Source organism: Mucilaginibacter gossypiicola, assembly GCF_900110105.1.
GTDB classification, from domain to species: Bacteria; Bacteroidota; Bacteroidia; order Sphingobacteriales; family Sphingobacteriaceae; genus Mucilaginibacter; species Mucilaginibacter gossypiicola.
In genome coordinates this window covers 344,773-460,115 of sequence record NZ_FOCL01000003.1, presented here as the reverse complement: position 1 = coordinate 460,115, position 115,343 = coordinate 344,773, and the positions used below count along the sequence as shown (strand labels likewise).

Genomic DNA, 115,343 nt, shown 5'->3' with positions numbered 1-115,343 from the left:
AACATAACCGTAATAGACGACCCGGAATGGGAAGAATATTTTGGTGTAATGGAGGATTTTGGAGAAGAAGAATAATAGGCGTAATTGCACCGTTGGCCCATGAATGAAGTGATAACAATTAATAACCGGAAATTGTATTATCAAAAATATCATCAGGATATGGATTGGACGAAAATAATCCCCACCGAAAAATGGGTATTGGTCGTCAGCATCGACAAAAAAGATAATATAGTATTCAAAGATATAGCCTATAGCGCGATAGATCGCGATGTTCATTACGTATGTTGTACAGGTAACTACGGCGAAGTATTACACGATTACATAGACGAAGTTATAGTTGCCCGGGAGGTAGGAGCCGTCGAAGGGCATTTACCAATTAACGATGTGGTAACCACCTGGCATAATGATGGGTTAAGCGATGCCCTGTGGTATGCACTCCATTGTTCCGGTGATGCGGGAGATGTGTTAATGCTCGATGTTTCCGAAATACAGGCGGGGCCTGATTGGGAGGAATTAATTGAGAGTTGGAGCCAAATTTGATTAAGATTTTGATGATTAAACCCTATTACTTTATTCTTTTTTTTGCGTTGTTCATTTTAGCCTGCAAGCAAAAAGCACCTTTAAAAACCAAAGTTGTCCCAAAGAAGGTCTTGCCGGCTTTACGCGTTTTACAATCCAATAAACTCATAAGTTATTATCCGTCAGATTCTTTGGTGTACCCGGCGAGGGTCTTATCTGGATATGATTTGTTTCACGGTGGAGAAGTCGCTCTTGATTGGGGAAAATATCACTGGAAAGGTTTGTTTAAGTCTGCCAGCGGATATTATATAGCAGGTACAAAGTTGTTAATTACAAAAGCCTATGACGAAATGGTTGATAATGAAGGGCAGGCTACCGGTGTTGAGGTAAATAGATCTGTTAAAGACAGCGCAATACTTTTATTCTCGGGTATTAAAAATATTCCCAACCATCCGGTTAAACAGATCAAAGTTATCAAGAGCGACTTATTACCGAATGAGCGTTTCTTTTTTACGTATGATGATATCGTTTATACGTTGTATGCCACCGGCGAAAGAAAATACGACTTGTCTGCAAAAGACTATGTGGTAACTAATTATAGCTTGCATATAAAAGCTGTAATTGCCGGAAAGTCGTTTGATCAAATGCTTGTTTCTACACCCAGTTTTGAAGATGCCCTGACGCAAATACTTTTTGTTGGTGATATTGACGGTGACAATGTGCCTGATTTGATTCTTGACACTACAAACAACTATAATGTGGAACAGCCAACTTTATATTTATCCAAGCCAGCCACAAGTGGAAACTTGTTAAAGATTATGGGATTGCAAGTTATAACCGGATGTTAAATGCTTTTACTTCTGCGGCCTTTCCAGTTTCTGAAACGGTATTTTAATAATATTCACAAATCTGCCGGTAACATCTTTATCCATATGGGTATCAATGCCAAAGCGGGTGTTTTCCTGTTCAAGCTCTCCAAAAGTGCCAAAAAGCCTGTCCCAAATGCTTAGTACATCGCCATAGTTGCGGTCGGTATGTGGTAGTTGATAATGATGGTGTACGTGGTGCAGGTTCGGCGTTATGAAAATCAGGCCAACTACTTTATTAACTTTTTTAGGTAACCGGAACTCGGTATGGGCAAGTATATTGAATAGTGATTGAAAGGTTTGCCTCAATACCAAAACGCCAACGGCCGGGCCGCAAATAAATACCCAAAGCATTAAGCAGCAGGTGCGTACACAGGTTTCTCCGGGGTGCTCACGCACTGTGGTTGAAACGTCGACATGAAGATCGCTGTGATGCACAAGGTGGAATTTCCAAAGTGGGTCTATCTTGTGCATTACCACATGGTAAATGTATTCACAAAGATCAAGCAGCATAAAAAGGCTTATGTAATAAACCCATTTATTGTGATGACCGGGAATATAGTTGATCAGCCCCCAGTGATGTGCGTTGGTCCAGCCAACTATGATCAAAACAATGGTGGTAAGCAATAGCTGGATAGGGAGGGCTGTAAAGATGAAGAGCAGGTTAGTTTTGTTATGCTGCCAGCGCTTTTTTACCGAAGTTATACCTGACGAAAAACAAACTTCTACCAACCACAAGGAGCAAATGATAAAAGCATATAATACAACTTGCACGGCATCCTGATGCCGGTCGAGGAATTGGGTTATAGTCATCTTAAATTAATAGGGGTAACCGCCTCAGGCAATAGCTGAGGATAATTAAGGCGCAATTTCTTTTTTTTGGATGAATGTTTGATGAAGTGTGTTAAGCGGTTGTTAATGTAGTATGAAGTAGGGAGGAGGCATATTTGACAAGATAATCAGCCCCTGGTTATCTAAACACTGAAAAATGATCATAAATTTATCACATGAAGATTCCGAAAATTACCGGCATAATTGACAGGCGTATATTGGTAAACTTTACCGTGGATGCGGAGATAGCGAAAAAAATGGTGCCCCCGCCCTTTAGCCCCAAGCTTATTGGCGGCAAGGCTATAGCAGGCATTTGTTTGATCAGGCTTAAGCAGGTGCGTCCTAAAGGTATGCCGGCTTTTTTAGGAGTGGGGTCAGAAAATGGCGCCCACCGCATAGCGGTTGAATGGTTCGAAAACGGCGAATTAAAAGAAGGGGTTTATATTCCCCGCAGGGATACATCATCTTTATTTAATACGGTTGCAGGTGGCAGGATATTTCCCGGCAGGCATTATCAGGCCAAATTTGATGTTAATGAAAACAATGGCCAATATCGTGTGGCCTTTACAAGTTCGGACGGGACGGTAATTAGCGTGGACGCAAAAGTTGCTAATCAACTCAATCCGGATTCGATATTCGGGACACTTGCTGTTGCTTCCGATTTCTTTAAAGCCGGCTCAACAGGATATTCACCTAATGGTAATAAGTACGAAGGGCTGGTACTGCATACTGATAACTGGATGGTGCAGGCGCTTGAAGTGAGTGCTGTTAAATCAAGTTTTTTTGAAGATGAAGCTATGTTTCCAAAAGGTTCGGTAAAGTTCGATAATGCTTTGCTCATGACCAACATTCAGCATGATTGGTCATCTGGCTGTGATAAACCGATGGTTGCAAATACTTAATTATCACTTTTGAATATCTTTGCTATCACGCAAAAATGAAACTATCAGCTACAGAACAATCTACAGGCGGCGATCTGCTGCTGCTTATTAATGAAAAACACTTCGACAGGATGTTTTTTACCCGCGATCGCCAGCATAAATACCTCACCATAGCCTGGAACCGTGGCGAAAAGCAAACTGTAACCATTGATGAGGTAGATTATGATTTTCTGCCCAATACCATACTGCCCTTAATGGTTAACCAATCCTTCCGCTTTGAGCATTCTGAAGATATTGTGGCCTGGCAGTTTAACCGCGATTTTTATTGCATTGTTGATCATGACGAGGAGGTAAGCTGCGTGGGTTTCCTGTTTTATGGTAGCTCGGAGCAGGTTTTTGTTACCCTTGATGATGCCATGCAGTTTAAATTGCAGCGCCTGCTTGATATTTTCATCGAAGAATTTGAAACAGCAGATAATATCCAGATAGATATGCTCAGGATGCTGCTGAAGCGCCTCATTATTATTGTAACCCGGCTGGCCAAGGCGCATAGTGGGCACAAAGAACCGATGGCCGATGAAAAGTTTGGTACTATTCGCAAGTTCAACTTAATGGTGGAGAATAATTACCGTGAACAACATTCGGTTGCTTATTATGCACAGCAATTAAATAAATCGCCTAAAACGCTTTCCAATCTTTTTGCCTTGTATAACCATAAATCGCCTTTACAGGTGATACAGGAGCGGCTTATTATTGAAGCTAAGCGGTTATTGTATTATACCGATAAATCAGCCAAAGAAATTACTTATGAACTTGGTTTCGAGGATGCAGCTTATTTCAGCAATTTCTTCAAAAAACACACCTCGTTTTCGCCAACCGATTTTAGAAATAACAAGGTTTTAATTGCCGAAGGGAAATAATTACAAGACCCCGGGAAGTTTGCCCATTCCGCAGGGCTGCTAAAGTTGCCACCTTTGTATTGTTAATTCAAAACAACAAAAATTAACGTTACAAAAATGAAAACTTTCGCAATTCCAACAAGAGAACAAGTAACTCCAGAAAACCAAGCCATATTTGATACATTAACCAAAGTAGTAGGCCGCGTGCCAAACCTGTTTGCAGTTTTTGCAACTTCAGATCATGCCCTTGCTAACTATATAACACTTTCAAACGGTAAAACATCATTACGTGCTAAGGAAAAAGAAGCCGTAAACCTTATAGTAAGCCAGGTAAATGATTGTGCTTACTGTTCTGCCGCACACACAGCCATTGCTAAGATGAATGGTTTTACTGATGATCAAATTGTTGAGATCCGTGGTGGCTCAGCTTCATTCGACCCTAAAATTGATGCTTTGGTTAAAGTAGCCAAATCAATTACCGAAAATAAGGGCCATGCCGATCATCAAGTGGTTGAAAACTTTTATGCTGCCGGTTATACACAAGCCAACCTGATTGACGTAGTTGTAGCTGTTGGCGATAAAACCATCACTAATTATGTATACGCCTTAACCCAGGTGCCGGTTGACTGGCCTGCTATCCCAGAACTGGTAAAATAATATTCCTGATTTATAACTATAGTTTACACCCTTATGCCCGCCTTGCACCGCAAAGCGGGCATAAGTATTTTATCACTTAAATTGTTTACATCATGAATTTTGCACGCTTTGCTTTTACCGATGGCGTTAAAAAACTACAGGAAAAATATGGCAGCCGCCCGGCCTATGCTCGTATGGAAAATATGTTGGCCGATAAGGATGGCTTAACCGAACCTGAACAAATGTTTATTGAAAGTCGTGATAGCTTTTATATGGCCAGTATAGGTGAAAATGGCTATCCGTATATCCAGCACAGGGGAGGGCCGGCAGGTTTTATTAAAGTGATAGATAGCCATACCATCGGTGTGGTTGACTTTAGGGGCAACAAGCAGTATATTTCTGTTGGTAATGTGATGGCGCATCCGCAGGTATCTTTGTTTTTGATGGATTATCCGCATAAAACAAGGCTTAAGATTTATGCCGATGCCCGCATTGTCGAGCTCGCCGACAACCCCGAATTATTTGACCTGATTGATCCATCGGAATATAAACATACCGGCGAACGGATGCTTGTTTTTGATGTAAAGGCATTCGACTGGAACTGTCCGCAGCATATCACCCAGCGGTACACCGTTGATGAAATTAAAGAAGCCTTTGCTCCGCAAAATGAATATGTGCTTAAATTGGAGTATGAAGTTGCTAAGCTTAAAAAGCAATTGGAGGAGAAGTAGGCAGCTTTGATAAATAGACTGCAATAGTTTACCTTTAGTGCTGTTAACAGCCATGCGTAAACCCATGAACAATAATCAACAAATAATCCCCATGCTTGCCTATGAAGATGGCATTGCAGCGATGAACTGGTTGTGCGATGTTTTTGGTTTTGTTGAAAATATGCGGATGACGAATGATGCCGGCCGCCTTACTCATGGAGAACTTAAAATGGGCAACAGTTTGGTAATGCTGGCCGAACCAACACCACATTATCAAAGTCCTGCGCATCATGCTCAAAATTGTGAAATAGTTGCTAAATGGAGCACGGTTCCGTATATAATTAACGGGGTTTTAGTTTATGTAGATGATGTAGAGCAGCATTATGCCACCGCGAAAAATAAAGGTGCAACTATACTAACCGACCTTGAATATGGGTATCCAGGTACCCGCTACCGCGCTGCCGATGTGGAAGGCCAGCGCTGGATGTTTATGCAAATTGAAAAAGATTAAATCACCTTATGGCTGCACTAACACATTTTTTATTCGTTGTAATTAAATCGTTCATACTCGCCCTCGTCTATACACCTGTAATCTGGTTTTTATGGGTATTGATTTTAAAAGTACAAAAAAAGTATACCGGCTTCAAGTGGTCAAAAATATTTACAGTGTATGTGATTGTAAGCTTGTTGCTGGTCGTGTTTTCATTTACCTATTATGGTGATCATGGCCTTGGTGATGATTCCCGCATTCCTTTAGGACACGGTGAAGCGATAGAACAAGGTGATCAGTTTGCATATTTTACACCCAAAGGCACAAATAAACAAGTGCACGTGAAAACTTTTGTTTTAAAAGGCGATAACCTTTGCATGTCGGTTGATTCTGGGTATAAAGTATATAATTTGAAAACTAAAGGCGTTGTTAACTTCAGCGAGGGGCAGATGTATGATGCATTTGCTTTTTCATATGGTTTGCCTTTATCACTGCAGCTGCAGAGTTTCAAAGCGCAGTATGACCAATACTGGGGAGGGTGGCGGTTTTGGCTGCTGCCGTAGTTAATTATTAGCTTCAAACATCCTCTAAAGCTAAAATTTAATCAAAACTTTCGCATATTTTATATCGTACACGGATATAATAGATATTTTTGTGCTTTGTAGGCAAATGGTGCATTAATTGTGTCCATGTACTTACAACAGGTTTAATACTGTAATATTTACAGTTGTACTTAATAACTTTATTTTTAATTTTATAAAATTCAGAACACTAAGGTGTTGCCTGTTATAAACCAAACTATAATAATTGTTGATGGAACTTACGAATAAAGGGGTAAAGGGCAGCCAGTTAAAAAATATGATCATTAAAAGGCTTTATTTTAATAAGGCCATGTCGTGCGCAGGATTAAGTGAGTTATTTGATAAAAGTATCCCGTCTATAGCCAAAGCTATAAACGAATTAATGCACGAGGGTTTTGTTGTTGAGCAGGGTTATGCCCCCTCAAGCGGCGGCCGTCGTCCGTTAATGTATTCGGTAAAATCAAGTGCCATGCACATTTTAGCAATTGCACTTGATCAGCTTACCGCGCGTATTCAGATGTTCGACCTGTTGAACAATCCTGTTGCCGATATGCTCACTTTCGAGCTTAAATTGCTCAATAACCCGGAGGCGTTGCCTACATTGGTTGATCAGATCAATGGTTACATTGCACATAGCGGCATCCCTAAAGAGAAAATTGCGGGCATAGGTATCGGTATGCCCGGATTTATAAATATCACCGAAGGTATCAATTACACTTATCTTGATGCCGGCGGACAGAGCTTAACAGCGTATCTCACTTCAAAAACAGGTATTGCCACTTATATCGACAACGATTCGAGCCTTATCGCGCTTGCCGAACAGAAATTCGGTATAGCCAAATCACAGCAGGAAGTTATGGTAATTAACCTTGGCTGGGGTATTGGTTTAGGGATGATCGTGAACGGTAAACTATTTCGCGGTCATAACGGGTTTGCCGGAGAGTTGAGCCATATTCCCTTGTCCGAAGACGGTTCTCTTTGCGAATGTGGTAAACGTGGTTGCCTCGAAGCCGAAGCTTCATTGCTTGTGGTGGCCCGTAAAGCCATAGAGGGTATTAAAAAGGGGCGTGTAACCAGTTTAAAATACAACGAGGAAGATCATTCCAAGCTTATGGGCGATGCCCTGATAGAAGCCGCCAATAACGGCGATCAGTTTGCCATTGAGCTTTTATCAGATGCTGGTTACAAAATAGGGAAGGCCCTTGCTATCCTCATCCATATCATGAACCCGGCAATTATCGTGTTAAGCGGTCGCGGGGCTAAAGTTGCCAGGATATTAACAGCTCCCATGCAACAGGCACTACACAAGTACTGTATTCCGCGCCTGGCTGCCGGCACTGAGTTACTGGTATCAGAGCTTGGTTTTGATGCAGAACTGATAGGTGCCGCTGTACTGGTAATGGAAAACTTTGATAGGGTGGTAAAGGCAAAGGCTGTTAAAGCGGCTAAAAGCGCAGCGGCGTAAAAGTTGTCTGAACTCGAATTAAACGAATTGTTAGAATTTATTGAATTTGCCTGGTATTCTGGCAATTCCTTTATTCCATAAATTCGAGTTCAGACAATATCAGACAAACACCCTTCCTGAATAATCCATCGCTTCCTGAAATTTATCCATATTAAGCCCTGTGGGCTCGTTTTGTGTTTTAAGATAACCAAGCAGGTTTTCCGTAGCGATATTGCCTGTAAGGTCATCTTTGGCCATAGGGCAGCCACCATAACCTTTAATTGCAGTGTCAAAACGTTTGCATCCGCTTTGATAGGCGGCCGCTATTTTGGGTTGCCAGGTATCGGGAGTGGAGTGGAGATGAATACCAAACTCTGTATCTGGAAATAAACGGCAAAGATTAGGATAAATGCTGCTGATCTGTGCTGCATCTGCAATGCCTATGGTATCGGCAAGGGCAATGTTTTTTATGCCTTCCGCAACCATCTTCTCTGCCCAGCGCTCGATGATACCGGTGTTCCATTCATCGCCATAAGGGTTTCCAAAACCCATGGAAAGGTAAACTAACAATTGCTTGCTATTTTTATGGCTCAATTCATTGATCCGCTGTACAGTTTCAAAAGCCTGCTCAATGGTTGAGTTTGTATTTCGGAGCTGAAAAGTTTCGGATATGGAAAATGGATACCCGAGATAGGTGACCTCTTCATGTTTCACCGCGTCTTCGGCCCCGCGATAATTAGCTATAATAGCCAATAGTTTCGATTTAGTGTTAGTTAGGTTGAGTTTTTTCAGTACATCAGCTGTGTCCTGTAACTGTGGGATTGCCTTTGGTGATACAAAGCTGCCAAAATCTATGGTATCAAAGCCCACCTGTAAAAGCAGGTTAATATATGCTGCTTTTACTTCAGTAGGAATAAAATCATGAATGCCCTGCATGGCATCGCGGGGACATTCGGTTATTTTGATTGCCATTTTTTTACTTGGTATGAACGTCTGTTATAATATTAAAGACCGTCATTGCGAGGTACGAAGCAATCCCCGATTAGCAGGTCGGCCCTGCATAGTTCGCGATTGCTTCGTGCCTCGCAATGACGTTTTTGATGAAGCTTAGTTAAAATAAAAATAGGAACATCTTTTCAAATTCCCTACTCAATCAACCGTATTAGGCAAATGCTGATCTTCTGTTAAGCCTTCACGCTCAAATTTGCGGATTATAAGCCTTGTGCCGCCATTGTAGGTTACATAGCTTGATACCCAGTTAATGAACACGATCACCTTGTTACGGCCGCCTAAAAGCGATATCAGGTGCACAAACATCCACACCAGCCATGCAAAAAATCCCTGGAACTTCACTTTACCCAAATCAGCCACGGCCTTATTACGGCCAATGGTAGCCAGAGAGCCTTTATCGTTATACTTAAACGGCGAAGTTTGTTCGCCGTTAATGATGTGGATGATGTTTTTGGCCACATGCTGACCCATTTGTATGGCTACCTGTGCTACTCCCGGGTGCCCCTTAGGGGTCTCATCGGTGATCATTGCCGCAACGTCTCCAATGGCAAAGATGTTGTTAAAGCCAGCAACGCGGCCAATACTATCCACTTTTATTCTGTTTCCGCGTTCGATAACATTTTTATCAAAGCCCTCGGGTACAACTCCCATAACCCCGGCGCTCCAGATCACGTTTTTGGTGCGAATGCTTTTACCGCCTTCAAACTTAATTTCTTCACCATCGTAGCTGTCAACTTTTACACCGGTAAGCACCTCAACACCCATATTGGTGAGGAAAGTGCGTGCCGCGTTTGATGCCTGATCGGAAAAAGGGCCAAGTACTTTTGGTAAAAAGTCTACCAGGTACACCTTCATATCCTCCTTTTTAAGCTCGGGGTAATCTTTAGTTAAAACGTGGTTACGGAGCTCGGCCAATGAACCTGCAAGCTCAACCCCGGTTGGTCCGGCACCTACCAATACAAAAGTAAGGTAGGGATCGCGCTCAGCCTTGCCCACTTTAAGCAGGGCTTCCTCAATGTTCTGCAAAATTGAATACCGGAGGTTTAACGCCTCGGGGATCGATTTCATCGGCATAGCATAATGCTCTATATCCTTGTTGCCGAAAAAATTAGTGGTAGAGCCGGTTGCTATCACCAGGTAGTCGTAAGCTATATTGCCAATGGTGGTTTCGAGCATATTATTATCTGCATCAACCCTGGTCACCTCTGCTATCCTGAACCGGAAGTTTTTTTGACTGGCGAAATTCTTTCGCAGGGAAAAAGCTATCGATTCTGATTCGAGGCTGCCCATAGCAACCTGGTACAATAAGGGTTGAAATGTATGGTAGTTGTGCTTATCAAGCATTAAAACGTCTACCGGTTTATCCTTTAGCTGTTTTGCTACCTGCAGGCCGCCAAAGCCGCCGCCCACTATCACTACTAAAGGAAATTTGGAATTGTTGGATGTATTCATGAGCAGGTTATTATTAAAAAAATCATTCTTTTACAGGCAATACAGCCCATATTTAGTTGTAGCACAATCTCTGTGCCGCCAATGATGATACATGCTGAAATGCAATGCAATTATACCTCATTGTTTACGATATGCAACACCATCTGTCGGCTAATTTGTAAGCTTTACAGCAATTGGCGGTAACAAAAAAAGGCCCCAAATTTCTTTGGAGCCTTTCAATTGTTTAATCTTTATTTATTTAAGGTCTTTCTTTCCAAAGTCAACGATAACTGGTGTAGCCACACAGATCGACGAGTATGTACCGAAAAGTACACCAATTAATAACGCGAATGAGAAGCCTTTGATAACGTCACCACCAAAGATGAACAACACTAACAATACGAATACCACGGTTAATGCTGTGATAATGGTACGGCTCAACGTGCTGTTGATAGCTTTGTTAATAACATCTTCAGGTTTTTCGTCCTTGGTAGAGTGCTCAAGGAACTCGCGGATCCTGTCAAATACTACCACGGTATCGTTAATTGAATAACCAATAACCGTTAATATCGCTGCGATAAACGCCTGGTCAATATCCAGTGAGAACGGAAGGAAACCATTGAATAATGAGAAGAACGATAATACCAATAAAGCATCGTGAGCAGTTGCGATCATCGCACCTAAGCTGAACTGCCATTTGCGGAAACGGATCAGGATATAAGCCGAGATCACAAAGATGGCGAACAATACCGTGTAAAAAGCTGATGTTTTTAATTCATCGGCAATAGTAGCACTTACTTTTGAACCACCTAAAATGTTGCTGTCGCTGATTTTGGTTTCAGCTTTAGCAGCTAATGTGCTAACAAGGGTTGCCCTTACTTTAGCATCAGCAGCAGTTGAGTTATCATTGAACAGGTAGTTGGTAGTGATACTGAATTTATCGGTACCCATAGTTTTAACCTCGGTACTGCGACCTAAAGTAGCGTCGATAGCATCGTGGATCTGCTCTGTATTAACGGCTTTGTTAGGGAAGCTAACAATGTAGTTACGGCCACCTTCAAAGTCAACACCGTAGGTAAAGCCGCGGGTAAAGATTGATACCAAACCTGCAGCAATGAACAAGCCCGAGAAGATGTAGAACTTACCACGGTTTTTTACGAATGCGAAGTTTGCATTTTTAAAGGTATGTGAGCTCCATGGGTTTGAGAATTTGATGTCCATACCTTTATCAAGCATCCACTCAAATATAACCCTTGAAATCAATAATGAACAGAACAATGAAGTTGCGATACCGATCATCAACGTAGTTGCAAAGCCCTGGATAGGACCTGAACCGAATACAAACAGGATTAAACCGGTAAGGAATGTACTGATCTGTGAGTCAAGGATTGAAGGTAAAGCATGTTTAAAACCATCGGAAACAGCAACCCTTAATGATTTACCTAAGCCAAGCTCTTCACGTACACGTTCGTAAACCAATACGTTGGCATCTACCGCAATACCTAATGTTAATACGATACCTGCAACACCCGGTACAGTTAATACTGCGCCTAAGCTGGTTAAAACGCCCATCAGGAAGAAGATGTTGATGATTACCGCAACCACCGCTACAGTACCTGCACGGTTGTAGTAAGCAATCATGAAGATCAATACCACTACTAAACCTAAGATACTTGAAGTGATACCTGCAGAGATAGCTTGCTGGCCTAATGACGGACCTACAATTGATTCAGACACAATGTGGGCAGGAGCCGGTAAACGGCCAGCTTTTAACACGTTGGCTAAGTCGCGGGTGTCATCAAGGGTGAAGTTACCAGAGATAGATGATACACCACCGGAAATTTCATTCTGTACAGTAGGAGCAGAGTATACGTTATCGTCCAAAACGATAGCGATAGCTTTTTTGTTGGTGCCTGATGAAGCTTCGGCAGTAACAGCACGCCATTTTTGAGCGCCTTCTGAGTTCATGATCATCACAACCTCCGGGCTGCCTTTTTGGTCGTTATCAGCACGGGCATCGTTAATCACATCGCCTGATAATACCGGACCGTTTTCGGCACCTGTAAGTTTGATGGCGTATAAAGCGAAAGTTTTAGTGTTTTTGATAGGTTTTACTTCCCACAAAAATTTGATGTTACGTGGAATAACCGCTAAAACATCTGCACTGTGCAGGTATGAGTTAACTTTAGCAGTGTCCTGTAATGGAGCATAACCAACAACCGGGCCCTGGCCTAATTGCTGCTGGCCGTTTGCGCCTTGCCCAACGTTTAATGACATTACTGCAAACAACGGGTGTTGTGCAGCTAATTTTGTTTTGCTTAATGAAGCAGCTGAAGTATCGTTTTTAGCAGCGTTTTTTTGAACCTTGCTTAACAATGAACTGCCTTTAGCTGTATCAGCCTTTGCAGCAGCAACGGTAGCAGCAGTATCAGCTTTTGCTGATTTGCCGGTATCGGCTTTAACTGTTTTGCTTTTTGCAGCAAGCAGGTTGTCAATATTGATCAGGTACTGGTAAGCCTCGGCATTATCAAAAGTTTCGTAGAACTCCAATTTTGCAGAGCCTGAAAGCAATTTACGAACACGTTCTGGTTCTTTAACACCAGGCAGCTCAACTAAAATCCTGTTTGAACCTTGTTGCAACTGAATGTTAGGCTGGGTTACACCAAACTGGTTGATACGGGTGTTCAAAACTGTGAATGATTGTTTCACCGCTGTAGAAGCCAGATCCTCCAGGTAAGTTTTAACCTCGCTGTTTGAAGCATTGAACTTCAGGTGGTCCTGGTTATCTTTTGTTGAAAAGATAGCTGCAAGTTTACCGTTAGGGTTTAGCTTTTCGTATTCGCTTACAAATAACGCGATGTAATCTTTTTGGCTGGTTTGAGCATTAGCCTGTAATTTATCGGCATTAGCCAAAGCCTGGTTAAAGGTAGCATCAGGATTGTTGTTAGCAATTTTCCTAACCAACTCATCAAGCTGGATTTGCATGGTAACGTTCATACCACCCTTTAAGTCCAGGCCTAATGCAATTTCCCTTTGCTTTACATAAGCGTAGTCATGTTTGAATAGCGGATAAACCGGTTGATTGGAAATAGAATCCAGGTAAGTTTTCTCTTTCGTAGAATCCCCCTTTGAATATTCTTTGGCATCACTCTCAACTTTGTGTGCCACCCACGTAAATGATAGCTGGTACAAGCACACAACTGCCAGTAGTATGGCGAAAAATTTAATAACCCCTTTGCCTTGCATCGAATTTTTAATATGTAATAAATTAGTTTATAAGCTTTTTTTAATAAGGCAGCAAATCTAATAAAATTTCGTAAGCACAAAATTTTAAATTAAAACAAAATCATGACAAAAAATGTTAGCGACGCTCAAGTGTGATAAACGAATATTTATACTTGTTTTTTTCGTCGGGCTCAAAATCTTCGCGATCTTTTTCCTGCCACTCGTCAGGATTTAACTCCGGGAAGAATGTATCCCCCTCAAAATCCTGGTCAATTATGGTGAGATATATGCGATCAGTTAGCGGAATTGACTGCCGGTAGATCTCGGACCCGCCAACAACAAAAACTTCATCCTCGGCTTTGCATAGCTCAATAGCGGCTTCAATAGACGGCACCACCTCGCAGCCTTCAATACTGATAGCTTGCCGGGTAATCACAATATTGCGGCGCTTAGGCAAAGGTTTACCAACCGAATCAAAAGTTTTACGCCCCATGATCACGGTATGTCCGGTAGTTACATCTTTAAAATGTTTCAGATCATTTGGCAGGTACCAGAGTAATTTATTGTCTTTACCGATAGCGTGATTTTTTGCTATGGCTACGATGATGCTTAGTATCATTTTATTAAGTCATTAAGTCATTGGGGCATTTGCTTTGCGTCATTTTTGCGCTGCTTCATTTGCTTCGCGTCATTAGGTCATTGAGTCATTTTTTGACTTGTCTTATACGTTTCCTTTTCCAATGAATTTGATGTAGATGTTTAGTTTTACGTGAATTGTTTCTAACTCCCGAAGCAGCGATTGATAGTCATTGTCATTGATCAAGTTTCTCGTATTCGCTTTTTTGAGCCAGCCTTTGGTTTCAATTATGGATCCGCGGCTAAAATAGCAGAAGTTTTTATTCTCTTTGTAATGATAACGTCCAAAGCCTTCGGCTATGTTCGCGCCTATTGAGTCGGATGAGCGAACGATTTGCTTCCCTAAGGTGTCTTTGGCAAAGTACTCCCACTTAGCCACTAAAAACCAAACCCTGTCGGCAAACGCTTCCGAAAGATTATAAACCTCAAGTTCTTCAATTCGATTACTCATGATAAGTTCAGGACAGGTAAAAAAATAGGACAATCAAAAAAATGACTCAATGACCTAATGACGCGAAGCAAGTGATCTAAACTACACCGCCACTTCCGCTTTAATATGTGGCCATGGATCATAATTTTCCAAAGTGAAATCCTCGAACTTAAATGAGAAGATATCTTTTACCTCCGGATTAATTTTCATGGTAGGCAGCGGTCGCGGATCGCGGGTTAACTGCAGGCGCACTTGATCCATATGGTTGTTGTACAAATGAGCATCACCAAGGGTGTGTACAAAGTCGCCAAGGTCAAGATCACACACCTGTGCCATCATCATGGTGAGCAGGGCATAAGATGCAATGTTGAACGGAACACCTAAGAAGATGTCCGCGCTCCTTTGGTATAACTGACATGAAAGTTTACCTTTCAATTCTCCCTTTAGAGGATTGGCGGGCTCCACATAAAACTGGAACAAACTATGACATGGCGGCAGGGCCATTTGATTAACCTCGGCAACGTTCCATGCCGATACGATAATGCGGCGGGAATCGGGATTGTTTTTAAGCTGGTTTACCACCTGCTGTATCTGGTCGATATGACCGCCATCGGGTGTTGGCCAAGAGCGCCACTGTTTGCCATACACCGGGCCAAGGTCGCCGTTCTCGTCGGCCCATTCGTCCCAGATGCGCACGCCGTTTTCTTTCAGGTAACGGATATTGCTGTCGCCGCTCAAAAACCAGATGAGCTCGTGAATAATTGATTTGAGGTGGAGCTTTTTGGTGGTCACCATCGGGAAACCATCCTTAAGGTTGAAACGCATCTGGTAGCCAAACACACTTACCGTACCGGTGCCGGTTCTGTCATGCTTTTGCGCGCCGGTTTCCATCACATGCCTCATCAGGTCAAGATACTGTTTCATTTTTTTAGTTGATTAGGTGAGTTGTTGATTAGGTGAGTGGTTATACAGGTTTATTGGATAGCACACCAATGAACTATTGAACCAATGAACTAATGAACATTTTCAAAGGGCAAAGAAAAATAATCTACCTTTGGTTTCCTACGGATGTTGGCAAATACATCACGTGTTAATTACTTTGTATGATTTTATTTCCGAATGCAAAAATAAACATTGGCCTCAATATTACCGAACGCCGGCCGGATGGTTATCATAATCTCGAAACCATTTTTTACCCTATCGGCATTAAAGACGCTCTTGAGGTGGTGAAAAACGACAAGCTCACTTTCACTTCAACCGGTCTTGATATCCCCGGAACGATGGATGATAATCTTTGCGTTAAAGGCTACCACATGCTTAAGCAGGATTACGACTTGCCGCCGGTGAGTATCCACTTGCACAAGCATATTCCGATAGGAGCGGGTTTGGGTGGTGGCTCATCTGATGCGGCGTTTTTTATCAGGCTGATGAATGATGAATTTAAGCTCGGTTTATCTGTTGACGATATGACCGACTATGTCCGTCGCCTCGGTGCCGACTGCGCCTTTTTTGTTGAGAACAAACCGGTGTTTGCTTTTGAACGGGGTGATGAATTTGAGAACATCAAACTTGATCTCTCGGCATATAAAATTATATTGGTAATGCCGCCTGTTCATGTGTCAACGGGAGAGGCTTTTCGTGGTATAAAACCTACGCCTGTAAAGGACTCGCTTTTTGATTTGATCAGAGAGCCAATTGCCGACTGGAAGAAGCTTATCAAAAATGATTTTGAACAAACCGTTTTTAAAAACCATGTGGAGATCCGGGGCATCAAAGCTGCCCTTTATGAAGCCGGTGCTATCTACTCCAGCATGAGTGGAAGCGGTGCATCCGTGTTTGGTATTTTTGCCGAAACTCCCGATCTGAAATTTTTGGAAGGGGAGAACGAAGTGTTCTATTTATGATTTCGGAATTGGGATGTTCAATTTCGGATTTAGCTGGAATTTTTAAAGTCGAGTAAAAGCAAAAGAAGGCGTCATTGCGAGGTACGAAGCAATCCCAAACGATGCAGAGAAACTTGCATAGCGGCTCTGCTAATAGGGGATTGCTTCGTGCCTCGCAATGGCGTGTTGTTATAAAGAATCTGTGGCTTCTGTCGAGTGACCTCGTCGGACGGAAAAAATGCCAGATTATGTATTGACTTATAGATAATCAGTACATAATCTGGCATGTTGTTTTGAAGGGATATCTAATCTCAAAATCATCAATTAAAACTCCGAAATCGAACATCCAAAATCCGAAATCAAATTCCCGCATCTTCGCTCACACCACGGCCTATTCCTTCTACCCAGTCTCGCTCTCCCCAGCCTTTGGCTACGGCGGTTAATAAGCGGCCGTGTACCGCGTTTGCGATGGGCATAGGCATCTCGCTTGTCTGCGATAATTTGAACGCCAGGCGCGCGTCTTTATAGCCAAGTTTTGATTGGAAGCCCACAGATTCGTATTGCTTACCTGCAATAAGCTTTCCATAATTTTGGAAGATAGGAGCGTTGAAAAGTGTCGAGCCAAAAAACTCGGAAACTTGTGTTCGGCTCAATCCGTTTTTCTCGGCGAGGGTGAATGCTTCGGCCATCATTTCCATGGAGGCCATGATCATGAAATTGCCTGCTATTTTAACCACGTTTGCACCACCAACAGAAGGGCCAAAATCTATAACTGCTTGCCCCAATAAATCGAGGATTGGCCGGACATCATTTTTAGTTTGCTCGTCGCCCGAAACGCAAATCCAGAGCTTGCGCGCAGCCGCCGCTTCGGGCCTGCCAAACACCGGGGAGGCCAGGTAACGACTGCCGGCCTGCTCGTGTAATTTGGCCAATTCTTCAGAAGTATCGGGCGAAATGGTGCTCATGGATATATGCACAGCATTTGGCTGTAGCGTTTTTAAAATTCCGCCGTCGCCTACAGCCGATTCTCGCAACACTTCGTCGTCCGACACCATAGTAATCAAAAATGGCACATTTGCCGCCGCTTCGGCAGGGCTTAGGCACCTGGTTACATTGCCGGCACCGAGCTCGTCAATTTTTGAAAGTGTGCGATTGTAAACCTGCAGATGGTATCCCGAGGCGATAAGATTTTTGGCCATGTTGATGCCCATGTGGCCAAGGCCGATAAATCCAATTGTTGTTTTCATATTAGCTGATGTATTCTCTGTCTTCGTTACTTAGTGTATCGGTGTTGTCTTTTTTGTGTATGGCGTCATGATAGCCCTCAATATCAAATTTCTGTTTTTTGGGCCAGGCAACAATCAGTCCCAATACAAAACCGGTTACGGCAACTACAAGCATCATCATTAGTTTAGATACCCTGAAAGTGGCGAACAGAAATTTGAAATAAACCTCTTCAGTATTTTGCATCAGCACGATGGTAAGCAAAACTGCGATGGCTACAATGACTATTGTTTTAATGCTCATGATGAATGTTGGTTTTAGAGTAATACAATATCCGCTTTTTAAATGTTTAATAAAAATGCATCTCCGGCAAATTGACATTTCAAAATCTGTTTCTGCGGGAGCGGGAAAACGTCACATGTTTTACCTCCGCTTATTTATTGCCGGTAGCGGTGCCAGGTATTCCTATTGTTCTTAAAATTTCAGGATTTCGTTTGAGCAATGATTAGGCTCCTGAAAACAGAACGGGGCTAAGCTGTATGAAATTTTAACCCGTGTTTTTTTGCGTTAGGATTTGCGCGTTCAGTTTTTCTGGCGGTTATGTTTTTGACAAATTTTTACGCCTTGAATTTCTCCATCACAATCGTACGAGAGCGAGAAAAAATCAGTGCAAAAACAAGTTCTGTATACAAGCAGGAGAGATGCGCCGATTTTTTTTGATCCATGAATAATTGCTTCACTACACTTTGTAAAATCATTTTCATGTTTCTCTTACTTGAAACTTTTACGTTATATAACTTGATTTAAATATTTGATTTTTAAAATTATATGATGTAATTTTTACTTGATAGTTTTTATTGCTAATTTTTTTAGTTTTTTATGATTTTACTTAAAATGTTTTGGTTTAATTTTTTATTTATATAATTTATATAATTATCTGATTTTTAAATTTATATTTTACTTACTTAAATAAGTATTTAAGATTTTTGTGCTAAAAATAAATGCATAAAAGCGGATTTTGTGAAATCTGTCACGCTGTTTTAAATTTTGAATTTGGTACACTAAGTAAAAAGTGAATTTTGCCGCTGTTTCGCGCTGAAGTATTGATTGAGCCCGGAATACTCAAAAAAAACAGAATCGCTCTGAGGGGCTAAAAACGGCCAAATCGAGCATGGGTATTTTGCCCCTATTTTAGGTTGGAAATTGAAAGTGCAGGGCAGATTTGAGTTTTTAAACAGCTATGAGGTAGCCGACGGAAGTACAGTTCATACAACTGTTTTTATGGTGTAAGGAGGCGAAAAATGTAAAAGATCAAGCCCGGCTTTTGCGTTGGGTAATTTGCTTTCGGGCTACGGGATATAGAAAAATTGTAGACAAAATGAGGAGTGCGCCACCCCAGAAACCCAGCGTCATTTTATTAATGTCACCAAAAAAAATGAACGACAAGATGATGCCGTATACCGGCTCAAGGTTAGTGATAAGGGCAACTCTGAATGCCGAAAGCTCACGCATTACAGATACGCCGGCCACGTAAGCAAGGGATGTGCACACGGTACCAAGCAACACCAGGTAGCCGATATCTGCAGGTTTCAATAGCATGGCCCGGGTGTAGCCCGAGGTTATAAACAGGTATATTGAGATCCAGACGAAGGCTCCGGAAAGCTCATAAAATGCGATGACCGGTGCCTGTACTTTTTGCACCTGGCGCGAGTTGATAATAGAAAAAAGACTTGCACAAACAGCACTTGCAAGTCCGGTTATGATGCCCTTAGTGTATCTGCCTTCAAATTTAAAAATCAAAACAATACCGGTGATAATTAAAAGCCCGGCTAAAATTTCGAGTTTTGAAATACTTTTTTTGTTGATGATCGGCTCAAATATTGCCGTGAAAAGGGTGATGGATGAGAGGCAAACGAGGGTGACTGCTACTGTTGAAAGCTTAATGGCAGCGAAAAAAAGTATCCAGTGCCCGCCCACAATTGCACCCGTGAATACCAATTTTATAAGTGTTTTTCTGTCGACCTTAAAATCGGTTTTGTTGAATTTGAAATACAAAAACAACGATAAAAAGGCAATAAGTACCCTAAACCACACCAATTGTACGGCCGAAATTGTGATCAGAGCGCCCAAAATTCCGGTAAATCCCCACACAAAAACTGTAAAATGGAGGATAATTAGGTTCTTATTTAAGGTTGAAGGGGTGTTTTGCGCCATTATTTGGGTGCTTTTAAAAGCAGGTAATAACCTAAAATGCCAAAAATGATATTAGGAATGAATACGGCTATTAAAGGTGTCATACCCCCTTTTACCGAAAATACCAACGCAAACCGCTCTAATATAATATAGGCAAAGCATAGCAGTATACCTATTCCCAGTGGTAAACCAACGCCGCCGCGTACCTTTCTTGATGATATGGAAACGCCAATAAGCGTTAATACAAAGGCCGATAATGGATATACAAACCGGTGATATTTTTCAAAATAAATGGCTTTTAAATATTCAGGTCTGCGCAGTTTTTCTTTGTCAATATTCTTATTCAGCTCGCTTAATGACATGGCTGTATATACGTTATCATATACAATAAAGTCGCTTGGATGCATGTCTAAAACGGTGTCTTTTGGTGTGAAACTCTTGACGAATTGCTCTTTCATTCCTCTCACATATTTGACAGTGTAATCCTTTAGCGACCATATTCTTTTTACCGAATCATACTGAATTGTATTGGCAATTAGTTTCTCGCGCAAGGTATCACCGTTAAATTTCTCCATTATAAAATTGTAACCGAGGTGTGTTGTTGGGTCATAGTTGGCGAGATATACAAACGTATGCTTGTCAATTTGCATGTGAACTTCAACTTTCGTTGGGTCATTATCCATCATTCCGTTTGCATTTTCAAAGTCGATTTTAAGGCGATTTGTAAACGGAATGAGGTAAACATTTGCAAAAAATGATACCACAAATATGATGGTAGAGGCAATTACATATGGTCGCAAAAAGCGATTAAAGCTTGCCCTTCCGCTCAATATCGGAACAATTTCAGTTTGGTTTGCCATCTTGGCGGTGAAGAAAATTACCGCCAAAAAGTTGATCAATGGCGATAACATGTTCAAATAAAAAGGTATAAAACCCGCATAATATCTGAATACAATATCATGAAAACTGGCGTGCTTATTTAAAAAATTATCCAGCTTTTCTGACACGTCAAACACTACAGAAATTACCATGAAAATACCCATGGTAAACAAAAAAGTGCCCAGGTATTTTCCGATAATAAACCTATCGATGATCTTTAAATGTTTGTGAAAAAAAGCTTTCATCTGCAGGCTATTTGATTGTTAGTAATCATGTTTTTCTTGTGATGGTTTTTAACTTTTCAGGCTTTTATAAACGCTGGCCAAGGCGTTTTACCATGATGTTTTTCCAGTTGTAAAACTCGCCGGCGATAATCTTTTTCCGGGCTTCCTTAACAAGCCACAGGTAAAAATGCAGATTGTGCAGTGTAGCGATCTGGGCACCCAGCATCTCGCCCGAATGGATCAAATGGCGTAAATAAGCCTTGCTGTAGTCCCTGTCTGCAAACAGATCGCTGTCATCTTCAATGGCCGAAAAGTCGTTTTTCCACTTTTCGTTTTTAATATTAATGATACCGTTTTTAGTGAATAGCATCCCGTTTCGTGCGTTGCGGGTTGGCATAACGCAATCAAACATATCAATGCCTAAGGCTATGTTTTCAAGGATATTTACCGGTGTGCCTACGCCCATTAAATAACGTGGTTTTTGCTCTGGTAATATATTACATACAACCTCGGTCATAGCATACATTTCTTCGGCAGGTTCACCCACAGAAAGACCGCCGATGGCATTACCTTCGCGCTCATATGAAGCAATCACTTCGGCCGAACGTACACGCAGATCTTTATATACCGAACCCTGCACAATTGGGAAAAGCGTTTGGCTATAACCGTATTTTGGCTCGGTGCTGTCAAACCTGTCGCAGCAACGTTTCAACCAGCGGTGCGTCATTTCTATCGATCGTTTTGCGTAGTTGTAGTCGCAAGGGTAGGGGGTACACTCGTCAAAAGCCATGATGATATCGGCGCCAATGATACGCTGGATATCCATCACGTTTTCGGGGGTAAATAAGTGTTTCGACCCGTCAATATGCGAGCGAAAAGTAACGCCTTCTTCCTTGATTTTGCGTACTTCCGTTAATGAATACACCTGGTAGCCGCCGCTATCTGTTAAAATAGGGCCATCCCAGCCGTTAAATTTATGAAGGCCTCCTGCGCTTTCAAGGGTGTTTAAACCGGGACGCAGGTATAAATGATAAGTGTTGCCCAGTATAATTTGGGCCGAAATATCCTGTTTTAGCTCATGCTGGTGTACTGCTTTTACGGTACCTGCAGTGCCAACAGGCATAAAAATAGGTGTTTGTATAGTACCGTGGTCGGTAGTGATTTCGCCGGCGCGGGCCTTTGAAAGCGGGTCTTGTGCTGTTAAGTTAAATTTCATTTTAGGGTTGCAAAATTAGCAAAAAAAAGCCTCATGCCCGCCCTTTCAAGAGCCATAGCAAGATAAAAGCTATTTATAAACGTGCTGAATATTAAAACCATGTTAATTAAAGTGCTTTTATTTTGAGAGGAAAGAAACAAGCGTATATTAAACTTCAAATTAACGCTGATATTGGCGCTTAATTTCATTGATTTTTAACAAATTTGCCTCATTATTTTTTTTGTTTGGAAACGTACTTACACGACGCGCTTTTTATTCTTTTTCAGCTTTGTTTTATAGTTCAGCTATATTACCTGGTAAGCAGGCATACCCGCCTTGCTGGGTTTAAACCCATCGAAGGGCCACCACCGCAGGTTATGATCCCCGTTTCTGTTATTATCAGCGCCCGTAATGAGGCCCGCAATTTACAGGAAAACCTGCCTTCTATATTGGAGCAAAACTATCCCGATTTTGAGGTTGTTGTTATTAATGACTGTTCGTACGATACATCTGACGAGGTGCTGGAAACGTTGCAAAAGCAGTACGCCCACCTGAAAGTTGTTACTATTACTGAACATGACCGCTTTAAAACCGGGAAAAAATTTGCACTTACACTGGGAATCAAAGCCTCAAAAAACGAATATCTTTTATTTACAGATGCCGATTGCAGGCCGGCTTCTGAAAATTGGATAAGCCGCATGGCCGCTAATTTTACAAGCGGGGTGCAAATAATTTTAGGTTACTCTCCTTATTATAAAACAGGCGGCTTTATTAACACTTTTACCCGTTTTGAAACTATTAAAACGGCAACAAATTATCTTTCCAGCGCATTAACCGGCGATCCTTATATGGGTATCGGCCGTAACCTTGCCTATACAAAAACGTTGTTTTTTAGTGCAAAAGGCTTTGCCTCGCACATGCATGTCATATCGGGCGATGATGACTTGTTTGTTAACCAACACGCCACGCCCGATAATACAGTAGTTGAACTAAACCCCGAATCATTTATGTTTACGGAGGCTAAAACCACATTTAAATCGTGGTTTAAGCAAAAAAAACGTCATATGGGTGTGGGTAAACTGTATAAAAACCAGCACAGGCGCATGCTTAGTTTTGATGCGGTTAGTGGTTTTATATTCTATATTTTATTAATATTATTCCTTATTTTGAGATATGAGCCGTTACTGGCATTAGGTTTGTGCGTTTTTCGGTTGATATTACAAATGGCGATTTATAATCGTATATTTAAGAAACTTAATGGCAAAGACCTTTTGTGGTATCTCCCCTTTTTTGACATATTGTATTATATGTATTTAAACGTTTTTGGATTGATCGGCACCTTTTTAAAAACTACCCAATGGAAATAAACGCTAACTTTACCGAAAATGCAAAGAATGATTTTCACCTGGTTGTGAAAGCCCGGCAAGGAGATCAAAAAGCCTATGCTGACCTGATGCACCGTTATAAAGATTCGATTTATTTTATGGTGCTTAAAATGGTAAACAACAAGGAAGATGCGATGGATTTGACGGTTGAAACGTTTGCCAAAGCGTTTGAAAAGCTTGAAAAATACCAGCCCGATTTTGCTTTTAGTACCTGGCTTTTTAGGGTTGCGACTAATAATTGTATTGATTTTATTCGCAAAAAGAAACTAAGTACCATGTCTATCCATGGCATGATGGATGACGAAGGTGATGAAAAGCCGCTGCAAATTAAGGCTGATATCCTCAATCCCGAGGAAACTTCAATCAAAAAACAACAAACCCAGGAGCTGAAATTGCTGATTGAAAGCTTGCCGACACGCTACAGAAACCTCATTACTTTACGCTATTTTGATGAGCTTTCGTACGAAGAAATAGCCCAGCAGCTCGACCTTCCGTTAGGGACTGTAAAGGCTCAGCTATTTAGAGCGAGATACCTTCTTGGCAATATTATTAACCGTTTTAACAGGGATGACATCTGAAATAATTCTACAATATTTTCCTGATTTAAGTGCAGAACAGCGCTCGCAATTCGAAAAATTGCCCGCTTTATATGAACATTGGAACAGCCAGATCAACGTAATTTCGCGCAAAGATATTGATCTTTTATATGAGCGCCACGTGCTTCATTCGCTTGGTATTGCCAAAGTTATGGCTTTTTTACCGGGTGAAAGCGTGCTTGATGTAGGTACGGGCGGTGGTTTTCCCGGCATTCCATTGGCTATTTTATTTCCGGAAACTCAGTTTCATTTGGTTGATTCTATCGGGAAAAAAATCAAAGTTGTTACCGAAGTGGCAGTAGGTTTAGGGCTCAAAAATGTAAAGGCCTCACATGCAAGGGCTGAGCAAATTGCCGACAAATTTGACTTTGTAGTATCACGTGCCGTTACCCAATTGAAGGATTTTTATCCATGGGTAAAAGGTAAATTCAATAAACAATCGAACAATAAAATACCCAACGGCATCCTGTATTTAAAAGGCGGCGACCTTGAGCAGGAGATCAAAGAATCGGGCTTAAAGGTTACCCAATATCACCTGAAAGATTACTTTAAAGAAGAGTTTTTTGAAACAAAACAGGTAATATATGTAAAAGGATAACAGTCCGTTTTCACCATCATTATCTGTAATAAAATATCAAACCCAGACTTACGAAGTTTTTAAAACTTCGTAAGTCTTTACCTGCTTATGCTGCTTTTTAAGCAGGGCCTTGTCCGCAAATCTTCGCCTGGCAAAGTGGCATAACCTTTTTGCCAAAATCATTATATATTTAATTTGCAGCCTGTTTTCTATATCAAATGATCGTGGTGCTGATTATCTGTACGTGATGCTGCCCAGAAAACAAATCCCAGGAAAAACATCACGCCGCCCGCAAAAACAGGCAGTTTAAAAGTCCATCCGCCGTTTATTCCTAAGGTAATAATTGAACTGCCGGAGCTATCTACAGCGTTGATAGTATGGTGATAAAAGAAGTTACCGGCAATGAGCAATACAATGCCTACAGTTGCTAAAATGATACCGAACTTTTTCATATTATAAAGTTTAAAAATGAACAAAATCAGGTTGCTGGTAAGGCTCAGGAAGTATAATTGGTATAAATTAAACAAAGCGTATTTGGATAGGTTTGCCTTGTTTGATTAAAATTTTATAAGATATATACTAAGTTACAAACTTTTGGATATCAAATGAAATTATTTAACTATTTGTGAAAGAAGAGATTTGGGGAAGAGGAGACTGCTGAACGCAGAAAATTGCCGGGACGGTTTTAAGCCGATCGGCAATGAATTTAGTGGAGAAAGATAGAGGAATAGTTTATTCTACATATCCAACCACAACAACCTGACTTTTTTCTTTGTCAATATTGTTAGCTATATATTTATCGTGCGAATCTATCAGCTTAAGAGCTACGGTAAGGGTATAATCGCCCTGGTTTAAGCCGTCAAGCTTTTCATCAAAATCACTCACTACCCTTGCTACCTCTTTATCTATTTGCGGGTCAGCAGTTTTGAGTACTTTAACCCCGTTTATTTTTCCGTTGCTTAGCTTAAAACCCACAGTTACCTGCCCTGTAATGCGATTGTTGCGTGCGGCGGCTGGATACCTTACATGCTTGGCTATGTATTTGTAAAGCGGTGCCATCGGATCGGCAGGGGGCGGTGGAGGGGGTAATTGCACTGAAGCCGAAGGCTGCGCCGGGGCTACAGGGTTACCTACAGGTATGGCTTCCTGAACTTCTACCACTTTAGGAGCCTTTTTTGTTTTTTCCGGATTTGCTGGTGGTGGCGGAGGCGGAAGCTTTACGTCTGTAACTTTTGGCTTTTTGCCAGGAGCAGGCGGTGCAGGTGGCGGAGGCGGAAGTTTTGGATAGATCATCATTTTAGGGAAGGTATAGCCATATTTACTTTTCAGCGTAGCCAATTCTTCCGGTGTTGCTTTACTTTTGAAGTATTCTTTTTGCTCGCCGTTTTTTTCGGTAATGATCACCCGGAAATCAGTTTTTTTATTAACCAGGTAACCGGTTTCCTCGTATTTATAGCCTTTGGCAGTGGTGGATAATTTGTTGACTTGTGAAGTGTCGACAATAGGATTATGGGAAGTCACAGTTGCGGTGGATGTATTTTTTGAGCCTGGCATCAGGTCAATAAATCCATAGCTTTTACTGAATACTAAGGTCGACGCGCAAAGCAGGCCGGCGCTTATGGGGACGGCCACGAGGTATTTTAGCCTGGCTAATTTCCCCGAACGTTTTTGGTTTAACATGATTATCCTCTTTTTTAATAAGTTATAATTGAAAAATGAATGTGCCAGAGCCGAGCCGTTTAACCCATAAGCGTTGCTTACCAAAAATGATGAGTAGCTTAATGCATCGCTTTCCTGCGCTGCCGTTTGCTCATCGGCTATATATTCATGTAGGGTTTTCAGGCTTATCTGCAGTAAATAAATCAATGGATTAAACCAATTGATGATCTTGATCAGCTCGAGGAAAACAATATCGGCCGAATGTTTTTGACGGATATGCACCAGTTCGTGCCTGATAATGATATTGTTGGCCTCTGTTTTTGTGCCGATAAAAAGATAGTTAAAGAAGGAGAAAGCCGTATTTGAACCTTCGATACTTATAAGTTTATACTTATCATCAACCAGGGTTTTGGTGGCTTTTGTAAGTTTTGCCAGTTGGTATAGTCGTGCTAAAAGTACAGTTGTAAGTACTATTGTACCCAATATATAAGCATAAAGCAGCAGCTCCTGAAAATCTAAAGCAGGTTGTGCTGCCAGTTTATTGTCAATAGCTTGCTTGCCGTTGCGCGGTATAATAAAAGCAGTAGTTGGTGATTCGAGTGCTTTTAGCCAGCCAATTTGTATCACCGGCAATACAAACGAAATTATGCAACTCAATAACAAGTATACACGGTTGAGCGTGTAGTGTGTTTCTTTATTTAAAAACAGGCAATACATCGCATAAAATATGCCGAGGTACAAATTTGCCTCCAGGAGGTAATGCAGCCAGTTCATTGTTTTTCGTTTTTAAGTTTGTCAATTAGTGAAGTTAATTCGTCCAGTTCCTTTACACTGATCTTCTTTTCATCTACAATAAAGGATACCAGGCTTTGATACGAATTGCTGAAATAGTTTTTCATCATCTTATCAAAAGTGAACTTTTTATACTCGGCATCGCTGATAAGGGGGAAGTAAACATGCGAGTTGCCATAAGCCTTATGGTCGATAAAGCCCTTGCCTTCCAGTACCCTTACTACAGTTGACACGGTATTGTAAGCCGGTTTAGGCTCCGGCATTTCCTCAATAATATCTTTAACAATGGCTTCTTTAAGTTGCCAAAGGATCTGCATTACCTGTTCCTCGGCTTTGGTTAGTTCTTTGATATGCATAGCAAACTATTTTTATAGTTAGATAAAGGTAAAACTATTTTTATAGTTTGCAAACTATTTTTGTAGTTTTTTGGTAGACGTGCAGATTACAGATACGTAAACTGTGTTGAGAAGTCGTGCCTTTTAAAGCTGAATATGTTATTCAGACTGCATAACTTGTATTACAAATAACGTTCGATCCCGCTTGAAAATCGGCCGAATATTTATAATTTGCGGGGCTATAATCTATAACTGCGCATCTAAACCCAATGTCATTACTCCATAAAGTAGCCTTATCTTTTGTTAAAAACCTCGGGCCGGTTGCGGCTAAAGCATTAATCGCATATCTCGGCAGCGAGGAAGAAGTATTTAAAGCTTCGCCCGAAAAAATGACCAGGATACCGGGAATAGGAGAGAAGCGGGCTGTGAAATGGGACTTTGATGATGCTTTAAAGCAGGCCGAAAAGGAACTTAAGTTTGTGGAGCAACAAGGTATAGATGTTATTTTTTATACTGATGCCCGTTATCCTAAGCGTTTAAAAAATTGTCATGATTCGCCGGTGCTGCTTTATGCAAAGGGGAAAATGGATCTTAATCCTCCTCATATCATTAGCATAGTGGGTACCCGGAATGCCACAGATTATGGCCGGCAGCTATGCCATCAGTTAATTGAGGAATTAAAGCAATATAACGTTTTAATAGTAAGTGGCCTGGCGCATGGCATTGATGTTGCCGCGCATAAGGAATGTGTAAAACTAAACCTGCCAACAATAGGCGTACTTGGCCATGGGCTTGATAGGCTTTATCCTGCTCAAAACCGTGCTGCCGCCGATAAAATGCTCGAAAATGGCGGCTTATTATCCGAGTATCCTTCGGGCACTACTCCCGACAGGGAGAACTTTCCCCAACGAAACAGAATAGTTGCAGGTATTGCTGATGCAACTGTAGTGATTGAAGCCAGTATAAAAGGAGGTGCACTTATCACGGCCGAAATAGCAAATTCCTATAACCGGGATGTATTTGCTTTTCCGGGCAGGCTGGGCGACGAATTTTCTGAAGGTTGTAACTTCCTGATCCGCAACAATAAAGCGAGCCTGTTAACATGTCCTGCCGATCTTGCTTTTAGTTTGGGTTGGGAAAAAAATGATGTAAGTAAACCTGTTGAACAATTTATGCTGCCGTTTGATCTGTCGGACGATGAACGGCTGATCATGGATATATTGCGACAAAACAGTACGCCTGTTGCCATTGATGATCTGACATTAAGGGCCAATATGCCTATGAGTCAGCTGGCCATGAACCTGCTTAATATGGAAATGCAGGGATATATCAGCTCGCTGCCCGGGAAAACTTATAGGGTGAATTGAAGTTTTAAGTCCTAAGTCGGAAGTCTTAGGTCAAAAGTTGGCTATCTGCTTTAAAATCTTTCTACTTAGAACTAAAGACTATGAACTTTCGACTTAAAACTACCCTTTCGGCGAATCAAAATGTACCAGTTTCCCGTCCTCTTCACTGATAGATTGCCAGCTGTCATTTTCAAAAGTAATAACTGCCACTGCGCAGGTAGGCATTTCTTTTAACTGACTGGTAAGGTAATACAATATCTGGCTTATGCCCGGGTTATGGCCAACAACGCCTATAAAATCATATTCATCGGGCAGGCTGTTAATCACTTTAACCCAGGTGTTTTCACTCGCTTCATAAATCCTTTTATCCTCGCCCGGCGCCGATAATTTAAAGTGGTTGGCAAAAATTTCTGCAGTAGTTTTTGTACGCAGCGCAGGGCTGGTTATAATAGTTTGAGGAATTTGTAATTGCCCCTTTAACAAGGTTGCCATTAAAACTGCATCCTGCATTCCCGATTGTTTTAACGGTCTGTCAAAATCAATGTAACCGCTTTCATGAGTGGCTTTTGCGTGGCGTATTAATAATAACTTTTTCATGATTTTAAACGGGTAAGCGATGGGTTTATAGTATTATGGGTTTGTAAATATAACGTGAAACGTTTTTAATAGGTTTCAATTATACTAAATAAAAAAGGAGAAGCAAAAGCCTCTCCTTTTTTAAGAGGAGCAAAATCCTCTTTAGTTCCTGGGTTAATTAAAACGCGTAACCTACTGAAATACCGAAAACGCGATTTGTAAGTTTAATACCATCAACATTGGTGATATTTGTTAAGCCCCAATCGTAGTTAGCGTTGATAAGGAAGCCTGTTTTGAATTTAAAGCCAACAATGGCATTTAAACCAGCGTCTGTTCTTTTGATCTGATCCTGACCGCTGCCAAATTTAACATCTTCAGAGTTGCCGCTATCATCTTTGGCTTTGCCAGAAACACCCATTCCAAGGTACGGGCCGGCGCCAAGGTAAAAGTCGCCAACAACAGCAGGAACGTGATAAACAACATTTACAGGTACTTGTAGGTAATAGAGTTTTACTTTACCACCCGAACTCGCTTCATCATCAATTGAAACGCTTGACGAACCACCTTTACCGGTAAAATTTAAAGCCGGCTGTAGTGATACGTTGCCAAATTTAAAGTCGACAAAAGCACCTACATTGAATGTGGTTAAGCTACCGGAATTGCCGGAACCGCTAACACCATCAACTGTAGCGTGTAAGGTTGCGAAGTTTACGCCTCCTTTAACACCAAAGGTTGGTAATTGTGCGAAAGCTGCGAATGATGCCATTAAAAGGCACAGGCTGAGTAAGGTTTTTTTCATCGTGTAAGGGATTTAAGTTAATGTACAAAATTATACAAATACACTAACATTAAAAGCTATCTGATGTTTTTTTGTGAAATATTAACAGTAGCGCGCTCGTAAGTATAACTTACGCAATGTTTTATAAATGGAATTAGCGGTTGGAGAAATTTACAATATCAGCCTCCGGCATATCATTCATACACTTAAAGTGCCCGAGCGGGCATTTTTCAAGCCCGAATTTGGAGCAGGGACGGCAGGATAATTCAATACCGGCAATCAGCGTTTCTTTTACTTTGTAAGGCCAAACACCCAGCAAATCTGGAGTAGTACCGCCCCAAACCGAGGCTATCGGTACATTGAATGCTTCGGCGATGTGGGTAAGGCCGGTATCAAAACCAATAAGACTTTGCGCTTTTGATACCAGGAACACCGACTCATCAAGTGACGTTATTCCGCAGGCATTGTAAACCGAAATGCCAACTGCTGCAGCTATTTCATCACCATTTGTCTTTACATCATTACCACCTAATAGCAAAACAGGTAAATTAAGCTGTTTGCAAATACTGATGATCTTATAATTAGGCATTCGCTTGGTAAAATGGGTAGCGCCTATTACAAAAGCAAGATAGCCATTCTGATGACTAACCGGAAGTAATTTGGTTATGTCGTGCTCGGCCTTAATGTAGTAGTCAATCGGATTATCGTCGTTAACAACGCCCAAAAACTTAACTGCTTTTAAATACCTGTCAACCAAATGTTCTTTACTTACCAGGTTGCGTTTAAGTTTTAAACTCAGCCATTTTAAAATTGGCTGTTTTTTATAGGTTGATGCTTTAATGCCGGTGCGTAGCTTGATAATGCTTGTGCGCAGATTATTATGCAGATCAATGATCTGATCATACTTTTCGGCCTTGATTTCGTTGATAGTATCTGTTAAAGAAGGTTTTAGTAACAGCAGTTTATCAACGTATGGGTTATTATCATAAATATATTTAAAGGCCGGTTTTGTTAAAAAGTGTACTTCGGCACCGGGGACCTGCTTTTTGAGACAGCGTACAACAGGCGTGGTATAAATTATATCACCCATCGAGCTAAAGCGGATCACCAGTATCTTCATGCTGTTATCGGTGCTCAGGAAATTTGGTTCCTGATTTTTTCGATTATTGAGGTGGATGAATATCCCTCAACAAAATTAATGGTTTTAACCTCGCCTCCGTTGGCAATCACTTCTTTAGCGCCCACAATATTCTCAACCGCGTAATCCGCACCTTTAACCAGGATATCCGGCAGGAGGGAGCTGATCAGGTTAAGCGGTGTATCTTCTTCAAAAACAACAATGGCATCCACAAAAAACAAGGCTGCCAATAATGCTGCACGGCTATTTTGATCATTCACCGGGCGGGTTGGGCCTTTGATGCGCCTAACCGAACTATCGGCATTAAGGCCAATCACCAGTTTGTCGCCAAGCTCGGCTGCTTTAGCCAGGTAGGTAAGGTGCCCGATATGCAAAAGATCAAATACGCCATTAGTAAACACCACTTTTTTACCTTCTGCCTGCCAGCTTTTGATTTGGGCCTGCAACGACGGTTGATCTGTTATTTTATCAAGAAGTGTTTTTTCAAAACCAGTTCTCATTTATTTTGGTAGAGACGCATCACATGCGTCTCCTTAGTTTTATCTTAAAAAACGCATGTGATGCGTCTCTACCTGTTATTATTCAAAAAGATTATCTACAGCAGTACACAGTATATGCCCGATAAGGATATGCATTTCCTGGATGCGTGCGGTAATGTTAGATGGTACAATGACATTCAGTTGGCAAAGGCCATTCATTTTACCCCCATCTCTACCCGAAAGCCCCAAAGTTTTAAGTTCCAGTTTTTTAGCCGATTCAAATGCTGCCAATATCCCCGGACTATTACCGCTGGTTGAGATGCCGATGAATAAATCGCCCGGCTTGCCAAATGCCTCTACCTGGCGCGAAAATACATGCTCATAGCCATAATCGTTAGCAATAGAAGTAAGTGCAGAAGTATCTACCGTTAAAGCAATACCCGGCAAAGGTTTACGGTCTTTTACAAAACGGCCGCTAAGCTCTGCCGCAATATGCTGGGCATCAGCGGCACTGCCGCCATTGCCGGCCAGTAACACTTTATTGCCGCTTTTTATGGTTGATGTGATCATTTCACAGGCTTCCTCAATATCGCCGCTCAGCGTATCAATTACCTTTTGAAGGGTATCCTGATGATCTTTAAGTTCGTTTAATATTTGAATCTTATTCATTCGTTCGTTCACTGGTTCATTTGTTCACTGGTTCATTAGTCCAGTCTTAAGGCAAGCATCCTTCAACCTTCCACCTTATTTTTCGTCTCTTAATATGTCTTCAACGATCTCATCCAAAGTAGTTGTTGCACTGCCCACCCGGCGGATCACTATCGCGGCGGCATGGTTGGCCAGTTCGCATGAATCCTCAATGCTTAAACCGCCTGCCATAAAGTAAGCCATTGTTGCTAATACGGTATCGCCAGCACCGGTTACATCAAAAACTTCGGTTGCTTTTACCGGTAAACTCTTATGATCCTGCTCACTTAGTATTACCATGCCCTCTTCAGACAAAGTAACTACGATATATTGCGTACCTGTTTGCTCAAAAATAACCTTTCCGGCTTGCTGCAGGCTTTCTATCGAGTTGATTTTCTCGGTTTTAGCAGCCTCCGACAATTCCTTGCGGTTGGGTTTGATGATAAAAGCGCCTTTATATTTTTCGTAATTAAGCCCTTTAGGGTCGATGATCACTTTTTTGCCTTTAGCATTTGCTGCTTTTATAATGCCCTGCGTTAAAAACGGCGAAAACAGCCCTTTGTTATAATCAGATAAAAGTACCATATCTGCGTTATCAATATAACCGGTTAGCTTACTGATAAGTTCGTTGGCAATAGGCTCCGACACTTCGTCGGTAATTTCACGGTCAACACGTACCAGTTGGTGGCTGCCTACAACGACACGGGTTTTAACGGTGGTTGGCCTGCCGTTATCCTTTATAATGGTATCAGTTTCAACACCTTCATCGGTTAGTATCTTGATCAGTTCGCCCGCCGCCTGGTCGTTACCAATTACACCGGCAACAATAACCTTTGCCCCTAATGATACCAGGTTTTGAACAACGTTGCCGGCACCGCCCAGTGTGGTGGTTTCGTTTTTTACGTTTACAATAGGTACAGGAGCCTCGGGCGACAGGCGAGTGGCATTGCCCCATATATAATGGTCAACCATCAGGTCGCCGATAACCAGTATTGCCGGTTTGTGTGCCGATGCTTGAATGGATTGTACTTTATCTCTTAAGTTCATTGGTTCAATAGTTCATTTGTTCATTAGTGGCAACGGCAGATTGTTCTACCTATTCTATGATTTTCAGCCTCTAATCTATTTCTCCTAACCTCTTTTGCTCGCAAACGCTTTAGTGATTTCTTCTAATGACATAGCGTTCATGCACATCTCTTTACATAAGCCGCCTTTACGGGCTGCCAGGATGCCGTAATGCATATCTGTAAAACCTTCAATTCGGTGGGCATCGGGGTTTATGGAAAGCATCACTCCTTTATCCAAAGCATATTGGTGCCAGCGCCAGTCGAGGTCGAGCCGTAATGGGTTGGCATTGATCTCAATAACTACGTTGTTTGCTGCGCAGGCATCTATCACTTTTTTATAGTTAATAGGATAACCGCTGCGGCTAAGCAAAAGTCGGCCGGTAGGGTGCCCTAATATAGTTGTATATGGGTTTTCAATTGCGGTGATAAGTCTTGACGTTGCCTTTTCCTCATCCATTTTGAGGATAGAGTGTACAGAAGCTACAATGAAATCAAATTTTTGCAGGATCTCATTAGGGTAATCAAGCGAACCATCATACAAAATGTCCGACTCGATGCCTTTAAAAATATGGAAGCCGTCGAGCTTTTTATTAAGGGCATCAATTTCTTCGTGTTGCTGCAATACCCGTTCGATGCTTAAGCCTTTGGCATAAAAAGCACTTTTGCTATGATCACACATGCCAAGGTATTCCAGTTTCAGGGTATCACGGCAATATAACGCCATTTCTTCAATGGTGTTTACGCCATCGCTCCAGGTACTGTGGTTATGAAGTGTACCTTTCAGGTCATGCCAGTTGATCAGGGTTGGCAGCTCATTCTTTTCTGCTTTTTCAATAAATAAGGTGCCTTCACGCAATTCGGGCTGCATCCATGCTAAACCGGCTTTGGTGTAAATTAATTCTTCACTTTCCGGCTGTTCAACAGGTACATTGATCCTGTCGAAAACGGCCTGTACATGGTCGTCGGTACCGGTATTGACAAATAGTTCCCTGTAATAATCGGCTTTGTCAACACAAACAATATCTACCAGCAAGCCATTTTGGAGTTCGCCCTGGATGTGGTTTTTGCTTTTACTTACGTTGCAGAGTATTTTGGAGTTTGCGAGTGCGTCATAGGCAACATCATGGTTAATACTGCCCACCACGATTACGATCTCTGTAATGATCTCATTCAAACGCCTGAACTCGCCGGCAAAATGTTTCAGTGCATCGGGGAAAATGGCTTTTACCTCATCCATCAGCTCATTGGCTTCCTTTTCAACCTGGGCAAAAAGGAATTTACCATTGCTCGCCATCCTGAACTCGATAGCCTTACGGATTTCTTCCTGCGTTTTAAGTCCGAAACCTTTGGCCTCGATCAGCCGGTTTTCATTGCAGGCATAAAAAAGCTCACCGGTATTTTCAATCCCCAGTTCTTTCCAGATAATGGCCACCTTTTTAGGGCCGATACCTTTAATGCCCATCATTTCAACCACGCCTTCGGGGGTTTTATCCAGCATTTCCTGCAGTTCGGTCATGGTTCCGGTTTCAAGCAGCTCGGCTACTTTGCCGGCTATGCTTTTGCCAATGCCGTCAATCTTTTCCAGTTCGTCCAGTTTTTTACCGGCTATGGGAAAGGGTAGCTTATCAACCTTAAAAGCTGCATTAGCTATTGATTTGATCTTGAACGGATTAACCTCATGGAGTTCCATGAGTTGCGACAGTAAACGAAGCGTACGGGCTATGGGTTTATTTTCCATAAATACAATGAGGCGGTAAAAATACAAAAAGCCATTGTAATGACAGCTTAGGTGACGGGTTTGTTTTATGAGAAGCTACACAAATAGATATAAATGTTATTAGTAACTTAGATATACCACATCTAATCACACATCATGAAAAAAATAGCCTTTTTGTTGAGTTTTATCTTTTGGGATATCGGTATGACATTCGCTCAGGATGCCGTTTATAAAAATGACACGCTTATTTATAAAAACATTAAGATTTACCCACTGCAAAAAATCCAGTTGCTTTACGGAGCTAAACCGGATAAAAGCTTTGTATTTGTTAGTGGCAGTAAAAGCATGAACGATCCGCTACCTGCAATTTTGTCAAAGCAGAAAGGAGGGATCCTTAAAATAATAAAACAGCATAGTAAATATTATGCGGTTGGTTATGTAAGCGACGCGCCGGCATATTTAGGCAAAGAAATCGTAATAGATATAGAAGGCGCTATAGATTGTAATGAAATTAAAATAGAAAGTAAGTGATTTAAATTTGCAGCCATGCCCAGTTATAACGACATCCTTTACGCTGCCGAAACTCATGCTGTTGAAGGGTGGAATAATGTGGTCCGATATAAAATATTATTGAGTAATGTAAACCAGCAAATCGTAAATTAATGATAGTTATAAATCAGGAGAAGTTTGATCAGAATCTTTTTTTAACGCAACAATACTGTGAAAAGCAACTTCAAAACAGCGATTTTTCGGTAGCCCAAATTTTGCGAAGCTTCAACCCGGAATATAATGGCCGGAAGTTATTCTCTTTTGATAATGTTAGGAGACTATCTTTTGCAGAGGGTTCAACTGAAGTAGTTTGGAGTATTGACCCGTTAGATGAAAAGAATGAATTTTTATATAGTGATTTGTTTGAAAAGCAAATTGCTTATAAAAAGGAAATAAATCCATTGCCGAATGTAGCGACCGCTTATAATGGAAAAATACTGGTTGCCGAAATCGATAACGTTATCAATGATGGATTTTCAGAGGATGAGTCAGATGGACTTATTGATTATAATGATTGTCCACCGGTTGATACCTGGTTTTATTTGTCAAGGAATAATACCGGACGGATCTTGTATGCATGGATCCCGGATCAATTTGTTAAATTGGTTAATGACGCGATTGAGGTAAATATGTTATCAATAATTATATGGCTGGAAGATTTTATTGCGGCCAATCGTCATCTGTAAATAAATTAGAGTATCATGCCAAATTACACCGACATCCTTTACGCTGCCGAAACTCACGCTGTTGATGAGATCAAAGCGTATTTTAAAAATGGCGGCAGCCCGAATGAAGTCCATGATGGAATGCCGGTTTTTACCATGATGGTCGAGATGTATGCCCGTGGTCCGCGATTCAAAGATTGTGTACAGGCATTTATTGATGCAGGTCTTGAGTATGAAGATAAGGCATTGCTTGCAGTTTTGGCTCACGATGAGGAGAAGCTAAAGGAAGCAATAAGTATCGATGTTTCGGTTATCAACAAAACCTATTCCTTGTATAACAACACCTACACTCCTTTAACCGGTGGTACTTTAATGCATTTTTGTGCCGAATATAACAGCCTTGCCTGTGCTAAGATGCTTTTACAGCATGGCGCCGATGTGAATGCTAGGGCTGCTTATGATGAACATGGCTTCGGAGGGCATACGCCTATTTTCCATACTGTTAATCAAAACGGAAACAGCTCTGTTGAGATGCTTCACTTTCTATTGCAAAACGGCGCTGATCTGTATGTTACGGTTAATGGTTTGATCTGGGGCAAGGGATACGAATGGGAAACGTTTATTCCTGCCGTAAACCCGATAAGTTATGCCATGATGGGTTCGTTACCTCAATTTCATCGTAAAGAGCAAACGATTATGGATGTGGTAAGCCTGCTTATAAAGCATGCTTACGGAATTGATTATGTACCGAAGAATGTGCCGAATGCTTATTTGAAGAGAGGGTAATAATAGAAATAACTAAAATGCTTTAAATTGGCACTAATGGACGATTATGTAAAAGTGGTGCGGGAAAGAGTTTCCGATTTTTCAATACGGCAAACCATACTGTTCGGAGCTTTAAATTGTGAAAAAATGCTTCGGGGCTATAAGATATTTACTGAGTTAGAGGTTTGGGGAGATTATAATTTCTTTTTATCACTAACAGAATATGTGTATTCCAACATTTTAGAAAATAACGGTAAAGCTTATTATGAACTATCGAAAAAAGAGCTTGAAAGGAATTTTCCAGATTTAGATAACTTCCAAACTGCTGCTGCTTCTTACGCCTTTGACATGTGTGTGGCTTTTGACGAGCTTTTAATGTTAATTCTGGACGATAGTAGAGAGCATGCTTTAAATATTTCGAGGACGGTTATTGATACAGTAGATATGTTTATTCAGCAAAAGGAAAATGTAACAGTTACTCGTTATGAGGATCTACCCGCTCTTGAAGCGATGATTGATAATGATGAGTTTATGAAAAAAAGAAATAGAAAGGCAAATGAGTCTTTTGCGAACTATTAATGACGCTTCAGAAATTAATGAAGAATTAATAAAATCAATTAGAAGCTTTAATCAGAATCTTGACGAGCTGATAGATTACTCATATTTATACTAACTTCAAAAATAAAAAAAGCCACCCATTCGGGCGGCTTTTCACAATCAAAATGTATGTATTAATGAAATTTTATTTGATCACCAGGTCGTAAGGCAGGCGGGCCTGCGGGGTACGCATCATTTGGGTGATACCTTTTATCTGTTGATAAACTTTGTAGTTTTCGCCAAGTTCATTTTTTACCATGCGGGTTTGTACCTCGGCGCTTAAGCCGCTGCCCACTTTGCTGAAAATACTTTTTTGCTCAGGGTAGCTCATAATGTTGTAGCTTTTGATCTTGGCTTTTTTAGCAGCGGATGTTATAGCATCATTTATATTTCCCAAACGGTCAACTAAACCAATTTTAAGCGCCTGTTCACCAGTCCATACGCGGCCCTGGCCAATGCTGTTAATGTAGGCCTGTGTTTTACCACGGCCATCAGCAACCGCCTTGGTAAATTCGTCGTAACCGTGGTTTACACTGTTTTGTAATATCAGGCGTTCTTCCGGGCTTAACGGGCGGCTGATATCGCCCAGGTCTGCATATTTACCTGTTTTTACACCATCGAAAGTTACACCCAGTTTATCGTTAAACAGTTTCTGCATGTTTGGCAATACAGCGAAAATACCGATAGAGCCAGTAATGGTATTAGGCTGGGCAATGATAGAATCGGCAGCACATGAAATGTAATAACCTCCTGATGCAGCGTAATCACCCATAGACACAATGATCGGTTTCTTTTCATGGATGAGTTTTACCTCGCGCCAGATCACATCAGATGCAAGCGAACTGCCCCCCGGAGAATTTACACGCAGTACTACAGCTTTAATTTTATCGTCCAAACGGGCTTTGCGCAATGCTTTAGAAATAGTTTCTGAGCCAATATTGTTATCATCGCCATCGCCGCCGGTAATATCACCAGATGCGTAAACAATGGCAATACGGTTTTTTGATGACGAGTCGTCCTCTTTATCATCCGAATCATCACTTTTGCTTTTGGCGTAATCCCTTAGGTCAACGCTTTTCAGGTCGTCTTTTAAATCGGTACCGGTACGTCTTTTCAAATCGTTCAGGATCTCGTCTTTATATTTTAAGCCATCAACCAATTTCAATTTGTAGGCATCTTCAGGAAATTGTATGCGCATGTTATCGGCATAGGTAAATAATGAATCTTTATTTACACCGCGGCTTTTGCTGATACCCGTTAAAAAGTGATCATATAACGAGCCCAGGTATGAGGTTACCTGTAACTTATTGGCGTCGCTCATTTTGGTAAGGAACAACGGTTCAACAGCGCTTTTATAGGTGCCAACTTTAATGATCTGTGCTTCAATGCCTAACTTATCCAAAGCTCCTTTCAGGAAAGTGGTTTGAGAACTAAAACCGTGAAACTCAAAAATGCCTTTAGGGTTAATGTAAACTTTATCGGCAACCGAGGCCAGGTAATAAAAGCCCTGTGTATATACTTCGGCATAGGCGATAATAAATTTGCCTGATTTTTTAAAGTCGATAAGTGCATTGCGAATTTCTTCGGTGGTAGCCTGACCTGCTGTCATGTAACTTTCATCAAGATATATGCCTTTAATATTATCATCAGTTTTGGCCTTTTTGATATCGGCAAGGATATCATTTAACCCGATTGATTTATCTTCACTCAATCCTAAAAAATCCAGGCCTGCAAGCGGATTATTGGGAGTACGCTCGGTTATCTGGGTTTTGAGCGACATATATAAAATAGAGTTCGGGTTAACATCTACCGTTTTATCGCTACCGGCCGATGCTATGAGGCCGATTACAATGCCAGCTCCTATAACACCCAATATAATACCTGAAATAATTACCCCTACAATAGTGGCCAGAACGAATTTGAAGAATTGTTTCATTAATGTTATAAATCTTTTTAACTATGCAAACTTAGTAATAAGGAGCCGTATAATGCTAAGAGCGGTTTCCATTATATTTGTTACAACATGATTGATGTTTTTTTATTACTCGGGAGTAACCTCGGTACCCGCGAATTGTTTCTGCAGCAGGCAATTGAATCCATTTCTGCTCAGGTAGCACCTGTTAAATTAGTGTCATCTGTTTATGAAACGCAGTCGTGGGGCAAAACCGATGAACCCGACTATTTGAACCAGGTATTGATGCTACAAACAGAGCTTTCGGCACAGGATGTTTTAGAAAAGATATTGGGCATCGAACTGCAAATGGGGCGCAAGCGTGAGGTTAAATGGGGATCGCGTATTATTGATATTGATATTTTGTTTTATGGCGATCAAGTGATCCATGATTTTAACCTGGTAGTGCCCCATCCTGAATTGTATAAACGCAGTTTTACGCTTATACCTTTGGCCGAGATAGCGCCCGATCTTATTCATCCTGTGTTTAAAAAAAATATTTTGCAGCTAAAGGATGAACTAAAGGATAACTTAATCGTAAAAAAGCATATTTTTGAATAAACACAAAGTTTTTATAATGGCAGATATTTCACCAGATCAGGATCTTGATCTTTCTTTTTTATACGAGATTGCTGACGGTAGCGACGATTTTATTGTTGATTCAATCGGGATGTTCCTTGAACAATCGCCCGAACTGCTCAACACGATCAGTAACGCCCTAAATAACCAGGACTGGGCATTGGCCGCACAGGCAGCACATAAATTAAAACCAAATCTTGGCTTTTTCGGTATGCCTATAAGCCAGGCCACTATACAGGAGGTTGAACTGGCCTGCAAAGCAGGTGGCGAAAACCCAACTGAGATATTTGAAAAGTTTAACCAGGTAAACAGCATGGTATCGGCCAACCTCATCACCTTAAAAGAAATTAAAGCCGAGAAGGAAGCTAATTTATAGGTGAACCATGATTTTTAGGATTATAGGATTTCATGATACTACATATAACACAAAGGCAAGAAAAACTTCTTGCCTTTTGTGTTATATGTAAAAGCTTTGATTATTTGAGCTCACGATAAAAACCTTTCAGCTTTCGTCTTTAACCTAAATTAAACTTCAGCTATTTTAAAAGTATAGCTTTCCATGATCAGGTTAGCCAGCAGGCTTTTGCAGGCCTGGTCAACTTTAGCACTTGCAACTTCTGTATTTTCGGCTTCAATTTCAAGCGTAATGTGTTTACCGATGCGCACGTTATGAATTTCAGTTAATCCCAGGTTTTTCATGCTACCGGTTACTGCTTTTCCCTGTGGGTCAAGTATTTCTTTTTTGGGCATTACTTCGATTTCAGCCTGGAACTTTGTCATTTGTAAGTTTTGTTTGAATTAGAGACAAGGTGATATAAATAAATATAACCACCGGAACGGCCACAAATTTAAAGAATAGTATAAGTATTGCCGAAAACAAGAGTAGTAAATAACGGAAAATGTTTTTGTTAAAGTCGCGGTTTTTGAATTTAAGCGACATTAACGGTATTTCGGACACCAATAGTGAACACATTACCAATACCAGCACAGTAAGAAAGTACGGGTTTAATATGTAATGGGCCAAAGCATCATACTGTTGTACTATTAAAGGTAACGATGCTATGAGTATGGCGTTTGCCGGCGTTGGCAAACCAATAAAACTATCTGATTGCCTCGTGTCATTATTAAACTTAGCCAATCTTAACGCCGAAAATACTGGTAGTAAAAATGCCACGAAATTTAATATCTGGCTTACTCCGTTTATTTGTGGTGCCTGTAAAAACAGCTCATACATAATAACAGATGGCAGTACACCAAAGCTTACCATATCGGCAAGTGAATCCAGATCTTTACCTATAAAGGAGTAAGAATTTAAAACCCGTGATGCAAGACCGTCGAAAAAGTCAAATATTGAGCTCAGAAAAATGGCATAAGCAGCCACAACAAGGTTACCCTGAAAGGCGAAAACAATCCCTATACAACCGCTAAAGAGATTGGCACAAGTAATAGCATTCGGAAGGTGTTTTTTAACGCGTCTCTTCATTTCGCCATGAAGTTATCAGGAAATTATTAAGTAATAATGAAGTTACAAATAATATTCTACTTACTTATAACTTCATTATCGCTAAAATATTACGAATTCATCGAAATCAGAAATTCTTCGTTAGTTTTTGTGCCTCTTATTTGAGCCTGTAAAAACTCCATTGATTCAAGCGAATTCATATCGGCAAGGTGGTTACGAAGGATCCAGATGCGTTGAAGTGTCTCGCGATCAAGTAGTAAGTCGTCGCGGCGGGTACTTGAAGCAGTGATATCGATAGCTGGGAAGATACGTTTGTTTGATAATTTACGATCCAACTGTAACTCCATGTTACCGGTACCTTTAAATTCCTCAAAAATAACTTCGTCCATTTTTGAGCCGGTTTCGGTAAGGGCAGTAGCAATGATGGTTAACGAACCGCCATCTTCAATGTTACGGGCCGCACCAAAAAAGCGTTTAGGTTTGTGCAACGCGTTAGCATCAACACCACCTGATAATATTTTACCTGATGCAGGAGCAACAGTGTTATAAGCGCGAGCCAAACGGGTGATTGAATCTAACAAGATCACTACATCATGACCGCACTCAACCATACGTTTTGCTTTTTCAAGCACAATGTTGGCAATTTTTACGTGACGTTCGGCAGGCTCATCAAAGGTTGATGATACAACTTCGGCACGTACGCTGCGGGCCATATCTGTAACCTCTTCCGGGCGTTCGTCTATCAGTAATATAATAAGGTATACTTCGGGATGGTTTTTAGCTATTGCATTGGCCACATCCTTTAATAACATGGTTTTACCAGTTTTTGGCTGTGCCACGATCAAACCACGCTGACCTTTACCAATTGGCGAAAACAGGTCCATGATGCGGGTTGAATAATTACCCGGATCAGTGAACAGGCTCAGTTTCTCTGACGGGAAAAGTGGTGTTAAGTGATCAAACGGAACGCGGTCACGCACTTCGGCAGGAATACGGCCGTTAATAGCTTCAACACGTACTAATGGGAAATATTTTTCGCCTTCTTTTGGAGGGCGTATGCTACCTCTAACAGTATCACCTGTTTTAAGGCCAAATAATTTTATCTGTGATTGTGATACGTAAATATCATCAGGAGATGTAAGATAGTTATAATCAGATGACCGAAGGAAACCATAACCATCAGGCATAATTTCCAAAACACCTTCGTTTACAATTACATTATCAAAGTCGAGATTGATTGGCGGTTCCTGTGCTTTTTGCTGGTTTTGATTATTGCTGTTAACCCTGCGCTCAAATTTTTGCGGGCGTGGTTCCGGAACAACTTCCTCAGTACGGGATACTGTTTCACCGGCCTGCGGAACTTCTGTTTCAGCAACTATTGCAGGGATTTCAGCTTCTGAATCATCCTGTGACGGCTCATCATCCTGCGCATCAAAAAGGGTGGCGTCATCCAAAGGTACCTCAACACGTGGTTTTGCCTGTTCTTTGGTTTTTATAACACGAGCCCGTTTACGTGGTTTTTCTGCTGTTTCGGCAGGCTCTTCACCCGGGGCGGGAGTAGGGGTATAGTTTGATTCAACAAGATTTTGCTGGGCCCTTGCGGCTTCAATAAGCTGTTGTTGTTCAACAATGCGTGCAACAAGCTGAGCTTTACGTAGTTCGTCGGCCTCAGCAATACCTAAATTTCTGGCAATTTCGCGCAACTCAGAAACGAGTTTGTCGTTCAATTCAATTTTATCAGACATGATATGAATTATAGTTCAATGGGATTTTTTAATTGTAAGTTGTTTTCAAACGGCAAAAATTTCTATGCAAGTGTTAAAGCTTTGACCACATGTAAAAACATATGAGGCTATAATTGAAAGAAATTGATCTTGAAGCCTTGTTTTTAGTAAACATCCAAACCCATGCAAGTATTATATAAAAGTGATAATAAAAAGCGTGGTGATTTAAATTGTTTCTTTAGTGCAAGAAAAATTCAATGGAAAACGATGCAAGTGTAAACAATTATTCTTTAATTTCAAATTAATTAAATAAATATCACTTATATCAGAACACATAAGCCAAATTTTTAGTTTTTTTGACATTTAAAATATTATTCAGCAGCTGATGATGTCCCGCCAGGAGTTAATTGAACAGATCAAAAAGAAGAAATCATTTTTATGTGTTGGGCTTGATCCCGATATCAATAAGATCCCGGAATTTTTAAGATCATACCCCGATCCTATACTTGAATTTAATAAACGCATCATTGATGCTACTCAGGATCTTTGTATTGCCTATAAACCTAATGCCGCTTTTTACGAAGCTTATGGCATAAAAGGCTTACAAAGCTTAATTGATACCTATAAATACTTGCCCAAAGATTGTTTAAGTATCATTGATGCTAAACGCGGCGATATCGGCAATACATCCGATAAATATGCCAAAGCATTTTTTGATGAGCAATCTGGCGGCATGAGCTTTGATGCCATTACCATTACACCTTATATGGGGAATGACAGCGTTACGCCGTATCTTGCTTATGATGGTAAATGGGTTATTATTTTAGCTCTAACATCATCTGTTGGTAGTAAGGATTTTCAATACCTGCAAACCGGCGATGGTTATTTATATGAAAATGTAATTAAAAAGGCCAACACCTGGGCCGGTGCCGATAGGATCATGTACGTAGTAGGGGCTACTAAAAGCACCGAGTTTACCAACATACGCGCATACGCACCTGATAACTTTTTACTGGTACCCGGAGTAGGAGCGCAGGGTGGCAGCCTGGAAGAGGTTTGCAAATATGGTATCACTAAAGACTGCGGCCTTATCGTAAACTCGTCCCGATCCATATTATATGCAAGTAACGGTGAGGATTTTGCCGATGCCGCACGCGCAGAAGCGCTTAGCTTGCAGCAGGAGATGCAGGTGGAGCTGGAAAGAGCCGGGGTGATATAATGTAAGCCAAAGCAAGTTCAAGCGTCCACGCTTGAACTATTCTAAAGGTAAGCGTCCACGCTTACGAATATAATTGATTAATGCAGTAAGCGTGGACGCTTACATTCAACATCATTCAAGCGTGGACGCTTGAACTTGCAATATTTGTTAACCTGAATCATAAAACAAATGCGCCGTACTGCTACGACAGATGAACTCTATTTTGTTACTTTAACAGTTACAGACTGGGTTGATGTATTTACACGGCGTATTTATAATGACTTCATTATTCAAAATCTCAAATATTGCCAGCAAAATAAAAAGCTAAATATTTACGCATATGTTTTAATGACCAATCATTTGCATATGGTAGCAAATGTTGAAGAGGGTTCATTGAGTGATATTCTTCGTGATTTTAAAACATTTACCTCAAAGGAGTTAATCAAATTGATAGTTGATAATCCCACTGAAAGCCGACGTTCATGGCTGCTTAATGCATTTGAATTTTCTGGCAAGCGAAATCCTTTGAACAAAAACCATCAGTTTTGGCAGAATGGAAATCATCCTGTTTTGCTGTATTCGAATGATGTCATCCAGCAAAAGATCGATTATATCCATGATAATCCAGTCCGTGCTGGTTTTGTAGGCTCGGCTCATGAATATTGGTATAGTAGCGCAAACCCCGAAAGTCCGTTAGAGATTATTTATTAAAAAGACATGCAAGTTCAAGCGTCCACGCTTGAACTATTTAAAAAGTAAGCGTCCACGCTTACTTTTTAATACTTATCTGTTTTTGTAAGCGTGGACGCTTACATTAGAAAATCATTCAAGCGTGGACGCTTGAACTTGCTGAGAATAATAGACTTACAAAATATGATCATTCCATTTTAAACGCTAAAATTGAAACTTTAAATTCTTTTCTCGGAAAAAAAGATTTGTTTATTAAGATAAATATAGTTTTTCAGGAGTACAAAAATCCGGGAAATACTTTTAATATACATATTATTCTTAATGTGATGTTTGAAGAGTTTTATTACAAGATAACAGTAGCACAGAATGAAATAGTATCTAAACTTTACCACGAGAAGATTATAGCAAGTGAGGAATCCAAAATTATTAGAATGCTGATAGATATATTCAAAAAAGAGTTGGTAGGAAAATTAAAAAGCCCGGAGTCATAATAACTCCAGGCCTTACATATAGCTTTCGCCTTTATCCTTTCACCTCAAAAAAGCTTTATTCAAAGTATTCCTTCATCCGTTCAAAGAAACTTTTCTCGTTTTTGCCCGGGTTGGGTTTAAAGTTAGGTGAACCTTGTAGTTTCTCGAGGATCTCACGTTCTTCGCGGCTCAAGGCTTTTGGCGTCCAGATGTTAATATGCACCAACTGGTCGCCGCGGTGGTATGAATTTACTTCCGGTAAGCCCTTGCCTTTCAGGCGCAGGATCTTGCCACCTTGTGTTCCGGGATCAATTTTTATTTTGGCTTTACCATCAATGGTAGGTACTTCAACAGAGGTGCCTAAAGTAGCATCAACAAAGTTTACGTGCAGGTCATAGATCACGTTGTTACCGTCACGTTTTAATGTTTCGTGAGGTACTTCTTCAATCAGGATGATCAGATCGCCCGGAACACCACCACGTGGGGCTGCGTTACCTTTGCCGCTCATGCTCAACTGCATACCTTCACTAACACCCGCAGGTACCTGGATAGTAATTAATTCTTCACCGCGAACAACACCATCACCATGACAAACAGTACATTTTGACAGTATGGTTGAACCTTCGCCGTTACAGGTAGGGCAGGTGCTGGTAGTTTGCATCTGGCCCAAAATAGTATTGGTTACCCTGCGCACGGCTCCTGAGCCGCCGCAGGTTTTACAGGTTTGGAACGATGATTTATCTTTTGCGCCACTACCATCGCAGGTTTTACAGATGATCTGTTTATTAACCTTGATCTTCTTTTCGGCACCGTTGGCAATTTCTTCAAGGGTTAAACGCACTTTAATACGCAGGTTGCTGCCGCGGGCTACGCGCCTGCCACCACCACCTTGACGACCACCACCGAAGAAACCTTCAAACGGACTGCCACCGCCAAAAATATCGCCAAACTGGCTAAATATGTCGTCCATATTCATGCCGCCGCCACCACCGTAACCGCCGCCATTTGCCGACGATGCGTTGGCCGCGTGACCAAACTGGTCATACCGCTGACGTTTTTCGGGAGTACTTAATACTTCGTAAGCTTCAGCAGCTTCTTTGAACTTTTCTTCCGCTTCCTTATCGCCCTGGTTTTTATCAGGGTGATATTTAATAGCCATTTTACGATATGCTTTTTTTATGTCATCAGCACTTGCTCCTTTAGCAACTCCAAGCACATCGTAATAATCTCTCTTAGCCATAATTTTAAAAATTTCGGATTCCGAAATTTAGATTTCGGATTTATTGTAATTTAATATTGTGTAAGATCAGGATAGACTATCTCAGCCGGGTAAATCCGAAATTGAAAGTCCCAAATCCGAAATCAGTTACGCTCCAACTACCACTTTAGCAAAGCGGATCACTTTGTCATTCAGGGTATAGCCTTTTTCCATTTCGTCCATTACCTTGCCTTTAAGGTCGTCTGTAGGTGCCGGAATATTGGTAATAGCTTCATGCAGATCGGCGTCAAAGGCATTGCCTATTGATGTCATTTCTTTAAGGCCTTTTTGACCCAGTATATTTTTCAGCTTGTTTTGGATCAGAGTAACGCCCTCTTTAACAGGAGCAACCTCAGTAGCCTTGTCCATTGCACGCTGCGCGCGTTCAAAGTCGTCAAGTACAGGTAGCAAGGCCACAATAACGTCTTTGCCTTCGGTTTTGCGGGCTTCCTCGCGTTCTTTAATGGTACGCCTTCTAAAGTTATCAAATTCGGCATATAAACGCAAGTACTTGTCATTAGCTTGTGCCAGCTCGTCTTTAAGCTTTTCTTCGGCGGTAGGGGCTGCTGCAGTTTCTGTAGCAGTAGCTTCTGTTTCCTGGGCTTGTTCCTGCCCGTCGTTTTGTAATTGCTCGTTATCCACTTCGTTTATATTTTCTGTATTATCCGTATTTTCTTTCTTCTTTTTCTTCAACATATCGTTAAATTTCATAGCGAGTAGTGCCAATCAAGTATCCTGCCATAACCTTAAAGCGGTCAAGCTGTCAGTGGTATGAAAAAAATTTAAGTAAGGGTGACAGGCGAACCGCCAAATGGACAAACCAGAACCATGATTCGCTTGATTTAAGGATGGCCTTGAGTTTTATACATCACGGTCATCCTCAAATCCTAAAAATCTTGGTTCTGTTCTATATCTCCACATCTTCCAAAACCTTACCGTTTTCACATTTGATAATGCGAGATGGAAAAGCACGGATAATGTGATAATCGTGGGTGGCTACCAGTACGGCGGTGCCTGATTGACTGATTTGTTTAAGGAGCAAAACAATTTCTTCGGATGTTTCGGGATCGAGGTTACCTGTAGGCTCATCGGCCAGAATTATTTCGGGGTCGTTAAGCAAGGCGCGTGCTATAACCACACGTTGCTGTTCGCCGCCTGAAAGCTCATGCGGCATTTTCTTTAATTTTGAACGCAGACCAACTTTTTCAAGTACGTCAAGAGCTTTGTCTGCAATCAGTTTTTTATCGTTCCAACCGGTAGCACGCATCACAAAGTTGAGATTTTGCTCAATGGTACGATCGGTCAGTAACTGGAAATCCTGGAAAACTATACCTAATTTACGACGCAGGTAAGGGATATCGCGACCGGGCAGCTTGCTTAGCTCATAGCCACAAGCATGACCGGTTCCCGCTTTAATTCCTAAATCGCCATAAATTACTTTCAGCAGGCTACTTTTACCTGATCCTGTCTGGCCTATCAGCCATACAAAATCGCCTTTATCAACATGTAAATTTACGTTTGAAAGTACCAGGTGCGCCTGTTGAAAAATATCAACGTTGTTTAGTTTTATTATAGAATTTCCTATCATCGTTTTTATAGCTCTAATTTTAAGATCTGCCCAAACGGCAGGTCTTTGATAATATTCATGATCTCATCGGCTTTGTCGCCTAATCCAACTTTATCAAGCGATTTATCCGGTCTGTCAACCCTGAAATAAGCCAACAGCGTAAATTTATCGTCCCGCAGCTGTACATAATCGGGTATTTTTGCAACACCTTTAACTTTTATGATATACATTTTTTTAAGGTTAAAGCTATTTTTAAGGTGAAAGGTAAAAGGCGAAAGGTAAAAGGCAGGAACCTTTCACTTTTAACCTTTTGCCTTTCGCCTTTCACCTCCTTCTCCAAAGGTATTTATTTTATTTAAAGACTTGACAAAAATTCCATCGTATCCACACCATCGGCATAATCCCATAGTTTAGGTTGCTGGCTTTGGCCAAAACCAACTACCTGGTTTTTTACATGCAAAGGCAGGGTACTCACGATACACTGGATGTTTTCGGCATTTTGGCTGATAATGTTTTCGGCTTCTGCCATGTCATGGTAGTAGTTAAAAAACAATGCTGACAGCGGAGATGTCAGCCTGTCATCTTCTTTTACCATTAAAAATCCATTGTCAAAATGCTTATCACCGTTAACAAGATAAATGGATTTATTATAATCGTAATTATTGTTGTATTTATGGTGATTGATGATGGCTTTATGATCTTCTATCGATTCAAAAAAGAAAGTGAAATCATAACCCTCAGGTACCAGTATTTTGGATACATTACGACAGCCAAGGCCATAATAATCTAAAATGTCATGACCGAGATTAAACAGTTCTTCGGCGGTTTCCTTGCCGCTTAGTACAGCAATGCTGTTGCGGTTTTTACGAATGATGTTTGGAACTTTACCAAAATAATAATCAAAATAACGCGAGCTGTTATTACTACCCGTGGCAATAATGGCGTCAAAGCCTTCAAGCTTGTCAACAAAGCTAAAGCTGCCGGCAAAACCCGCATCAATAGTTACCAGTTTTTCCAATACTGCTTTGATAAGGCGGGCATCTTGCGATGAAGCTTTGATGAGCGCTTTGTTACCCGAGGCAATAACACAAAGAGCGTCATGAAAACCTACCAGCGGGATATTGCCGGCCAGTATAAGGCCTACGTTTTTTACCGGTTTACCTGTTTCAAGATCATATTTTGAAAGCCAGGCAGTTAAATCTTCCGTATTTAGCATGGCACCTATGGCCGCTACCGCTTCTGAAACACTTGCCGGCGTAAACCAGGCATTATGATATTGTTCGTTTTCAATGAGTGCATTTAATGCAGCATCTGGGGCCAGGAGTTGCCTGCCTAACTCCGAAAATGAATTTATTGAGTTTTTTGGATTAATTTTTGACATATATATGTTGGGGGATTAAACCCCGAAAGCCTTTTTTTGTTATATTTGTACGCTTGCAATTTGCAGGCAAAGTTAATTGAGATTATTAGATATTTAGAAATATGGCGATTAAAATCACCGACGAATGCATAAACTGCGGGGCCTGCGAACCGGAATGCCCTAATAATGCCATCTATGATGCAGGGGCGGCCTGGCGTTTTAGCGACGGGACAGGCCTTAAAGGGATAATTGATTTTGGCGACGGTAACACCCTGAATGCCGAAGAAACACAAGCTGCATTATCTGATGATATATATTATATAGTACCCGATAAGTGTACAGAATGTGTAGGTTTCCATGATGAGCCTCAATGTGCTGCGGTTTGCCCTGTTGATTGTTGCGTTGATGACGAAGATATCCGCGAAACTGAAGAAGAACTGCTTGCCAAGAAAGATTGGCTGCACATGAACGAATAAGAAATTCTTTTTAATGATATTGAAAAGGGGGTATGCATTGCATATCCCCTTTTTATTTAACAATAAGTTTAAAGAACAGGTGTTTAATTAAATATTAAGGATTGTTGAGGTATGCCGGGGGGAGTTGAAAATTCTAAAAATATTTGTATTATCGTGTAGTTTTTACCCCCTGAGTTACAGATACCAATTATAAAAGTAATATCATATTGAAATGTTAACCGTGTATCAATTGAAAATACGCGCCGAATTTTTGTTTATTTTACATTTACAGAAACTATGGAGTACGGGATATGTAACCTTGCCGTAATCCCGCTCAGGGCCGAACCCAGTGAGCGGAGCGAGCAGGTGTCGCAATTATTATTTGGCGAAGCATTTGAAATTGCCGAGTGGCAAAACAATTGGATTAAGATCGTTGCCGAAAGTGACGGATATGAGGGGTGGATAGGCAGATTGCAATTTGCAATGCTTGGTCATATAGCATATAAAAATATTAAGAACCATCCACCAAAGCTTACCTACCATGCGGTTACGCAGGCCTGGAAGATAAGTGACAACAGCGTGGTTTATTTACCAGCCGGCAGTTCACTTGCTTTTTTGGAAGGAACTTCATGCCGTGTTGGTAATGAACGGTTTGAGATAATTGGCAAAGTTGGTGAGCCTGAAGATATTGCTGATACTGCTAAATCATTCCTAAACTCTCCTTATTTGTGGGGAGGCCGAACTCATTTTGGTATTGATTGCTCGGGTTTTACGCAGATAGTTTACAAACTTAAAGGCCTCAGGATTAAGCGGGATGCAAGCATGCAGGTAAAAGAAGGCACTAAAGTTGATTCAATAAAAGATGCGCGGTTAGGCGATCTGGCTTTTTTTGATAATGCCGAAGGTAAGGTAACTCATGTGGGTATTATGCTTAATAATGAGCATATTATCCATGCATCTGGCAAGGTGAAGATTGATACCATTAACGAGGATGGTATATATTCGCGCGAGCAAAAAAAGCATACCCATAACTTATGTGGTATCAGGCGTTTTTTTTAGTTGTTTTTGGTGCCTGTTTTATTGTTTAATGAATTTTTGAAATCCTATAACGCTGTTGTCTTTACTGTTAACAACCTGCATAATATAAGTGCCCGGTATAAATGAGGCTACATTATTTTGCCAGTTAGCCTGGGACGATGTAGCAGTAGCAATGATCTTTCCCTCGCTGTTGGTGATACTGATTTTGTAGTTAAAATTGCTGTTATTATCTATTTTCATTTTGGCATTAATTACATCAGTAGCCGGATTGGGGTATAGGCTCATGATACTACTTATAGTGTTTTGTGTGTTATTGGCAAACATTACCGGAGCAATTTTAGAGTATGTAAAATTACCGTTTAAGTCGATTTGCTTTAAACGATATTGGTTAAGCCCTTGAGCCGGTGCCTTGTCGGTAAATGAATAGCTTTTTGCCCCATTTGAATTCAGCGTTCCTATGGGGCCGAATGTTTTGCCGTTATTGGTACTTCGCTCAACAACGTAGGTTGTATAATTAGCTTCGTTCTCTGCAAACCATGTAGCTTTAGCAGTTTCGTTTAATTTTGTTGCCTCAAAGATGAGTAAATGTACCATGAGTGCAGGGTTCTGGCGGATGATAAGCTGTAACCTATTGACACCAAAGGATGCGTTGTTGCTTTTATCTATATTAAAGCTGTAGTCAGGATGTGCTTTAAGATCCACTGAATCTTTAGTGAAGTTATCTTTAAGCCATACTTCATAAAGGGCAGGCATATCTTTAATGTCGGTTAATTTTATTTTATAAGGCCCTGATGTTGTGGCATCTGCAAACAGCGGGATTATGCCCTGGGTTTTTCCGGGTAGCGGAAGATGGTGAATGCTTGTTTTTACACTGTCACTGGTTAAAGCCGAAAAACTTTCCAATGCACCAATCCCGCCAAGGTCTTCGGCGTCTTTATCCTTATTGAAATTGGCAGTAGCCCAACTATCAAAAACCAGCGCAACCCCATCAAAATTTGCAGTATCTTTTTCAAGCAGGAGATGTATGACGGGGCTTGGTTGCGAAACAGGTTCGCTTACACTTGCTGCAGCAAGTGGCGTATTTGCAGCGCTCATGATGGCTTTATTACCGGTACTCAAAGCCTGTGCAATTGGCGTATTGCCTTGCGGTAAGCTGAATACCCCGGCAAGCGTAGTTGACGATGGTTGAGTTGTTGTCTTGGCCGATTCTCTGAAAGATAGAGCCTGTCCGCTGCCATTTGCGATAATAAAAAAGCCTTGTCCGCTTGCTATCATATTGCTTGCCACGCCGCCTGGCACACTTTGTATCCCCGGGTTAACAGTTGTAGTAGTGTCATTAACTGAGCTTATCGGGCCTGCATATTGCTGATAACTTTCGAAGTTTTTTGTTGTTGGATTATAAATCCAGATATAAACTAATGGGGGGACTTTTGACGGCGTGGTGGTATAGATCTGAGCTTTTTGCCCGGAAATATAAATTGAAGAGGATTTATCAGCAGTACTGCCCGATGTTCCCTTGCGGTTAAACTTTTCAAAATTTATAGTACTGGCATATGGATTGCCCACAAGGTTATATCCTTGCAACGTGTTGGCAGCTACGCTTGAATATTGTAAGGTTGATGTACCATCATACCAGTTTGCTACGGTGATATTGCCCTGGTTTAATATCCCTGTTTCCGTCATTGTGGTTGGCTGCGGAACGTAAGTAGTATATATAGCGTTGTTTATAGAACCGGCAGCGGTACGGTCTCCACGGAAGAAGAAAGCAAAACCATTACCTGCGCCGATATACCTTGTGCCGCTTTCCGCATCAAAAGAGTATGGAGATGTTAAACTGTTAACCCCCCTGAAATAGCCCGATGTAAACGAGCTTTGGTTAGCAGGCTGACTTTCTTTAAAAAAGTAAATAGTGGGATTATTGGCCCCCGGCGAAACGTCAAAACCACCGGCTGCTAATGTTGTGCCGGTAACAAATGCATTATTTTTAAGATATGCCAGCGTGAAAACTGGAGATGAAGTACCTGTATTAACAGATGAGGTTAACAAGCGGTACCCCCTGTATTTTGTTGCGCCGCCATTAATATAACGTTGTACATTTAAATTACCAGTAATAGCTGTACCCGAAGGAATACTTGCAACCGTAGCCGAACCGGTAGCATCAGAGTTTAATGTTAAAACGCCGCCTGCTGCTAAGGTGGCAGTACCACCCATAGTAAGTACACCCGAAGAAGAAACGGCGAATTTACCCGAGCCTGAAGCCGACATAGTTTTTGTTGCACTGCCTTGTACAAAAACATTTTTAAATACTACGCCGTTGCCCCCGTCAGATCCGGCGTCACTAAGTGATTGCGTTGCCCCTTTGAAAATAACATTGGGGTTATTAGTTACTGCATCAACCTTGCCCGATGTTGATGCTGAGTTCCAGTCTCCGTAAACTGTAAGATCGCCTGAGTTTATGGTTTTGGTGCCGGTGGCAGAAAAGTTTATATTTTGATAGGCGGTAGGGTTGATATCGAGCTGACTGGTACTTTCGGTATATACAGATTGGCCGCTGCCTGCGTATTCTACCGTGCAGGTTCCGGACCCGCCTCCGTTGTTATAAAAGTCTATCGATGCTGCGTTGCTTGTTGATTTAATAGGAGCGGGATTAGTTAATACCAAACGAGGGGTGAGGGTTGAACCTGATGGTACATCTATCGTAAATGTCGCAGTTGCAGCTGATAGCAGCGAGATATTTAATATGCCTCCAGAAGCTGCTGAGGTATTAGTATAAATTTGCCCGCTAATGGTTGTAGTACCACCGCGCAGATAGAATGCAGAATTGTTTGTTTGTAAAAGAGTTACCAATAATACCACAACCGAGTTGGAGGTACCATATATGCTCAGGTCACCGTTTATTTGCAGGGAGTTAACTGTTGAAACCACAGTTACCTGGTTAACAGTAATAGCTCCCACACTTAAAAAAGTAGTGCTGCCAACCTGCATTGAACCGCATGTTATAGAGCCGGTACCGGCGAGCGTTGTGGTAATTGTACCGCCAAGCCCAAGTAATGATAGTGTAGGAGGGTTTTGTAATATTGCACCGCTTACTGATAAAGTACCATTTACTGTCAAGGTTATAGATGATGTTGCAGTACCGAATGTAACCGACGCGCAAGATGTAGTTGCACTGCTGGTGCTGGTGGTTATTGTTGGCGGGTTAGTAAATGATACCACACCTATTTGTAAAGCATCACTTGAGAGGGGAGTGGTTCTGCTCGGGCTCCAGTTTGAAGGGGTATCCCAAGCCGTACTCGAACCTCCCTTCCAGTCGTAGGTTGCTGCATAAATACTGCTTGTTAGCAGGTAGGTGGTGAATAAGAATGTAATAATAAAGATGATAAGTTTTGGTTTCATAACTATACTTATTCATACTATTTTTTATATTCTTAAAAGCTATGGTGAAAATTTAGGTTGCTTTTTTCGAACTTGAGTACTGTTGTATAGTTACGAGTAAATGACTATAAATGTTCCCGTTTTTCAGGAATGAACAAAATGAATAAACAAAATAGGAATGAATAGCGCTGTGCTTTTTAATATTAAATTAGTGTGACTTTGTGTGAAAAATACACTAATTTAATATTATTTTTTGCAATGAAACGATGGTTTTCTTGAAATAACCTAAATATAGGAGAGTGTGGCAGGCGAAAATTAAAATTTAATTTCCCAGTTGATGATATTTTTATCATCACTTACCGAAAGTAACTGATCTGCAGCTGCCCATGCTAATTTGTTGATGGATAGCAGGTGGCCTGGGTAGCCTTTTTCTCTGCTGATGTTTTTGTAAAGCTTGAAATCATCCGATCCCCAGATCTTGATACTTTTATCCATACTGGCGGTAGCAAAATAGGGCAGGGTTGGATGAAATGCGATATGGTTTACCGCGAATAAATGGGCGGGAATGTTTTTTACTTCATGAAAGCTGCCGGTATCCCAGATTTTTATCTGGGCATCTCTTGAGCCGGAAGCGATGTAACTTCCATCAGGGCTATAGGCGAGCGAAAACACAGCCATCGTATGGCCATGAAGCGCCTTGATAATGGTATAATCTTCCAGGTCGTAAACTGCAATATGATTGTCGCGGCAACCGAATGCCACCTGCTTTTGATCGGGCGCCACTGCAATGCACCGAACGGTATCCTTTGATACCGTAATACTATGCACCATTTCGAGCGTTTTAAGGCTCCATACAGATACAGTACCATCTTCAGAAGCTACCAGCAATTCATCTTTTTTTACCGACGATTTGATGTCAAAAATAGCTTTCCGGTGATGGCGTAATGGCTTGAGTAATTTTTGCTGTATAAAATCAAATATCAGCACCTCGCCGCTGCGCAATCCGGCAAACATTAAAGGATAGCCCTGAGGGCAGTGAATGGCATAAATCGAAGCATTAACCGGGAACATCACCTTAATGAACGAAAAATCCTTCAGTCCCCACTCAACCAACCCCTTATCATTGCCACCGGTAAACAATATTCCCGGCTTTTGCGAAAGCTCAAGCGTAAATACCGGATTGGCATGACCTGTAAGTTCGGCTGTTTTTTGTACGGTAATCATTATTCAGTTTGCAGTTTCTTTGTTCAGTTTGCAGTTTCCTGTTTGCAGCTATTGATTTTGCCAACGGCCCACTGCAAACTAAAAACTGTCTACTGATCTACTTATGCCTTGATTCCAGGTTTTTGGCTATTGTTTCTAATGTTAAACCTTTTTCGCGAAGTAGTACCAATAAATGAAAAACAAGATCTGATGACTCATTGATCAGGTCGGTTTCCGTTTCAGCAAGTGCGGCTATAACGGTTTCAACGCCTTCTTCACCAACTTTCTGGGCTATTTTATTAAGACCTTTATTGCGGAGTTTATTTACATACGATCCTTCAACCGGGTTAGCATACCTGTCGGCAATGATGTTTTCCAGTTCCAATATAAAGTTTTGGTTAAACTCGGTATTGAAGCAACTGCGCGAGCCTGTATGGCAGGTGGGGCCGTCGGCTTTTACTTTAATAAGCAGGGTGTCATTATCACAATCAATGCTGATGTTTTTTACATGCAAGAAGTTGCTGCTGGTTTCACCTTTGGTCCAAAGGCGGTTTTTTGAGCGGGAATAAAAAGTTACGATATTTTCCTGTACGGTTTTATCGTAAGCTTCCTGGTTCATGTAGCCCAGCATCAAAACCTCTAAAGTTTGTTCGTCCTGTATGATTACGGGGACAAGTCCGCCGGTTTTTTCAAAATCTATGTTCATAATAACTGCTTTTCAATTCCCCTCTTGAGAGGGGGAGCGTAGGTTTGTGAGCTGGCAGGGGTGTGTTCTAAGCTTGATGAGAAACACACCCCTGCACCCCCTCTCAAGAGGGGAATCGCGCTTGGCCACCACTTTTTATTTTAACATTATCAAATTCTAACTTCTATCTTATTTCCCTGCAAAGTTCGTTTCAAATCAGGTATCAATATCTCACCATAATGAAACACCGAAGCAGCCAGTGCAGCATCGACATTGGTTTTTTCAAATACATCAACAAAATGCTCAACCTTACCGGCACCGCCTGAAGCTATAACTGGGATATGCACAGCATCATTAACAGTTTTCAGCAATCCATTATCAAAACCGCCTTTGGTACCATCATGGTCCATTGAAGTTAACAGGATTTCACCGGCACCACGACTTTCAGCTTCCAGGATCCACTCTAACGTTTGGCGTTCTGTTGGCAGTCTGCCGCCATTCAGGTGTACAACATTTTTATCTCCAATACTGCGGGTATCAACAGCAATCACCACAAACTGAACACCAAAAGCAGCAGCCAGTTCATCTATCAGTTTTGGGTTACGCACTGCGGCAGAGTTGATAGAGATTTTATCAGCTCCGGCGTTTAAAAGTGCATCAGCATCAGCAATTTCATTGATCCCGCCGCCAATAGTGAAGGGGATGTTGATTTGCCGGGCAACTGATTTTACCAGCTCAACCATAGTTTTGCGGCGCTCAACGGTAGCGGTGATGTCCAGAAATACCAATTCGTCGGCCCCCTGGTTGGAGTAGTTCCAGGCCAGCTCTACCGGGTCGCCGGCATCGCGCAAGTCAACAAAGTTTACGCCTTTAACAGTTCTACCGTCTTTAACGTCGAGGCAGGGGATGATTCTTTTAGCGAGCATGCTTTTTAAAATATGTCATTGCGAGGAACGAAGCAATCGCGAACTATGCAAGTTCGCCCTGTATAGCATGCGATTGCCACGCTATCGCTCGCAATGACATGAAGTGTATAATTTTTTTAAAAGGGGGCGATCATATCGAAATCAGCGCGTCCAGATTCCAGTTTTTTACATCTTCGATGGTGATATGTCCCTCGTATATCGCTTTGCCTACTACTACCGACTCAACTTTTAAGCGGTTTAGTTTTTCGATATCGCCCATTGAGCTTACACCGCCTGATGCTATCAGTTTAATGAATGGAGAATGGTCAAGCAGTTTTTCATACAGTTCAATACCTGCACCGCCTAATTTGCCGTCCTTGTTAATGTCGGTACAAAGGAAACGGAAGAAACCCAAGGCCAGACATTTATCAACATAATCCATCAGTTTGATGGGTGAACTTTCCATCCAGCCAGAGTATTTTATCACCTCATCCAGTACATCGATAGCTACAACAACCTGGTCGGAGCATTTATCTTTACCGCAAATCTCCTTGCTCAAATCCGGTAAAAAATCAGGGTTGGTAAGTGCTTGGGTACCAACAATAACACGGTGAACGCCGGCATCTATAAGCTCTTTTACCTTATCGATGCTGCGGATACCGCCACCGTACTGCACTTTCATGTCGGTTTTGCGGATTACATCAAACAGGTATTGCTGATTGCTGAAATCATTTTTTGCACCGTTAAGGTCGATGATGTGGATGAAGTTGGTGCCGTTGCTTTGGTAGCGCTCTATCATTTCTTCAAGGGTAACATCGTATTCAGTTACCTGTCCGTAGTCGCCTTCACGAAGGCGGACTACCTTCTTGTTCAAAATGTCAATGGCAGGAATAATGTACATATCCTTTATATTTTTGAGAAATTAGTTAACAATGTTTCGCCAAACACACCCGACTTTTCGGGGTGAAATTGTACGCCGTAAAAATTATCAAGCCAAATTGATGCCGAAAATTGATTTCCGTAATCAGCAGCTAATAAAGTGTATGCTTTATCATACTCAATAAAGTATGAATGTACAAAGTAAAAATGTGAACCTGACGGTATATTTTCAAATAGCGGGTTTTCTTTTTCGGGGAAAACCCTGTTCCAACCCGTATGGGGTACCTTATGATCGGCGCTGTCTTTAAACCTCAAAGTTTTAACCGGTATGATATCCAATAGGTTAGAATCTCCCTCTTCAGAATGCGAAGTAAGCAGCTGCATGCCCACACAGATACCCAATGTAGGTTTTTTCAAAGCTTTGATAGCTGGCACAAGCCCGGTAGCTTTAAGCTTATTCATGGCCGCACCCGCATGGCCAACACCCGGAATGATGTAACGGTCATACTTATCAAAATCTTCTTCGCTGTTAATAAAGCCATAGGGAATACCTAAGCGCTCTAAGGCGGCAGTAAGGGAAAATATGTTTCCGGCTCCGTATAGTATAATACCTATCATTTTTTTAAGATTAAAGATATCAGTAGTCAAGAGCCAAGAGAAAACCTTGTTTCTTGATTTCTTGTCTCCTGCTTCTGCTTACAGCAGTCCCTTTGTGCTTGGTAAAACCATCTTATCTACATCACGTTTTACGGCCACTTTTATTGCCTTTGCAAAGGCTTTAAATATAGCTTCAATTTTGTGATGTTCGTTTTGTCCTTCCGCTTTTATATTCAGGTTACTTTTTGAGGCATCGCTGAATGATTTAAAGAAGTGGTAGAACATTTCGGTTGGTACATCGCCCACTTTTTCGCGTTTAAAATCGGCGTCCCAAACAAGCCAGTTACGGCCTCCGAAGTCAATAGCGGCCTGTGCCAGGCAATCATCCATTGGCAGGCAAAAGCCATAACGTTCAATGCCCATTTTGTTGCCTAATGCTGCGGCAAATACTTCGCCCAGGGCAATACCCGTATCTTCAATGGTATGGTGCTCATCTATATGCAGATCCCCTTTGGCGGTAATTTCCAGGTCGATACTGCCGTGACGGGCAATTTGATCAAGCATGTGGTCAAAAAAGTGCAGACCGGTTGAAATTTTGGCATCACCCTTACCATCAAGGTTTATTTTGATATGGATATCTGTTTCCTTGGTAGCACGGCGATGTTCAAATACCCGCTGACCAAGTTTCAGAAACTCGTAGATCTTTTGCCAGTCGGTAGTTTCAAGGGAGATGACATCATCAATATGGTCGTTTTCAGAAAACTCGCTGCCGCCAAGGTTGCTGTTATTGTTAAGCCAGATGGCTTTTGCGCCAAGATTTTTAGCCAACAAAACGTCGTTTTTACGGTCGCCAATGGTGAATGAGTTTTTCAGATCGTATTTATCTGCATCTAAGTACTGCGTTAACAGCGCAGTGCCCGGCTTGCGGGTAGGGGCGTTGTCGCGCGCAAAAGTACGGTCAATGATTTGATTAGCAAACTTCACGCCTTCGCCTTCAAATGTTTGCAGGATGAAGTTGTGCACGGGCCAAAAAGTATCTTCAGGATAAACTGAGGTTCCCAAACCATCCTGGTTTGTCACCATTACCAGTTCAAAATCAAGTTCTTTGGCTATTTTGGGCAGGTAGGTTAATGCGCCGGGATAAAACTCCAGCTTCGCGAATGAATCAATTTGCTCATCGGCAGGTTCTTTGATCAGGGTGCCGTCACGGTCAACGAATAATATTTTCTGTAGGCTCATCCTATATAATTAGTGGATTAGTGAGTTATTGAATTAATGATTTTGCCTTCCGCTTTTCTATTTGAAGTTTTGTAGCGTATCCAGTAAAACTGTATTCTCATCAGGAGTACCAATGGTTATGCGCAAACAACCTTCGCAAAGCTCAACTTTTGAGCGGTTACGCACAATGATGCCCTGTTTTACCAGGTAATCGTAAATGCCGTTTGCGTTGGTGGTTTTTACAAGGATGAAGTTGGCATCTGAAGGATAAATATCTACTACAAAATCAAAGTTTTTCAGTTGTAAAACCAACCTGTCGCGCTGTGCAAGCGTTTCTTTGATCCATTCATTAACCTGACCAACGTTTGCCAAAGCCGCCAAAGCAAGTTGTTGCGAGGATTCGTTTACGTTATAAGGCGGCTTTACCTTATTCATCACCTCGATAATCTCCTCGCTGGCAAAAGCCATGCCCACGCGTAAACCGGCCAGCCCCCATGCTTTGGAGAGAGTTTGCATTACAACAAGGTTAGCGCACTCGGTAAGTTCCTGGATAAATGATTTTTGACGGCTGAAATTGATATAAGCTTCATCAACCACTACAATGCCTTTAAAGTTGGCCAGCAAGGTTTGAATATCATCGCGGTTGATGGAATTACCTGTCGGGTTGTTTGGCGAGCAGATAAAGATGAGCTTGGTGTTTTTGTCGATAGCCTCGGCAATGCCTTCTAAATTAAGCTGGTAATCTTTGGTGAGGTTTACTTTACGGGCTTCGATATCGTTGATGTTAGCTGATACCTCGTACATGCCATAGGTAGGCGGCACCAGGATCACATTGTCAACACCTGGGTTACAAAAGCTACGGAACAGGATATCAATGGCTTCGTCGCTGCCGTTGCCTACAAAAATATTGCGGGGCGGTACGCCTTTAATTTCGGTGATGCGTTTTTTTAGATCGTACTGTAAAGGATCAGGGTAACGGTTAAACTGCTGATCTAAAGGAGAGCCAAAGGCATTTTCATTGGCATCGAGGAAAACGCTTGCTTCGCCCTGGTATTCGTCACGTGCCGATGAATAGGGTACAAGACGTTTTATATTTTCTCTAAGGATATTATTTATGTCGAACATTCTTTAATCTTTTTTTACACCCGTCATTGCGAGGCACGAAGCAATCGCGAACTATACAGAGCGACCCTGCTTATTGGGGATTGCTTCGTGCCTCGCAATGACGGTTTGGTTTATATTTTGCATTTTTTCGCGGCTCCAAATTCCCCCTTTAGGGGGTAGAGGGGCTCATCCTCACGCTCACCGCATTTCTGTGCGCATGCAAGCCTTCCAGCTCGGCCAAAACTTCAACAGTATGGCCAATGTTGTTAATTCCCTCGCGGGTAATATGCTGGAACGTGATCTTTTTCACAAACGAATCAACTGATACGCCGGAATAAGCCCTTGCATAGCTACTGGTTGGCAAAGTATGGTTGGTGCCTGATGCATAATCGCCTGCACTTTCAGGGGTTAGGTTTCCTAAAAATACCGAACCTGCATTGATGATACTGCCGGTGATCTGTTCCCAGCTATGAGTAGCCAGTATCAGGTGCTCCGGCGCGTATTGATTGCTGAAAGCCATAGCTTCGCTCAGGCTGCCGGCGATTACTACGTAAGAGTTATCGATGGCCAGTTTGGCTATTTCGGCACGCGGCAAAACGGGTAGTTGTTTTTCAACTTCGGCAATGGCTTTTTGAGCAATATCGGCAGAGGTACAAACCAATACCGCCTGGCTATCAATACCATGCTCGGCCTGGGCCAGCAGATCGGCGGCTATATAGGCCGGGATTGCGGTTTCATCTGCAATAACCAATACTTCTGAAGGCCCTGCGGGCATATCAATGGCCGTTGTGGTGGTTGACTGGATGATGGTTTTTGCTTTGGTTACAAACTGATTACCAGGCCCAAAGATCTTATCAACCTTCGGGATGCTGGCAGTTCCATAAGCCATCGCTGCTATAGCCTGTGAACCACCCGCAAGGTAGATTTTATCGATCCCCAGCATCAAGGCCACATAAGCTATAAAGGCATTTACCTTACCGTTTTTTTGCGGAGGCGAGCAAACCACTATTTCATGACAGCCTGCAATACGTGCCGGGATACCCAGCATCAAAAACGTACTTGGCAATACAGCCGAACCTCCGGGAATATACAATCCAACTTTTTCAATTGGCCGTAATTCGCGCCAGCAGGTTACGCCGGGCATGGTTTCAACCTTGTCCTCGGTTTTTAGCTGCGTTTGGTGAAATTTATAGATATTGCTGTAAGCCGTTTCCAATGCCGTCTTTTGATCTGCAGATATTGCTTTGGCAATTTCTTCCAGTTCGGCTTTATCAAGATAAAGTTTGTTCAGCTCTACCTTGTCGAACTTCAATGCATAATCAAATAAAGCGCTGTCACCATGCTGCAGCACGTTGGCAATCACATCCTCAACAATGGTTCTGATCTCATTAGCCGGGTCAACGTTGCGCTGAACCAGTTTCTGGATTTCAGTGGATGAAAGTTCTGAATAATTGTATGTCTTCATACCCCCAAACCCCCTAAAGGGGCGTTATGTCCTAAAGTAAACTATTCAATTTATTATATAACCGCACTCGCTCCCCCTTCAGGGGGCCGGGGGGTTACAAAATGATCTTCTCAATAGGCATTACTACAATGCCTTGTGCGCCGGCCTGTTTTAGCTGGCTTATGCGGTCCCAGAAATCGCGCTCGGGGATCACAGTGTGTACGGCAACCCAACCTTCTTCGGCCAATGGCACTACCGATGGGCTTTTTACGCCCGGTAGCAAAGCAATAACAGCCGGAAGGTTTTGTTTTTCAACGTTAAGTACTACATATTTAGTCTCTTTAGCGCGTAAAACAGACTGGATGCGTTGGATTAGCTCCAATACCAGGTCGCTTTCGGCAACGGCTTTGCTGCCAATCAGCACCGCTTCCGACGACATTACATCGGCAAAAGGTTTCAGTCCGTTGCTTTTTAGCGTACCTCCGGTTGATACCAAATCGCAAATGGCGTCGCTAAGACCTAAGCCCGGTGAAATTTCAACCGAACCGGAAATAGTGCGGATATCTGAAGTAATATTTTGTTGTTTTAAAAACTTGCCTAAAATGGCAGGGTAGGTGGTAGCAATTGCTTTGCCGTGTAAATCGGCCAGTGAGTTGATATCGCTGTTGTTTGGTACTGCAATTTTGAGTGAACATTTGCCAAAACCAAGGCGTTGCAGATAGCTAACTTCAACTTCGGTTTCCTGGATCACGTTTTCACCTACGATACCTAAATCGGCAATGCCATCCTGTACATACTCTGGAATATCATCATCACGAAGGAAAAGGATTTCTAAAGGGAAATTGGATACCGGAGAGATAAGCGAGCTTTTGTAGTTTTCAAAGTTTAAGCCGCAATTTTTTAATAATTCAACAGATTTTTCGTTGAGCCTACCCGATTTTTGGATAGCTATTTTAAGTGTTTTCAAAAGATTGAATTTAAGAGACTATGATAAAAAAGAATATAAACGGAGGTTGTTATTTCGCGTAGAAACATACATATTAGCTGATCACCACATGGTGGTGATGCAGATGAAGATGATGTAGTGCGATACCGTTCATTTTTTATATAGTAAAACTATAGATTAGCGGTGCAAATATAGACAGATGTTTTTTAAATCAAAATTTAATGTAAAAAAGTGCGTAGATACGTGAAATTTTCAGGAGGTTTCACGTATTATCAGGCACGCTTTTAGAATTTAATTTTGTTGATTGCTAAGTTTTGCCGTTGTTACTTTGCCGTTGTTGGTGTTGTCACCATTGGTGTTCGGAAGATTTTTTAATTCCCTCCTTGGGGAGGGGTGCGGCAGAGTAGTGTAGTGGCAGGGAGGGGTTTATGCTCTATTTTAAGCGAATAAACCTATCGGCGAAACCCCTCCCTTCACCCTCCCAGGGGAGGGAATCGCACAATCCCGAACTTTTTATTTTCTTCCGAACACTTATGGTGTTGTCACCAACAACTTTACGCCATGTATAATGACTTTGTTAATTCCTGACAATATCAACAATGGCAGGGGGATATTTTTGAATGGTTTATAATATGGGCGTTCCCGTTAGCTAACGGGGCCGGGCTTTCCGTTACAAGTCCTCGCGTTTCCTGTGCACAATCCTAACGCCCGCTCCGGGCTTTACACTACAATCCCTAACGCGGCCCTAACACAGGCCTAAAAAGTATGAATATATGCTAACTTGCTGCAATAAGAAGCTGCGTTTATTCAATTCGTGGTAATCCTAAAATCCTGTAAATCAAGGTTCAGATTCGTATTCATAAATCGCGCCTTCTTCGCCAAAATCCTTGATCTTTTTAAGGTTTTTGACTTTCTGAATATCCTTCAGATTGATCAGTTCAGGGTTTTCAAGTACATTAAACCAAATGAGGTAATAGTGTTTTACCTTATAAAACTTATCAATATCCTTGGTGAAAAAGCGGTGTGGCACCAGGTATGATGACATGCCCGAAAAGAAATAAACAGCCTCATGAGCATCGGTATAGATCTTGACGCCGGGTTTAAACAAACTGTGGTCCGTACCCTTTAAGTAGGCTGCAAATTCCGAATCTATCCAGCTTTCGTCGGTATAGCCGGGGTTACCGTACTCGTCGGCTACCTGGTCGTTATAGCGGGCTTTATCTATCAAAAATTCGCTGGTGATGAAGCCCAGCATCAATACTACCATTACAGCACCAACAATACGCCGGGTGGTGCTATTGTTTAACTTTTTAAGCAGCAGCAGGGCCCAACTGGTATATCCCCATAAGGCCGAAATGTATAATGGTGATAACAGGCGGTGATTGATACGCTCATACCTTGAAAAAGTAGATGAAAGCACAATAAAGGCTCCGTAAACCAATGCAAAGGTAATGGCCAGATTTTCAAAACTATCCAGCTTGCGGCGATAATAGTTAAATGCCAGGGCAGCAATAAAGCCCAGAAAAATAATGATAGCTAAAGGTGTAGCAGCCCAGTATTGATTTGGGGTGAGGCCCATCCAGTCGCACATTACGGTGCCGAAGTAGTACAGGTTTTTGCTGAACGGAGTAATGGATGGTTCCCGCGGACCGGTTGTTGTACCTGTTACAAAAGCATTGAAAACAAGGTTGCTCACCAGCAACGAGATGCAAATTAGCCCGTAAACGATGATATGGGTAATTTTCTTTTTAAGGGGTAATACCCTGTCCAATAGCAAAAGTAAACCGCCTGTACCCACGATAGTAACAGCCGCGTAACGTGTAATGCAGCTTACGGCAGCAATAATGGCCGCTACTATAAGTGCTTTAAGCGTATGCTTTAAAAGATATTCGCGGAAAGCAACCAAAAAAAACAGAATCTCAAGAATGAATAGCGTCTCGGACCATAAGTATGAATATACCTGTAACAACGGCGGGCTCAGGATAATTGCAGCCAGCATCAGCCATTTATAAATTCTTGAGGCAGGCACAAAGTGTTCCATGATCCACCCGCTGGTGAAGATGAGCGTGGCAAACATGATACCGTTCAATACCGCGCCAAACTTAACAGGATCTATTTGCGTGATGAACGAAATGATGCCAAGATAAATGGGATAAAATACCGGGAAATCAACAATGGGCACATGGTTAAAGGTTAGCAATGTGCCATGCCCCTTAAAACTCCTTGCCGCACTGGTGTACATAATGCTATCAGGCGAAATCCCTACACCGCTGTACCTGAAAAACAAGCTTAATATGAACCAGCCGATAAGGGCGGCAATAACAGCATCAAGGTTTTTTAAGTAGCGGCTTTTTTGCATAGGATAATATAAATATTGGTAAAAAGCAGGAGAGAAGAAAATGTTTTAAGGAAAGGGCTTTATTTTTATGTCATTGCGAGGAGGAACGACGAAGCAATCGCATGTTATACCGGGCAGCTATGCCTCCGTGCGGTTGCCACGCTTCGCTCGCAATGACATGTCTTTTTGCCTTACGCAATCTGATCAAGCACCGTGCTTATAGGCTGATCACTGTCGATCAGTATACCTTTTACACCAGCAGCAGTTCCGGCTTCAACGTCGCGTTCACGATCGCCTATGAAATAGGATTTTGATGGATCGATATTGTATTTAGCTATGCCTTGTAATAATAGTCCTGGTTTTGGTTTACGGCAATCGCAATCTCCGGTAAAGTTGGGATGGTGCGGGCAGTAAAAAAAGTCGGTAAGTTCAACGCCGTGTTCGTGATAAACCTGTTTAAGATGGTTGTGCATTTTTGCCAGTTCCTCTTCGGTATACCATCCTTTGGCTAAGCCGCCCTGGTTTGTAGCAATAAGCAGCATATAACCACGGTCTTGCAGGGTTTTAAGGGCATCAAAGTTATCAAGTACATGAAAATCCTCAAAACGACGAACGTAATCGCCCATTTCCTGGTTTAACACACCATCACGATCTAAAAAAACAGCTTTAACTTTATCAGGCATCGATTTTAAATTTTCGGCAAAGGTACGTTTTTTTAGTTCATGGTTGATGGTTTATAGTTGGTAGTTGATGGTTCATAGTTATTTGCGTTAGGCATAGTAGTGGATAACGACCTTTTGAGTAATGCCTGCAGGCGTATGGGTGTGAGCCCGGGCCTCAGGCAACGCCCATTGTTGATTTCGAATATCGGATTTTCGATTTCGGATTTTTTTCTGAACCGGAATTAAACGAATTATAGAAATTAATTGAATTTTAAAATTTTGTTCATTCATTAAATTCGTTTAATTCGAGTTCAGACAATCAGGTTCAGATAAATGAATCGAGCCAAGCAACTAACCTCAAATCACCAATCGCAAATCGCAAAAAATAAAAACAGTCAATTACGTAATATCGTTAACCATACTGCATCTAAATAAAAAATGGCCGGTTAAAGCTGGCTAACAAACTTAAACTAAAATGGATACATCACTTATTACTACCAGCACAGCCTTAGATGGCTACAGGGTTACCAGGCATTTAGGCGTTGTACGTGGCATTACGGTACGTAGCCGGAGTGCGTTGGGTAACATTGCAGGAGGTTTTCAATCGCTGTTTGGCGGCAGGCTATCAATTTATGTTGAACTGTGCGAAAATGCCCGTGAAGAGGCTTATCAATTGCTGATTCAGCATGCGCAGGCAATTGGTGCCAATGCCATCATAAACATGCGTTACGACGCAAACGAAGTAATGCAGGGCATTACCGAAGTACTTGCTTATGGTACGGCTGTTGTAGTTGAAAAGGTTTAATAAAAACAGAAAAACCGCCCCGATGTAGTTTTCGGAGCGGTTTTTCTGTTATGCCTTACATGGCTACACGATAGCTTACTTAAAATATGAAAGCGGGATTGTTTTCCACATGCCATGAGCAAGATGACCTATCAGCAGCTCATATATGAGGTAAACCGGCCAAAATATGTAATGGATAATTAGTAAAATTATGCTGTGATTATAGTACCAGCTTATCATTAAGGTATATAAACCCAATACAAGATATAGTATGCTGGTTTCGCGCTTTTCCATTTTTGCTTTTTAATTTTAGCTAATTTATAAATAGCGTTTAAATTAACGGCAATTTTTCATGCTGTAAATTACGGTATAATCGGCAGTGCTATTGGTTTGCTGTTTGCCGGTTTTTGTATCGTACTTATAGGGCTTTTGCGCAAGTTGGTTGCCCCTTAACTGAAAATCGACACTCAGCGTATCGGTACTGCCTTCCTGGCCGTAAGTCCATAGCGCTTTGATAACATTGCCGTTCAAATTACCCATCAATGTACCTTTGCGGGCATCTTTTTCTTTAGGCAGCCAATCCATATCGCCGGTAACCTTGTTGCCGTTGATGTGCAGGTTAACTTTTGTAGTATCCTGGTTGGCGCTCCCTTCGGTAGTATAAAAGCAATACTCCATATTTACAGCCGGAGCATCGGGAGCATTGGCCATGGCGGTGTCTTCCTTTTTAATTGCCGTATCGGCATCATTTGTTGAACGATTGCCCGAGCAAGAGGCAACCGTTATTGCGATAAGGGAAACAAAGCCTAATTGAAATTTCATAACTGTGGTTGATTTTTTGTTATGACAATTAAAATACTAAAAGGTTCAATCACTAAAAGCTATAGCTATTAAATAGTTACAATGTAACAATTAAATATTTGTTGAGCCTTGCTGTGTCGGCTTTTTTTCGGGCGGGGTTGATACAATTTCGCCAAATTCATTTACATAGGCCAGCATGCTTTCAAGGTCGCTGTTGCCTGCGTTTTGTTTGCGTTCCTGTTTACGTTGTTCTTTATCTTCCTTTTTTTTCTGGCGATTTTTTTCCAGTTGTTTTTTCATGAATGTTGCTTGCGATTTAGCCATAATTACGATTAATTAAGTTAAACAATAGCTATTCCGTACAGCATTAAAAAGGCCGGGCCAGGCGATAAATACCTGTTTCAGTGAGCGTAAAAATGATCTTTAAGTTAAGTTCCGGGCAGCAACGGTATCAGCAGGGAATAAAACAGATCAGCATCAAAATAGCTGGGCGCAGTAAGCTGGAATAGCTTTGAAATTTTGCCGTTTATACACAAAGATAACAAAAATAGCTGAATTTTCAACCGCTCCCTGTCGTTGGGTTGTCATGAATGATTTAAAAAATCCCCATAAAACAACCTCATCCATCTCTCTAAATGAGCAGCAGATGATTATATTTAGCCCGCAAACCAATCAACAACCCTCATGAAACGCAGAAACTTTGTTCAAAGCTCGGTGCTGGCCGGAGCTTCGTTATTTACAACAGGCATTTTAAAAGCCTCCACGCTTACAGGCTGTACCGAACCTGCTGGCGAAGCAAATGTGATTGCCGGCGATAAACCTTTTAACCTTAACTATGGTATTCATGACGGGATGTTTAAAAGCCATGCCGGCGAAGATTTCATTGACCAGATAAAATTTGCCTACGATAGGGGTTTCCGCGCAATTGAAGACAACGGCATGAGCGGCCGGCCGGTTGAGCAACAAAAAAAGATAGGTGACACACTGGCGAAGCTGGGCATGGCAATGGGCGTTTTTGTGCAACCCGGTTTAGGGAACGACAGTAATATGCTGGCAACCGGCAATACCGACCAGGTTGAAAAGTTTATTGCTTCATGTAAAGAGGCTGTTGAGGTAGCTAAACGAATTGGCAGTAAGCTGGTTACCGTTGTTCCCGGCGATTTTGCACGCAAACTGCCCATTGGTGTACAAACTGGTAATGTAATTGAAGCCATTAAAAAAGGTACTGCCATATTGGAGTCACATGGTATAATTATGGTTTTGGAGCCACTGAGTGATAACCCCGATTTGTTTTTACGCACGCCCGATCAGGCTTATGCCATTTGTAAGGCCGTTGGGAGCCCCTCATGCAAGATTCTGTATGATATGTATCACGTGCAGCGCAATCAGGGAAACATTATTCCAACGCTTGATTTGGTTTACGATGAGATAGGTTATTACCAGATAGGAGATAATCCGGGCCGTAAAGAACCCGGTACCGGCGAGGTAAATTATAAAAACATATTCAAGCACATTTATAATAAAGGTTATAAAGGCGTAATGGGTATGGAGCACGGAACAGCAGGGGCAGGAAAAGAAGGTGAGCTTGCGTTGATCAAAGCTTACCGTGAGGCAGATAGTTTTATTTAAAACGTTGATGAAGTTTAAACTTGTTCTTGCATTCTTTTTTGTTTCGAACACGCTTTTAGCGCAGGATACCCTTTTTGCGCGAAAGATGGTTGATACTTTAACATCCTCTTATTTTTGGGGCAGAGGTTATACTAAAGATGGCGCTCATAAAGCAGCTGAATTTTTATCGGCTCAACTAAAGCATTATGGTGTAAAGCCCATGAACGGCAAAAATTACCTGCAGGAGTTTAGCTACCCGGTTAATACTTTTCCCGGCAAAATGAAGGTGACCGTAAACGGTTTGCAGCTAAGGCCCGGCAAGGATTTTATTGTGTCGCCAGATAGCCGTGGGGTAACAGGTACGGGCCAATTAGTAAAAAAGGATAGTACGCACTTTATTGATCAGCAAAATCGTATTGTTTTGTCGCTGGAGGATAAGCTTACCTGGTCGGCAGAAGGACAGGTTTTAGATTATACCGTAATCCAGGTTGACAAAAAAGCGCTAAAAGAAACCCCGTTAACCCTTAGCGTATCAATTGAAAATAAGCTGATCCCCGATTTTAAAACTGGCAATGTTTGCGGTATAGTAAAAGGTACATCCAAGCCAGATTCCGTTATCGTAATAACAGCGCATTATGATCATTTGGGCGGCATGGGCGATAAAACTTATTTCCCGGGGGCTAATGACAATGCCAGCGGAATTTCCGAATTGATGGGGCTTGCCAGGTGCTACGCCAAACATCCGCTGCCTTACAGCGTGGCTTTCATTTGTTTTTCGGGTGAAGAGGCCGGTTTGCTGGGGTCAAAATATTTTACGCAAAACCCGCTTATCCCGCTTAAAAACATCCGCTTCCTCATCAATCTTGATCTTAACGGGACGGGTATTGATGGGATAACCATTGTAAACGCCTCCGTTTATCCGAAAGAGTTTGCCGCGATGCAGCAGATCAATAAAGAAAATAACTATTTCGTAAAAGTGGCTGCACGTGGTAAAGCAGCCAACAGCGATCATTATTTTTTTACTGAACAGGGCGTACCAGCATTTTTTATTTATACGTTGGGAGGCATAAAGGCTTATCATGATGTTTTTGACATCAGTGCAACGCTGCCGCTCAATAAATACGCCCAACTTTTTAACCTGATAGTTAAATTTAACGGTAGACTTGCCGGTGCCTGGTAGCCGTTTATAATATTGCTTATTTATGCTTCATCCTGTCTTTAATCCATTTCCTGTTTTAACTACCGAAAGGCTTGTATTAAGACGTTTTACTCATGATGACGCTGCTGACCTGTTTGAAATGCGATCAAACGAAATAGTGATGCAATACATCCATCGGCCAATTAATAAAACCATTGATGATGCCGTTGGGCTAATTAATGTTATAGAAGAGCTGCTTAGTAAAAATGATGGGATCACCTGGTGTATCTGTCTGAAAAACAGTAATAAATATATAGGTAGTATTGGTTTTTGGCGGATAGAGAAAGATAACCACCGTGCCGAAATAGGGTACCTTTTAAACCCTGCATACCAGGGACGGGGGATTATGCAGGAGGCTGTACTGACAGTTATCGACTATGGTTTTAAGGAACTTAAACTGCATTCGATAGAGGCCCGTGTAAGCCCCGATAATGTCGCTTCGGTTAATTTATTGCTTAAAAATAAATTTATTCGGGAGGCCTATTTTAAAGAGGATCATTTGTTTAACGGTCGTTTTGAAGATACCATGATTTACTCGTTATTAACACAAACTTAAATCTGTTAACAAATTATTTATCGCAGCTATTTTTAATTAAAAAAAAATGATGCATGTTTACGCATAGAAACCAATTATACCTGTGCTGAAAACAATTCAGTTTAAATGGGGTTAACATTAAAAAACAAAAGAAACTTATCATGGCAACAGAAAAAGGAAGCGGTATCACCGCTTATTCAGTGAAGACAAAAACTAAAAATGTACCGATGATCAATCCCGTTATCGACGTAAAATCGGGCAGATACATTGCCACAGGAACTGACAGTGAAGGTAACAAAATGGCTGCCATTATGGGTAAAGCTACTGCCGAAGAGCATATCAAAAATGGTAATGCTAAAAAAGGCTCTGGCTGGTAAATAATAGTTGAACATAAAATCGCCCTGTATTTGTTGAAAATACAGGGCGATTTTGTTTGATGGCTATTTTGAAGCTTTTTATTTATCCGAAGGATTTTTCTTTTTATTCTGCAGCATTTCAACCATTTTAGCTAAACGGTCCTGACGGGTTTTTTCCTGTTTGGCTGTAAGGATCCAAAGCACATACTCCTTTTTATGGCTGTAGGCCAGCGACTGGAAGTAATCAAGTACCCCCGGATATTGTTCCAACGTTTCCTTTATATAATCGGGCAGGGTAACTATTTTATTATCTACATCAATATAAGCGCTGTGTTCATTGTTGCGTACAGCCTCATTGCGTCCTTCAGAAACTTTTACGGCTTCAACCGGGCGAAAACGTAATGCCGTCCATACTTCATTAACAGCCGCCGATGCTACCGGGCGCAAGCCATATTGCGCCGGGGCATCCCAACTGCTCATCATTTCCAGATCGGTTTGAATACCTGAATTTTTTTTAGGGTAGATGATCCAGAAAACGATATCAGCCTTGAGGAGGGGAGTGATCACCTTAAGTTCTGATATCAGTGCGGCGCTATTAGTCACAAATAGTTGAATACCGTTAAATTCGCCCTCGGTGTTGAAAGCCAGGCTGGCATTATCAGGCAAGGGAGAAAGGCTATCCTGGTAACCGGCGGGTGCATTTAGCAGTAGCCAGCGCGAATTGGGCTTGATCATTAGTTTTTTAGCGAGAGCATTCATAGTAAGCACTTTGGTATTGGATAAGGCTAATGTAAGCATTAAATTAAAATTGAATGACAAGCCAAAACCCTGCTGCCTGGTATTTTTAATAGCTTTGCTTTAATGGAACATGTACTTGATAACCCCGCCTGGAACGCACTTAACACCGGTAATAAAATCTTTGCAGGAGGCAATGATATAGCTAAATATTTCCCGAAGGAGGTTTCTCCTTTTGTTGGTATTCCTGAAATCTCTGCCGAAAATTTTAACCTGCTTTACGATATCATTCCTTTTGAAAGTCATTTTATCTTTATAGCACCGCATGATATTGTGATCCCGGAGCAATGGGAAATAGTACATTACCTTAAATGCCTGCAGATGGTTTTTGAGGGAAAAGTGCCAGCCGATTTTACCGATGAAGAGTTGTTGCCGCTTACAGAACAGCACGTGCCCCAAATGCTGGAACTTACTCAATTAACCAATCCCGGGCCTTTCATAGAACGCACTATTGAGTTTGGACACTATCGAGGTATATTTGATGGCGATAAGCTGGTTGCTATGGCCGGCCAGCGGTTGAATCCTACTCCGTATGCCGAAATCAGCGCTGTTTGTACACATCCTGATTACCTTGGGCGCGGGTACGCCGGTAAATTATTGTTAAACCAGGCCAAACGCATTAAAGCAGCTGCTGGAATTCCATTTCTGCACGTGAAAAGTGAAAATGAAAGGGCTATCAGCGTATATAAAAAGCTTGGTTTTGTAACGAGGAAGGAAATGTCGTTTTATGTGTTGAGGAAGTAAATTAAAATAGATGTCATTGCGAGGAGGAACGACGAAGCAATCGCTTGCTATACATAGCGAATATGCCTCCGTGCGGTTGCCACGCTACGCTCGCAATGACATGGGGTATTTATATCGCCATCTTGGCAAAAAAGTCCCAAAGTACAATCCCGACCGATACTACAATATTAAACGAATGTTTGGTGCCAAACTGGGGAATTTCGATACATCCGTCAATAACATGCATTACTTCGTCGCTTACGCCATTTACTTCGTTACCAAAAATGAGGGCGTATTTGCCATCCTCAGCTGGTTTAAACTCGTGAAGCATGGTGCTATTTTCGGCCTGTTCAATAGCTATGATCTGGTAACCGTCTTTACGTAATTGTTCAACAGCTTGTAAGGGAGTTTCATAATAGCTCCAGTTAACAGATTGGGTAGCGCCGAGTGCCGTTTTTTCGATTTCGCGGTGGGGAGGTTGGGCGGTAATGCCACAGAGGCAGATCTGCTCAACTGCAAAACCATCTGATGTACGGAAAATGGAACCGATGTTGTGCATGCTCCGCACATTATCCAACACTACAGCTACCGGTAATTTATCCTGGGCTTTAAATTCATCAACCGTAGCCCGGTTCAGCTCATCCAATTTTAATTTGCGCATCCCTATAGTTTATTAGTTAAATGGTTCATTAGTTCATTGGTGCTTTACCGCAATGAGCTAATGAACCATTATAAGGGCGCAAAAATATTAAAAAAAGCCCTTAGTTAAGTACTGATGCCAGTACACCTACGCCGTCGCCAATAAGCGAACTGTAAACCGAAGGTGCGTAGCCAATTTTTTGTGTATAATATTCGGTTACTTCCTTACTGAATTTGTCGAAAGCATCACCTTTTACCAATGCTATGGCGCAGCCGCCAAAGCCCGCACCAGTCATACGTGCACCGGCAACATCAGGGTTGGTTTTGCTGTATTCGGCAACTGTATCCAGTTCAACGCCACTTACTTCATACAAATCGCGCAGGGAATCATGTGAGGCATACATCAATTTTCCAAATTCGGCCAGATTGTTGGCAGCCAAAGCTTTTGCGGCCAGTTTTACGCGGTCGTTTTCTTCAATTACGTGTTTGGCACGTTTTAGTACAATTGGGTCGGAGATCAGGTGTTTATACTGTTCTAAAGTTTCACTGTTGATATCGCAAAGATATTTAATATCAAGTTGCTGCTGCAGGGCCTGAAGGGCTGCCTGGCACTCCTGTACACGTTCGTTATATTTTGATTCGGCCAATTTACGTGGCTTGTTTGTATTGATAATGGCCAGTACATATTCGCCAAGGTTGCTATCAACCGCCTGGTAATCTAAAGTATCGCAATTCAGCATCAGAGCCTTGTTTTTTTCGCCGAAAGCAACGGCAAATTGGTCCATAATGCCGCAGTTAACACCAATAAAGTTGTTTTCTACATGTTTTGAAAGTTTAACCAGGTCGAGCTTGCTGTAGCCGCTATTAAACAGGTCATTAAGTGCATAAGAGGTAACCACTTCAATTGAAGCTGATGACGACAAGCCCGAGCCAATTGGGATATCGCCATAAAATAACATATCCAGCCCTTTAAGCTGGTGCCCATCTTGTACAAAACGGTCGATAACACCAATGGGGAAGTTGAACCAGTTTTCGCCGGTTTTTTCGTAATGAAGTTGCAGCGGAATATCTTTTTGCTCGTTGAAATTTAAGCTTCTGAAGCGGAAAATGCCATCCTCATTAGGCGAGGTTAATAAATAAGTACCAAAAGTAATGGCGCATGGCATAACCAGCCCACCGTTATAATCAATATGCTCGCCAATAAGGTTTACGCGGCCTGGCGAAAAGTATGCGTTGTCTGCTTCTTTGTTAAAGATCTTGTTAAATTCCTGGTGCAAATTATTCTTCATTATTCAGGTTGGTTTTTCGGAAAACAAATATTGTAAAAATTGTCAACTTTACAGTTATAAATTTATTTTAATTTTTAATTTATTTTTATGGGGTAGTTTTGCTGATATTCGGCCCCGATAAAACCCCTTTAACCAGTTAAATAAATACTTATGAAGCAATACCTTGTAACCGCATATGATTACACAGACGCCGAAGCATTTGACCGCCGCATGGCTGCGCGTCCGCATCATGTTGATGGTGCAAAAGCGCTTAAAGCCAGCGGTAATTTAGTTGTAGCCGGAGCTATGCTCAATGATGAAGGCAAAATGATAGGTTCAACAATGATTGTACAGTTTGAAACCTTTGAAGAATTAGAGGCCTGGAAAAATGCAGATCCTTATATTACACAACGTGTTTGGGAAAGTGTTGATGTGAAGCCATTTAAAGTGGCAGACTTGTAAGTTAGTGGCAGTTGGCAGTTTTTCAGTAGAAAATATTCAGTTCGCGGTTGACATGACAGTGTCAAGTGGCGGTTTCTGTGGGCAATATGCAGTTTTGTAAATTAGCTTGCGCATGTAATTGTAGCTTCTCTTATGTCGTTGCTGACTGCAAACTGAATACTGCCCACTGCAACTGCCACTACTCACTTAAAACTGCTCCGCCCATCGGCTCATTTTCCAATAGCCCTGGGTATCTTTGGTATAAAAGGCCGTATAACCTTTACCCTGCATAGTGAAGTCAAAATCAAACTCGGTTACCGAATCATCATCGGGCAAAAAGTTTGTAACAATACTATCGGCTACTGCGGCCAGGGTTATGCCAAACCCATCCATAGGTTTTGTGTCTCTTTCGATATCGGCAATGAACTCTGCGTAATTGTTAAATGTAAAATTGCCTGAGGCATCCTGTTGCCGCGCTGCCGCAAAAGCGGCCTCGGCCCATTCCTGTTTATAGGCCTCCATAGCATTAAGGAGGTCTTCGGCGGATATCTCTGGCAGACCGTCGGCACCGGTAGTGTTATAGCTATTTAGTATATCTTCTTTACTTCTCATTCGGGATTCATAGGCCATGCGACCTTTTTATATTTATTTAAAAAATTAAAAAGGATGCCAAATTACTGACATCCTTTTTAATTTTAGCTTCTGAATTTTTTATTTATGCTTCAGACAAACTGTTTAGCACATCAATATCATCTTCTGATAACTGAATATCGGCAGTTTTCATATTCTCTTCCAGGTGTTGCACGCTTGAAGTACCCGGTATAAGCAAAATATTGGGCGAGTGGTGCAGTAGCCAGCTCAAGGCAATCTGGTGAAGGGTGGCGCCATGTTTAGCTGCGATACGATTTAATATCTCTTCGCCCTGTACATTACCGCCTCCAAGCGGGAACCATGGAATAAAGGCAATGTTATGGTCGCGGGTATATTCCAGCTCAGCCTCCCATTTGCGGTTATCAACGCTGTACATATTTTGTACCGATACTACTTCAAAATATTGTTGGGCAAGTTTAATATCCTCAACGCTTACTTCAGATAAGCCTATATGCCTGATCTTGCCATCCTGCTGGGCCTTTTGTAAAAACTCAAATGATTTTTCGGCAGGCACTTTAGGGTCGATCCGGTGTAACTGGTAAAGATCGATCCGGTCAACCTGGAGGCGTTTCAAGCTACCTTCAAGAGCTGCTTTTAAATGTTCCGGCGAAGAGTCAATAGGCCACTCGCCGGGGCCGGTACGCAACAGCCCTCCTTTTGTACCTATCAGGAGATCAGTAGGGTAGGGATGCAGGGCTTTTGCAATTAATTCTTCTGATACATTTGGTCCGTAACTATCGGCAGTATCAATAAAATTTACGCCGAGTTCAACAGCACGCTTTAACACACGGATACTTTCGTCTTTATCTTTCGGCGGTCCCCAGATACCGGGGCCGGTAATACGCATAGCGCCGTAACCCAAACGATTGATTGTAATGTCGCCACCAATGGTGAATGTTTTTTCAAATGAACTTGTTGTGCTTGCCATGGTCATGTTTTTTGGTTTGATTACTGTAAAGTTCAACTAAAAAACATCATTATTGTTCATGGAATGTATAACAACAATGTCATTTTAAGGATACTTCATGGCGCTAACTCAAAGTGCATGAATTGCATCAATAAAGCCGGTATACCATTGGTGTAATTGGCATAAATTCGTTTCTGTTTGTATTGATTGTCTTATCTCCAGGCTCCTAATATCAATCCCATCAGGGTTAGTGATACCACGCTGTAACCGCCGTTTATAAATATCAAACGCCAGCTTTTAAGCTCGAACAAACTGTGAATGGCAATGGCACAGAATGTCCAGATACCGGCGAGGAAACCTGCCGCTGTTCCCCAGGCAAGGTCGGTTTTTGCATCGGCCAAAAACATAGCCAGGTTTACAGCCATAATAATAGAAAAGAAAGCTGTAAAGCCAAAAGCCCTGCCTTTGCTGGATGCCTGGAGTTCGGCACTGGTTAGTTTATTATCTGCCATCCAGGCATTGGCAAACACGGCTGGAGAGTACCAGATACCGCCAACTAAAAATGCAGATAATGCTGCAACCACAACGGCCAGCCAGTTGATAAGTTGAAAGTTCATGATGATAATGTTTAAATTAAATTGGTTGTACTAATATAATTAATAAAACCTGAAAGCCGAATGCGCAAAGCTCAACGCTTTTTAAAAAAAGGCTGAAAGTAATGGAGGGGCTACTTTAGGTTAAACGAAATAGGAGGTAAATGAAAAGCCCTGATTGCTACTTAAGCAATCAGGGCTCTCAGAATTTAATCACGAATTTTTGTGTTGTACTATTTTACATTGTAATGTATCACGCTGCGGCCTATATTACCTTCGGCGTCAATACCTTCAATTATCGCGCGGTATGAGCCGCGTTGGTCACTGTTAAAGAAATTGATAGTTGCAGTACCCGTTGCTTTATCAGTAATTACGTTGGGTTTCCAATAAATGGTGTTGCGTAAATCGCCGCCAAGGGTGCCTGCTTTGGTTACATCATATTTAGGCGAATAAAACTCTTTAGCCTTGGTATATCCCTGCACTGCAAAAGTAATTACGTTTTGCTTAGGGATAAGCTCCTGTAATTGGGCAAGCGTTATCTTTTGTTTTTTAACAACTTTTTTATTGATAACCATTACACCTTTAGTTTGGGTGTTACGATTAATCCCGCTTACGCCGTCATTTAAAAAGATTTCGACAGATTCTACCTCGCTTGCCGCCATGCTTGATAAGAAGTTGGCATCAACAGGTAAGCTGCCTACATATATCTGTACCGGGGTGCGGCTGCCGGAATTATAATCGCGGGTAATGTAAAAATTGTTATCAATATAAGTAAGGCCCATTGCCATGGTTGATAAGCAGTTTATCAGCAGGGGGCAACCATCTAATTGTTGTGTTGATATTTCGTGATCGGCCATCATAGGTAAGCCGGCAAAAGTACCATAATCAGTATGGCTCGCTTTTTTTACAATTTTGGTTGCCTTTACAACAACTTCCTTTATGGTACGTGAGCTTTGGTATTGCTTATAGCTGTTTTGCAGATAAGGGCGGAAAGTACTGTCAATGTTCAGTATCTCTTCGGCAATATTATTGTTTTTGCTTAGTTTTTGATAAGCTTCACCGTTAACTGATATGACCATGTTGCGTCCGTTAGGATTGTTACGGGCGCTCAGGGTAATTTTTGATGTATCCGGCACATTCACATTCGAGAATTTAAAGTTACCCGACATGTCGGTAATTGTCTCCGCCGAAAAGTTTTTATCAGGGATCAGCAACCTTATACTGCCTTTGGCTACCGGAAGCCCGGCATTAGTTCTTAATGTTCCTATTACATCAATACCTTGCTCCGGCATCAGGTAAATAGGCGGATTTTTATCAGCCAGTATATCCTCATAATCAAAACGACGGTAGCCTTGAGTAAGCATTAAAATATCCAGGTTGTTTAGTTTTTCTTCGTCTGGCTTATTGAAATAATAGTTCGGTTTTTCAATGTAACCTTTCAGATCAGAGGTAAGCAACATGTTGCTCAATATGGTTGATTCGGCATCTTCATTTGATGGAACGGTGCCATCATCAACCACGGCTACCGAAAAGCTGCCTTCAACCGGCGTTGTATTGTTTTTTGCAGATACAGTGATCTTAACGTTACCCCTTGTACTGTATGATGGTTTATCAGTTTTAAGGGCAATATTCATTTGATCGTTATGCTGGATAAACACTATTCGCTCACACAAAGCATATCCGCCCGATGAAAACAGCGTTACCTGAACAATACCTGTAGGGAACTTACTTTTCGGGATATTAGCCGAATAAACGGTGCTTTGCAGTACTGTTTGAGCTGCATAGTAAATAACGCCGCCGCTTTGTGCTACCAGGTAAAAGCTTTTGTTTTGTTTACGCTGGAAAAACAGGTCGTTAGCCGATATTTTTACAGTGAGATTGGTTGGGTCATTGTTGTAAACGGCAATATTGATCCCCATTGATTGTACGCGCGGCAGGTTATAGGTTGCCTGTGATCCATCAGGGAAAGTGATGTTTGCTTTATATGACCGCTCGATATCGGGTGTAATGGCGAAGATCCCCATGCCTAAATGTGCGCTGTTGATCTGGGCAACTTCGGCGCCTTTATCGTCAACTATTGTGCCTTTGATATCAACACCTAAACCGCTTGAAGCTATAGCTTTGAAGGCAATTTTAGTGCGGATGCCGTTAGTTAACTGGCCGCCTTCGGGAAAAAATTGTACATCATAGCCTTTAACTGCGGTGCGCATCGAAAAGCTGCTGCTGATGGTTTTGCGGTCGCCTACATCAATGGCGGTAACAAGGATTCCGCCGGTAATTACATCGGCCTGGCTTTCAGGAATGTCAACCTGTAATACGCCTTTGTCATCGGTAGTCCCACGTCCTTTACTTACAGGGTCGCCGTTTTTCATGAGCTGCCAGCTTACTTTTTTGTTGGCATAAGGGCTGTTATCAGGTCCTTTGTACATAATAGTGGCGTCAACCTTAACACCGGTTCTTTTGCTCGAACTTTTGTAGCTGATGTTGGTGCGTACCTGGTTATCAATGGCATTGCCGACATTAAAAGTGCGGTCATAAAAATAATCCGGGTCAAAATTACGCATCCAGTTGGTGTAACTGCGCAGACGATATGCTCCCTGTTTATAGGTATCGCCGTTAAGCACAATGTTACCGCTTGCAAAGCCATTGGTAACTGCAATACGCTGACTTTCAACCACCGAATCGCGGTTGTTGATCAGATCAACGTAAACTATTCGGCTCAAGGCCGATGGCTGGTGCTTTTCAATAGTTACATAAGCTTTAAACCAGATGGTATCGCCAACAGCATAGTAAGGTTTATCTGTATGCAGGTAAACTTTTTCAATTGGGTAACTGGCGCTGAACTTGCTGGTTTTTTCAATTATGGTTGTTAGGGGGATGCTATCCTGCTGGGCAAATACAGATGCGCCAAAGGCAGGTAACAGGCATAATAGGAGTAGAAATCGACGTATGATCATCAATATAAGTTAAAGAAGTAACAGGGGCTAATATAAACATTTAGCCGTATTGCATTTTTGGCGGCCGTTTATTTAACACTTTTTTACAAATGCCTTTTGCAGCCGGCTTGCGAAAGTTAAACGCTAAAAGCTATACGCTTATACAAAATAGCACAATTGTTACTTAGCTGCAGTTTTAGCCTTGCCCTCAACGTGTACAGAAACCATACTTGAGTGGATCATGCCTAGTGTTGTCCCCGGTTTTACATTGAGATAAAACTTAAAGTAGCTTTCCATAACTGCTTTGGAGGCGTGGATATAATCGGCTTCAATTTCTTTTTCTCCATTAAAGCCAACAAGGGGAATGCCATAAAACAACCGGCCCTTATCGTTAATATACATGGTGAAGGAGTAATAAAAATCTTTATATGCGTTTTTGATCACGATGTCATAAGTAGGGTCAAGGTAATCATCAGAGTTATCGAAATTATTGAGTATATCCGGTTTGGTAGTGCGGCGCGAAACCGTAACCAGTGGGCTTTTACTCGTCATAATAGCCGGCTGCCTGGCTGCAAAAGCCTTGGTATAATCTGCTGTTGCTTTTGCGGCAAGCGAACGAATGAATAAAGTATCGGCCCGACTTGGCCTTCTTAATGTTGTTGTATCGGTGTGCAAAACGTTCTTCACATAGTTATCTGCGAAGAATCGCATATACACTTTGGTGCCTTTAACATCAAGGGAATCACCTTTTTGAATCAGGATCTCCATGGTGATACTATCTTTATCAATCTTCCTGATCTTTAACCATGAGCGGGCTGCATTAAAAATGGAGTCGTAGCCACGTGTAAGCGGAAAATTGATAAATGCATTTTTAGTAGGACTGAAAATGCTTACCGAATCGTCCGAAACAAATTTTAGCTTCCATTGTGGCTCCAGTTGATAACCATATTCGTTAAACGACAGACCATTTTTTTGACGCCTGGATACTTCGGAGTAGTTGATGCCATTGTAAGGTTTAAAGGAGATCAGCTCTCTTTTCTTTTTGCCTGAAGGGCCGCCGCCGCAACCGGAAATAAAGGCAGATATAATAATGAGCAGCCCAAATGCTGCTGTTTTTAATGTTTTAAGATTGATAAGTAGCATTGCTGCTAAAGATATAGATAATTTGATAAATGGCTAAAAAATGGACCGATATCGTTACAAGCCACTTTTGCCGGTAACGTTTACTGCAATCTCGCTGGTATGCGCAATTCCGAGCGTACTACCTGGCTTCACATCAAGATAAAACTTGAGGTAAGTTTCCATTACGGCTTTTGAAAGATGGGTATTGCTAACCCTTTGAGTTTCTTCGAAAAATACCCGCAGGGGTTTGCCATAAAACATCCGACCCATGGGGTCAACAAAAATTGAGAATGAATAGTAAAAGTTTGAATAAGCTTTATCAATAGTGATGTCAAACTCGGGCCGCATATAGTCGGTCGGGCTAAAATTGTTGAGCATGGTTGGCTCGGAATGGAGTTTTTTTATTTTTATCCGGTTGCTGCTGCTGCTAAGCTCAACGGGTTGCCGGGCAGCAAATGCTTTATTGTAATCTTTATTGGCAATATCGGTTAATGATTTTATGTACAAGCTGTCTTTTCGGCTGGGGCTTTGGTATTTGTTTAAATTGCCATGGAGTACATCGTTAATGTAATTATCGGCATAAAAAACCATAAAAACCTTTGCTCCGCGGGTATCAATCGAATAGCCATCGGCTTTAAGCATTTCGACGATCATGCTGTCCTTAGTCATGGTTTTAACTTTTAACCAGGTGCGGGCGGTATTAAAAATGGAATCATATCCGCGGGTAAGCGGAAAATTGATGAATTGTTTTTTAGTCGGACTGTAAATCCTGGCCGAATCATTGGAAACGAATTGCATTTTCCATTGCGGCTCTAACTGATAACCGGAGTTATTAAACGACAGTCCATTATCTGATCTGCGGGCAATTTCGGTATAACTGATGCCAAAGACAGGCTTAAACGAGATCAGGTCTTTTTCGCCATTGTGTTTAACAATGTTACGTTGTTTGCAGCCCATGCAAAGTAAAGCCAATACAATGCAGGTTAATTTTGTGATAGGTTTGTTGGTTATCATATAGGTATTTATTAAATATATGACTTATTATGAGCGCTAAATGAGCAGTTTAAATGATTTCATGACTTAAATATGCACACCCCGGTTCCCTTTAACATGAACGGCTATCTCGCTGGTATGCACTATACCAAGTGTTTTACCGGGAATAAAGTTCAGGTAGTATCTAAGGTAACTGTTCATTACTGCTGTAGAAAGGTGAATATAATTTTCCTCGTAGCTTTTCTCCGAAAATGCCGTAAGGGGTTTTCCATAGTGTATCTGCCCGGCCGGGTCGACAAATATGGAAAAGGAATAGTAAAAATTGGCGTAGGCTTTATTAACGATGATATCAAACTCCGGCCCCATATAATCATCGGATGTGTTGAAATTATTGAGCATGGTTGGTTCCGTGTGGCGTTTGCTAAAGGTAACCAATACACTTTTACTTTTAAGCTCAACAGGTTGCCGGGCGGCAAAGGCTTTGTCAACATTTTTATTTGCAGAATCGGCTAACCATTGTATATAAAGAGAGTCTTTTCGGCTGGGGCTTTTGCATTTACTTATATCGCCATGAAGTACGTTTTTAATATAATTATCGGCATAGAAAACCATATAAACTTTGGCGCCGCGGGTATCAACCGAGTCGCCATATGCTTTAAGCAGCTCAATGATCATACTGTCTTTGGTCATGGTTTTAACTTTGAGCCATGTGCGGGCCGTGTTAAAAATAGAATCATAACCGCGGCTGAGCGGAAAGTTAATAAACTGCTTTTTTGTGGGGCTGTAAATACAGGTTGAGTCGTTTGAAACGAATTGCATTTTCCATTGCGGTTCCAGTTGATAGCCGAAACCGTTGAATGAAAGACCATTTTGCGAACGTCGCGCAATTTCGGTATAGCTGATGCCGAAAACAGGTTTAAACGAGATAAGGTCTTTTTCGCCATTGTGTTTAACAATATTGCGGTGTTTACAGCCAAGGCAAAACAAAGTCAATACAATGCAGGTTAGTTTTGTAACAGGTTTAGCAGTTAGCATATAGGTTTGATATAATATAAATATATAATATTTATCAGCTCCCAAATGTTAAATAATGCTAAAATTGCAGGCTAAAACAAATCTGATGGCAATTGAAATAGAACGTAAGTTTTTGGTAGATCACGAAAAATGGCAGCAGTTAGCAAAGCCAGATGCCATGCATTTCAGGCAGGGATATATTTTTAGTGACGAAAAGAAAACCATCAGGGTACGGGTTACTGATACCGAAGCATATATCACCATAAAAGGTGGTACAGCAGGTTTTAGCCGTAGCGAATTTGAATATACTATTCCCAAAACTGACGGTATTCAGCTGCTTGATAACTTTGCAGTTTCCGAACTGGAAAAATATCGCTATAACATCAACTACGCCGGTAAGCTTTGGGAAGTTGATGTGTTTGTAAGCGATAATGAAGGCTTGCTTATGGCCGAAATTGAACTCGATAGTGAGGACGAAAAATTTGACTTACCGCCCTGGGTAACTACCGAAGTAACAGGGGATAAGCGATATTACAATTCCTTTTTAAGTGCTAATCCGTTTAAAAGCTGGTAAAAGTTTTCAGGCGCATTCAGGTAAGCCCAACAGGTAGTCAGGTTCCGATTCGTCATAAACGGTTTTAACATATTTATTACCTTCGGGGCAAACGGCCGGGATCAGGCTGGTTTTATTGCCCTTGTTGTCGATAATATAAGCTTCGCCGTCCTCATTTTTTATCCAATCATACAGTTTTGAACGTTCGGTAAGGCCTTTTACATTGATCCGTTCGTTGATCCATTCAAGCGCATCGATGGCTACATAGGGATTATCATGCGGCCGGGTATCGGTTTTTATACATACTATACGTACTGCCATTGCATTATTTTCATTAGATGTTCAGGTGCGATAAAAATATGGCAAAAAACAAGATGCCGAAATAGGTGTTATCACCCAATTTTCACTACGTAAAATTACCTATGGCGTAGATACCGCTACCTGTCGGTGCACATTCCGAATCAATAAATCAATACTGAAAAGATGTTTCATGTGCTTGAAAATGAGCATGCATGTTATATGTCGAATTGTTTGACACAGCAAACAGCATATGATATTGACCGGAAAATTAAAAAGCTATTGCGTAACCAAAAGGTTTCATTTATATTTGTAACCGAACGGTTTCGTATGGCCGTTCAGTTACTATGCGAAGAGATGTTTTCCAGGCTATAGCCGATCCCACCCGGCGCGAGATCATTAACCTTTTGGCCCACCGGCAAATGAACCTGAATGCGGTGGCCGATAATTTTGATATCAGCCGCCCCGCCGTATCTAAACATATAAAAATATTAACCGAATGTGGCTTGCTTGTTATCAAACAGCAGGGCAGGGAACGCTATTGCCAAGCCGATTTGAAGCAATTAAAACAAGTTACTGACTGGGCCGAACAATACCGCCAGTTCTGGACACTGAAACTGGATGCACTCGACGCTTTTTTGACTGATGAACAAAACACAGATAACCATAAACACAACAAACTATGAGTACGCAACCATTTGTAATTGAAAGAATTTACGCCGCGCCCATTCAAAAAGTATGGGAAGCCATCACCGTTAAGGAAAAAATGAAGGAATGGTATTTTGACCTTGCCGAGTTTAAACCCGAAGTAGGTTTTGAATTTGAATTTACCGGGGGCGACGGGAATAAAGAATTTCTTCACCTGTGCAGGGTAACAAAAGTTGTTGAGGGTAAAACTATTGCTTATACCTGGCGCTATGACGGCTACGAAGGTAATTCGGAAGTTACCTGGGAACTTTTTCCGGAAGGGGAGGGTACCAAATTAGTACTTACCCATAGGGGCCTTGAAACTTTTCCACCGCTCGACTCCTTCAAAAAAGAAAACTTTGTTGCCGGCTGGACACACATTACCGGTATTTCGCTTAAAGAATATTTGGAGAAGTAATTCGGCAGTAATTTTAAGCTATCTAAAGCGGAAAAACGTTGTTGCTGTAAGAGCGAATCGCAAAGCCGCTGTACAGTGCGAAGAAGATGCTTCGTTCCTCAACATGGCAAAATTAAAATCGGGTCATGCTGAGCTTGTCGAAGCACGGTGGGCAAGGCCTCTACGCGCGAGTCTTCGACAGGCTCAGACTGACAGGCCCTCTTTTGTCATTTCATCTTCGGAGCCTACCAGATTTAAACATTGTGGATTACTACAATAGCTAATGCTGTTAAGCGTCGTTTAAGAATAAAACAACAAAGCCGGGCAAAGGCCCGGCTTTATAATTAAAACAATATGATAAGGAGATATCTGCTAAAGAAGTATCTAATCTCCAACCTCTGGTCACTAAATTAAAATACCTGGTCGAACTGGTTAACGGCGTCTTTGCTTTCCAGCAGAGAGTGGCCCATTAAAAATTCGTCAACCTTGCGGGCAGCCTCGCGGCCTTCAGATATAGCCCAAACTACCAGTGACTGTCCGCGGCGCATATCGCCTGCTGTAAATACTTTGCTTACGTTGGTGCGGTAAACACCTTCTTTGGCTTTAACGTTTTTACGCTCGTCGATATCAACACCAAGCTGGCTGATGAAGGTATCATGCTGCGGGTGTAAAAAGCCCATAGCCAGGAATACACGCTGGCAAGGAATTTCACGTTCCGAACCTTCAACCACATGGAATTTTACAGGGCGGCCCATAAAGTCCTGTTCCCATTCAACGTCAACTACTTTCAGTGCGCGCAGGTTGCCTTCTTCATCACCTAAAAACTCTAAAGTATTAACGCCCCAGAAACGGTCGGCGCCTTCTTCGTGTGAGCTGGTGGTTTTCAGTACCATTGGATAAGTAGGCCAAGGCATGTGCTGTGTACGCTGAGTCGGCGGCTGGAACATCACCTCAAATTGTTTGATAGATGCTGCGCCCTGGCGGTTTGAAGTACCCACACAGTCCGATCCGGTGTCACCACCGCCAATTACAACTACGTCTTTACCGGTAGCTATGATCTCTTCGGCAGTAACTTCAATATTGCTAACACGTTTGTTTTGCTGTTTCAGGAAGTCCATTGCAAAATGGATGCCTTTTAACTCGCGGCCCGGGATGTTAAGATTACGCGGGATGGTTGAACCACCGGCCAAAATTACGGCATCGTTGTTGCGTACCAATTCGTCGGCAGCTACGTTTACACCAACTTCGCTGTTGTATTTAAATACAACGCCGTCTTTTTCCATTACTTCTACACGACGCTCAACAACCCATTTCTCTAATTTAAAGTCAGGGATGCCGTAGCGTAATAAACCACCTGCACGGTCATCACGTTCGTAAACGGTAACGGTGTGGCCAACTTTTACCAGTTGGGCTGCGGCGGCTAAGCCTGCCGGGCCCGAACCTACAACAGCTACTTTTTTGCCTGTTTTAACAAGTGGAGCAGTAGGTTTTACGAGGTTTTTCTCGTAAGCTATCTCGATGATATGGCGCTCAATTTCCTCGATAGCAACAGGCGGCTTGTTGATGCCTAACACACATGCAGATTCGCATGGGGCAGGGCAGATACGGCCTGTAAACTCAGGGAAGTTATTGGTTGATGATAATATATGGTAAGCTTCTTCCCAGTTTTTACGATACACGGCATCGTTAAACTCAGGGATGATGTTACCAAGGGGGCATCCCGAATGGCAGAAAGGGATACCGCAATTCATACACCTTGCAGATTGCTGGTTAAGCTTCTCTTCGGGGTATAAATTCACAAATTCGTTATAGTTCTTAACGCGTTCAGCAGCCGGAACTTTTGATGGCAGTTCGCGATTAAACTCCTGAAATCCTGTAGGTTTTCCCATTTCTTAGCCTATGGTTTGATATTGTAATTTCTCTAATACTTTTTTATACTCTCTCGGGAATACTTTCACAAACTGGGTTGATGCTTCATTCCAGTTGTTTAGTATCTTTTGCGCCAGCTTACTGCCTGTTAAGGTGATATGCTTACGCAACAGGGTGAGGATCTGCTCTTCGTCTTGTACACTTAGCGGGTCAAGGTCAACCATTTCAGTATTGCAGTTTTCTGCAAAAGTACCTTCAGGATTATAAACCCATGCTATACCGCCGCTCATACCGGCTGCAAAGTTGCGGCCTGTATTACCAAGGATAAGTGCACGGCCGCCGGTCATGTACTCACAACCGTGATCGCCGATACCTTCAACAACTGTAGTGGCACCTGAGTTACGCACTGCGAAACGTTCGCCGGCCATACCGCCTACAAACAACTCGCCCGATGTAGCGCCATAAAGAGCTACGTTACCGATGATGATGTTATCTTCAGGTACAAATGTTGCGTTAGCTGCCGGATAAACGGCTATCTGAGCGCCCGAAAGGCCTTTACCTACGTAGTCATTAGCTTCGCCTTCCAGCTCGAAAGAAACACCTTTTGTGGTGAATGCAGCAAAGCTTTGACCAGCCGAACCTTTAAATTTGAAGTTAACGGTATTGTCTGGCAAACCAGCCGAACCATACACTTTAGAGATCTCGTTAGATAACAAGGTACCGATAGTACGGTCAACGTTGATCACATCAAACGAAGCAAATACCGGGGTTTTATCTTCAATAGCAGGCTTAGCAGCTTCCCATAGTTTCCAGTCAAGGATATTGGCCATGCCATGATCCTGTGATTCGCTGTTGTACAAGGTCATGCCTTTGGTGTTGGTAACCGGGTGCAGGATGCCGCTAAGATCGATCTTTTTAGCTTTCCAGCTTTGCAGGTTATCTTTTACTTTCAGGAATTGTACGCGGCCAACCATTTCATGAATGGTGCGGAAACCAAGCTCGGCCATGATCTCACGTAACTCTTCAGCCATAAAGCGGAACAGGTTAACGATGTGCTCAGGTTTGCCCGAGAATAGTTTACGTAATTCTGGATCCTGTGTGGCTACACCTACAGGGCAGGTGTTTAAGTGGCATTTACGCATCATGATACAGCCGCCTGCAACAAGGGCAGCAGTAGCTACACCCCACTCTTCGGCACCCATCAGGGCTGCGATAGCCAAATCGCGACCAGTTTTTAGCTGACCATCTGTTTGCAATACCACACGGCTGCGCAGTTTGTTACGTACCAGTGTTTGGTGAGCCTCGGTTAAACCAAGCTCCCATGGCAAACCAGCATGTTTGATAGAGCTTATTGGCGATGCACCTGTACCACCATCATAACCGGCAATCAGGATTACATCGGCGTGTGCTTTGGCAACACCGGCTGCAATTGTACCTACGCCTGCTTTTGATACCAATTTAACGTTGATACGGGCAGCGCGGTTAGCATTTTTAAGGTCGAAGATAAGCTGTGCCAAATCTTCGATAGAGTAAATATCGTGGTGCGGCGGAGGTGAGATCAAACCTACACCCGGAGTAGAGTGACGGGTTTTAGCGATCCAGTCGTCAACCTTGTGGCCCGGCAGCTGACCGCCTTCACCTGGTTTTGCGCCCTGTGCCATTTTTATCTGTAACTCGTCGGCGTTGGTAAGGTAGTTTGACGTTACCCCAAAACGGCCTGATGCTACCTGTTTAATAGCTGAACGTAACGAGTCGCCGTTTGGCAGCTTGTCATAACGCATTTCGTCCTCGCCACCTTCGCCGGTATTGCTTTTACCACCAATACGGTTCATGGCAATGGCCATGGTACTGTGTGCCTCGTGCGAGATAGAGCCGAATGACATCGCACCCGTAGCAAAACGCTTCATGATGCTTTCCGCCGGTTCAACCTCATCAATGGTGATTGACTCGCGGTGGTGCGCAAAATCAAGCAGGCCACGAATGGTGAAGTGTTTTTCAGTTTGTTCGTTAACTACCTTAGCGTAGTTTTTATACACTTCGTAGCTGTTGCTGCGTGTAGCGTGCTGCAACAGGTGAACGGTAGTAGGATTAAACAAGTGGGCTTCGCCGCGGCGTTTCCATTGGTAAATACCACCCTCTGGTAACAGGTTATCAGCGCCTTTAGCCTCAAAACCCATTTTGTGTTTGCAAAGTGCTTCGCGGGCAATTTCGTCAAGGCCTAAACCACCTATACGGGTAACTGCGCCATGGAAGTATTTATCAACAACTGACTTGTTCAAACCAAGGATCTCAAATACCTGTGCTCCATGGTATGATTGCAACGTTGAGATACCCATTTTTGAGAAGATCTTCAACAAGCCATCGTTAATAGATTTAACGTAGTTATTGCGCAGTTTTTTGATATCGTAGCTGGTTTCAAGGCTGCCATTGTCCTTAAGCGTTTCAATGGTTGAAAGCGCCAGGTACGGGTTGATAGCAGTAGCACCGAAAGCCAGTAAACAGGCAAAATGGTGAACTTCCCAGGCATCGCCGGTTTCAACAACCAGGCCTACAGCACCACGGCGACCTTTGCGGATCAAATGGTGGTGTACTGCAGATACAGCCAGCAGGGTAGGGATAGGGGCATGCTCCGAATCAACCGCACGATCTGAAAGGATCAATACCTCAAAGCCGTCATCAACAGCATCTTCGGCGTAGCGGCAAAGGCGGGCGATACCTTTTTCCAGTGAACCTGGCAGGCCATCAGCCTTAAAATATGTTTGTAGTGTTTTAGCGTGGAACAGACCGGTATCGATACTGCGCAGTTTTTCTAACTGGTGGTTTTTCAATATCGGGTGTTTCAATACCACGCAATGACAATGCATTTTATCTTCATCCAACAGGTTGCCATTGTTACCGATAAAGGTAGCAAGGCTCATCACCAAACGCTCACGGATCGGGTCGATAGGTGGGTTGGTTACCTGTGCAAAGAATTGTTTGAAATAGCTTGACAGGTGCTGTGGTTTATCCGAAAGGATAGCCAAAGGCACATCGGTTCCCATTGAACCTACAGGCTCTTTGCCATCTAATGCCATCGGTTTAATGATGGTGTCGATATCTTCACGGCTGTAACCAAATACCTGTTGGTAACGGTATACCGAAGCTTCAGACAGGTTGGCGAAAGCCAAACGCGGTTCTGAAAGCTCGCTCAGGTTAATTTTATAGTTCTCTAACCAACGGCCATATGGCTGTTGTGATGCAATTTGTTGCTTGATCTCTTCATCGGTGATGATGCGGCCTTTTTCAGTATCAATCAATAACATTTTACCAGGCTGTAAACGGCCTTTGCGTAAAACAGTGCTTTCGTCGATTGTTAAAGTACCTGCTTCAGAAGCAGCTATTACACGACCGTCATTAGTGATCACGAAACGTAGTGGGCGTAAGCCGTTACGGTCAAGCAGGGCGCCTACCAGTTTACCATCGGTAAAGGTAATGGCAGCAGGACCATCCCATGGCTCCATTAAGGTAGCGTGGAACTCATAGAATGCTTTTTTAAGCGGATCCATGGCTTCGTTGCCATCCCATGCTTCGGGTACCAGCATCATCATTACGTGCGGTAATGAACGACCTGAATGTAACAGGATCTCGATGATATTATCCAAACAAGCCGAATCCGACTGGTTGTTATCAATCACCGGCAGCAACATTTCCATTTCTTCGGCAGTAAAGTATGACGAAGCGTATGATTTTAAGCCTGCATAAAACCAGTTTAAGTTACCTGTAAGGGTATTGATCTCGCCGTTATGCGCAATTAAGCGGAATGGCTGAGCCAGTTTCCATGAAGGGAACGTATTGGTTGAGAAACGCGAGTGGATCATGGCAAAACCTGATGCAATACGCGGATCAGAAAGATCTGAATAGTATTTACGCAGCTGGTAAGTGGTAAGCTGTCCTTTATAAATGATTGTTTTACAGCTTAATGATGTAAAGTAAAAATTATCAGAAGCGCCGGCTACGGTTTCGGTAATGGTTTTGTTGATATACCTTCTGAGCACAAATAGTTTACGCTCAAAATCATCGGCATTGGTAATATGATGCGGGCGGGCAATATAAATTTGCTCAACATCAGGTTCGGCCTGGCGGGCTGTTTCACCAATAACTGATGAATCAACGCTAAGCTTACGTTCGCCGAGTTTATGCAAACCTAATTTTTCAATTGCATTATTAATAATAGTACGGCAGGCCTTCTTCTGGGCCGAATCCTTGGGCAAGAAAATCATACCTACACCATACTCACCGGGTTCCGGCAGGCTGATTTCAAGGTTTGAGCATTCTTCCATTAAAAACTCATGGGGCAATTGTATCAATATACCCGCTCCGTCCCCGCTTTCGGGGTCGCATCCGCACGCACCACGGTGCTCCATGTTTTCAAGCATGGTCAACGCGTTATCGATGATTTCGTTGGTTTTATGACCGTTTATATTGGCTATAAATCCCGTTCCGCACGAATCGTGTTCAAATTCCGGTCTGTAAAGACCCTGGTGGCTATCAGTTTGATCCATTGTTTAAATTAAACCGTTTACAATTTTATAAGGGGTGTAACCACGAAGTTACCAAAACTCGAATAAATTATAAAATTTACGGTAATTTTTAAAGATTTCTAAAAAAACAATTATTTAAATCATAATTATTTAACATTATCTCAACAAAAGAAGATAAATATTATGATGTACAAAATGAAAGTACGAAAAAAATTATTTAGAATCAATATAAAGTTATACCAAACTTGTGCAATACATTTATTAAAGCTGACTTTTTAGCTATAACCAAATTAAATTTTGTGGTGTTTTTCTATATGATTAGTAGGATTTGGGAGGTTGGTTGATATGTTGATAGTTCGTGGATTGTGTGTGCTGATTGTAGTATACGTGGTTTATGAGATTAACTTTGATAGTATGAACGTGAAAAGGGAGAAGTAAATAAGTCAATCAGGAGAATCAGTTAATCCTATGAATCAAGGTTCAGAAAAAGCGTTAGGGATAATAGCGGATACCGGCCGGGAGCGTAATGCCTGCAGGCGTATGAGCGGATAGCCCGGGCCGGAGGCAACGCCATGATATATATATATTGGGGATTTGGTGGCTGATAAAGTTTAAATTCTATCCATCAAGTAATTGCTGTAAGGTGCGAAGCAATCCCCGACGAGCAGAGTCGTTCAGTATAGTTTGGGATTGCTTCGTACCGCGCAATGACAGGTGAAGTAAGAGATTCTACCTATAAGTACACAAATATGAACTTTGTACTTCTGTTTTTACTTTGAATGATGTATTTGCTTCAATTTCAAATGTTTGCCCGCCGGTAAATGTTTGCCATTTGTCCTGGCCAGGTAATAATGCTTCAAGGCTGCCTTCAATAACAGTCATGGTTTCGTGGCTTGATGTTCCAAATTCGTATTCGCCGGGTTCAATGACGCCAATGGTTGAACGGCCCTGAGGGGTAGTGTATGCCAGTGATTTAACGGCACCTTCAAAATATTCGTTTACGTTGATCATGTTTAAAAATTTCGGCCTAATATGGTTAAATAAAATGATTTGTATTATAATTGGGGCTTAACTATTAAAAGTCGCTGCATGGGCGAATGTTAAAATATGTGAAAAAAGTAACTTCCGTTGTGATTATTACTTCTTAAACATCGTTATTTGCATAAAATTTATATATGAGGAAAATCCAACTATTAATGCTGTTCGTTTTATCAGCTATAATATTTCAGGGCTGTAAAAAGGACGTTGTTACTTCTGCTTCTACCACTTCCGACCAAATACTTGCTGCTACTATAAACGGTACATCATGGATACCAGATGATGTTACTGCTACAATAACTTATGATGCTGCCACTAAAACAAAATCATTTGATGTTGTTGGTACCATTGATTTAAAAAGAGTTAAATGGACAGTTACTTTAAGTGATGCTGCATCAGCTACCAACGTAAATAGTTTCCCATTAAGCACATACCGGGTTGATACAACTGCCAGGGTAAAAATGGCATATTATACGTCTACAGATGGTACATCTTATGCGCAGGTTGGTACAGTTGAACCCGGATCAGGTTCTATTATTATTACATCTATTGATCCAACAAAAAATGTGATAACAGGTACATATTCTCTGACCGCTAAAAAAGTTAACTACAATGATGACGGAACTATTTCGTCGATAGAAACATCTCAGATTTTAGGTGGGACATTTACTAACCTGCCTTATACCTTCAACGTTAATTAAAATAATAAAACGTTATAATAAAAGCCCCGTTACTGAAAAAGTAAACGGGGCTTTGTTTTTGATGTGTCGATAGGTAAAAAGTCTGTATTTGATTAGTTTAGTAGGAATTAAGCTTCATTACGTTTAAATTAGGTTAAAAGTAAACGTATGGAAAACTTCTGGCAGGAAAAAAAGGAATGGCTTGGCAGGTTAACCCTGGATGATGCTAAGTTTATATTTGAGCAGGCCGAAAAATCATATAACTACACCATAGAAACTGCAAAGGGAATTTATGAGCGATCAAACGGGTTGCTTACACTGGTTTCCGGTATTTTGATCGGTCTTGTGGCTTATGCTATAGGGAAGTGGAAGGATGTGCCCCACATGGATAGTTTGTTGTTTACAGCCATTGTAGGGATATTTTACTTTTTAATAGTAGGGCTGATGTTTGTGCTGCAGGGTTTAACACCAAGCGAATACCTGTTGCCCGGTACCGAACCTAAGGTATACTTCGATAACGCATTTTTTCATAAAGATATTACCGATAACGAACGGATTTTAAGATTCTACAAAGTGGAAATCATCAATTATCAGGACCGGATTGAGCAAAACACAAGGAAAAATAACTACAGGTGGAACATTTATGTGCTTTGTTTAAGGGCAATATTTTTTTCGCCCATAGTCATGGGCGTCGCATTTGCTATTGCAACCGTAGCCTCCTGACTACTCGGTTTCAAGGTAGTCTCCTTGCTCATATGAAGAAAGATCATCACTGTTCCATAAACCAGGGGTATCAGAATCTCCTTCCAGGTAAGGTTCGCTGTCTGTGGCATCTGGCATGGCCTCATCAAGGTTGGTATCTGCCCGGCCCACACGGCCCTTGCCTGATGTTTTGATATCCCAGATATCAGGGATGTTTCCACCCTCTTCGTCTGGGGCAGGTGTTTCGTCTGGGTCTGGAAATTGGCTCATAATCAAATAATTATTGCTAATTAAAGTTAATTTATTATTTACATAAAAGCAAATGGAAATGTGTTTCCACGTTGTGCAGACCTCATTACCTTTTTAACCTTTCAGATAATACAGAGCACCTTTGCTCACGCATTTTTTAATGCCGAAAGATCGCACTGCAGATCTTTATCCCAATTTCCGGTTTTAGCGGCAGCATCGTAAGTAGATTGTAAAAACTGGAGCAGGGTATGTTCGGGTTCAGATGATCCGGAAATAACCTCATAAGTCAATAAAAATTCCCCCATTTCTGCACTATAAAATGCTTCGGGAGGCGATACCTGTTGTTGACTAAATTCTTCAGGAGTTGGATAGCAGTAGGCATAAAAAACCGGATGAGGAAAAGCATCTGAGCCAGGCCAGAAACCGCATGAACTTACTTCATGCGAATAGGCTTCCTGCATTATTACAGCAGGCATATTAGGAACGCTGCCCTGATGTTTTGGTGCAGTCCTGCCCGAAAAGCGGGTAACAGCAAGATCAAATCCGCCCCAAAAGAAATGAACAGGACTGTTTTTACCCTGAAATCCTGCCCTGAATTCGGTGAAGACGTTGTGGATCCTGACCAGTGCCTGCCAGTAATCATGCATGGCGGATGAGTTATACTTACAGGGTGTGTCGTTTTCGGCAAAAGGAATGGCCGGCTCAACTTCGTTAGGCACAGCATATATTTCTACATCTGCATTAACCGAACGGAGATTATCCATGAGCAAACTGTAAAAAGCGGCCACGCTACCCGTACCAAGCCCGAACGACCGCTTTTCGCCGGTACTGGCAGAGATATTCAATGTATGACTGATAAAGTCAAGGTCGATCTGAAAAATGCCGCCTTCAAACGGCATGCTCCCTGTGGTAAGGCCGGTGGGGCTTACATACAATGTTACCTGCCATGAATGATTGATCCAGGGCATTTGCTGTAACCTTACTTTACCGATGATTTGAGTCCACATATGGACGCTTGCAAGAGTATCTTTAAGATCATGGTAGTCAAGCTTTGGCCAGCGCGTAATTAAGGGATTGCTCATAGCGGTAGAATTAAACGGATTAGCTTAGTTCTAAATTACTAATGTTTTTGCAGATATCATCTTGGCTTCCCGGTAAAAATGAGGTGCCATTTCGAATATGTTTTACCTAATAGAATACGCGTTCGCAGTTTTTGCCTCCTCTGTCACATTTTTATATCATTTACACCTGTTAACGGTTAGCTAATATGAGTGGGCTAAGTTGGCAGCCAAATTATTATGCAATAAAAAAGATCTATAAAATTACTTATGGCACTAAAAACTAACAGAAAAATCGGACTGTTAATTAAAACGGGTTTAATGGTTATTATGGCAGGCTGCTTCAGCACGGCATCATTGGGGCAGGCGGCACATGTAAATCCATGGGCTCCCAAACCGCTTGGCACGCTGCCGCCGCCGGCCAGCCTGAGTAATGGCGTTTGGCTTAAAGGCGAATTGCACATGCATTCAAGGCACAGTAAGGAATCATCAAATAATTCAATCAGTAAGATCATCGCTTTTTGTAAACTGGTGGGGATCGATTTCCTGGCCATTACAGATCATGATAATCATGTAGAAGGTGACGTAGCCCACAATACATGGATCGATCCTGAGTTTAAATCAGACTCGGTATTGCTGCTATATGCTGCAGAATGGACAACTACCCGTGGGCATGGCAACGCCTTCTCGGCTAAGCCTTATGATCATCAGCAATTATATGACGTGCGCGACCAGCGTGACACTGTAGTAGGACGCATAAAAAACAAACTGGGCATACATTTGTCGGCTAACCATCCAAGCGGCAAGGACCATTTTGGGTACTCGTATGATATGGTTAATTCTATCGAAGTATGGAATTCGGCCATCTGGCCCAAAAATGCTAACGCAATTATGATCTGGGACGATATGCTTTCATCAGGCCGCAAGCTAACAGGCAGGGGAGGGAGCGATGCACATCACGGCGTTCCTGTGGGAGATGAAAAACCGGGCCCAAACACCTATCAGGCTAAGGCCAACTATGCCGGAACACCTACTACATGGGTATTTGCAACAGATCGTACAAAGCAAGCTGTTATTGATGCGTTAACCAACGGCAGGGTATCTATAAGCTCAAACCCATATGCACCCCGTGTAGAGTTTTATGCGGATTTGAATGGCGATGGTAAGATGGATATGATGATGGGCGATAATGTAAAACCAACAGGTAAGCCGGTTAAATTTAAAGTTCAACTAACCGGAAGCAGCGTTCGTGATACTACCTACACCATTAATGTGGTGAAAAATGGAAATTCGTTTAGTACTCTTAAAATGGATGGGAAAACAGCCTCGGTTGAATTTACCGATACGCCGGCAATAGCCGGACGCACCTATTACCGGGTTACGGTAGAAGGGCCATCAACGCCTTATCCGCAGGTACCACAGTCGGCAGCATTGAGCGGGAATATGGTTGGATTGTCAAATCCGATATATTTTAATTTCGATCCTAATTTTTGACAATACCATATATAATAGGGAAAACCGTACACGAGCTTACCGTGTACGGTTCCTTGTTTTAACTATTAACTAAAAGAACGAAGCTGCAGTTAAAGTGTCGGTGTTTAATAAATAATTATTTAAACACCCTATTCAATACAGATTTGTTTAGTTATCGATAAGGCTTGGTATTTCACCATTAATTAACATATGATGTAACAGGATACAAAAAGAGCCGCATCGTGCAATGCAAAGCGGCTCTTTTCTATTTTAAATTAACGTGAGCCCGAATATTTCAAGGCAGCATCAACTTTTCGCTGGTGGTCTGCATCGGCACCCCATGAAAACTTGAGATGAAACGTTTTGGCATCGGGATCATAATAATTATCTGAGCCCGGATCATTTTTTACAGCCGGGTTACCCGTGGCCGAAACCGTAACCTTATTTGTTGCAGGGTCAACCACTAAATTTAAACCAGCTATACCACCTACGCTTGTTTTACCATCTGCCCAAAGCAGTGAAAAGCTATTAGCATACTTGCCAATGGTTGCGAGCGATATGGTAACGCCATCAGGGTATGTTCCACCTAAGACGTTATCGGTAGTAGGCGGAGGGTCAATATATCTTGTTATTGAGCCGCTTATTGTATATTTACCATCATATGCGTTTTTAATAGAGTAAATTGCATACAATGTGTCTTTACTTGCGTCATGTATCCCAACTCCATCAGAATTTGTAAGTTTATATGGCAACATGTAGGTTTTTGACAGATCCAATTTACTTCCATCTAATTTTATGGAGAATGTTTTCTGAAAATCCCCATTTGTAAATTTGAAAGTGTAATTATTTCCTGAAATTGCCAGATCGGGAGAGGTTACAATTGTGTAAAAAGACGATGGCAGCAAATCATATTCTGTACCGTTATTTTCATTGTAATTATCAACTGCGTCAGGAAGCAGAGATACTACGAAGTTGTTTGACTTCATTAAGTCGGCATTATCTTTTGCGTCTTTTTTTATGCTAAAAACGTCAATCGTTTTAATGTCTGTAAACGGATCAAAAAATGTAGTGTTTTCCATTCCGGTAGGAAAGCCAACTAAAGTTTTGCCATTATTAGCTGCTTGCCCGCTAACTTTATCAGCTGCGGTTTCTTTGCGGCAGCCCGAAAAAACAGTCACAGATGCGATACCAGCAAGAAGCAGATATTTAATAAATATATTCTTTTTCATGTTGTGTCAATTTTTAAGAATTAGTTTGTTCTTGTATCCCACCATACGTGCGAATCCTGGCTGTCGCCACCCGTTAATCTCGCAACTGCAGCATTCACGTTTGCACCGTTTGTATTGTATTCGCTGGTTGCATATACAAACCTGCGTACAATTTTCTTAGATGAGTTTGTAGCATCAGGGGCAGGAGTTAAAGCAGGCCAGCCTGTTTTTCTCCAGATATTCCAACCCATGTGGCCATCAGGATAGCTTGAGATCCATCTTTGGGTTGATATGTTTTTAACCTGTGTGCCTGTCAGTGAAGCATCTTTTGTATCGGTAACCGGGAACTGGTTTATATAGGCGGCTGAAGGTGTACCTACGCCCCATTGGTCAAATGAAGCGGTAATACCAGCTTTATAAGCCGTAGTTATACCGTCTGAAGTCCAGCCTAAGTTAGCAGCTTCAGCACGGGCCAGCCATACTTCAGCAGCGCTGATCAGCATTACGTATCCGGCTTCCAATCTGAAATCGCCGCGCAAAATACGGGCCCATTTAGGGTTGGCATCGGTAAAGGCTGTTACTGTTAAACGTGCTAAACCATAAGGTACGCCAATGTTTGATGTAGTAACATTGCCTGCAACTTCGCTTTCGCCACCAAAAGCAGCCTGGCGGGCATCATTGGTAGAAGCAGTAACATCGGTAAGTGTTTTTGACTCGGCAAAATCCTTACGACCGTTGTAAAGGTTCCACCATGCACTTTTATAGTTACCACCCGGATATTGAAGCAGGAAATTTTGATCGTTTGTAGTTATCACACCAGACGAAACAGCTTCGCTTGCGGCGGCCGAAGCAACAGATGAAGAAGCGGTTACATTTGACATTTGAACTGCAACAAGCAGCTTAAGCGAGTTGGCCATTCTTTTCCATGATGCAACGTCACCACCATAAATGATGTCGCCGCTTATTGGTGACGAATCAAACGAATTTATAGCGGTAGTTAGAGTGGTTAGTATGCCCTTATAAATGGTTTCCTGTGTATCATATTTAGGCAATATGTTTGATGAGCCTTTCAGTGCTTCGCTATACGGTACATCGCCCCATGAATCGGTTACTATCCAGAAAATATATTGCTGCAATATTTTGGCAACATTAACCATGTTTTTGTTGGGATTTTGGTTAATAACCAGCTGCAGGTTATTAAGGTTACCCGCGTAGTTGCCTGTAAATGAGTTTTGAGGCAGGTTGTACAGCGATGTTCCTGAATATTGCGTTTCTGTAAAATATTGAGCGTATTGACCACCGCTTATAGCTTCGGTACCTGTTGAACCATAGCCACCCAGGCTTGCTTCAACGTTTGATAACAAGGCCGAAGGGATAGGCGTTACTGTTGCTGCCGGATTGTTGTTCACATCGCCAAAATCCTTTAGCTTATTGCAACCCGCGCCTAAAAAGGTAAACGCGCCTGCTAATGTATATAGATATATCTTTTTCATTTTGTTGTTGATCTAATAATCCTTAATAGCTTAGAATGTTACTTTTAAGTTGAAACCGATACCTCTTGTACCCGGATATTGGGCAGTTTCACCTTCTGTAGCGCTGATCTCCGATGGGTCGAAATCTTTCGATTTAGCGTATATCAACAATAGGTTACGGCCGGTTAAATCAAGCCTTGCAGATTGGAAAACGTTACCTAAACCCCATTTTTTGATTGGCAGGTTGTAACCAATAGCAACCTCACGAAGTTTGATGAAAGTAAGGTCGTAAACATAAGGATCGTAAGTTTTGTTGTTTGTTAAACCCTGGTAGTATGATTTTGCGTCAACGTAGTAGGTAACCGGGTTGTTGTTAGCATCAACACCGGTAACTTTAACACCACCACCATCGGCAACAGGGTCACGTACCGACATGCCTTTGTCATTAAGTGCAGCGGTATTAGCCGTTAAGCCGCTATATTGGCCCCAGCGGTTTGATAATGAAACAAATTTACCACCAAACTGATAATCGATATTTGCGCTCAATACAAAGTCTTTAAACAAAGTGAATGAGTTTTGTAAACCACCTGTGTATTTAGGCAGGGCGCTTCCGAAATATACGTTAGGATCGTTGATGTAAGCACCAGATGAAGTTAGGATAGGGATACCTGCAGAGTTACGTTTGATACCGTTACCATAAATCTGGCCCCACCATTTGCCTTTTTGGTTAATCAGGTAAGGCATATCTGTACCCCATACACCTGCAACCTGCACGCGGTCAACACCGTATTTGTTACTGATCTCAACAACTGTATTGTCAAGTAACTGGGCAAAGTTTGTACTAACAGTCCAGCTAAAGTTTGGCAATTTGATAGGAGTACCGCTGGCGGTGATCTCTAAACCTCTTCTTTTAATTAAACCTACGTTGGTTAAGATAGATGAAACGCCGCTGGCAGCATTAACAGCTAAGCCCAGTGGAATATCTTTATCATCTGCCGCCCAGTAAGTAGCGCCAAAAGTTAAACGATCGTTAAAGAAACCTAAATCTAAACCAACCTCTTTTGAAGTTGTTGTAGTTCCATGCAATGCGGGGTCAACAAACTGGGTAGGGCCGCCTTGTAATAAAGCTCCATTCCATTTGTTTGCTGCGATACCATAAAGGGTATTGTTTCGGTATGCACCAAATGTTTCGGTTGTTGTACCTAATGCCAATGGTACCTGGCCCCATGAGCCCCTTACTTTACCGTAACTCAGCCAATCTTTATATTCGGGTAGTAACTCGCTGAATACGAATGAACCACCGAATGATTTTGATAATACCGAGTTGGCATTGTTTACTGTAGAAATGGTTGAGAACCAGTCGTTACGTAAAGTCGCATCTACGTATACAATTCTTTTGTAGTTGGCCGAAGCTTTTGCAAATACTGCACGGTACTGCTCCTGTGTTCTGCCGTTGCTGGCGCTGATCGGGTCAACAGAGTTTGCTAAAGTATACAAATCCGGAACACTTAAACCGTTATTGGTGGTTGCACTGTTGTCTTTGTAGCTCCAGTTATAAAAGTCACTACCGGCATTAACATTCAGATGAAAATCTTTGATTTGCTTATCATAGTTAAGCAAAGTTTCATAGTTTTCGCGGTTTGAGTACGAGTTTGAAGTAGCGTAAGTAGCCTTCTGACCTGTTTGAGTACCGCTGGCCTGAATTTCTGATGAAATTTTACCCTCGTTCCAGGTGTTGGTTTGGTTGCGGCGATAGGTAACCTTAAAGCTTAAATCATTGTTGATTTTGTATTGTAAGTAGATATTACCATACAAACGATCGCGGGTGTTAAGGTTTTGCCATTGTTTTTGCCATAAATATGGGTTGTACCAATAGTTACCTGCATAAAATGCACCCGGATTAGACGGGTCGTATGAATTAGGGTTTTGGTGGTTCCAGCTTACGTAAGTTCCGTCAGGGGATTTTAAATCCTGCAATTCTTTCATGATGCCCATGTCCAAATCACGGTGGAACCATGAGTTGAACGAGCCGCTTGACGCGCTTGCATAAGCATCACTGATCTGGCCGTGAAGTTGTGTGCCCGAGTAGTTAATGCTTGCACCTGCGGTAAGGTGTTTGTTAAGATCAAAGTTGGCGTTCAGGGTGAAGTTGTTTTTATTTAACCAGGTTTCGGGTACTATACCTGTAGTATGCTGGTTGTTGTACGACATCCTGATGTTGTAATCATCGGCAGCTTTAGTAAATGCCACACTGTTATTTAAAGCAACACCGGTACGGAAAAAGTCCTTGGCATTATCTGGCTGAGGGGTCCATTTGGCAGTTTTAAACGAGTATTTAGTACCTGCAGCCCATGCATACCATGGAATATACTCCTGGCCAACCATTTTAGGGCCCCAGCTGCTGTCGTCAGTATAATCCGGGTAATATTTGCCGTCTAAGGCTTTCCATCCTTCAGGATCGCCATCTTTCCAATGGTATTGGATAAAATCGGCAGAGGCTCCGCCACCATAAGTGTTTTGGTAGTTAGGCAGGATGTAAGCCTTATCGAAATTGGCGCCAAGGTTTAATTCAACACCAACACCTTTTGACTTTTTACCTTTTTTAGTGCTGATAACGATAGCACCATAAGCACCTTGCGAACCAAACTGTGCAGATGCAGCTGGGCCATTCAGGATACTGATGTTGTCGATGTCATCATTGCTCAAATCATCGGCGTTTGGCATTATTGTACCGTCAACAACATATAAAGGATTGTTGCCGCTACCAAAACCTGTAGCACCACGTAACCTGATGTTGGTGTTACGGCCCAGTGCTGCTGCCGATTGGCTGCGTACCTGCACACCGGCTACCTTACCTGCTAACGCATTATTAACATTAGGCTGACGGATAGTGTTCAGTGCGTCTGACTTTACCACCTGGGCAGCATACGAAGCCGACCGTGATGATTGTTTGGTGCCATAAGCGCCGGTAATTACCACTTCGGATAATTTGTTGGCACTGCTTGTTAGTTTAACATCCAGGGGAGCCGAAGTAATTTCAACTGTTGTGGAAGTAAAGCCAATAAAGCTAAAGCTTAATGATTTGGCAGATGAAGGAACAGATAAAGAGAATTTGCCATCTGCATTTGTTTGCGTACCTACGGTGGTACCTACAACTCTCACGGACACGCCTGGCAGCGGTAGTCCATCGTCTTTTGAAGTTACCCGGCCGGTAACCGTTTTGTTTTGTGCATGTACCACACTAATAAATAGCATGAACAAACACCAGCTTGCGAGTAGGAGTTTTTTCATTGTTAAAAAATCAGTTTTAGTTAATACCCAAAACTACAATTTTTGTAATAAAATGAAAAAAAAGTTGAAAAAAGTTTAATATTTCAAATGTATATTTAAATATTGATAAAAATTTTGATAAAACGTTGTTCCAATATCGATAAAATGACGATTTTTTTGGATTCTTCATATAAATTTCATGTAAATTTTATATGAAATTTATTTTTTATGGGCGCTGGAGGTAGGTTATAGGCGGAAAATGCGAAATATCACTGGTAATTACTCGATTATTAAAAATAATTGAGTGATAAGTACGAAAACTGGTGCTTTTTTAATGCATTTTTTGTTAAATACATGCTTAACAAAAGTTTGATTGTTTCGACTTTTAAAAATAATAATATTTTTTTGTAAAAAGAAAGTTACAGCAGGCCGAAATAGATAAAATTTTGGTAAAAGCTTTTATCATTCATATTTGCTTCAATAGGGTTTTTAATTAATTACTTGTTTATCAGGTGTTTGTTGTTTTTTTCTGATGGCTAAATTTATTATTCCTGAAGGCGGTTGATTCCTTTGATTGAATATTCCAGCAAAATAATAATAGCGGGCTATGATTTTTTCTATTTTTTTTAATGGAAAAATAATTAACTATTTTCTTTCCTGATCCGGATTTTGACTTGTTTTGATCAAAAACGTTTGAAAATCTATTTGTCTCAGATACTTAGTCATCTGTGTATATTGAAATACATGTACCAAAGGACTCAACTATTTATCCTGATACTTGTTAAAATGTTGCCTGAAATATAGATGGTAGGGGCAAGTACATTTATCCCGCATTGGAAACAGCAGCAGATTTCAGATTGGGTATTTTTTTCTGGGTTTAAATGAACCGCTGCCCCGGTTTTGATGAGTGCTGAAGCTTGATTGTTTAAAATTGAAGGTTTGGCGAGCTTATCTGTCAATAGAGCGGCAAACACTTCGGTTTGCGATTCGTTTTTATCAATGATAAATCCGTCGGGCACCTTTGCAACAGTATGAGGAACATAATTGCACTGTGTTAACTGGGGCCTTTTTAAATAAGGACGTTTGTATTGAGGCCTTGACAAAACTATACCGTCGTTATAAGATTTGTTTTGCAGTAATGCGATTATACAAATCAGCATTATTAAAAAAGTACTAATAAAGAATTGCATCACTTTTTGGGTTAACAGGTTTCGGGTACATTGGTTGTAGCAATAAATCAGCTGTAAGCGTATGCCCGTATAATTGGTTTTCCTGCTGATTTGCTATGAACAATTTTATGCACCGGTATTAATGTGTACAATACAAAGCAGTTGGTATTTTTTGAAATAAAGATAAAGTATAGCTTTATAGTGAATTTATAAGTTAAAAACACCGTGGAAAAACTATCAGTAATAATAGCAGATGATCACACTTTATTTATAAACGGATTGTACATGTTATTGCAGGGCGAACCGGATATTGAGGTTATAAGTGTTGCCGCTAATGGTAAAGAATTGCTGCATTTGCTGCATACCCATACGCCAAACCTGGTACTGCTCGATATTAATATGCCTGGTATTAACGGGTTTGAAGTGCTTAAGCGAATAAAGGATTACTACCCTAAAATTAAAGTAATCATGCTTTCTACATACAATGAGGAGCATTTGATTGAAAAAGCGAAAACTGAAGGTGCCGATGGTTACTTATTTAAAAATGCGGAAAAGGCGGAGTTATTGCAGGTGATGCGCTCTGTAGGGCAGGGGCAACGTTGTTTTCCAGGTAAGCAGGCTGCTGTTAATGCTATGCCTAATGAGCCGGATCCTTTTTTAAAGCAATTTCAGCTTACAAAAAGGGAAACTGAACTTTTGCAATTTATAAAGCAAAATTTTACTAACCAGCAGATGGCCGAGCATCTTCACCTGAGTATTTACACCGTCGAAACGCATCGTAAAAATATTATGCAAAAACTTAACCTGAAAAACCCGGTTGAGCTTACCCGGTTTATCATGCAGTATAATTTATAAGGGCTTATTGGCAAGCGGGATATAAATTGAAACAAGGGTGCCCTTGTTAAGTTGCGAATCAAATTCCACCTTGCCTTTTAGGAAATTTATCCGCGACCGGAGATTGTTTAAACCCATTCCCTTAAAAAGGTCGGGATTAGTTGTGTCGAAGCCCCTGCCATTGTCTTCAATTGTCAGACTGATGCTTTCCTCGCTTCTTATGAGCGAAATATCAACCCTATTGGCATTGGCATGCTTCATTACGTTATTTACGCTCTCCTGTAGCACCCGGTACAAAATAATCTCGACGGTATCATCAAACGGCGAATCAAATCCCCTGCTAAAAAAGTTTATGGTGATATTATCGTTCTTTATATTTTCAATAAATTGGTTGATCACTTGTGCTAACCCTGTTTTATGAAGGGCCCAGGGCATCATGTTGTGCGATATTGTTCTTACTTCTTTAAAACCGTAATCAACAAGATTGATTACTTTTTCAAAACGGATTTTTTGACCTTCATTTACAAAAGGCAATTCGCCGCCTATAACTGCGAGGTTAATTTTGGCTGCCGATATTATTTGGCTAACACTGTCGTGTAAATCCTGGGCAATCCTCCGTCTTTCGCTTTCTTCGGCTGCAATTATAGCCTGCATGGCTGCGTTTCGTTGTTTTAACTTGTTTTGCTTGTCATAAAAAAAGCCGCCAAATAACATCATTAAAATAAAGATGCAGATGCCCGCCATCCAGTAGTTACGTTTGGTTATCTCAAACTGTTGTTGCAGTACCTGGTCTTCACGCTGCTTTATTTCGTATTTTGCCTGTAGCTCATCAATCGTATTGCTACCTGAGGTTTTAATGGAGGCATGCTTTTTTAAATAAATCAATGATTGTTTATAATCGCCCATCTGTTCATACAAATCGGCTATTTCATTTGTAGCGCTTCTTTGCATGTCTGCATAATTTATTTGGGTGGCAAACTGGAGGCTGTTTTTTAAAGCATCGAGAGATTGCGTGTAAAGCCGTTTGTTTTTATACAATACACCGAGGTTGAAGTAATTAATTGAGAGTGCAAGGGTATCATTTAACGACTTTTTGATATCGATGGTTTTTAGAATTTCCTCTTCCGACTGGCTTTGTTTGATACTGCCCATAACATCCCCCATAAACTGATGGCTGTAGGTTTCTGAAGTATTTTCGCTTGTTTGCCGGGCAAGGTTTAAAGAGTCTTTTATATCAAAGGCCTGCCTGAAATAGCTTAACGCCTGCTGGTAATTATTTTGGGCCTCATAAAACGTTCCGGCCTGGTTTAAGGCTTTTGTCAATGAGGCGCGTTCGCCGGTTTGGGGGGCATATAAAATGGCTATGTTGTTAAACGCAATGGCTTTATCGTAGTTTTTTAATTTAAAATACCCTTGCGCTAATCTGCGGTAATCATCTGTTAAAATATACTGCTCATTTGTTTTAATGAGTATACCCGCGGCAATATTGTAATAATATGCCGCGGAATCGTATTGATTGGTTTGATCGTAAGATTTCCCCAAAGTTTGGGACAACAGTGTAATTGCTTTATTGCGCTTTAACTTATGGGCGAGGGTCAAACCCTCTTTCGCAATGACAATGATTTGAGCCGGGTTTTGTTCAACAGGGTAGATGGCTACCCGGGTGGCGGCTATTAAACGGCTTTGCGCCGGTGAATTACTGAAGACAACCTTTTTTAAACTATCGGTATTTTGACCGTAACACGGAATTACAGTCCAAATAAGCAGAAGGAAAAAAAAGTATTTCATACCCGGGTTTTTGGTCCCGGTTAAAGATAGTAAATTGATATTTATCAGCAAAAGCCGTGATTTTTAAGATGGTTTCCTGTTAGATGCGTTTTACAAATCACGCAATGAGTATGATTAAAGCTGATAACACCGATAGCATCATAAATAAAATTTGACGTTGCCGGGCGCTGATGATGCTGGGTATACGTCCTGTTCCCTGCAGCTTGTTGAGTTTAAGTTTGTACATTATTGATAACGCCATAAAGGTTAGGGAAATAAAGCCTACAAGGTAATTTAAATTGGTTTCCATGATCTTTTTAATTTAGGTGAAGCACGATGATGTGATATGTTTCAAAACCATTTATGGCATTGGTTATATTTATTTCATCGTTGCGTTTGATAATACAATTTTATGGAGCTGCAGAAATGCACACAATACAAAGCAGTTGGTATTTTGCTGTACAATGATAAAGTGTAGTTTTACAGATAAATATTTAAGATGGGTATACTATTCAGGTGCGCTATTTTGGCACTATAGAGATAAGGTATATTGTGGTGGTCATACGCAGCAAATCGACAAAAAGGGTTAACTTTATTAACGATTTGTGTGCATGAAATGAGAACTATAGACAATAGACAGAGGGTGTTTTACTCATCGTATGTTAATAAAGATTAAATAACAAAATATTATTCATCAATAAAAAACTGACGGGTTGTTTTAAAAACAATCGCTTTCTGCAGAAAGATAACAAAATGGAAATGTTATACATCGTCCAAAAAAAGAAGAAAAACCGGCGACGGAATAAATTAATACCTGGCCTTGTGTGGCTGTTAGTTGTTTGGGGTTGTACACAGCAGCAGGCTATTGCCCAAAGTAGGGGTAATCAGTCGGATTGGAATGTGCCGCCTCCTTTAACACCTGGCACAATTAGTAAAGGTAATACACCCCGCGGCAATGGTTCGGGGGCTAAGCCTGTTGTGCTTACGCTTACCGATATCCCGGTAGTTTCGCAGCCGTTTGTTACAGCAACAGAAGCTCCTGTGCTGGCTGCCATTGGTACAACACCACCAGTTGTTGATGCGCCCGACCAGCCTAATATTAATGCTGGAGTAAGCGGGCTACCCGAAATTCCATCACCTGAAGCACCTGAAACACCTCGTTTGCCTAAACAAACAATTCAGGACCTTCAGTTTTCATCTGTTGTTGACCTTCCTTTACCAGAATCTCCGGAGTTGCCTCCTTCGCCTGTTGAACCAACCGTATCGGGACAGGTGAATATGATAAAAGGCCCAATCCCGGTAATGCCCGATATAACAGGTACTGTACTGCTTTTACAGCCATCGGAAAGTTTAACGCCGTGGTCTATCCCGGAAATGCCCGAAAGCGAGAGTTTTAAAATGATATCGCCGCCCGGAGCTAAGGATGAAAAGCTGAAAGGCAAACACCATTCAAACAGGAAAAAACAGTAGCGGCTACATAATGTCAAATTATTAAAGGCATTATTACAAGAACACCAAAATGAAAAGTACCCCAATAGAGTTAAAATATATATTAGTTTTATTATTAGCCTTTGCAAGTGGCGTTAGCTATGCGCAGGTTAAGTTTAAACAGGGAGATGAGTTTCTAAGGCAGATAGTTACAAAGTCAAATTGTGTTTTACAGCGCGGCAGCCAAACTTTGCATGTAGGTTCGGTTTCTACAGTTGTTAAAAGCTACAAAGTAACCGATGCTTCTGATAAGGGCGCCTCTTTTATCGTTACTACAGATAAGCTTATTGATACTATAAATGCTATGAACCAGAACCTGGTTTATCATTCGGGTAAACCGGCCGATCCGAACTCTGTTATACAGGTTGGATTGCAAAAGATGCTCAATAATCAATCGGTAGTTTCAATAAATAGCAAAGGCGAGGTGTTAAGTTTGAAACGCCCAGTTGTTATTAATGATACCCTGCTGTCTTTTGCAGGTATCCAGCCCGAGCGTTTGTCGCCCGGTACCACGCTGCAGTTTATGGTTGACTTTCCGGTTAGCCTTACACTTAAAAAAGGTTATACCTGGAAAATTGCTACTTCATCAGCCGAAACCAATTATACAGTTTATGCTATAAACGGTCCAACTACTGTTGTTACCTATAAAACAACAGTTTTAGGCAGTAGTTTAAATAGCCGTATCAACGGATCGATACTTATAGATAACAACACTGGTGTTATTTTAAAACGATATTCACAAAGTGTTTCAACCGGTTATGAAATGGTAAACGGAATAGTTTACACGGCAACCCGCCGTACTGCTGTTACCGAGATATGCAATAAAAAATAGCGGATTTACTTAAAGTCATTGGATGTAAATAACCCGGTAGAAAATTTTTTATCAATTACGTGATTTACTCAGTTATTGCCCGTTCGGAAGTTCAGGGTTTTAAACTATTGGTGTCGCTTTTCCAAATAAGCGCACATTCTAAGAAGCTGTTTTAATTTAATAAATTCTATTTAGAGGCGCGTAAGATTTCATTTCCGTTGGTTTTAACCAACGGAATAATGAGGCTGCAAAAAAAGGGCTTCAGCCCAATCCACTTGCACAATTGGGCTAAAGCCAGGAGGTCTTATCTTTTTACCGTTGGTTAAAACCAACGGCAATGAATCTTCAATCGTTTTAAACAGCTTTCTTTGCACTTGCCTTATTTTTTCAGGAGTTTATACGCATTATATCAATCAGGTATTTCTACGCTTGAATCGCGCTCCCGCTGCTGCTAATTTTACATTGAAAATGATACCCGGGAATTTCATTTTTTGGCAATTGAACCTAATGTAGTTTACAGTTTATCAAAAAAACTGATCAATACAACTTGTGCGGCAGGCTACGTCTGTATGCATATGCTTAGGGTTTAATGGCTTAAAAAGGTGGAATTCAGCTACCACTTAAAAAAACGGGTCTACCTGCAAAGGCAATATTGCAGGGGCGAAACCGAAAAGCCAAACGAGTAGGAAAACATACATCTAAAATCATGGCAACAATTAATGTTTTAATCGCAGTAGATGCAGCAAAATTAGCTTCACAAGTAGCAGACGGTAGCCTTTCAGCAGGCACAGCAGGATCACCAACAAACTTGGGATCTTATGGTACATCAGATGTTTACGTAGCAATGATTGCTCCTAACAGCTACGTTAGCAACAGTACCCAGGGAGATTCAGAATTACAGATCAGCGCCAACGGCGGTGACACTGTTGAATGGGCAATTACCTCATTCGATAATAATTTTGATCAAACCCCATATTTGTATGGCGGGTCATTTAACCCTTCGACAGCTATTAACCTGCCACTGTCTTATGCTTGTGGTCAGGCTTACTCTTACCTTGCTTTGGGCAATCCGCCGGTAAATACACCAACGCAATTTATTAACCAGGTGAGCACCGTTTCAGGAACAATTATACAGCTTAAGGTTAAAATTCAATATACCTTATCGTTTGTGCTGGTTAACAACTCAAACGGTCAGATCATTGGATACTTTAGCTGGGATCCATTTATTAACGTTAACTAATTAATGGTTATCGTATAAATCAATCAGCTATAAACTTTCAATAAAAAAGGCCGCTGCAAATTTTGCAGCGGCCTTTTGTTATGTCAATCATTCCGGACTTTGATGGATATTTTACTTCAAGCTAATATTATCAAAGTTTATCATGCCCCTTGTGTTTGCTGCATTGCAATTGATGCAACGGGGTAAATAAACAGCCAATGATGTTCATCAAGTATTTATACAGGTTCATGTAAAATACTTTAGCAGGGGGCGTTGTTTGTGTTTTTTAGTGCTGTAATTCATTAAAACACAAAATACAACGTTATGAAGAATCACTTTCATGCTGATGAAAACTCCAGCCACGATGCGGGTAATGATGGGATTGACCGCCGTGGTTTTCTTGAATGTATGGCCTGGGCAGGTACCGGCGTGCTATGGATGATGACCGGAGGTGTACTTAAATCATACGGCATGAGCCAGATGATTGACAGGGCAACCGGAGGGCTTAAAAAGGGACTGATAGTACCTAAATCTGATTTTAGTTTTGTACAGATCAGCGATAGTCATATCGGGTTTAACAAGGCTGCCAATCCCGATGTTGTTGGCACGCTTAATGCTGCTATCACTAAAATAAACAGCATGCCCAACGCGCCTGCGTTTGTATTGCATACCGGCGACCTTTCGCACCTGGCACAGGCCGATGAGTTTGATACCCTTGAGCAATCATTAAAAAGTGTAAAAACCGAGAAAATATTTTACGTACCCGGCGAACACGATGTAACCGATAATGGCAAATTGTACCTTGAGCGTTACGGTAAAGGTACTTTAGGCGATGGCTGGTACAGCTTTGACTCGCATGGCGTACATTTTATTGGCCTGGTGAACGTAACCAACCATGTTGACGGGGGGCTGGGTTATATCGGGCAGGCCCAATTAAAATGGCTGGAGAACGATTTGAAGCCCTTATCAAACAGTACACCTATCGTAGTGTTTGCCCATATTCCGCTTTGGGCTATTTATCCGCAATGGGGCTGGGGTACCGATGATAGCGCGCAGGCTTTGGCCTTGCTTAAACGGTTTGGATCGGTATCGGTTTTAAACGGCCATATTCATCAAACTATTCAAAAGGAGGAAGGGAATATTACTTTTCATACAGCCAGTTCAACGGCATTTCCTCAACCCACGCCAGGCAGCGCACCTTCGCCCGGACCTATGAAGGTACCGGCCGAAAAGCTTCGCGGTTTTTTAGGGCTTACGAGTGTAAACTATGTTGAACATGATCATTCACTTGCTATTACTGATACACCTTTAATAGAAGATGAAAAAGTAACCGGGCAGAAATAGCGATGATGGAACGTGATATGAAAAGGACGTTGTTATTGCTGCTGATAGTTTGCCTGGCAACAATAAGTAAAGCGCAGTATAAGCCTGTTGAGCAGGCATCGAACCTGAAATTTACAATTAAAAACCTTGGATTTGATGTTGATGGCAAGTTTAGCGGCTTTGAAGGGGCTATCAATTTCGATCCTCAAAATATAGCAGGCAGTAGCTTTGATGTAACTATAAATGCATCAACAGTAAATACTGATAATAGCCTGCGCGATGAGCATTTACGCGGAGAAAATTATTTTGACGTAAAGGATTATCCCAAAATCAGGTTGGTTTCGGGAAAAGTGGCCGGATTAAATAAAAGTGGAATGTACCAGCTAACGGGAGTGCTGACTATAAAAGGTAAGGCAAAGCAGGTATCATTCCCTTTTTCGGCCACGTCTGCTGCCGACGGTTATATTTTTAAAGGCGGATTTAAAATAAACAGGAAAGATTTTGGAATAGGGGGAGCAAGCACAATTGCTGACGAACTTGAGGTTGAAATTAGTGTAACAGCAAGGAAAGGTTAGAGAGGTTATGAATGTTAAAATAAACAGGAAGCTTTGTGTTATTGCGGTATTAGGAGCCTCTGTAACCTGTACTGCCACAATAGCCAATAAACCCGAAACTGTGCGTTATCAAAACCTGAAGGTATTGCCCAAGGATATCAGCCCGCATGATCTGCAAAGTATTATGGCCGATGATTTTGAAGACGGGCTTGGTGTAACCTGCGGTTTTTGCCATGCCAATGCAAAGGATGGTCACGGGCTTGATTTTGTAAGCGATACTAAGCCCGAAAAAGAGATAGCCCGTCAAATGATGCGGATGACCATAGGGATCAATAAAAAGTATTTTAAGCTTAAACATGTTAACATAGGCAACCCTGCACTGGTGGTTTCCTGTACTACCTGTCATAAGGGGCAGGCATTTCCTAATGGTGTCGCGGGTAATAATTAATTGTAAATTGCTTTGTAAATCAATGTATAACAACCTGATTAAATAATCCTGAAAATTGAAATTCAACAAAGTTGTATATCATATAGCATTTTGGCTGCTGGCGTATCTTTTCTGGATCTTTATTTTCAGGAACGGTACGCTGGTGTTAACTCACGCCATAACCATCCAGTTTTGTTACCTGGTGTTTATATCGGCAAATTATTACCTCAATACGCTTTATGCAATTCCGCATCTCCTCAATAAAAAGCAATATGTAAAGTTTGGTCTTGTTTTTATAACCGGGGTATTGATAACCGCCCTTTTAAGAGTGCCTGTATCGGCGTGGGTTGTTATTCATGTTTTTAAACTGAATACGCAGTTTAACACGCTTTCCGTTTTTGCCGATTCATTTATTAATATCCTCTTTTGGGTGGTTTGTATTCTCGGTGCTCAAATGGTCATCGAAAAAATGCGTTCGCACGTTTATATTGAACAGATTGAAAAGGAGCGGGCTACTAATGAACTTAACTTTTTAAGAGCACAATTTAATCCTCATTTTTTGTTTAACTCAATCAATTCCATATATGGGCATATTGATAAGGCTAATAAGGATGCACGGGATATGCTGCTGGTATTTTCAGAAATGCTGCGTTACCAGTTATATGAATGTAATGTTGAACAAATTGACCTGAGCAAGGAGCTTAACTATATCCGTAATTACATAGCTATTCAAAAGGGGAGGATTGACGAAAGGGTGGTGGTTAATTTATGTGCCGATGATATTAAGGGGCAGATTTATGTGGCGCCCCTGTTATTTATAACATTTGTAGAAAACGCCTTTAAGTATGTGGGATTTAATGAAAGTAGGATAAATAAGGTTGATATAAGCCTGAAGCAGGAAGGGGATAACCTGCATTTCAGGGTTTATAATACCAAGGATAGTTTCCTGGGCCGGGATGAGCACTCATCAGGGCTGGGAATTGCAAATACTAAACGGCGACTTGAGATCCTTTACCCCCAAAAGCACCGGCTTGAGATAACCGATAGCGGCGATAGTTTTGAAATAAATTTAGTATTACTGGATATATGATACTTAAGTGCCTTATTATAGATGATGAGCCCATAGCGCGAAAGCTGTTGCAGGAGTATATTGAAGAAACCGACTTTTTAGTATTATCAGGCACTGCCGAAAACCCATTAAAAGCTATAGGCCTAATCAATAAGCTGGATATCGATCTTATATTTCTTGATGTTAATATGCCTAAGATGAATGGTTTTCAATTCCTTCGCTCTACAGTAACGTTGCCAATGGTGATCATGACAACGGCTTATGGGGAATATGCGCTTGAGGGGTTTGAGATGGCGGTAGTTGATTATCTTGTAAAACCGTTTTCGCTCGAGCGCTTTCTGAAAGCATCGCAAAAAGCACTGGAGTTAAAAACATTGAGGGAAAAGGTAGCGCCCGAAAAAAACGAAGCAGACCATTTTTATGTTAAATGCGACGGCAAAATTGAAAGGGTGCTGTATGATGAGCTGGTTTACATTGAAGCTATGGCCAATTACGTTACGCTATATACTGTTCATAAAAAGCTAATCGTTTACCTTACCATTAAAGGCTTGCAAGAAAAATTACCTGCCGATAAATTTATGCAGGTACATAAAAGCTACGTTGTTAATACAGATATGATCAATAACATTGAAGGGAACATGCTCAATATTAATGGTGCCAAAATCAATATAGGCTTGAGCTTTCATGACGATGTAATGGATAGGCTTTTAAAGGGCAGGCTTTTTAAGAGGTAAAATGCCTGCCCTTATCATATTAAAGCATTAATTATTTTTTAACCCGATTTGGTGATTGCTGTAATCGGTTAAGTATTCGTTGCTGAGGAAAAAATCGAGGCTGAAAA

The 115,343-nt window shown here is 41.6% G+C and carries 116 protein-coding genes (2 of these 116 only partly in view); 47 read left to right on the top strand and 69 right to left on the bottom strand.

The window, feature by feature from the left end; translation table 11 throughout:
* The 3 genes in view from BMX50_RS11745 to BMX50_RS11735 are tightly spaced (at most 24 nt apart) and all read left to right on the top strand, a layout consistent with a single transcriptional unit that may run on beyond the window.
* Nucleotides 1–75 carry the 3' end of a DUF695 domain-containing protein gene (locus BMX50_RS11745; protein WP_091210713.1) on the top strand. It extends 363 nt beyond the left edge of the window, so the window shows 75 of its 438 coding nt (coding positions 364–438); its start codon lies off the left edge, out of view; the stop codon is at nt 73–75.
* Between the two features lie 24 nt (nt 76–99).
* A complete protein-coding gene (locus BMX50_RS11740; RefSeq protein ID WP_091210712.1) occupies nt 100–540 on the top strand; it encodes a DUF7684 family protein in 441 nt (146 codons plus the stop codon).
* An 11-nt stretch (nt 541–551) separates the two neighbouring features.
* Complete coding sequence (locus BMX50_RS11735; protein ID WP_091210711.1) at nt 552–1,367, top strand: hypothetical protein; 816 nt, start codon at nt 552–554, stop codon at nt 1,365–1,367.
* 6 nt (nt 1,368–1,373) lie between these two features.
* Here the strand turns inward: BMX50_RS11735 and BMX50_RS11730 are convergent, their stop codons facing one another.
* On the bottom strand, nt 1,374–2,198 hold the full coding sequence (locus BMX50_RS11730; RefSeq protein WP_091210710.1) for a sterol desaturase family protein: 825 nt from the start codon (nt 2,196–2,198) through the stop codon (nt 1,374–1,376).
* 194 nt (nt 2,199–2,392) lie between these two features.
* Between BMX50_RS11730 and BMX50_RS11725 the strand changes: the two genes are divergently transcribed.
* The 7 genes from BMX50_RS11725 to BMX50_RS11695 all read left to right on the top strand — a co-directional run bounded on the left by BMX50_RS11725 (nt 2,393) and on the right by BMX50_RS11695 (nt 7,878).
* Nucleotides 2,393–3,118, top strand: coding sequence for a DUF2071 domain-containing protein (locus BMX50_RS11725; protein WP_091210709.1), 726 nt, complete (start codon nt 2,393–2,395; stop codon nt 3,116–3,118).
* Between the two features lie 35 nt (nt 3,119–3,153).
* Nucleotides 3,154–4,017, top strand: coding sequence for a helix-turn-helix domain-containing protein (locus tag BMX50_RS11720; protein ID WP_091210708.1), 864 nt, complete (start codon nt 3,154–3,156; stop codon nt 4,015–4,017).
* A gap of 96 nt (nt 4,018–4,113) precedes the next feature.
* Nucleotides 4,114–4,653 carry a carboxymuconolactone decarboxylase family protein gene (locus tag BMX50_RS11715; protein ID WP_091210707.1) on the top strand — a complete coding sequence of 180 codons (540 nt, stop codon included), beginning with the start codon at nt 4,114–4,116 and terminating at the stop codon, nt 4,651–4,653.
* A gap of 92 nt (nt 4,654–4,745) precedes the next feature.
* The gene (locus tag BMX50_RS11710; protein ID WP_091210706.1) at nt 4,746–5,363 is read left to right on the top strand and encodes a pyridoxamine 5'-phosphate oxidase family protein; all 618 of its coding nucleotides are present in this window, start codon (nt 4,746–4,748) and stop codon (nt 5,361–5,363) included.
* Between the two features lie 64 nt (nt 5,364–5,427).
* Nucleotides 5,428–5,853: a VOC family protein gene (locus tag BMX50_RS11705; RefSeq protein WP_143065151.1), complete on the top strand. Its 426-nt coding sequence runs from the start codon at nt 5,428–5,430 to the stop codon at nt 5,851–5,853.
* 8 nt (nt 5,854–5,861) lie between these two features.
* Nucleotides 5,862–6,395 carry a hypothetical protein gene (locus BMX50_RS11700; protein ID WP_091210704.1) on the top strand — a complete coding sequence of 178 codons (534 nt, stop codon included), beginning with the start codon at nt 5,862–5,864 and terminating at the stop codon, nt 6,393–6,395.
* A gap of 250 nt (nt 6,396–6,645) precedes the next feature.
* The gene (locus tag BMX50_RS11695) at nt 6,646–7,878 is read left to right on the top strand and encodes an ROK family protein (RefSeq protein WP_091210703.1); all 1,233 of its coding nucleotides are present in this window, start codon (nt 6,646–6,648) and stop codon (nt 7,876–7,878) included.
* Nucleotides 7,879–7,977: 99 nt separating this feature from the next.
* On the opposite strand, the gene BMX50_RS11690 is transcribed toward BMX50_RS11695, so the two are convergent.
* The 6 genes from BMX50_RS11690 to BMX50_RS11665 all read right to left on the bottom strand — a co-directional run bounded on the left by BMX50_RS11690 (nt 7,978) and on the right by BMX50_RS11665 (nt 15,514).
* On the bottom strand, nt 7,978–8,829 hold the full coding sequence (locus BMX50_RS11690) for a hydroxymethylglutaryl-CoA lyase (RefSeq protein ID WP_091210702.1): 852 nt from the start codon (nt 8,827–8,829) through the stop codon (nt 7,978–7,980).
* Nucleotides 8,830–9,006: 177 nt separating this feature from the next.
* Entirely contained in the window at nt 9,007–10,320 is a 1,314-nt protein-coding gene (locus BMX50_RS11685) for an NAD(P)/FAD-dependent oxidoreductase (RefSeq protein WP_091210701.1), read from the bottom strand.
* A 234-nt stretch (nt 10,321–10,554) separates the two neighbouring features.
* On the bottom strand, nt 10,555–13,545 hold the full coding sequence (gene secDF / locus BMX50_RS11680; RefSeq protein WP_091210700.1) for a protein translocase subunit SecDF: 2,991 nt from the start codon (nt 13,543–13,545) through the stop codon (nt 10,555–10,557).
* 115 nt (nt 13,546–13,660) lie between these two features.
* Nucleotides 13,661–14,143, bottom strand: coding sequence for a dihydrofolate reductase (locus BMX50_RS11675; RefSeq protein ID WP_091210699.1), 483 nt, complete (start codon nt 14,141–14,143; stop codon nt 13,661–13,663).
* Between the two features lie 102 nt (nt 14,144–14,245).
* On the bottom strand, nt 14,246–14,611 hold the full coding sequence (locus BMX50_RS11670; protein ID WP_091210698.1) for a four helix bundle protein: 366 nt from the start codon (nt 14,609–14,611) through the stop codon (nt 14,246–14,248).
* Nucleotides 14,612–14,692: 81 nt separating this feature from the next.
* Nucleotides 14,693–15,514, bottom strand: a complete 822-nt coding sequence (locus tag BMX50_RS11665; RefSeq protein ID WP_091210697.1) for a thymidylate synthase — start codon at nt 15,512–15,514, stop codon at nt 14,693–14,695.
* Between the two features lie 179 nt (nt 15,515–15,693).
* On the opposite strand from BMX50_RS11665, the gene ispE reads away from it, so the two are divergent.
* Nucleotides 15,694–16,494 (top strand): 4-(cytidine 5'-diphospho)-2-C-methyl-D-erythritol kinase, encoded by an 801-nt coding sequence (ispE, locus tag BMX50_RS11660; RefSeq protein ID WP_091210696.1) that lies wholly within the window; start codon nt 15,694–15,696, stop codon nt 16,492–16,494.
* A 338-nt stretch (nt 16,495–16,832) separates the two neighbouring features.
* On the opposite strand, the gene BMX50_RS11655 is transcribed toward ispE, so the two are convergent.
* The 5 genes from BMX50_RS11655 to tgt form a co-directional block, all read right to left on the bottom strand.
* Nucleotides 16,833–17,720 carry an NAD(P)-dependent oxidoreductase gene (locus tag BMX50_RS11655; protein WP_091210695.1) on the bottom strand — a complete coding sequence of 296 codons (888 nt, stop codon included), beginning with the start codon at nt 17,718–17,720 and terminating at the stop codon, nt 16,833–16,835.
* Between the two features lies 1 nt (nt 17,721).
* Nucleotides 17,722–18,000 carry a lipopolysaccharide assembly protein LapA domain-containing protein gene (locus BMX50_RS11650; RefSeq protein ID WP_167667874.1) on the bottom strand — a complete coding sequence of 93 codons (279 nt, stop codon included), beginning with the start codon at nt 17,998–18,000 and terminating at the stop codon, nt 17,722–17,724.
* A gap of 1,008 nt (nt 18,001–19,008) precedes the next feature.
* On the bottom strand, nt 19,009–19,911 hold the full coding sequence (locus BMX50_RS11645) for a DMT family transporter (RefSeq protein ID WP_091210693.1): 903 nt from the start codon (nt 19,909–19,911) through the stop codon (nt 19,009–19,011).
* Complete coding sequence (locus BMX50_RS11640) at nt 19,911–21,014, bottom strand: LptF/LptG family permease (RefSeq protein ID WP_091210692.1); 1,104 nt, start codon at nt 21,012–21,014, stop codon at nt 19,911–19,913. The genes BMX50_RS11645 and BMX50_RS11640 overlap by 1 nt, the downstream gene beginning before the upstream one ends.
* A gap of 64 nt (nt 21,015–21,078) precedes the next feature.
* Nucleotides 21,079–22,209: a tRNA guanosine(34) transglycosylase Tgt gene (gene tgt, locus BMX50_RS11635; protein WP_091210691.1), complete on the bottom strand. Its 1,131-nt coding sequence runs from the start codon at nt 22,207–22,209 to the stop codon at nt 21,079–21,081.
* Between the two features lie 224 nt (nt 22,210–22,433).
* Between tgt and BMX50_RS11625 the strand changes: the two genes are divergently transcribed.
* From BMX50_RS11625 to rsmG, 3 genes are read left to right on the top strand one after another with little or no spacing between them, the layout of a single operon-like run.
* The gene (locus BMX50_RS11625; RefSeq protein ID WP_091210689.1) at nt 22,434–23,555 is read left to right on the top strand and encodes a glycosyltransferase; all 1,122 of its coding nucleotides are present in this window, start codon (nt 22,434–22,436) and stop codon (nt 23,553–23,555) included.
* Nucleotides 23,546–24,151, top strand: a complete 606-nt coding sequence (locus tag BMX50_RS11620; protein WP_091210688.1) for an RNA polymerase sigma factor — start codon at nt 23,546–23,548, stop codon at nt 24,149–24,151. The genes BMX50_RS11625 and BMX50_RS11620 overlap by 10 nt, the downstream gene beginning before the upstream one ends.
* Nucleotides 24,141–24,767 carry a 16S rRNA (guanine(527)-N(7))-methyltransferase RsmG gene (rsmG, locus tag BMX50_RS11615; RefSeq protein ID WP_091210687.1) on the top strand — a complete coding sequence of 209 codons (627 nt, stop codon included), beginning with the start codon at nt 24,141–24,143 and terminating at the stop codon, nt 24,765–24,767. Before BMX50_RS11620 ends, rsmG begins: the two co-directional genes overlap by 11 nt.
* Nucleotides 24,768–24,955: 188 nt before the next feature.
* On the opposite strand, the gene BMX50_RS11610 is transcribed toward rsmG, so the two are convergent.
* From BMX50_RS11610 to BMX50_RS11600, 3 genes are all read right to left on the bottom strand, one after another.
* Nucleotides 24,956–25,198, bottom strand: a complete 243-nt coding sequence (locus tag BMX50_RS11610) for a hypothetical protein (protein ID WP_143065150.1) — start codon at nt 25,196–25,198, stop codon at nt 24,956–24,958.
* Nucleotides 25,199–25,478: 280 nt separating this feature from the next.
* A complete protein-coding gene (locus BMX50_RS11605) occupies nt 25,479–27,179 on the bottom strand; it encodes a M56 family metallopeptidase (protein WP_091210685.1) in 1,701 nt (566 codons plus the stop codon).
* On the bottom strand, nt 27,176–27,553 hold the full coding sequence (locus BMX50_RS11600) for a BlaI/MecI/CopY family transcriptional regulator (RefSeq protein WP_091210684.1): 378 nt from the start codon (nt 27,551–27,553) through the stop codon (nt 27,176–27,178). The genes BMX50_RS11605 and BMX50_RS11600 overlap by 4 nt, the downstream gene beginning before the upstream one ends.
* A gap of 248 nt (nt 27,554–27,801) precedes the next feature.
* Here BMX50_RS11600 and dprA point away from each other — a divergent pair, with 248 nt between their 5' ends.
* Nucleotides 27,802–28,899 carry a DNA-processing protein DprA gene (dprA, locus tag BMX50_RS11595; protein ID WP_091210683.1) on the top strand — a complete coding sequence of 366 codons (1,098 nt, stop codon included), beginning with the start codon at nt 27,802–27,804 and terminating at the stop codon, nt 28,897–28,899.
* A 99-nt stretch (nt 28,900–28,998) separates the two neighbouring features.
* On the opposite strand, the gene BMX50_RS11590 is transcribed toward dprA, so the two are convergent.
* The 7 genes from BMX50_RS11590 to BMX50_RS11560 form a co-directional block, all read right to left on the bottom strand.
* Nucleotides 28,999–29,475: a SixA phosphatase family protein gene (locus BMX50_RS11590; RefSeq protein ID WP_091210682.1), complete on the bottom strand. Its 477-nt coding sequence runs from the start codon at nt 29,473–29,475 to the stop codon at nt 28,999–29,001.
* 157 nt (nt 29,476–29,632) lie between these two features.
* The gene (locus BMX50_RS11585; RefSeq protein ID WP_091210681.1) at nt 29,633–30,253 is read right to left on the bottom strand and encodes a porin family protein; all 621 of its coding nucleotides are present in this window, start codon (nt 30,251–30,253) and stop codon (nt 29,633–29,635) included.
* A gap of 133 nt (nt 30,254–30,386) precedes the next feature.
* Nucleotides 30,387–31,352, bottom strand: coding sequence for a glycosyltransferase family 9 protein (locus BMX50_RS11580; RefSeq protein WP_091210680.1), 966 nt, complete (start codon nt 31,350–31,352; stop codon nt 30,387–30,389).
* Nucleotides 31,353–31,366: 14 nt separating this feature from the next.
* Nucleotides 31,367–31,870, bottom strand: a complete 504-nt coding sequence (gene rfaE2, locus BMX50_RS11575; protein WP_091210679.1) for a D-glycero-beta-D-manno-heptose 1-phosphate adenylyltransferase — start codon at nt 31,868–31,870, stop codon at nt 31,367–31,369.
* A gap of 78 nt (nt 31,871–31,948) precedes the next feature.
* Nucleotides 31,949–32,518: a D-sedoheptulose 7-phosphate isomerase gene (gene gmhA / locus BMX50_RS11570; RefSeq protein ID WP_091210678.1), complete on the bottom strand. Its 570-nt coding sequence runs from the start codon at nt 32,516–32,518 to the stop codon at nt 31,949–31,951.
* 75 nt (nt 32,519–32,593) lie between these two features.
* Entirely contained in the window at nt 32,594–33,583 is a 990-nt protein-coding gene (gene rfaE1, locus BMX50_RS11565; RefSeq protein WP_091210677.1) for a D-glycero-beta-D-manno-heptose-7-phosphate kinase, read from the bottom strand.
* An 84-nt stretch (nt 33,584–33,667) separates the two neighbouring features.
* Nucleotides 33,668–35,341 carry a DNA polymerase/3'-5' exonuclease PolX gene (locus BMX50_RS11560; RefSeq protein ID WP_091210676.1) on the bottom strand — a complete coding sequence of 558 codons (1,674 nt, stop codon included), beginning with the start codon at nt 35,339–35,341 and terminating at the stop codon, nt 33,668–33,670.
* Between the two features lie 135 nt (nt 35,342–35,476).
* Here BMX50_RS11560 and BMX50_RS11555 point away from each other — a divergent pair, with 135 nt between their 5' ends.
* From BMX50_RS11555 to BMX50_RS11540, 4 genes are all read left to right on the top strand, one after another.
* Complete coding sequence (locus BMX50_RS11555) at nt 35,477–35,851, top strand: hypothetical protein (protein ID WP_091210675.1); 375 nt, start codon at nt 35,477–35,479, stop codon at nt 35,849–35,851.
* 131 nt (nt 35,852–35,982) lie between these two features.
* Entirely contained in the window at nt 35,983–36,555 is a 573-nt protein-coding gene (locus tag BMX50_RS11550) for a hypothetical protein (protein WP_091210674.1), read from the top strand.
* A 15-nt stretch (nt 36,556–36,570) separates the two neighbouring features.
* Entirely contained in the window at nt 36,571–37,320 is a 750-nt protein-coding gene (locus tag BMX50_RS11545; protein ID WP_091210673.1) for an ankyrin repeat domain-containing protein, read from the top strand.
* Between the two features lie 36 nt (nt 37,321–37,356).
* On the top strand, nt 37,357–37,878 hold the full coding sequence (locus tag BMX50_RS11540; RefSeq protein WP_091210672.1) for a DUF416 family protein: 522 nt from the start codon (nt 37,357–37,359) through the stop codon (nt 37,876–37,878).
* A gap of 163 nt (nt 37,879–38,041) precedes the next feature.
* Here the strand turns inward: BMX50_RS11540 and sppA are convergent, their stop codons facing one another.
* Nucleotides 38,042–39,832, bottom strand: coding sequence for a signal peptide peptidase SppA (gene sppA / locus BMX50_RS11535; protein ID WP_091210671.1), 1,791 nt, complete (start codon nt 39,830–39,832; stop codon nt 38,042–38,044).
* An 87-nt stretch (nt 39,833–39,919) separates the two neighbouring features.
* Here sppA and folK point away from each other — a divergent pair, with 87 nt between their 5' ends.
* Together folK and BMX50_RS11525 are read left to right on the top strand one after the other, a co-directional pair.
* The gene (gene folK, locus BMX50_RS11530; protein WP_091210670.1) at nt 39,920–40,408 is read left to right on the top strand and encodes a 2-amino-4-hydroxy-6-hydroxymethyldihydropteridine diphosphokinase; all 489 of its coding nucleotides are present in this window, start codon (nt 39,920–39,922) and stop codon (nt 40,406–40,408) included.
* Nucleotides 40,409–40,424: 16 nt separating this feature from the next.
* Nucleotides 40,425–40,802, top strand: coding sequence for an Hpt domain-containing protein (locus tag BMX50_RS11525; protein WP_091210669.1), 378 nt, complete (start codon nt 40,425–40,427; stop codon nt 40,800–40,802).
* Between the two features lie 149 nt (nt 40,803–40,951).
* Here BMX50_RS11525 and purS read toward each other — a convergent pair whose 3' ends face one another.
* The 3 genes from purS to rho form a co-directional block, all read right to left on the bottom strand.
* Nucleotides 40,952–41,206, bottom strand: a complete 255-nt coding sequence (gene purS / locus BMX50_RS11520; RefSeq protein WP_091210668.1) for a phosphoribosylformylglycinamidine synthase subunit PurS — start codon at nt 41,204–41,206, stop codon at nt 40,952–40,954.
* On the bottom strand, nt 41,187–41,909 hold the full coding sequence (pssA, locus tag BMX50_RS11515; RefSeq protein ID WP_091210667.1) for a CDP-diacylglycerol--serine O-phosphatidyltransferase: 723 nt from the start codon (nt 41,907–41,909) through the stop codon (nt 41,187–41,189). The genes purS and pssA overlap by 20 nt, the downstream gene beginning before the upstream one ends.
* 89 nt (nt 41,910–41,998) lie before the next feature.
* Nucleotides 41,999–43,633, bottom strand: coding sequence for a transcription termination factor Rho (rho, locus tag BMX50_RS11510; RefSeq protein ID WP_091210666.1), 1,635 nt, complete (start codon nt 43,631–43,633; stop codon nt 41,999–42,001).
* 367 nt (nt 43,634–44,000) lie between these two features.
* Between rho and pyrF the strand changes: the two genes are divergently transcribed.
* A complete protein-coding gene (gene pyrF / locus BMX50_RS11505) occupies nt 44,001–44,831 on the top strand; it encodes an orotidine-5'-phosphate decarboxylase (RefSeq protein WP_091210665.1) in 831 nt (276 codons plus the stop codon).
* A gap of 168 nt (nt 44,832–44,999) precedes the next feature.
* Nucleotides 45,000–45,521, top strand: a complete 522-nt coding sequence (locus BMX50_RS11500; RefSeq protein WP_091210664.1) for an REP-associated tyrosine transposase — start codon at nt 45,000–45,002, stop codon at nt 45,519–45,521.
* Nucleotides 45,522–46,046: 525 nt separating this feature from the next.
* Here BMX50_RS11500 and dnaJ read toward each other — a convergent pair.
* The 5 genes from dnaJ to BMX50_RS11470 all read right to left on the bottom strand — a co-directional run bounded on the left by dnaJ (nt 46,047) and on the right by BMX50_RS11470 (nt 50,176).
* Nucleotides 46,047–47,210 carry a molecular chaperone DnaJ gene (gene dnaJ / locus BMX50_RS11490; protein ID WP_091210662.1) on the bottom strand — a complete coding sequence of 388 codons (1,164 nt, stop codon included), beginning with the start codon at nt 47,208–47,210 and terminating at the stop codon, nt 46,047–46,049.
* Nucleotides 47,211–47,336: 126 nt separating this feature from the next.
* A complete protein-coding gene (locus tag BMX50_RS11485) occupies nt 47,337–47,939 on the bottom strand; it encodes a nucleotide exchange factor GrpE (RefSeq protein ID WP_244280948.1) in 603 nt (200 codons plus the stop codon).
* Nucleotides 47,940–48,135: 196 nt separating this feature from the next.
* Nucleotides 48,136–48,816 (bottom strand): cell division ATP-binding protein FtsE, encoded by a 681-nt coding sequence (locus BMX50_RS11480; RefSeq protein ID WP_091210661.1) that lies wholly within the window; start codon nt 48,814–48,816, stop codon nt 48,136–48,138.
* 5 nt (nt 48,817–48,821) lie between these two features.
* Nucleotides 48,822–49,025: a fructose-6-phosphate aldolase gene (locus BMX50_RS11475; RefSeq protein WP_090526558.1), complete on the bottom strand. Its 204-nt coding sequence runs from the start codon at nt 49,023–49,025 to the stop codon at nt 48,822–48,824.
* Between the two features lie 125 nt (nt 49,026–49,150).
* Entirely contained in the window at nt 49,151–50,176 is a 1,026-nt protein-coding gene (locus tag BMX50_RS11470) for an acyl-CoA reductase (protein WP_091210660.1), read from the bottom strand.
* A 101-nt stretch (nt 50,177–50,277) separates the two neighbouring features.
* Between BMX50_RS11470 and BMX50_RS11465 the strand changes: the two genes are divergently transcribed.
* Entirely contained in the window at nt 50,278–50,631 is a 354-nt protein-coding gene (locus tag BMX50_RS11465) for a 4Fe-4S dicluster domain-containing protein (RefSeq protein WP_091210659.1), read from the top strand.
* Between the two features lie 276 nt (nt 50,632–50,907).
* Nucleotides 50,908–51,669, top strand: a complete 762-nt coding sequence (locus tag BMX50_RS11460; RefSeq protein WP_091210658.1) for a C40 family peptidase — start codon at nt 50,908–50,910, stop codon at nt 51,667–51,669.
* 18 nt (nt 51,670–51,687) lie between these two features.
* On the opposite strand, the gene BMX50_RS11455 is transcribed toward BMX50_RS11460, so the two are convergent.
* From BMX50_RS11455 to BMX50_RS34265, 13 genes are all read right to left on the bottom strand, one after another.
* Complete coding sequence (locus BMX50_RS11455; RefSeq protein WP_091210657.1) at nt 51,688–55,044, bottom strand: T9SS type A sorting domain-containing protein; 3,357 nt, start codon at nt 55,042–55,044, stop codon at nt 51,688–51,690.
* A gap of 294 nt (nt 55,045–55,338) precedes the next feature.
* A complete protein-coding gene (locus tag BMX50_RS11450; RefSeq protein WP_091210656.1) occupies nt 55,339–56,247 on the bottom strand; it encodes a WD40 repeat domain-containing protein in 909 nt (302 codons plus the stop codon).
* A 97-nt stretch (nt 56,248–56,344) separates the two neighbouring features.
* Entirely contained in the window at nt 56,345–56,932 is a 588-nt protein-coding gene (gene hisIE, locus BMX50_RS11445) for a bifunctional phosphoribosyl-AMP cyclohydrolase/phosphoribosyl-ATP diphosphatase HisIE (protein WP_091210655.1), read from the bottom strand.
* 149 nt (nt 56,933–57,081) lie between these two features.
* Nucleotides 57,082–57,837 (bottom strand): imidazole glycerol phosphate synthase subunit HisF, encoded by a 756-nt coding sequence (gene hisF / locus BMX50_RS11440; RefSeq protein WP_091210654.1) that lies wholly within the window; start codon nt 57,835–57,837, stop codon nt 57,082–57,084.
* Nucleotides 57,838–57,967: 130 nt separating this feature from the next.
* Nucleotides 57,968–58,717, bottom strand: a complete 750-nt coding sequence (locus tag BMX50_RS11435) for a 1-(5-phosphoribosyl)-5-[(5-phosphoribosylamino)methylideneamino]imidazole-4-carboxamide isomerase (RefSeq protein ID WP_091210653.1) — start codon at nt 58,715–58,717, stop codon at nt 57,968–57,970.
* A gap of 5 nt (nt 58,718–58,722) precedes the next feature.
* On the bottom strand, nt 58,723–59,313 hold the full coding sequence (hisH, locus tag BMX50_RS11430) for an imidazole glycerol phosphate synthase subunit HisH (RefSeq protein ID WP_091210652.1): 591 nt from the start codon (nt 59,311–59,313) through the stop codon (nt 58,723–58,725).
* A gap of 78 nt (nt 59,314–59,391) precedes the next feature.
* Nucleotides 59,392–60,531, bottom strand: a complete 1,140-nt coding sequence (hisB, locus tag BMX50_RS11425) for a bifunctional histidinol-phosphatase/imidazoleglycerol-phosphate dehydratase HisB (RefSeq protein ID WP_091210651.1) — start codon at nt 60,529–60,531, stop codon at nt 59,392–59,394.
* 57 nt (nt 60,532–60,588) lie between these two features.
* Entirely contained in the window at nt 60,589–61,635 is a 1,047-nt protein-coding gene (gene hisC / locus BMX50_RS11420) for a histidinol-phosphate transaminase (RefSeq protein ID WP_091210650.1), read from the bottom strand.
* Between the two features lie 148 nt (nt 61,636–61,783).
* On the bottom strand, nt 61,784–63,079 hold the full coding sequence (hisD, locus tag BMX50_RS11415) for a histidinol dehydrogenase (protein ID WP_091210649.1): 1,296 nt from the start codon (nt 63,077–63,079) through the stop codon (nt 61,784–61,786).
* Nucleotides 63,080–63,173: 94 nt separating this feature from the next.
* Nucleotides 63,174–64,025, bottom strand: coding sequence for an ATP phosphoribosyltransferase (gene hisG, locus BMX50_RS11410; RefSeq protein WP_091210648.1), 852 nt, complete (start codon nt 64,023–64,025; stop codon nt 63,174–63,176).
* An 817-nt stretch (nt 64,026–64,842) separates the two neighbouring features.
* Entirely contained in the window at nt 64,843–66,363 is a 1,521-nt protein-coding gene (locus tag BMX50_RS11405) for a hypothetical protein (protein ID WP_091210647.1), read from the bottom strand.
* A 170-nt stretch (nt 66,364–66,533) separates the two neighbouring features.
* Entirely contained in the window at nt 66,534–67,025 is a 492-nt protein-coding gene (locus tag BMX50_RS11400) for a D-glycero-alpha-D-manno-heptose-1,7-bisphosphate 7-phosphatase (RefSeq protein WP_091210646.1), read from the bottom strand.
* Nucleotides 67,026–67,112: 87 nt separating this feature from the next.
* Nucleotides 67,113–67,295 (bottom strand): hypothetical protein, encoded by a 183-nt coding sequence (locus BMX50_RS34265; protein ID WP_143065149.1) that lies wholly within the window; start codon nt 67,293–67,295, stop codon nt 67,113–67,115.
* Between the two features lie 184 nt (nt 67,296–67,479).
* On the opposite strand from BMX50_RS34265, the gene BMX50_RS11395 reads away from it, so the two are divergent.
* Nucleotides 67,480–67,809 carry a YbjQ family protein gene (locus tag BMX50_RS11395; RefSeq protein ID WP_091210645.1) on the top strand — a complete coding sequence of 110 codons (330 nt, stop codon included), beginning with the start codon at nt 67,480–67,482 and terminating at the stop codon, nt 67,807–67,809.
* Nucleotides 67,810–67,884: 75 nt separating this feature from the next.
* On the opposite strand, the gene BMX50_RS11390 is transcribed toward BMX50_RS11395, so the two are convergent.
* From BMX50_RS11390 to BMX50_RS11380, 3 genes are all read right to left on the bottom strand, one after another.
* Nucleotides 67,885–68,082: a hypothetical protein gene (locus BMX50_RS11390; RefSeq protein ID WP_091210644.1), complete on the bottom strand. Its 198-nt coding sequence runs from the start codon at nt 68,080–68,082 to the stop codon at nt 67,885–67,887.
* Nucleotides 68,083–68,124: 42 nt separating this feature from the next.
* Entirely contained in the window at nt 68,125–68,610 is a 486-nt protein-coding gene (locus BMX50_RS11385) for a hypothetical protein (protein WP_091210643.1), read from the bottom strand.
* Between the two features lie 90 nt (nt 68,611–68,700).
* Entirely contained in the window at nt 68,701–68,913 is a 213-nt protein-coding gene (locus BMX50_RS11380) for a hypothetical protein (protein ID WP_091210642.1), read from the bottom strand.
* Nucleotides 68,914–69,273: 360 nt separating this feature from the next.
* On the opposite strand from BMX50_RS11380, the gene BMX50_RS11375 reads away from it, so the two are divergent.
* The 4 genes from BMX50_RS11375 (at nt 69,274) to BMX50_RS11360 (ending at nt 72,307) form a co-directional block, all read left to right on the top strand.
* On the top strand, nt 69,274–70,218 hold the full coding sequence (locus tag BMX50_RS11375; RefSeq protein ID WP_091210641.1) for a hydroxypyruvate isomerase family protein: 945 nt from the start codon (nt 69,274–69,276) through the stop codon (nt 70,216–70,218).
* Between the two features lie 7 nt (nt 70,219–70,225).
* Nucleotides 70,226–71,377 carry a M28 family metallopeptidase gene (locus BMX50_RS11370; RefSeq protein ID WP_091210640.1) on the top strand — a complete coding sequence of 384 codons (1,152 nt, stop codon included), beginning with the start codon at nt 70,226–70,228 and terminating at the stop codon, nt 71,375–71,377.
* A gap of 22 nt (nt 71,378–71,399) precedes the next feature.
* Complete coding sequence (locus BMX50_RS11365; RefSeq protein ID WP_091210639.1) at nt 71,400–71,951, top strand: GNAT family N-acetyltransferase; 552 nt, start codon at nt 71,400–71,402, stop codon at nt 71,949–71,951.
* 140 nt (nt 71,952–72,091) lie between these two features.
* Entirely contained in the window at nt 72,092–72,307 is a 216-nt protein-coding gene (locus BMX50_RS11360) for a hypothetical protein (protein WP_090526601.1), read from the top strand.
* Between the two features lie 78 nt (nt 72,308–72,385).
* Here the strand turns inward: BMX50_RS11360 and BMX50_RS11355 are convergent, their stop codons facing one another.
* Nucleotides 72,386–73,084, bottom strand: a complete 699-nt coding sequence (locus BMX50_RS11355; RefSeq protein WP_091210638.1) for a YdeI/OmpD-associated family protein — start codon at nt 73,082–73,084, stop codon at nt 72,386–72,388.
* 63 nt (nt 73,085–73,147) lie between these two features.
* On the opposite strand from BMX50_RS11355, the gene BMX50_RS11350 reads away from it, so the two are divergent.
* Entirely contained in the window at nt 73,148–73,825 is a 678-nt protein-coding gene (locus tag BMX50_RS11350) for a GNAT family N-acetyltransferase (RefSeq protein WP_091210637.1), read from the top strand.
* A 109-nt stretch (nt 73,826–73,934) separates the two neighbouring features.
* Here BMX50_RS11350 and BMX50_RS11345 read toward each other — a convergent pair whose 3' ends face one another.
* Both BMX50_RS11345 and BMX50_RS11340 read right to left on the bottom strand, forming a co-directional pair.
* Nucleotides 73,935–74,465 (bottom strand): RNA methyltransferase, encoded by a 531-nt coding sequence (locus tag BMX50_RS11345; RefSeq protein WP_091210636.1) that lies wholly within the window; start codon nt 74,463–74,465, stop codon nt 73,935–73,937.
* A 100-nt stretch (nt 74,466–74,565) separates the two neighbouring features.
* Nucleotides 74,566–75,732 (bottom strand): galactokinase, encoded by a 1,167-nt coding sequence (locus tag BMX50_RS11340; RefSeq protein ID WP_091210635.1) that lies wholly within the window; start codon nt 75,730–75,732, stop codon nt 74,566–74,568.
* Between the two features lie 150 nt (nt 75,733–75,882).
* On the opposite strand from BMX50_RS11340, the gene BMX50_RS11335 reads away from it, so the two are divergent.
* A complete protein-coding gene (locus BMX50_RS11335) occupies nt 75,883–76,173 on the top strand; it encodes a YciI family protein (protein WP_091210634.1) in 291 nt (96 codons plus the stop codon).
* Between the two features lie 186 nt (nt 76,174–76,359).
* Here the strand turns inward: BMX50_RS11335 and BMX50_RS11330 are convergent, their stop codons facing one another.
* The 7 genes from BMX50_RS11330 to BMX50_RS11300 all read right to left on the bottom strand — a co-directional run bounded on the left by BMX50_RS11330 (nt 76,360) and on the right by BMX50_RS11300 (nt 84,389).
* Entirely contained in the window at nt 76,360–76,764 is a 405-nt protein-coding gene (locus tag BMX50_RS11330) for a hypothetical protein (protein WP_143065148.1), read from the bottom strand.
* 103 nt (nt 76,765–76,867) lie between these two features.
* Entirely contained in the window at nt 76,868–77,731 is an 864-nt protein-coding gene (locus BMX50_RS11325; protein ID WP_091211094.1) for an aldo/keto reductase, read from the bottom strand.
* Between the two features lie 191 nt (nt 77,732–77,922).
* Entirely contained in the window at nt 77,923–78,327 is a 405-nt protein-coding gene (locus BMX50_RS11320) for a DUF1761 domain-containing protein (RefSeq protein ID WP_091210632.1), read from the bottom strand.
* A gap of 209 nt (nt 78,328–78,536) precedes the next feature.
* Nucleotides 78,537–81,260 carry a hypothetical protein gene (locus BMX50_RS11315; protein WP_091210631.1) on the bottom strand — a complete coding sequence of 908 codons (2,724 nt, stop codon included), beginning with the start codon at nt 81,258–81,260 and terminating at the stop codon, nt 78,537–78,539.
* 159 nt (nt 81,261–81,419) lie between these two features.
* The gene (locus BMX50_RS11310) at nt 81,420–82,382 is read right to left on the bottom strand and encodes a hypothetical protein (protein ID WP_091210630.1); all 963 of its coding nucleotides are present in this window, start codon (nt 82,380–82,382) and stop codon (nt 81,420–81,422) included.
* Nucleotides 82,383–82,436: 54 nt separating this feature from the next.
* Nucleotides 82,437–83,375, bottom strand: coding sequence for a hypothetical protein (locus BMX50_RS11305; protein ID WP_091210629.1), 939 nt, complete (start codon nt 83,373–83,375; stop codon nt 82,437–82,439).
* A gap of 66 nt (nt 83,376–83,441) precedes the next feature.
* Nucleotides 83,442–84,389: a hypothetical protein gene (locus BMX50_RS11300; protein ID WP_143065147.1), complete on the bottom strand. Its 948-nt coding sequence runs from the start codon at nt 84,387–84,389 to the stop codon at nt 83,442–83,444.
* A gap of 85 nt (nt 84,390–84,474) precedes the next feature.
* Between BMX50_RS11300 and BMX50_RS11295 the strand changes: the two genes are divergently transcribed.
* Nucleotides 84,475–84,942 carry a CYTH domain-containing protein gene (locus BMX50_RS11295; protein WP_091211093.1) on the top strand — a complete coding sequence of 156 codons (468 nt, stop codon included), beginning with the start codon at nt 84,475–84,477 and terminating at the stop codon, nt 84,940–84,942.
* A 6-nt stretch (nt 84,943–84,948) separates the two neighbouring features.
* On the opposite strand, the gene BMX50_RS11290 is transcribed toward BMX50_RS11295, so the two are convergent.
* Nucleotides 84,949–85,242, bottom strand: a complete 294-nt coding sequence (locus BMX50_RS11290) for a DUF3892 domain-containing protein (protein WP_091210627.1) — start codon at nt 85,240–85,242, stop codon at nt 84,949–84,951.
* Nucleotides 85,243–85,565: 323 nt separating this feature from the next.
* Here BMX50_RS11290 and BMX50_RS11285 point away from each other — a divergent pair, with 323 nt between their 5' ends.
* Both BMX50_RS11285 and BMX50_RS11280 read left to right on the top strand, forming a co-directional pair.
* A complete protein-coding gene (locus BMX50_RS11285; RefSeq protein WP_091210626.1) occupies nt 85,566–85,904 on the top strand; it encodes an ArsR/SmtB family transcription factor in 339 nt (112 codons plus the stop codon).
* Nucleotides 85,901–86,323: an SRPBCC family protein gene (locus BMX50_RS11280; protein WP_091210625.1), complete on the top strand. Its 423-nt coding sequence runs from the start codon at nt 85,901–85,903 to the stop codon at nt 86,321–86,323. Before BMX50_RS11285 ends, BMX50_RS11280 begins: the two co-directional genes overlap by 4 nt.
* Nucleotides 86,324–86,712: 389 nt before the next feature.
* Here the strand turns inward: BMX50_RS11280 and BMX50_RS11275 are convergent, their stop codons facing one another.
* The 3 genes from BMX50_RS11275 to ppnP all read right to left on the bottom strand — a co-directional run bounded on the left by BMX50_RS11275 (nt 86,713) and on the right by ppnP (nt 93,702).
* Nucleotides 86,713–88,191: a glutamate synthase subunit beta gene (locus BMX50_RS11275; RefSeq protein ID WP_091210624.1), complete on the bottom strand. Its 1,479-nt coding sequence runs from the start codon at nt 88,189–88,191 to the stop codon at nt 86,713–86,715.
* Between the two features lie 3 nt (nt 88,192–88,194).
* Nucleotides 88,195–92,712 carry a glutamate synthase large subunit gene (gene gltB / locus BMX50_RS11270; protein ID WP_091210623.1) on the bottom strand — a complete coding sequence of 1,506 codons (4,518 nt, stop codon included), beginning with the start codon at nt 92,710–92,712 and terminating at the stop codon, nt 88,195–88,197.
* Between the two features lie 708 nt (nt 92,713–93,420).
* Nucleotides 93,421–93,702, bottom strand: coding sequence for a pyrimidine/purine nucleoside phosphorylase (gene ppnP, locus BMX50_RS11265; RefSeq protein ID WP_091210622.1), 282 nt, complete (start codon nt 93,700–93,702; stop codon nt 93,421–93,423).
* A gap of 164 nt (nt 93,703–93,866) precedes the next feature.
* Between ppnP and BMX50_RS11260 the strand changes: the two genes are divergently transcribed.
* Nucleotides 93,867–94,430: a DUF6252 family protein gene (locus BMX50_RS11260; protein ID WP_143065146.1), complete on the top strand. Its 564-nt coding sequence runs from the start codon at nt 93,867–93,869 to the stop codon at nt 94,428–94,430.
* Nucleotides 94,431–94,577: 147 nt separating this feature from the next.
* Complete coding sequence (locus BMX50_RS11255) at nt 94,578–95,132, top strand: hypothetical protein (protein ID WP_091210620.1); 555 nt, start codon at nt 94,578–94,580, stop codon at nt 95,130–95,132.
* On the opposite strand, the gene BMX50_RS11250 is transcribed toward BMX50_RS11255, so the two are convergent.
* On the bottom strand, nt 95,133–95,381 hold the full coding sequence (locus tag BMX50_RS11250) for a hypothetical protein (RefSeq protein WP_091210619.1): 249 nt from the start codon (nt 95,379–95,381) through the stop codon (nt 95,133–95,135). It lies immediately after the preceding gene.
* A 125-nt stretch (nt 95,382–95,506) separates the two neighbouring features.
* Nucleotides 95,507–96,442 carry a DUF5996 family protein gene (locus BMX50_RS11245; protein WP_091210618.1) on the bottom strand — a complete coding sequence of 312 codons (936 nt, stop codon included), beginning with the start codon at nt 96,440–96,442 and terminating at the stop codon, nt 95,507–95,509.
* A gap of 246 nt (nt 96,443–96,688) precedes the next feature.
* On the opposite strand from BMX50_RS11245, the gene BMX50_RS11240 reads away from it, so the two are divergent.
* Nucleotides 96,689–97,912, top strand: coding sequence for a CehA/McbA family metallohydrolase (locus tag BMX50_RS11240; RefSeq protein ID WP_167667873.1), 1,224 nt, complete (start codon nt 96,689–96,691; stop codon nt 97,910–97,912).
* A 254-nt stretch (nt 97,913–98,166) separates the two neighbouring features.
* On the opposite strand, the gene BMX50_RS11235 is transcribed toward BMX50_RS11240, so the two are convergent.
* From BMX50_RS11235 to BMX50_RS11225, 3 genes are read right to left on the bottom strand one after another with little or no spacing between them, the layout of a single operon-like run.
* On the bottom strand, nt 98,167–99,120 hold the full coding sequence (locus BMX50_RS11235; RefSeq protein WP_091210617.1) for a DUF1735 domain-containing protein: 954 nt from the start codon (nt 99,118–99,120) through the stop codon (nt 98,167–98,169).
* 20 nt (nt 99,121–99,140) lie between these two features.
* The gene (locus BMX50_RS11230) at nt 99,141–100,592 is read right to left on the bottom strand and encodes a SusD/RagB family nutrient-binding outer membrane lipoprotein (RefSeq protein WP_091210616.1); all 1,452 of its coding nucleotides are present in this window, start codon (nt 100,590–100,592) and stop codon (nt 99,141–99,143) included.
* A 30-nt stretch (nt 100,593–100,622) separates the two neighbouring features.
* The gene (locus BMX50_RS11225) at nt 100,623–103,862 is read right to left on the bottom strand and encodes a SusC/RagA family TonB-linked outer membrane protein (protein WP_091210615.1); all 3,240 of its coding nucleotides are present in this window, start codon (nt 103,860–103,862) and stop codon (nt 100,623–100,625) included.
* A gap of 1,373 nt (nt 103,863–105,235) precedes the next feature.
* Here BMX50_RS11225 and BMX50_RS11215 point away from each other — a divergent pair.
* The gene (locus tag BMX50_RS11215; protein WP_143065145.1) at nt 105,236–105,865 is read left to right on the top strand and encodes a response regulator transcription factor; all 630 of its coding nucleotides are present in this window, start codon (nt 105,236–105,238) and stop codon (nt 105,863–105,865) included.
* Here the strand turns inward: BMX50_RS11215 and BMX50_RS11210 are convergent.
* Entirely contained in the window at nt 105,860–107,632 is a 1,773-nt protein-coding gene (locus BMX50_RS11210; RefSeq protein WP_091210612.1) for a tetratricopeptide repeat-containing sensor histidine kinase, read from the bottom strand. The two genes, BMX50_RS11215 and BMX50_RS11210, sit on opposite strands and share 6 nt — an antisense overlap.
* A 97-nt stretch (nt 107,633–107,729) precedes the next feature.
* A complete protein-coding gene (locus BMX50_RS11205) occupies nt 107,730–107,921 on the bottom strand; it encodes a hypothetical protein (RefSeq protein WP_091210611.1) in 192 nt (63 codons plus the stop codon).
* A gap of 443 nt (nt 107,922–108,364) precedes the next feature.
* Between BMX50_RS11205 and BMX50_RS11200 the strand changes: the two genes are divergently transcribed.
* The 8 genes from BMX50_RS11200 (at nt 108,365) to BMX50_RS11165 (ending at nt 115,236) form a co-directional block, all read left to right on the top strand.
* Nucleotides 108,365–109,081 (top strand): hypothetical protein, encoded by a 717-nt coding sequence (locus tag BMX50_RS11200; protein ID WP_091210610.1) that lies wholly within the window; start codon nt 108,365–108,367, stop codon nt 109,079–109,081.
* A 49-nt stretch (nt 109,082–109,130) separates the two neighbouring features.
* The gene (locus tag BMX50_RS11195) at nt 109,131–109,931 is read left to right on the top strand and encodes a hypothetical protein (protein WP_091210609.1); all 801 of its coding nucleotides are present in this window, start codon (nt 109,131–109,133) and stop codon (nt 109,929–109,931) included.
* 685 nt (nt 109,932–110,616) lie between these two features.
* Nucleotides 110,617–111,150, top strand: coding sequence for an AidA/PixA family protein (locus BMX50_RS11190; protein WP_091210608.1), 534 nt, complete (start codon nt 110,617–110,619; stop codon nt 111,148–111,150).
* Between the two features lie 303 nt (nt 111,151–111,453).
* Entirely contained in the window at nt 111,454–112,473 is a 1,020-nt protein-coding gene (locus BMX50_RS11185) for a metallophosphoesterase family protein (RefSeq protein WP_091210607.1), read from the top strand.
* Nucleotides 112,474–112,475: 2 nt separating this feature from the next.
* Nucleotides 112,476–113,027, top strand: coding sequence for a YceI family protein (locus tag BMX50_RS11180; protein WP_091210606.1), 552 nt, complete (start codon nt 112,476–112,478; stop codon nt 113,025–113,027).
* A gap of 7 nt (nt 113,028–113,034) precedes the next feature.
* Complete coding sequence (locus tag BMX50_RS11175) at nt 113,035–113,454, top strand: c-type cytochrome (protein ID WP_091210605.1); 420 nt, start codon at nt 113,035–113,037, stop codon at nt 113,452–113,454.
* Between the two features lie 55 nt (nt 113,455–113,509).
* Entirely contained in the window at nt 113,510–114,523 is a 1,014-nt protein-coding gene (locus BMX50_RS11170) for a sensor histidine kinase (RefSeq protein ID WP_091210604.1), read from the top strand.
* Nucleotides 114,520–115,236 carry a LytR/AlgR family response regulator transcription factor gene (locus tag BMX50_RS11165; RefSeq protein WP_091210603.1) on the top strand — a complete coding sequence of 239 codons (717 nt, stop codon included), beginning with the start codon at nt 114,520–114,522 and terminating at the stop codon, nt 115,234–115,236. The genes BMX50_RS11170 and BMX50_RS11165 overlap by 4 nt, the downstream gene beginning before the upstream one ends.
* A gap of 27 nt (nt 115,237–115,263) precedes the next feature.
* Here the strand turns inward: BMX50_RS11165 and BMX50_RS11160 are convergent, their stop codons facing one another.
* Nucleotides 115,264–115,343 carry the end of a pepsin/retropepsin-like aspartic protease family protein gene (locus BMX50_RS11160; protein WP_091210602.1) on the bottom strand. The gene runs 1,012 nt beyond the window's last position, so 80 of the gene's 1,092 nt are visible here — the last part of the coding sequence; the start codon falls outside the window, past its right edge; its stop codon occupies nt 115,264–115,266.

Coding starts and splice junctions, on each gene's coding strand:
- BMX50_RS11485 (WP_244280948.1), bottom strand. CDS start 47,939: ATGAAATTTAACGATATGTTGAAGAAAAAGAAGAAAGAAAATACGGAT.
- BMX50_RS11250 (WP_091210619.1), bottom strand. CDS start 95,381: ATGAGCCAATTTCCAGACCCAGACGAAACACCTGCCCCAGACGAAGAG.
- BMX50_RS11435 (WP_091210653.1), bottom strand. CDS start 58,717: ATGTACATTATTCCTGCCATTGACATTTTGAACAAGAAGGTAGTCCGC.
- BMX50_RS11545 (WP_091210673.1), top strand. CDS start 36,571: ATGCCAAATTACACCGACATCCTTTACGCTGCCGAAACTCACGCTGTT.
- BMX50_RS11245 (WP_091210618.1), bottom strand. CDS start 96,442: ATGAGCAATCCCTTAATTACGCGCTGGCCAAAGCTTGACTACCATGAT.
- BMX50_RS11730 (WP_091210710.1), bottom strand. CDS start 2,198: ATGACTATAACCCAATTCCTCGACCGGCATCAGGATGCCGTGCAAGTT.
- BMX50_RS11365 (WP_091210639.1), top strand. CDS start 71,400: ATGCTTCATCCTGTCTTTAATCCATTTCCTGTTTTAACTACCGAAAGG.
- BMX50_RS11200 (WP_091210610.1), top strand. CDS start 108,365: ATGGAAATGTTATACATCGTCCAAAAAAAGAAGAAAAACCGGCGACGG.
- dnaJ (WP_091210662.1), bottom strand. CDS start 47,210: ATGGCTAAGAGAGATTATTACGATGTGCTTGGAGTTGCTAAAGGAGCA.
- BMX50_RS11295 (WP_091211093.1), top strand. CDS start 84,475: ATGGCAATTGAAATAGAACGTAAGTTTTTGGTAGATCACGAAAAATGG.
- BMX50_RS11550 (WP_091210674.1), top strand. CDS start 35,983: ATGATAGTTATAAATCAGGAGAAGTTTGATCAGAATCTTTTTTTAACG.
- hisIE (WP_091210655.1), bottom strand. CDS start 56,932: ATGAACATAGATTTTGAAAAAACCGGCGGACTTGTCCCCGTAATCATA.
- BMX50_RS11605 (WP_091210685.1), bottom strand. CDS start 27,179: ATGAACTGGCTGCATTACCTCCTGGAGGCAAATTTGTACCTCGGCATA.
- BMX50_RS11640 (WP_091210692.1), bottom strand. CDS start 21,014: ATGAAAGCTTTTTTTCACAAACATTTAAAGATCATCGATAGGTTTATT.
- gltB (WP_091210623.1), bottom strand. CDS start 92,712: ATGGATCAAACTGATAGCCACCAGGGTCTTTACAGACCGGAATTTGAA.
- BMX50_RS11185 (WP_091210607.1), top strand. CDS start 111,454: ATGAAGAATCACTTTCATGCTGATGAAAACTCCAGCCACGATGCGGGT.
- BMX50_RS11240 (WP_167667873.1), top strand. CDS start 96,689: ATGGCACTAAAAACTAACAGAAAAATCGGACTGTTAATTAAAACGGGT.
- BMX50_RS11165 (WP_091210603.1), top strand. CDS start 114,520: ATGATACTTAAGTGCCTTATTATAGATGATGAGCCCATAGCGCGAAAG.
- BMX50_RS11610 (WP_143065150.1), bottom strand. CDS start 25,198: ATGAAAAAGTTCGGTATCATTTTAGCAACTGTAGGCATTGTATTGCTC.
- BMX50_RS11715 (WP_091210707.1), top strand. CDS start 4,114: ATGAAAACTTTCGCAATTCCAACAAGAGAACAAGTAACTCCAGAAAAC.
- BMX50_RS11405 (WP_091210647.1), bottom strand. CDS start 66,363: ATGCAAAAAAGCCGCTACTTAAAAAACCTTGATGCTGTTATTGCCGCC.
- BMX50_RS11385 (WP_091210643.1), bottom strand. CDS start 68,610: ATGAAATTTCAATTAGGCTTTGTTTCCCTTATCGCAATAACGGTTGCC.
- BMX50_RS11665 (WP_091210697.1), bottom strand. CDS start 15,514: ATGAAACAGTATCTTGACCTGATGAGGCATGTGATGGAAACCGGCGCG.
- hisH (WP_091210652.1), bottom strand. CDS start 59,313: ATGATAGGTATTATACTATACGGAGCCGGAAACATATTTTCCCTTACT.
- BMX50_RS11395 (WP_091210645.1), top strand. CDS start 67,480: ATGGATACATCACTTATTACTACCAGCACAGCCTTAGATGGCTACAGG.
- BMX50_RS11525 (WP_091210669.1), top strand. CDS start 40,425: ATGGCAGATATTTCACCAGATCAGGATCTTGATCTTTCTTTTTTATAC.
- BMX50_RS11465 (WP_091210659.1), top strand. CDS start 50,278: ATGGCGATTAAAATCACCGACGAATGCATAAACTGCGGGGCCTGCGAA.
- BMX50_RS11620 (WP_091210688.1), top strand. CDS start 23,546: ATGGAAATAAACGCTAACTTTACCGAAAATGCAAAGAATGATTTTCAC.
- ispE (WP_091210696.1), top strand. CDS start 15,694: ATGATTTTATTTCCGAATGCAAAAATAAACATTGGCCTCAATATTACC.
- rfaE2 (WP_091210679.1), bottom strand. CDS start 31,870: ATGAGAACTGGTTTTGAAAAAACACTTCTTGATAAAATAACAGATCAA.
- BMX50_RS11590 (WP_091210682.1), bottom strand. CDS start 29,475: ATGAAAAAGTTATTATTAATACGCCACGCAAAAGCCACTCATGAAAGC.
- purS (WP_091210668.1), bottom strand. CDS start 41,206: ATGACAAAGTTCCAGGCTGAAATCGAAGTAATGCCCAAAAAAGAAATA.
- BMX50_RS11330 (WP_143065148.1), bottom strand. CDS start 76,764: ATGAGAAGTAAAGAAGATATACTAAATAGCTATAACACTACCGGTGCC.
- BMX50_RS11180 (WP_091210606.1), top strand. CDS start 112,476: ATGATGGAACGTGATATGAAAAGGACGTTGTTATTGCTGCTGATAGTT.
- pssA (WP_091210667.1), bottom strand. CDS start 41,909: ATGAAGAGACGCGTTAAAAAACACCTTCCGAATGCTATTACTTGTGCC.
- BMX50_RS11560 (WP_091210676.1), bottom strand. CDS start 35,341: ATGGAAAATAAACCCATAGCCCGTACGCTTCGTTTACTGTCGCAACTC.
- BMX50_RS11475 (WP_090526558.1), bottom strand. CDS start 49,025: ATGTATATCATAAAAGTTAAAGGTGTTGCAAAAATACCCGATTATGTA.
- sppA (WP_091210671.1), bottom strand. CDS start 39,832: ATGAAACAATTCTTCAAATTCGTTCTGGCCACTATTGTAGGGGTAATT.
- BMX50_RS11275 (WP_091210624.1), bottom strand. CDS start 88,191: ATGGGAAAACCTACAGGATTTCAGGAGTTTAATCGCGAACTGCCATCA.
- BMX50_RS11690 (WP_091210702.1), bottom strand. CDS start 8,829: ATGGCAATCAAAATAACCGAATGTCCCCGCGATGCCATGCAGGGCATT.
- BMX50_RS11350 (WP_091210637.1), top strand. CDS start 73,148: ATGGAACATGTACTTGATAACCCCGCCTGGAACGCACTTAACACCGGT.
- BMX50_RS11645 (WP_091210693.1), bottom strand. CDS start 19,911: ATGGCGCAAAACACCCCTTCAACCTTAAATAAGAACCTAATTATCCTC.
- BMX50_RS11580 (WP_091210680.1), bottom strand. CDS start 31,352: ATGAAGATACTGGTGATCCGCTTTAGCTCGATGGGTGATATAATTTAT.
- BMX50_RS11210 (WP_091210612.1), bottom strand. CDS start 107,632: ATGAAATACTTTTTTTTCCTTCTGCTTATTTGGACTGTAATTCCGTGT.
- BMX50_RS11290 (WP_091210627.1), bottom strand. CDS start 85,242: ATGGCAGTACGTATAGTATGTATAAAAACCGATACCCGGCCGCATGAT.
- BMX50_RS11700 (WP_091210704.1), top strand. CDS start 5,862: ATGGCTGCACTAACACATTTTTTATTCGTTGTAATTAAATCGTTCATA.
- BMX50_RS11460 (WP_091210658.1), top strand. CDS start 50,908: ATGGAGTACGGGATATGTAACCTTGCCGTAATCCCGCTCAGGGCCGAA.
- hisF (WP_091210654.1), bottom strand. CDS start 57,837: ATGCTCGCTAAAAGAATCATCCCCTGCCTCGACGTTAAAGACGGTAGA.
- BMX50_RS11725 (WP_091210709.1), top strand. CDS start 2,393: ATGAAGATTCCGAAAATTACCGGCATAATTGACAGGCGTATATTGGTA.
- BMX50_RS11380 (WP_091210642.1), bottom strand. CDS start 68,913: ATGGCTAAATCGCAAGCAACATTCATGAAAAAACAACTGGAAAAAAAT.
- BMX50_RS11175 (WP_091210605.1), top strand. CDS start 113,035: ATGAATGTTAAAATAAACAGGAAGCTTTGTGTTATTGCGGTATTAGGA.
- BMX50_RS11675 (WP_091210699.1), bottom strand. CDS start 14,143: ATGATACTAAGCATCATCGTAGCCATAGCAAAAAATCACGCTATCGGT.
- secDF (WP_091210700.1), bottom strand. CDS start 13,545: ATGCAAGGCAAAGGGGTTATTAAATTTTTCGCCATACTACTGGCAGTT.
- ppnP (WP_091210622.1), bottom strand. CDS start 93,702: ATGATCAACGTAAACGAATATTTTGAAGGTGCCGTTAAATCACTGGCA.
- BMX50_RS11455 (WP_091210657.1), bottom strand. CDS start 55,044: ATGAAACCAAAACTTATCATCTTTATTATTACATTCTTATTCACCACC.
- BMX50_RS11705 (WP_143065151.1), top strand. CDS start 5,428: ATGAACAATAATCAACAAATAATCCCCATGCTTGCCTATGAAGATGGC.
- BMX50_RS11360 (WP_090526601.1), top strand. CDS start 72,092: ATGGCAACAGAAAAAGGAAGCGGTATCACCGCTTATTCAGTGAAGACA.
- BMX50_RS11335 (WP_091210634.1), top strand. CDS start 75,883: ATGAAGCAATACCTTGTAACCGCATATGATTACACAGACGCCGAAGCA.
- BMX50_RS11310 (WP_091210630.1), bottom strand. CDS start 82,382: ATGCTACTTATCAATCTTAAAACATTAAAAACAGCAGCATTTGGGCTG.
- BMX50_RS11285 (WP_091210626.1), top strand. CDS start 85,566: ATGCGAAGAGATGTTTTCCAGGCTATAGCCGATCCCACCCGGCGCGAG.
- rho (WP_091210666.1), bottom strand. CDS start 43,633: ATGTCTGATAAAATTGAATTGAACGACAAACTCGTTTCTGAGTTGCGC.
- BMX50_RS11600 (WP_091210684.1), bottom strand. CDS start 27,553: ATGCATATCAAAGAACTAACCAAAGCCGAGGAACAGGTAATGCAGATC.
- BMX50_RS11670 (WP_091210698.1), bottom strand. CDS start 14,611: ATGAGTAATCGAATTGAAGAACTTGAGGTTTATAATCTTTCGGAAGCG.
- folK (WP_091210670.1), top strand. CDS start 39,920: ATGATTGATGTTTTTTTATTACTCGGGAGTAACCTCGGTACCCGCGAA.
- BMX50_RS11710 (WP_091210706.1), top strand. CDS start 4,746: ATGAATTTTGCACGCTTTGCTTTTACCGATGGCGTTAAAAAACTACAG.
- rfaE1 (WP_091210677.1), bottom strand. CDS start 33,583: ATGAACTTAAGAGATAAAGTACAATCCATTCAAGCATCGGCACACAAA.
- BMX50_RS11540 (WP_091210672.1), top strand. CDS start 37,357: ATGGACGATTATGTAAAAGTGGTGCGGGAAAGAGTTTCCGATTTTTCA.
- BMX50_RS11585 (WP_091210681.1), bottom strand. CDS start 30,253: ATGAAAAAAACCTTACTCAGCCTGTGCCTTTTAATGGCATCATTCGCA.
- BMX50_RS11345 (WP_091210636.1), bottom strand. CDS start 74,465: ATGCGCAAATTAAAATTGGATGAGCTGAACCGGGCTACGGTTGATGAA.
- rsmG (WP_091210687.1), top strand. CDS start 24,141: ATGACATCTGAAATAATTCTACAATATTTTCCTGATTTAAGTGCAGAA.
- BMX50_RS11685 (WP_091210701.1), bottom strand. CDS start 10,320: ATGAATACATCCAACAATTCCAAATTTCCTTTAGTAGTGATAGTGGGC.
- BMX50_RS11235 (WP_091210617.1), bottom strand. CDS start 99,120: ATGAAAAAGAATATATTTATTAAATATCTGCTTCTTGCTGGTATCGCA.
- BMX50_RS11305 (WP_091210629.1), bottom strand. CDS start 83,375: ATGATAACCAACAAACCTATCACAAAATTAACCTGCATTGTATTGGCT.
- pyrF (WP_091210665.1), top strand. CDS start 44,001: ATGTCCCGCCAGGAGTTAATTGAACAGATCAAAAAGAAGAAATCATTT.
- BMX50_RS11500 (WP_091210664.1), top strand. CDS start 45,000: ATGCGCCGTACTGCTACGACAGATGAACTCTATTTTGTTACTTTAACA.
- BMX50_RS11315 (WP_091210631.1), bottom strand. CDS start 81,260: ATGATCATACGTCGATTTCTACTCCTATTATGCCTGTTACCTGCCTTT.
- tgt (WP_091210691.1), bottom strand. CDS start 22,209: ATGAAATTTAACTTAACAGCACAAGACCCGCTTTCAAAGGCCCGCGCC.
- BMX50_RS11205 (WP_091210611.1), bottom strand. CDS start 107,921: ATGGAAACCAATTTAAATTACCTTGTAGGCTTTATTTCCCTAACCTTT.
- BMX50_RS11655 (WP_091210695.1), bottom strand. CDS start 17,720: ATGAAAACAACAATTGGATTTATCGGCCTTGGCCACATGGGCATCAAC.
- BMX50_RS11555 (WP_091210675.1), top strand. CDS start 35,477: ATGAAAAAAATAGCCTTTTTGTTGAGTTTTATCTTTTGGGATATCGGT.
- BMX50_RS11190 (WP_091210608.1), top strand. CDS start 110,617: ATGGCAACAATTAATGTTTTAATCGCAGTAGATGCAGCAAAATTAGCT.
- BMX50_RS11695 (WP_091210703.1), top strand. CDS start 6,646: ATGGAACTTACGAATAAAGGGGTAAAGGGCAGCCAGTTAAAAAATATG.
- BMX50_RS11390 (WP_091210644.1), bottom strand. CDS start 68,082: ATGGAAAAGCGCGAAACCAGCATACTATATCTTGTATTGGGTTTATAT.
- BMX50_RS11735 (WP_091210711.1), top strand. CDS start 552: ATGATTAAACCCTATTACTTTATTCTTTTTTTTGCGTTGTTCATTTTA.
- BMX50_RS11260 (WP_143065146.1), top strand. CDS start 93,867: ATGAGGAAAATCCAACTATTAATGCTGTTCGTTTTATCAGCTATAATA.
- BMX50_RS11230 (WP_091210616.1), bottom strand. CDS start 100,592: ATGAAAAAGATATATCTATATACATTAGCAGGCGCGTTTACCTTTTTA.
- BMX50_RS11650 (WP_167667874.1), bottom strand. CDS start 18,000: ATGAGCATTAAAACAATAGTCATTGTAGCCATCGCAGTTTTGCTTACC.
- BMX50_RS11450 (WP_091210656.1), bottom strand. CDS start 56,247: ATGATTACCGTACAAAAAACAGCCGAACTTACAGGTCATGCCAATCCG.
- BMX50_RS11720 (WP_091210708.1), top strand. CDS start 3,154: ATGAAACTATCAGCTACAGAACAATCTACAGGCGGCGATCTGCTGCTG.
- hisD (WP_091210649.1), bottom strand. CDS start 63,079: ATGAAGACATACAATTATTCAGAACTTTCATCCACTGAAATCCAGAAA.
- BMX50_RS11370 (WP_091210640.1), top strand. CDS start 70,226: ATGAAGTTTAAACTTGTTCTTGCATTCTTTTTTGTTTCGAACACGCTT.
- BMX50_RS11280 (WP_091210625.1), top strand. CDS start 85,901: ATGAGTACGCAACCATTTGTAATTGAAAGAATTTACGCCGCGCCCATT.
- gmhA (WP_091210678.1), bottom strand. CDS start 32,518: ATGAATAAGATTCAAATATTAAACGAACTTAAAGATCATCAGGATACC.
- BMX50_RS11340 (WP_091210635.1), bottom strand. CDS start 75,732: ATGAAGAATAATTTGCACCAGGAATTTAACAAGATCTTTAACAAAGAA.
- BMX50_RS11470 (WP_091210660.1), bottom strand. CDS start 50,176: ATGTCAAAAATTAATCCAAAAAACTCAATAAATTCATTTTCGGAGTTA.
- BMX50_RS11255 (WP_091210620.1), top strand. CDS start 94,578: ATGGAAAACTTCTGGCAGGAAAAAAAGGAATGGCTTGGCAGGTTAACC.
- BMX50_RS11480 (WP_091210661.1), bottom strand. CDS start 48,816: ATGATAGGAAATTCTATAATAAAACTAAACAACGTTGATATTTTTCAA.
- BMX50_RS11355 (WP_091210638.1), bottom strand. CDS start 73,084: ATGCTTACATTAGCCTTATCCAATACCAAAGTGCTTACTATGAATGCT.
- dprA (WP_091210683.1), top strand. CDS start 27,802: ATGTCATTACTCCATAAAGTAGCCTTATCTTTTGTTAAAAACCTCGGG.
- BMX50_RS11300 (WP_143065147.1), bottom strand. CDS start 84,389: ATGCTAACTGCTAAACCTGTTACAAAACTAACCTGCATTGTATTGACT.
- hisC (WP_091210650.1), bottom strand. CDS start 61,635: ATGTTCGACATAAATAATATCCTTAGAGAAAATATAAAACGTCTTGTA.
- BMX50_RS11400 (WP_091210646.1), bottom strand. CDS start 67,025: ATGCCTGATAAAGTTAAAGCTGTTTTTTTAGATCGTGATGGTGTGTTA.
- BMX50_RS11740 (WP_091210712.1), top strand. CDS start 100: ATGAATGAAGTGATAACAATTAATAACCGGAAATTGTATTATCAAAAA.
- BMX50_RS11325 (WP_091211094.1), bottom strand. CDS start 77,731: ATGGCAAGCACAACAAGTTCATTTGAAAAAACATTCACCATTGGTGGC.
- BMX50_RS11195 (WP_091210609.1), top strand. CDS start 109,131: ATGAAAAGTACCCCAATAGAGTTAAAATATATATTAGTTTTATTATTA.
- BMX50_RS11320 (WP_091210632.1), bottom strand. CDS start 78,327: ATGAACTTTCAACTTATCAACTGGCTGGCCGTTGTGGTTGCAGCATTA.
- BMX50_RS11375 (WP_091210641.1), top strand. CDS start 69,274: ATGAAACGCAGAAACTTTGTTCAAAGCTCGGTGCTGGCCGGAGCTTCG.
- BMX50_RS11225 (WP_091210615.1), bottom strand. CDS start 103,862: ATGAAAAAACTCCTACTCGCAAGCTGGTGTTTGTTCATGCTATTTATT.
- hisB (WP_091210651.1), bottom strand. CDS start 60,531: ATGAGCCTACAGAAAATATTATTCGTTGACCGTGACGGCACCCTGATC.
- BMX50_RS34265 (WP_143065149.1), bottom strand. CDS start 67,295: ATGAATGAACAAAATTTTAAAATTCAATTAATTTCTATAATTCGTTTA.